The 115,343-nt window shown below is 47.1% G+C and carries 105 protein-coding genes, 1 other RNA gene and 4 pseudogenes (2 of these 110 cut by a window edge); 43 read left to right on the top strand and 67 right to left on the bottom strand.

Translation table 11 applies throughout. The features are described 5' to 3' along the window. The 5 genes from KCG55_RS09875 to KCG55_RS09855 all read right to left on the bottom strand — a co-directional run. Positions 1 to 153: the start of an ATP-binding cassette domain-containing protein gene (locus KCG55_RS09875; RefSeq protein ID WP_254322922.1), read on the bottom strand. 1,767 nt of this gene lie to the left of the window's left edge; the window shows 153 of its 1,920 coding nt (coding positions 1-153); its start codon is at positions 151 to 153; its stop codon lies beyond the left edge, outside the window. Between the two features lie 171 nt (positions 154 to 324). Then, the gene (locus tag KCG55_RS09870; RefSeq protein WP_254322921.1) at positions 325 to 1,092 is read right to left on the bottom strand and encodes an amino acid ABC transporter ATP-binding protein; all 768 of its coding nucleotides are present in this window, start codon (positions 1,090 to 1,092) and stop codon (positions 325 to 327) included. Positions 1,093 to 1,101: 9 nt separating this feature from the next. After that, entirely contained in the window at positions 1,102 to 1,818 is a 717-nt protein-coding gene (locus tag KCG55_RS09865; protein WP_049336124.1) for an amino acid ABC transporter permease, read from the bottom strand. After that, a complete protein-coding gene (locus tag KCG55_RS09860) occupies positions 1,808 to 2,632 on the bottom strand; it encodes an amino acid ABC transporter substrate-binding protein (RefSeq protein WP_250579907.1) in 825 nt (274 codons plus the stop codon). Before KCG55_RS09860 ends, KCG55_RS09865 begins: the two co-directional genes overlap by 11 nt. Positions 2,633 to 2,788: 156 nt before the next feature. Beyond that, on the bottom strand, positions 2,789 to 4,699 hold the full coding sequence (locus KCG55_RS09855; RefSeq protein ID WP_254322920.1) for an alpha-amylase family protein: 1,911 nt from the start codon (positions 4,697 to 4,699) through the stop codon (positions 2,789 to 2,791). 667 nt (positions 4,700 to 5,366) lie between these two features. Here KCG55_RS09855 and KCG55_RS09850 point away from each other — a divergent pair. From KCG55_RS09850 to KCG55_RS09840, 3 genes are read left to right on the top strand one after another with little or no spacing between them, the layout of a single operon-like run. Continuing rightward, complete coding sequence (locus tag KCG55_RS09850) at positions 5,367 to 6,146, top strand: (Fe-S)-binding protein (protein ID WP_049323225.1); 780 nt, start codon at positions 5,367 to 5,369, stop codon at positions 6,144 to 6,146. Beyond that, positions 6,143 to 6,844, top strand: a complete 702-nt coding sequence (locus KCG55_RS09845; protein ID WP_107723218.1) for a LutC/YkgG family protein — start codon at positions 6,143 to 6,145, stop codon at positions 6,842 to 6,844. Before KCG55_RS09850 ends, KCG55_RS09845 begins: the two co-directional genes overlap by 4 nt. After that, positions 6,841 to 8,292: a LutB/LldF family L-lactate oxidation iron-sulfur protein gene (locus KCG55_RS09840; RefSeq protein ID WP_254322919.1), complete on the top strand. Its 1,452-nt coding sequence runs from the start codon at positions 6,841 to 6,843 to the stop codon at positions 8,290 to 8,292. Before KCG55_RS09845 ends, KCG55_RS09840 begins: the two co-directional genes overlap by 4 nt. Before the next feature lie 188 nt (positions 8,293 to 8,480). Here the strand turns inward: KCG55_RS09840 and KCG55_RS09835 are convergent, their stop codons facing one another. Continuing rightward, positions 8,481 to 12,314, bottom strand: a complete 3,834-nt coding sequence (locus tag KCG55_RS09835) for a DUF3683 domain-containing protein (protein ID WP_254322918.1) — start codon at positions 12,312 to 12,314, stop codon at positions 8,481 to 8,483. Between the two features lie 260 nt (positions 12,315 to 12,574). Between KCG55_RS09835 and ffs the strand changes: the two genes are divergently transcribed. Further along, positions 12,575 to 12,671, top strand: an RNA gene (gene ffs / locus KCG55_RS09830) — signal recognition particle sRNA small type. A gap of 117 nt (positions 12,672 to 12,788) precedes the next feature. Here ffs and KCG55_RS09825 read toward each other — a convergent pair. From KCG55_RS09825 to KCG55_RS09810, 4 genes are all read right to left on the bottom strand, one after another. Then, positions 12,789 to 14,006, bottom strand: coding sequence for a uracil-xanthine permease family protein (locus KCG55_RS09825; RefSeq protein ID WP_003679234.1), 1,218 nt, complete (start codon positions 14,004 to 14,006; stop codon positions 12,789 to 12,791). A 167-nt stretch (positions 14,007 to 14,173) separates the two neighbouring features. Further along, entirely contained in the window at positions 14,174 to 14,485 is a 312-nt protein-coding gene (locus KCG55_RS09820) for a hypothetical protein (RefSeq protein ID WP_003679235.1), read from the bottom strand. Positions 14,486 to 14,548: 63 nt separating this feature from the next. Beyond that, positions 14,549 to 15,160, bottom strand: a complete 612-nt coding sequence (locus tag KCG55_RS09815; protein ID WP_254322917.1) for a hypothetical protein — start codon at positions 15,158 to 15,160, stop codon at positions 14,549 to 14,551. Beyond that, positions 15,160 to 16,422, bottom strand: a complete 1,263-nt coding sequence (locus tag KCG55_RS09810) for a multifunctional CCA addition/repair protein (protein ID WP_254322916.1) — start codon at positions 16,420 to 16,422, stop codon at positions 15,160 to 15,162. The genes KCG55_RS09815 and KCG55_RS09810 overlap by 1 nt, the downstream gene beginning before the upstream one ends. 252 nt (positions 16,423 to 16,674) lie before the next feature. On the opposite strand from KCG55_RS09810, the gene ung reads away from it, so the two are divergent. Next, positions 16,675 to 17,334 carry a uracil-DNA glycosylase gene (ung, locus tag KCG55_RS09805; RefSeq protein WP_254322915.1) on the top strand — a complete coding sequence of 220 codons (660 nt, stop codon included), beginning with the start codon at positions 16,675 to 16,677 and terminating at the stop codon, positions 17,332 to 17,334. Between the two features lie 54 nt (positions 17,335 to 17,388). Here the strand turns inward: ung and KCG55_RS09800 are convergent, their stop codons facing one another. The 5 genes from KCG55_RS09800 to KCG55_RS09780 form a co-directional block, all read right to left on the bottom strand. Further along, complete coding sequence (locus KCG55_RS09800; protein ID WP_254322914.1) at positions 17,389 to 18,462, bottom strand: sulfate/molybdate ABC transporter ATP-binding protein; 1,074 nt, start codon at positions 18,460 to 18,462, stop codon at positions 17,389 to 17,391. Next, positions 18,459 to 19,319: a sulfate ABC transporter permease subunit CysW gene (cysW, locus tag KCG55_RS09795; RefSeq protein WP_049328527.1), complete on the bottom strand. Its 861-nt coding sequence runs from the start codon at positions 19,317 to 19,319 to the stop codon at positions 18,459 to 18,461. Before cysW ends, KCG55_RS09800 begins: the two co-directional genes overlap by 4 nt. Before the next feature lie 84 nt (positions 19,320 to 19,403). Beyond that, positions 19,404 to 20,240, bottom strand: a complete 837-nt coding sequence (gene cysT, locus KCG55_RS09790) for a sulfate ABC transporter permease subunit CysT (RefSeq protein ID WP_254322913.1) — start codon at positions 20,238 to 20,240, stop codon at positions 19,404 to 19,406. Positions 20,241 to 20,399: 159 nt separating this feature from the next. Continuing rightward, positions 20,400 to 20,849, bottom strand: coding sequence for a DUF4124 domain-containing protein (locus KCG55_RS09785; protein WP_254322912.1), 450 nt, complete (start codon positions 20,847 to 20,849; stop codon positions 20,400 to 20,402). 13 nt (positions 20,850 to 20,862) lie between these two features. Then, positions 20,863 to 21,153: a hypothetical protein gene (locus KCG55_RS09780; protein ID WP_432761062.1), complete on the bottom strand. Its 291-nt coding sequence runs from the start codon at positions 21,151 to 21,153 to the stop codon at positions 20,863 to 20,865. A gap of 89 nt (positions 21,154 to 21,242) precedes the next feature. Between KCG55_RS09780 and KCG55_RS09775 the strand changes: the two genes are divergently transcribed. Continuing rightward, positions 21,243 to 22,871 (top strand): ABC-F family ATPase, encoded by a 1,629-nt coding sequence (locus KCG55_RS09775; RefSeq protein ID WP_254322911.1) that lies wholly within the window; start codon positions 21,243 to 21,245, stop codon positions 22,869 to 22,871. 223 nt (positions 22,872 to 23,094) lie between these two features. Here KCG55_RS09775 and KCG55_RS09770 read toward each other — a convergent pair whose 3' ends face one another. Further along, entirely contained in the window at positions 23,095 to 24,312 is a 1,218-nt protein-coding gene (locus KCG55_RS09770) for a D-alanyl-D-alanine carboxypeptidase family protein (protein WP_254322910.1), read from the bottom strand. 208 nt (positions 24,313 to 24,520) lie between these two features. On the opposite strand from KCG55_RS09770, the gene ilvA reads away from it, so the two are divergent. Then, a complete protein-coding gene (gene ilvA, locus KCG55_RS09765) occupies positions 24,521 to 26,044 on the top strand; it encodes a threonine ammonia-lyase, biosynthetic (protein ID WP_254322909.1) in 1,524 nt (507 codons plus the stop codon). Between the two features lie 59 nt (positions 26,045 to 26,103). Here the strand turns inward: ilvA and trmB are convergent, their stop codons facing one another. The 3 genes from trmB to KCG55_RS09750 all read right to left on the bottom strand — a co-directional run bounded on the left by trmB (position 26,104) and on the right by KCG55_RS09750 (position 29,371). After that, complete coding sequence (gene trmB / locus KCG55_RS09760; protein ID WP_070608339.1) at positions 26,104 to 26,820, bottom strand: tRNA (guanosine(46)-N7)-methyltransferase TrmB; 717 nt, start codon at positions 26,818 to 26,820, stop codon at positions 26,104 to 26,106. Positions 26,821 to 26,957: 137 nt separating this feature from the next. Next, positions 26,958 to 27,614: a response regulator gene (locus KCG55_RS09755; RefSeq protein ID WP_070632965.1), complete on the bottom strand. Its 657-nt coding sequence runs from the start codon at positions 27,612 to 27,614 to the stop codon at positions 26,958 to 26,960. Then, a complete protein-coding gene (locus tag KCG55_RS09750) occupies positions 27,611 to 29,371 on the bottom strand; it encodes a histidine kinase (protein WP_254322908.1) in 1,761 nt (586 codons plus the stop codon). Before KCG55_RS09750 ends, KCG55_RS09755 begins: the two co-directional genes overlap by 4 nt. A 258-nt stretch (positions 29,372 to 29,629) precedes the next feature. On the opposite strand from KCG55_RS09750, the gene mobA reads away from it, so the two are divergent. Further along, the gene (gene mobA, locus KCG55_RS09745; RefSeq protein ID WP_250579963.1) at positions 29,630 to 30,211 is read left to right on the top strand and encodes a molybdenum cofactor guanylyltransferase MobA; all 582 of its coding nucleotides are present in this window, start codon (positions 29,630 to 29,632) and stop codon (positions 30,209 to 30,211) included. Positions 30,212 to 30,335: 124 nt separating this feature from the next. Here mobA and KCG55_RS09740 read toward each other — a convergent pair whose 3' ends face one another. The 4 genes from KCG55_RS09740 to KCG55_RS09725 all read right to left on the bottom strand — a co-directional run bounded on the left by KCG55_RS09740 (position 30,336) and on the right by KCG55_RS09725 (position 32,869). Further along, the gene (locus tag KCG55_RS09740; protein WP_254322907.1) at positions 30,336 to 31,175 is read right to left on the bottom strand and encodes an NAD-dependent epimerase/dehydratase family protein; all 840 of its coding nucleotides are present in this window, start codon (positions 31,173 to 31,175) and stop codon (positions 30,336 to 30,338) included. 41 nt (positions 31,176 to 31,216) lie between these two features. Continuing rightward, a complete protein-coding gene (locus KCG55_RS09735; protein ID WP_049352212.1) occupies positions 31,217 to 31,699 on the bottom strand; it encodes a DUF2269 family protein in 483 nt (160 codons plus the stop codon). After that, the gene (locus tag KCG55_RS09730) at positions 31,696 to 32,085 is read right to left on the bottom strand and encodes a DoxX-like family protein (RefSeq protein ID WP_254322906.1); all 390 of its coding nucleotides are present in this window, start codon (positions 32,083 to 32,085) and stop codon (positions 31,696 to 31,698) included. The genes KCG55_RS09735 and KCG55_RS09730 overlap by 4 nt, the downstream gene beginning before the upstream one ends. 265 nt (positions 32,086 to 32,350) lie before the next feature. Beyond that, entirely contained in the window at positions 32,351 to 32,869 is a 519-nt protein-coding gene (locus tag KCG55_RS09725; RefSeq protein ID WP_049333867.1) for a GbsR/MarR family transcriptional regulator, read from the bottom strand. Positions 32,870 to 33,113: 244 nt separating this feature from the next. Here KCG55_RS09725 and ygiD point away from each other — a divergent pair, with 244 nt between their 5' ends. Continuing rightward, a complete protein-coding gene (gene ygiD / locus KCG55_RS09720) occupies positions 33,114 to 33,899 on the top strand; it encodes a 4,5-DOPA dioxygenase extradiol (RefSeq protein ID WP_254322905.1) in 786 nt (261 codons plus the stop codon). 247 nt (positions 33,900 to 34,146) lie between these two features. On the opposite strand, the gene KCG55_RS09715 is transcribed toward ygiD, so the two are convergent. The 8 genes from KCG55_RS09715 to KCG55_RS09680 form a co-directional block, all read right to left on the bottom strand. After that, positions 34,147 to 34,458: a TrbM/KikA/MpfK family conjugal transfer protein gene (locus KCG55_RS09715; protein ID WP_053088389.1), complete on the bottom strand. Its 312-nt coding sequence runs from the start codon at positions 34,456 to 34,458 to the stop codon at positions 34,147 to 34,149. An 88-nt stretch (positions 34,459 to 34,546) separates the two neighbouring features. Further along, positions 34,547 to 35,059 carry a DUF4189 domain-containing protein gene (locus KCG55_RS09710; protein ID WP_079453774.1) on the bottom strand — a complete coding sequence of 171 codons (513 nt, stop codon included), beginning with the start codon at positions 35,057 to 35,059 and terminating at the stop codon, positions 34,547 to 34,549. 14 nt (positions 35,060 to 35,073) lie between these two features. Next, positions 35,074 to 36,246, bottom strand: a complete 1,173-nt coding sequence (locus tag KCG55_RS09705) for a type IV secretion system protein (RefSeq protein WP_254322904.1) — start codon at positions 36,244 to 36,246, stop codon at positions 35,074 to 35,076. Between the two features lie 18 nt (positions 36,247 to 36,264). Beyond that, entirely contained in the window at positions 36,265 to 37,050 is a 786-nt protein-coding gene (locus KCG55_RS09700; RefSeq protein WP_141759999.1) for a hypothetical protein, read from the bottom strand. Positions 37,051 to 37,180: 130 nt separating this feature from the next. Then, positions 37,181 to 39,631, bottom strand: coding sequence for a VirB4 family type IV secretion/conjugal transfer ATPase (locus KCG55_RS09695; protein WP_063068983.1), 2,451 nt, complete (start codon positions 39,629 to 39,631; stop codon positions 37,181 to 37,183). Positions 39,632 to 39,693: 62 nt separating this feature from the next. Beyond that, positions 39,694 to 39,999 (bottom strand): type IV secretion system protein VirB3, encoded by a 306-nt coding sequence (locus KCG55_RS09690; protein WP_036490852.1) that lies wholly within the window; start codon positions 39,997 to 39,999, stop codon positions 39,694 to 39,696. A gap of 8 nt (positions 40,000 to 40,007) precedes the next feature. Continuing rightward, positions 40,008 to 40,397 carry a TrbC/VirB2 family protein gene (locus tag KCG55_RS09685; RefSeq protein WP_049323264.1) on the bottom strand — a complete coding sequence of 130 codons (390 nt, stop codon included), beginning with the start codon at positions 40,395 to 40,397 and terminating at the stop codon, positions 40,008 to 40,010. 46 nt (positions 40,398 to 40,443) lie between these two features. Next, positions 40,444 to 41,151, bottom strand: a complete 708-nt coding sequence (locus KCG55_RS09680; RefSeq protein ID WP_254322903.1) for a lytic transglycosylase domain-containing protein — start codon at positions 41,149 to 41,151, stop codon at positions 40,444 to 40,446. Between the two features lie 100 nt (positions 41,152 to 41,251). On the opposite strand from KCG55_RS09680, the gene KCG55_RS09675 reads away from it, so the two are divergent. From KCG55_RS09675 to KCG55_RS09635, 9 genes are all read left to right on the top strand, one after another. Next, a complete protein-coding gene (locus KCG55_RS09675; protein WP_254322902.1) occupies positions 41,252 to 41,716 on the top strand; it encodes a hypothetical protein in 465 nt (154 codons plus the stop codon). Between the two features lie 11 nt (positions 41,717 to 41,727). Next, entirely contained in the window at positions 41,728 to 42,630 is a 903-nt protein-coding gene (locus tag KCG55_RS09670; protein ID WP_254322901.1) for a virB8 family protein, read from the top strand. Next, entirely contained in the window at positions 42,630 to 43,355 is a 726-nt protein-coding gene (locus KCG55_RS09665) for a TrbG/VirB9 family P-type conjugative transfer protein (RefSeq protein WP_254322900.1), read from the top strand. Before KCG55_RS09670 ends, KCG55_RS09665 begins: the two co-directional genes overlap by 1 nt. A gap of 2 nt (positions 43,356 to 43,357) precedes the next feature. Next, a complete protein-coding gene (locus KCG55_RS09660) occupies positions 43,358 to 44,530 on the top strand; it encodes a TrbI/VirB10 family protein (RefSeq protein ID WP_254322899.1) in 1,173 nt (390 codons plus the stop codon). A gap of 268 nt (positions 44,531 to 44,798) precedes the next feature. Further along, positions 44,799 to 46,490, top strand: coding sequence for a type IV secretory system conjugative DNA transfer family protein (locus tag KCG55_RS09655; RefSeq protein WP_254322898.1), 1,692 nt, complete (start codon positions 44,799 to 44,801; stop codon positions 46,488 to 46,490). Positions 46,491 to 46,553: 63 nt separating this feature from the next. Beyond that, entirely contained in the window at positions 46,554 to 47,195 is a 642-nt protein-coding gene (locus KCG55_RS09650) for a hypothetical protein (RefSeq protein WP_254322897.1), read from the top strand. Between the two features lie 18 nt (positions 47,196 to 47,213). Continuing rightward, positions 47,214 to 48,920 (top strand): calcium-binding protein, encoded by a 1,707-nt coding sequence (locus KCG55_RS09645; RefSeq protein WP_254322896.1) that lies wholly within the window; start codon positions 47,214 to 47,216, stop codon positions 48,918 to 48,920. 84 nt (positions 48,921 to 49,004) lie between these two features. Continuing rightward, entirely contained in the window at positions 49,005 to 50,024 is a 1,020-nt protein-coding gene (gene virB11 / locus KCG55_RS09640) for a P-type DNA transfer ATPase VirB11 (RefSeq protein ID WP_049329383.1), read from the top strand. 550 nt (positions 50,025 to 50,574) lie between these two features. Then, a complete protein-coding gene (locus KCG55_RS09635) occupies positions 50,575 to 51,153 on the top strand; it encodes an NAD(P)H-dependent oxidoreductase (RefSeq protein WP_254322895.1) in 579 nt (192 codons plus the stop codon). 57 nt (positions 51,154 to 51,210) lie between these two features. Here KCG55_RS09635 and KCG55_RS09630 read toward each other — a convergent pair whose 3' ends face one another. Further along, positions 51,211 to 51,843: a histidine phosphatase family protein gene (locus tag KCG55_RS09630; protein ID WP_063075756.1), complete on the bottom strand. Its 633-nt coding sequence runs from the start codon at positions 51,841 to 51,843 to the stop codon at positions 51,211 to 51,213. A 90-nt stretch (positions 51,844 to 51,933) separates the two neighbouring features. Beyond that, positions 51,934 to 53,877: a PEP/pyruvate-binding domain-containing protein gene (locus KCG55_RS09625; RefSeq protein WP_254322894.1), complete on the bottom strand. Its 1,944-nt coding sequence runs from the start codon at positions 53,875 to 53,877 to the stop codon at positions 51,934 to 51,936. 513 nt (positions 53,878 to 54,390) lie between these two features. On the opposite strand from KCG55_RS09625, the gene KCG55_RS09620 reads away from it, so the two are divergent. From KCG55_RS09620 to KCG55_RS09610, 3 genes are read left to right on the top strand one after another with little or no spacing between them, the layout of a single operon-like run. After that, a complete protein-coding gene (locus tag KCG55_RS09620; protein WP_254322893.1) occupies positions 54,391 to 55,059 on the top strand; it encodes a hypothetical protein in 669 nt (222 codons plus the stop codon). Further along, a complete protein-coding gene (locus KCG55_RS09615) occupies positions 55,056 to 55,514 on the top strand; it encodes a hypothetical protein (RefSeq protein ID WP_254322892.1) in 459 nt (152 codons plus the stop codon). The genes KCG55_RS09620 and KCG55_RS09615 overlap by 4 nt, the downstream gene beginning before the upstream one ends. Continuing rightward, complete coding sequence (locus KCG55_RS09610) at positions 55,442 to 56,377, top strand: hypothetical protein (protein ID WP_254322891.1); 936 nt, start codon at positions 55,442 to 55,444, stop codon at positions 56,375 to 56,377. Before KCG55_RS09615 ends, KCG55_RS09610 begins: the two co-directional genes overlap by 73 nt. Positions 56,378 to 56,717: 340 nt before the next feature. Here the strand turns inward: KCG55_RS09610 and nadB are convergent, their stop codons facing one another. Both nadB and nadA read right to left on the bottom strand, forming a co-directional pair. Continuing rightward, the gene (nadB, locus tag KCG55_RS09605; RefSeq protein ID WP_254322890.1) at positions 56,718 to 58,226 is read right to left on the bottom strand and encodes an L-aspartate oxidase; all 1,509 of its coding nucleotides are present in this window, start codon (positions 58,224 to 58,226) and stop codon (positions 56,718 to 56,720) included. A gap of 51 nt (positions 58,227 to 58,277) precedes the next feature. Then, on the bottom strand, positions 58,278 to 59,390 hold the full coding sequence (gene nadA / locus KCG55_RS09600) for a quinolinate synthase NadA (RefSeq protein ID WP_250579970.1): 1,113 nt from the start codon (positions 59,388 to 59,390) through the stop codon (positions 58,278 to 58,280). Positions 59,391 to 59,546: 156 nt separating this feature from the next. Here nadA and KCG55_RS09595 point away from each other — a divergent pair, with 156 nt between their 5' ends. Further along, positions 59,547 to 60,485, top strand: coding sequence for an NUDIX hydrolase (locus tag KCG55_RS09595; RefSeq protein ID WP_254322889.1), 939 nt, complete (start codon positions 59,547 to 59,549; stop codon positions 60,483 to 60,485). A 75-nt stretch (positions 60,486 to 60,560) separates the two neighbouring features. Further along, on the top strand, positions 60,561 to 61,442 hold the full coding sequence (nadC, locus tag KCG55_RS09590) for a carboxylating nicotinate-nucleotide diphosphorylase (protein ID WP_254322888.1): 882 nt from the start codon (positions 60,561 to 60,563) through the stop codon (positions 61,440 to 61,442). A gap of 217 nt (positions 61,443 to 61,659) precedes the next feature. On the opposite strand, the pseudogene KCG55_RS09585 reads toward nadC, so the two are convergent. Together KCG55_RS09585 and KCG55_RS09580 are read right to left on the bottom strand one after the other, a co-directional pair. After that, a pseudogene (locus KCG55_RS09585) lies at positions 61,660 to 63,942 on the bottom strand (TonB-dependent receptor domain-containing protein); the annotation flags it as partial. A gap of 79 nt (positions 63,943 to 64,021) precedes the next feature. Continuing rightward, positions 64,022 to 65,008, bottom strand: coding sequence for a GlxA family transcriptional regulator (locus KCG55_RS09580; RefSeq protein WP_254322887.1), 987 nt, complete (start codon positions 65,006 to 65,008; stop codon positions 64,022 to 64,024). Between the two features lie 97 nt (positions 65,009 to 65,105). Between KCG55_RS09580 and KCG55_RS09575 the strand changes: the two genes are divergently transcribed. The 7 genes from KCG55_RS09575 (at position 65,106) to KCG55_RS09545 (ending at position 73,993) form a co-directional block, all read left to right on the top strand. Next, positions 65,106 to 65,957, top strand: coding sequence for an MBL fold metallo-hydrolase (locus KCG55_RS09575; protein WP_254322886.1), 852 nt, complete (start codon positions 65,106 to 65,108; stop codon positions 65,955 to 65,957). A gap of 311 nt (positions 65,958 to 66,268) precedes the next feature. Next, complete coding sequence (locus KCG55_RS09570) at positions 66,269 to 68,467, top strand: TonB-dependent hemoglobin/transferrin/lactoferrin family receptor (protein ID WP_254322885.1); 2,199 nt, start codon at positions 66,269 to 66,271, stop codon at positions 68,465 to 68,467. A gap of 73 nt (positions 68,468 to 68,540) precedes the next feature. Further along, positions 68,541 to 69,332: a heme/hemin ABC transporter substrate-binding protein gene (locus KCG55_RS09565; protein ID WP_254322884.1), complete on the top strand. Its 792-nt coding sequence runs from the start codon at positions 68,541 to 68,543 to the stop codon at positions 69,330 to 69,332. A gap of 142 nt (positions 69,333 to 69,474) precedes the next feature. Continuing rightward, positions 69,475 to 70,416, top strand: a complete 942-nt coding sequence (locus KCG55_RS09560) for a FecCD family ABC transporter permease (RefSeq protein WP_254322883.1) — start codon at positions 69,475 to 69,477, stop codon at positions 70,414 to 70,416. 46 nt (positions 70,417 to 70,462) lie between these two features. After that, complete coding sequence (locus KCG55_RS09555; protein ID WP_254322882.1) at positions 70,463 to 71,188, top strand: ABC transporter ATP-binding protein; 726 nt, start codon at positions 70,463 to 70,465, stop codon at positions 71,186 to 71,188. 274 nt (positions 71,189 to 71,462) lie between these two features. Continuing rightward, positions 71,463 to 73,283, top strand: coding sequence for a heme anaerobic degradation radical SAM methyltransferase ChuW/HutW (gene hutW, locus KCG55_RS09550; RefSeq protein ID WP_254322881.1), 1,821 nt, complete (start codon positions 71,463 to 71,465; stop codon positions 73,281 to 73,283). 92 nt (positions 73,284 to 73,375) lie between these two features. Next, positions 73,376 to 73,993: an NAD(P)H-binding protein gene (locus KCG55_RS09545; protein WP_254322880.1), complete on the top strand. Its 618-nt coding sequence runs from the start codon at positions 73,376 to 73,378 to the stop codon at positions 73,991 to 73,993. 668 nt (positions 73,994 to 74,661) lie between these two features. Here the strand turns inward: KCG55_RS09545 and KCG55_RS09540 are convergent. From KCG55_RS09540 to KCG55_RS09525, 6 genes and pseudogenes are all read right to left on the bottom strand, one after another. Then, positions 74,662 to 75,063 carry a hypothetical protein gene (locus KCG55_RS09540; RefSeq protein ID WP_254322879.1) on the bottom strand — a complete coding sequence of 134 codons (402 nt, stop codon included), beginning with the start codon at positions 75,061 to 75,063 and terminating at the stop codon, positions 74,662 to 74,664. A 16-nt stretch (positions 75,064 to 75,079) separates the two neighbouring features. After that, positions 75,080 to 75,352: pseudogene (locus KCG55_RS10660) on the bottom strand (hypothetical protein); the annotation flags it as partial. Continuing rightward, positions 75,334 to 75,468 carry a hypothetical protein gene (locus KCG55_RS10605; protein ID WP_283255522.1) on the bottom strand — a complete coding sequence of 45 codons (135 nt, stop codon included), beginning with the start codon at positions 75,466 to 75,468 and terminating at the stop codon, positions 75,334 to 75,336. The pseudogene KCG55_RS10660 and the gene KCG55_RS10605, both read right to left, overlap by 19 nt. A gap of 29 nt (positions 75,469 to 75,497) precedes the next feature. Further along, positions 75,498 to 75,971, bottom strand: a complete 474-nt coding sequence (locus KCG55_RS09535; RefSeq protein WP_254322878.1) for a hypothetical protein — start codon at positions 75,969 to 75,971, stop codon at positions 75,498 to 75,500. A 255-nt stretch (positions 75,972 to 76,226) separates the two neighbouring features. Next, positions 76,227 to 76,829, bottom strand: a pseudogene (locus tag KCG55_RS09530) (transposase); the annotation flags it as partial. 212 nt (positions 76,830 to 77,041) lie between these two features. Beyond that, the gene (locus KCG55_RS09525; protein WP_063067875.1) at positions 77,042 to 77,632 is read right to left on the bottom strand and encodes a hypothetical protein; all 591 of its coding nucleotides are present in this window, start codon (positions 77,630 to 77,632) and stop codon (positions 77,042 to 77,044) included. Positions 77,633 to 77,685: 53 nt separating this feature from the next. On the opposite strand from KCG55_RS09525, the pseudogene KCG55_RS09520 reads away from it, so the two are divergent. Further along, positions 77,686 to 77,873: pseudogene (locus KCG55_RS09520) on the top strand (hypothetical protein); the annotation flags it as partial. A 16-nt stretch (positions 77,874 to 77,889) separates the two neighbouring features. Here KCG55_RS09520 and KCG55_RS09515 read toward each other — a convergent pair. Further along, entirely contained in the window at positions 77,890 to 78,420 is a 531-nt protein-coding gene (locus tag KCG55_RS09515; RefSeq protein WP_254322877.1) for a hypothetical protein, read from the bottom strand. A gap of 325 nt (positions 78,421 to 78,745) precedes the next feature. Between KCG55_RS09515 and KCG55_RS09510 the strand changes: the two genes are divergently transcribed. Further along, positions 78,746 to 79,291 carry a hypothetical protein gene (locus tag KCG55_RS09510; protein ID WP_254322876.1) on the top strand — a complete coding sequence of 182 codons (546 nt, stop codon included), beginning with the start codon at positions 78,746 to 78,748 and terminating at the stop codon, positions 79,289 to 79,291. A gap of 296 nt (positions 79,292 to 79,587) precedes the next feature. After that, entirely contained in the window at positions 79,588 to 79,878 is a 291-nt protein-coding gene (locus KCG55_RS09505) for an RHS repeat domain-containing protein (RefSeq protein ID WP_094192799.1), read from the top strand. Between the two features lie 175 nt (positions 79,879 to 80,053). Here the strand turns inward: KCG55_RS09505 and KCG55_RS09500 are convergent, their stop codons facing one another. Next, positions 80,054 to 80,428, bottom strand: coding sequence for an Mth938-like domain-containing protein (locus tag KCG55_RS09500; protein ID WP_254322875.1), 375 nt, complete (start codon positions 80,426 to 80,428; stop codon positions 80,054 to 80,056). Between the two features lie 206 nt (positions 80,429 to 80,634). Here KCG55_RS09500 and KCG55_RS09495 point away from each other — a divergent pair, with 206 nt between their 5' ends. The 3 genes from KCG55_RS09495 to KCG55_RS09485 all read left to right on the top strand — a co-directional run bounded on the left by KCG55_RS09495 (position 80,635) and on the right by KCG55_RS09485 (position 83,009). Continuing rightward, on the top strand, positions 80,635 to 81,942 hold the full coding sequence (locus tag KCG55_RS09495; RefSeq protein ID WP_254322874.1) for a homoserine dehydrogenase: 1,308 nt from the start codon (positions 80,635 to 80,637) through the stop codon (positions 81,940 to 81,942). Then, the gene (locus KCG55_RS09490; RefSeq protein WP_049322347.1) at positions 81,935 to 82,369 is read left to right on the top strand and encodes a hypothetical protein; all 435 of its coding nucleotides are present in this window, start codon (positions 81,935 to 81,937) and stop codon (positions 82,367 to 82,369) included. The genes KCG55_RS09495 and KCG55_RS09490 overlap by 8 nt, the downstream gene beginning before the upstream one ends. 145 nt (positions 82,370 to 82,514) lie before the next feature. Then, positions 82,515 to 83,009, top strand: coding sequence for a hypothetical protein (locus KCG55_RS09485; protein WP_070748065.1), 495 nt, complete (start codon positions 82,515 to 82,517; stop codon positions 83,007 to 83,009). 46 nt (positions 83,010 to 83,055) lie between these two features. Here the strand turns inward: KCG55_RS09485 and KCG55_RS09480 are convergent, their stop codons facing one another. After that, positions 83,056 to 83,772 (bottom strand): S-methyl-5'-thioinosine phosphorylase, encoded by a 717-nt coding sequence (locus tag KCG55_RS09480; RefSeq protein WP_254322873.1) that lies wholly within the window; start codon positions 83,770 to 83,772, stop codon positions 83,056 to 83,058. A gap of 66 nt (positions 83,773 to 83,838) precedes the next feature. Beyond that, on the bottom strand, positions 83,839 to 84,909 hold the full coding sequence (locus KCG55_RS09475; RefSeq protein ID WP_254322872.1) for an AI-2E family transporter: 1,071 nt from the start codon (positions 84,907 to 84,909) through the stop codon (positions 83,839 to 83,841). 201 nt (positions 84,910 to 85,110) lie between these two features. On the opposite strand from KCG55_RS09475, the gene purM reads away from it, so the two are divergent. Next, on the top strand, positions 85,111 to 86,145 hold the full coding sequence (gene purM / locus KCG55_RS09470; RefSeq protein WP_003686290.1) for a phosphoribosylformylglycinamidine cyclo-ligase: 1,035 nt from the start codon (positions 85,111 to 85,113) through the stop codon (positions 86,143 to 86,145). A gap of 74 nt (positions 86,146 to 86,219) precedes the next feature. Here purM and KCG55_RS09465 read toward each other — a convergent pair whose 3' ends face one another. The 10 genes from KCG55_RS09465 to recO form a co-directional block, all read right to left on the bottom strand. Beyond that, on the bottom strand, positions 86,220 to 87,431 hold the full coding sequence (locus tag KCG55_RS09465) for an acetate kinase (RefSeq protein ID WP_254322871.1): 1,212 nt from the start codon (positions 87,429 to 87,431) through the stop codon (positions 86,220 to 86,222). A gap of 213 nt (positions 87,432 to 87,644) precedes the next feature. Further along, entirely contained in the window at positions 87,645 to 88,814 is a 1,170-nt protein-coding gene (gene prpF / locus KCG55_RS09460; RefSeq protein WP_254322870.1) for a 2-methylaconitate cis-trans isomerase PrpF, read from the bottom strand. Between the two features lie 117 nt (positions 88,815 to 88,931). Continuing rightward, a complete protein-coding gene (acnD, locus tag KCG55_RS09455; RefSeq protein WP_254322869.1) occupies positions 88,932 to 91,538 on the bottom strand; it encodes a Fe/S-dependent 2-methylisocitrate dehydratase AcnD in 2,607 nt (868 codons plus the stop codon). A 399-nt stretch (positions 91,539 to 91,937) separates the two neighbouring features. Beyond that, positions 91,938 to 93,092, bottom strand: coding sequence for a bifunctional 2-methylcitrate synthase/citrate synthase (gene prpC, locus KCG55_RS09450; RefSeq protein WP_254322868.1), 1,155 nt, complete (start codon positions 93,090 to 93,092; stop codon positions 91,938 to 91,940). Between the two features lie 84 nt (positions 93,093 to 93,176). Beyond that, entirely contained in the window at positions 93,177 to 94,052 is an 876-nt protein-coding gene (gene prpB / locus KCG55_RS09445; RefSeq protein WP_254323661.1) for a methylisocitrate lyase, read from the bottom strand. 765 nt (positions 94,053 to 94,817) lie between these two features. Further along, complete coding sequence (locus tag KCG55_RS09440; protein WP_254322867.1) at positions 94,818 to 95,240, bottom strand: hypothetical protein; 423 nt, start codon at positions 95,238 to 95,240, stop codon at positions 94,818 to 94,820. Position 95,241: 1 nt separating this feature from the next. Beyond that, positions 95,242 to 96,045, bottom strand: a complete 804-nt coding sequence (locus tag KCG55_RS09435) for an NUDIX domain-containing protein (RefSeq protein WP_254323660.1) — start codon at positions 96,043 to 96,045, stop codon at positions 95,242 to 95,244. 153 nt (positions 96,046 to 96,198) lie between these two features. Continuing rightward, positions 96,199 to 96,576 carry a holo-ACP synthase gene (gene acpS / locus KCG55_RS09430; RefSeq protein WP_254322866.1) on the bottom strand — a complete coding sequence of 126 codons (378 nt, stop codon included), beginning with the start codon at positions 96,574 to 96,576 and terminating at the stop codon, positions 96,199 to 96,201. A gap of 88 nt (positions 96,577 to 96,664) precedes the next feature. After that, on the bottom strand, positions 96,665 to 97,393 hold the full coding sequence (pdxJ, locus tag KCG55_RS09425; protein WP_254322865.1) for a pyridoxine 5'-phosphate synthase: 729 nt from the start codon (positions 97,391 to 97,393) through the stop codon (positions 96,665 to 96,667). A gap of 68 nt (positions 97,394 to 97,461) precedes the next feature. Continuing rightward, positions 97,462 to 98,205, bottom strand: a complete 744-nt coding sequence (gene recO / locus KCG55_RS09420; protein WP_254322864.1) for a DNA repair protein RecO — start codon at positions 98,203 to 98,205, stop codon at positions 97,462 to 97,464. A 140-nt stretch (positions 98,206 to 98,345) separates the two neighbouring features. On the opposite strand from recO, the gene KCG55_RS09415 reads away from it, so the two are divergent. Together KCG55_RS09415 and KCG55_RS09410 are read left to right on the top strand one after the other, a co-directional pair. Beyond that, positions 98,346 to 99,782, top strand: a complete 1,437-nt coding sequence (locus KCG55_RS09415) for a patatin-like phospholipase family protein (RefSeq protein WP_254322863.1) — start codon at positions 98,346 to 98,348, stop codon at positions 99,780 to 99,782. Positions 99,783 to 99,894: 112 nt separating this feature from the next. Then, positions 99,895 to 100,629 carry an epoxyqueuosine reductase QueH gene (locus KCG55_RS09410; RefSeq protein WP_004464372.1) on the top strand — a complete coding sequence of 245 codons (735 nt, stop codon included), beginning with the start codon at positions 99,895 to 99,897 and terminating at the stop codon, positions 100,627 to 100,629. A 51-nt stretch (positions 100,630 to 100,680) separates the two neighbouring features. Here KCG55_RS09410 and KCG55_RS09405 read toward each other — a convergent pair whose 3' ends face one another. Then, on the bottom strand, positions 100,681 to 101,013 hold the full coding sequence (locus KCG55_RS09405; RefSeq protein WP_254322862.1) for a stress response protein: 333 nt from the start codon (positions 101,011 to 101,013) through the stop codon (positions 100,681 to 100,683). Between the two features lie 391 nt (positions 101,014 to 101,404). On the opposite strand from KCG55_RS09405, the gene nrdA reads away from it, so the two are divergent. From nrdA to yfaE, 4 genes are all read left to right on the top strand, one after another. Next, positions 101,405 to 103,684 (top strand): class 1a ribonucleoside-diphosphate reductase subunit alpha, encoded by a 2,280-nt coding sequence (nrdA, locus tag KCG55_RS09400; RefSeq protein WP_254322861.1) that lies wholly within the window; start codon positions 101,405 to 101,407, stop codon positions 103,682 to 103,684. 525 nt (positions 103,685 to 104,209) lie between these two features. Beyond that, complete coding sequence (nrdB, locus tag KCG55_RS09395) at positions 104,210 to 105,343, top strand: class Ia ribonucleoside-diphosphate reductase subunit beta (protein WP_254322860.1); 1,134 nt, start codon at positions 104,210 to 104,212, stop codon at positions 105,341 to 105,343. Positions 105,344 to 105,418: 75 nt separating this feature from the next. Further along, positions 105,419 to 105,796: a DUF6979 family protein gene (locus KCG55_RS09390; RefSeq protein ID WP_254322859.1), complete on the top strand. Its 378-nt coding sequence runs from the start codon at positions 105,419 to 105,421 to the stop codon at positions 105,794 to 105,796. Between the two features lie 61 nt (positions 105,797 to 105,857). Continuing rightward, positions 105,858 to 106,157: a class I ribonucleotide reductase maintenance protein YfaE gene (gene yfaE / locus KCG55_RS09385; RefSeq protein ID WP_003686421.1), complete on the top strand. Its 300-nt coding sequence runs from the start codon at positions 105,858 to 105,860 to the stop codon at positions 106,155 to 106,157. A 77-nt stretch (positions 106,158 to 106,234) separates the two neighbouring features. On the opposite strand, the gene KCG55_RS09380 is transcribed toward yfaE, so the two are convergent. From KCG55_RS09380 to corA, 9 genes are all read right to left on the bottom strand, one after another. Then, a complete protein-coding gene (locus tag KCG55_RS09380; protein ID WP_070589117.1) occupies positions 106,235 to 106,804 on the bottom strand; it encodes an acetate uptake transporter in 570 nt (189 codons plus the stop codon). A gap of 134 nt (positions 106,805 to 106,938) precedes the next feature. After that, positions 106,939 to 107,688 carry a type I 3-dehydroquinate dehydratase gene (gene aroD, locus KCG55_RS09375; RefSeq protein WP_254322858.1) on the bottom strand — a complete coding sequence of 250 codons (750 nt, stop codon included), beginning with the start codon at positions 107,686 to 107,688 and terminating at the stop codon, positions 106,939 to 106,941. Positions 107,689 to 107,772: 84 nt separating this feature from the next. After that, complete coding sequence (locus tag KCG55_RS09370) at positions 107,773 to 108,126, bottom strand: hypothetical protein (RefSeq protein ID WP_070629612.1); 354 nt, start codon at positions 108,124 to 108,126, stop codon at positions 107,773 to 107,775. A 161-nt stretch (positions 108,127 to 108,287) separates the two neighbouring features. Next, positions 108,288 to 108,527: a hypothetical protein gene (locus tag KCG55_RS09365; protein ID WP_254322857.1), complete on the bottom strand. Its 240-nt coding sequence runs from the start codon at positions 108,525 to 108,527 to the stop codon at positions 108,288 to 108,290. A gap of 56 nt (positions 108,528 to 108,583) precedes the next feature. Then, the gene (locus KCG55_RS09360) at positions 108,584 to 108,763 is read right to left on the bottom strand and encodes a hypothetical protein (RefSeq protein ID WP_254322856.1); all 180 of its coding nucleotides are present in this window, start codon (positions 108,761 to 108,763) and stop codon (positions 108,584 to 108,586) included. Between the two features lie 203 nt (positions 108,764 to 108,966). Beyond that, positions 108,967 to 110,808, bottom strand: coding sequence for an excinuclease ABC subunit UvrC (gene uvrC, locus KCG55_RS09355; RefSeq protein ID WP_254322855.1), 1,842 nt, complete (start codon positions 110,806 to 110,808; stop codon positions 108,967 to 108,969). Positions 110,809 to 110,872: 64 nt separating this feature from the next. Next, positions 110,873 to 113,644, bottom strand: coding sequence for a DNA gyrase subunit A (gene gyrA / locus KCG55_RS09350; RefSeq protein ID WP_254322854.1), 2,772 nt, complete (start codon positions 113,642 to 113,644; stop codon positions 110,873 to 110,875). A 127-nt stretch (positions 113,645 to 113,771) separates the two neighbouring features. Further along, positions 113,772 to 114,254, bottom strand: a complete 483-nt coding sequence (locus tag KCG55_RS09345; protein ID WP_036490948.1) for an acyl-CoA thioesterase — start codon at positions 114,252 to 114,254, stop codon at positions 113,772 to 113,774. 115 nt (positions 114,255 to 114,369) lie between these two features. Next, positions 114,370 to 115,343: the 3' portion of a magnesium/cobalt transporter CorA gene (gene corA, locus KCG55_RS09340; protein WP_254322853.1), read on the bottom strand. The gene runs 97 nt beyond the window's last position; 974 of the gene's 1,071 nt are visible here — the last part of the coding sequence; its start codon lies beyond the right edge, outside the window; it ends in the stop codon at positions 114,370 to 114,372.

Genomic DNA, 115,343 nt, shown 5'->3' with positions numbered 1-115,343 from the left:
GATTTCACCTTTTATCAGCGCAAACAGGCTGGATTTCCCCGTACCGTTTTTGCCGATTAAACCAACGCGTTGGCCGGGGTTGATTACGGCATCGGCTTTATCGAGCAGGACTTTCAAACCGCGTTGCAGGGTGAGTTTTTTAATTTCTATCATGATGGCAGGCAAGGGGGTAAGTAAAACGAAAGGCGTTATTTTACCTGAAAAGACATATAAAAGGCCGTCTGAACAAGTATGAAGACGAAATCAACGATTTCTATTTCACTTATTCAGACGGTCTTTATGAAATGACAGCCGAAAATGCTTTCAAATTGTCTGCCGTTTCAATTAAATTTGAAGATCGGTATTGTCCGCACGGATTTGGCGCAGGAATTTTTGTGTCCGCTCATGTTTGGGATGATTGAACAAATCTTGCGGGCTGCCTTGTTCGACAATAACACCGCCGTCCATCACGACAACAGTGGTTGCCACTTCTAAGGCGAATTTGATTTCATGCGTAACGACAACCATGGTCCAGCCTTCTTGTGCCAATTCCTTCATGGTATCCAAAACATCTTGTACCAATTCAGGGTCAAGCGCGGAAGTCGGTTCGTCAAACAGCATCAGTTCAGGCTGAATCGCCAATGCTCGGGCAATGCCGACGCGTTGCTGTTGACCGCCGGAAAGTTGGTAGGGGTAGAGGTCAATCTTATCGCCCAAACCGACTTTTTCAAGCAATTTGACAGCCTCTTCACGCGCTTTGGCGACAGGCTTACCTTGTACGGCAACCGGCCCTTCCATGACGTTTTCCAACGCGGTTTTGTGCGGAAAGAGGTTGTATTGTTGGAACACCATGCCGGATTTGCGGCGCAGTGCCAAAATATCGTGTTTGCTTGGTTTTTTAGAAAAATCGATGCTTAACGGCTGCGCATTGGCAAATTCGATCTGACCTTGTTCAGGCATTTCTAAAGCGTTTAAACAGCGTAGAAATGTGGTTTTGCCTGAGCCGGAAGGGCCTAGGATAACCACCACTTGTCCTTTGCCAACATCCAAATCGATGCCGCGCAAAATGGTATTTTCGCCAAAGGTCTTATGGATATTGCGGATTTTAATCATGACAACTCCTTATTTGGCGACATAGCGGTCGAAACGTTTTTCCAAACGCGCCTGAATCAGAAACAGCACTTTGCAGAAGCACCAATAAACCAATGCGGCTTCGATATAAACCGGTAAGAAGTCATAAGTACGGTTTGCCGTCTCTTGGGCGACACGGAAAAGCTCTGTTACTGTTACCACGGCGGCAAGCGAGGTGTTTTTGAACAAGCCGATAAATTCATTGCTCAAAGGCGGTACGGCAACGCGGAATGCCTGCGGTGCGACAATGCGGCGGAAAGTCTGCATATAGGTCATACCGATGGAGAAACCTGCTTCCCATTGGCCTTTAGGTACGGACAAAATTGCCGCGCGTATGGTTTCGGAAGCGTATGCGCCGACATTGAGCGAAAAGCCGATGATGGCGGCAGGAATCGGATCGATATAGATGCCGACGGAAGGCAAACCATAGAATACGATGACCAATTGCACCAAAAGCGGCGTACCGCGAATGACGGAAATATAAAATTCAACCAGCTTCAGCAAGCATTTTTGGAAAATGCCGCCGGAGGGCATGATTCGCACCAAAGCAACGGCTACGGCAATAATCATGCCGATAACGAAAGAAGCGATAGCCAAAGGCAAAGATACTGCGAAGCCGGCTTTGACCATAGGCCAAAACGCGCTGATGAGCATATCAGCGCGTGTTTCCGTCATAAACGGCAGAGAGGCAAGGAAATTATTTAACACTGATGTCTTTTCCGAAGAATTGTTCGCCCAGTTTTTTCAGCGTGCCGTCGGCTTTCAGTTCAGTCATGGCTGTGCTGAATTTGGCCAATGCTTCATCATTGCCTTTATTGACAATCAAGCCGGAGCCGACTTTTTCGTCAGCAGGGGCAGACCAAACGATTTGTACGCCGGCATTTGGGTTTTTCTTCAGGTAATCCAATACCGCCAATTCGTCGTTCAGGGTTGCGTCGGCACGTTTTTGTTCAATCAGGGTCAGCGATTGCGCCAAACCATCTACCGGTACGAGTTCTGCGCCCGCAGCTTTGGCTTTTTCGCCATAGTTGCTGGTCAGGGATTGTGCGGTTTTTACGCCTTTAATGTCGTCGATGGATTTGATGTTGCTGTCTTTACGGGCAACCAATACGGCACCGCTCCAGCTGTAAGGCTCGGATTTGTCAAAGGTCGCTTGACGCTCAGGGCTGGTCAGGCCGACTTGGTTGGCAACCACGTCAAAACGGCCGGCTTTTAAACCTGCCATCATGGAGTCCCATTGTGTTTCTTTAAATTCAACTTTGATGCCCAGTTTGTCGGCAACTGCGCGGGTTACTTCGACATCGTAGCCGGTCAGTTTGCCGTCTTTGTCGTGGTAGGTGAATGGTGCGTAAGTACCTTCCGTACCGACAGTGATGGTACCTTTGTTGTTGATACGCTCAATTAGTGAACCGGAGGCCGCACCGGATTGTGCCGGAGCAGAAGAAGCTGAGTTGCTGCCTTCGCCGCCGCAAGCTGCCAAAACTACTGCGGCGATGCTGCCAAGTACGAATTTTTTCAACATGGATTTTTACTCCTGACTTTAAGTGTGTCATTTGGTATTAAAGCGTGCATTCTAAGCGAAACTGCCCAAAATACAAAATACATCTTATGCCTTAAAAGGCCGTCTGAATGCTGATTTGTTCAGACGGCCTTGAATGATGTATAAAAAAAATTCAGCTTATGCAATTTCAAGCCACATGACTTGATAGGGTTGCAGTACCAAGTCCTGATTCAGAGAAACGGTTTGACCGCTGATCAAATCGTGCGCTTTAAACGGCATGGCCTGCAGGGTGTGCGCACTGATGGTTTGCGCATGTTCGCTGAAGTTGCCGAATGCCAAAAGCGCGTTGTTGCGCATGTAGCCGATGATGTGTTTGTTGTTGGTATTGAAGGTGACCAACCTGCCGCCATTAAAGCGCGGATTGCTTTGGCGGATGGAAATCATATGGCGCAAACCTTGGAAGATTTGACCGGCAGTGGTCGAGCTGTCATGACGTTGCTTGTACAGCTCCTCATTGTAACGAGGACGGTGTGCCCAGCGGCTGTCGTCGCTCTTATTACTGTCTTGCGACCAGTCGTCGTCATTGAGCGTACCCACTTCGTCGCCTAGGTAAATCAGCGGCAGGCCGCCGGTACTCAAAGCAATGCTGTACAAGAGTTTGATGCGGTCAACGGCATGCGGATCGTTTTGAGCCAAGCCGACCAATGCTGCGGCTGTACCGCTGACGCGGCAGTCGCCTGTGCTTGGATTGTATTGGAACGGTATACCGCGTGCGAAGCTGCCGTCGAAATGGTTGACGAAGAAGCGGTTGAGGAATTGGCGGTGGTCGTAGCCGTGGATGCCGAATTGTGATGCGTCTTCGTCGGCGAATGTCCAGCCGATGTCGTCATGACTGCGGACGTAGTTGACCCATGCTGTGTGGTCGGGCAGGTTGTGGCGGTAGGTCAGTGCTTGATGGAGCAGGTTGACTTCGCGTGTGGCAAGCGTGTTCCACAACAATGCCATTTGCAGAGGGTTGTAGCCGATTTGGCATTCGTCTTGGCTGATGTATTGGACAACTTGGTCAGGATGGACGATGGCTTCGGATTTGAAGAACACGGCAGGCGCTGCGATACGCATTACAGAGTTAAACGCGCGAATCAGGGCGTGTGCCTGAGGCAGGTTTTCGCAGCTTGTGCCCATTTGCTTCCAAATAAAGGCAACAGCGTCCATGCGCAGAATATCAACGCCCAAGTTGGCAAGGAACATCATTTCGCCCGCCATGGCGCGGAACACCCAAGGATTGCTGTAATTCAAATCCCATTGGAAGGAATTGAACGTCGTCCACACCCAGCGTCCGTCTTCTAATTGGGAGAATCCGCCCGGATGCTGGTCAGGGAAGATTTCGCGCAGGGTGCGGTCGTATTGGTCGGGCATCCAGCGGTCGGGGAAGATGTAGTAGAAGTTGTCGTAGAGCGGATTGCCGGCGGCGCAGCCTTTTGCCCATTCGTGTTCGTTAGAAGTGTGGTTAAAGATGAAATCGACAACGGCGGAAATACCTGCTTCGTGCAGCGCGGCAATGACATCGCGCAAGTCGTCTATTGTCCCCAGTGCTGGATTGACATCGCGGTAGCTACTGACTGCATAGCCGCCGTCGCTTTTGCCTTCAGGGCATTTAAACAGGGGCATCAGGTGCAGATAGGTCAGCCCCAATTCTTGGAAATAAGGGATTTTGGCTTTCAAGCCTTGCAGATCGCCTGCGAACAAATCGACGTAGCACACGCCGCCAACCTGTTTGTTGGACAAAATCCAGTCAGGATCGTTTTCGCGCGCAATATCGATGTCTTTTAAGGATGAGTTGCGTTGGGAATAGCTTTGCCATGCTTGGGCAATCAGTTGCTCCAGCATGGGGAGGACGGCTTCGTTGTTGTTGTAAACATTGTCCAGCTCGTGCATCAGTTTTGGGAAGTGTTCCTCAAGTCGTCTGTCAAACTGTTTCCAGTCTTCAGATGTCTCGATGCTTGCACGCTGTTCGGGGGTATAAATAGATAGGGTGCGTTCTTTAAGGTGATGCAAGGTCAAATCAACCTGTTGAGCCTGGGTCAACATAATGCCTACTCCGAAGTTAAGGTGAAATTGTTTTGAAGCTTGGTTTCACTTCTTTTGCAAATCCATGCCGATTGTGGGTGGCTAAGACTGTAATTTTGCGTCAAGAAACTGTCACAATAATACTGGAAGTGCTTGAGTGTGCATAGGGTTTTCAAGGTTAGGAACGATGATTTTCCAAGTGTTTGATTTTGATTAGAAGTAAGGTTGAGTATATGGAAAGAGGCCTTTTGACGAACTTATCTTTCAGACGGCCTGAGTCTTGTGAGAAAAACTTTTATTTTTATTGTCTTAGATATCTTTTTATTCCTGTATGGCCGTCTGAAACATATGTACAGCATAGCGGATTGCTTGTTTCGTCTAAAAACGTGTCATAGCGATTAAATTTATGACTTCTGATGTAAATCAAGATTCGATAAAGAGGCAGTTATTCTGATTTGAAGAGAGAGGGGATGGACGAGTTTCATTTATTAAAAAATGAATCCATTAGTTTTCTTATTGATAGTGGTTATTATGTAGATTATCAAGTTAATAAAGGAAGGGTTTTTATCTGGTTTGTCATGCTTTTTTAATATTATTTTTTAAAATTAGACTTGACCCATTACAAGCAATTACTTAAAGTACCCATCTTATTTTTACACAAGAAAACGGGTTGTCCCGTTCCAAAAAAATGAGCGCAATCAAACCACCACAAATCACCGTATTCGACAGCAAGCCAACCGATGCTTATTTCTTCGGTACTTGCGTTCTCGACCTTTTCATGCCGGAAGCAGGCATGGATGCCATCACTTTAATCGAACAACAGGGTATCCGTATCCATTATCCGATGGAACAAAGCTGCTGCGGCCAACCGGCCTATTCGTCAGGCCATCCTAAAGAAGCCTTTGATGTTGCCAAAGCGCAACTGGATTTATTCCCTGAAAATTGGCCGATTGTCGTGCCTTCCGGTTCTTGCGGCGGCATGATGAAACACCACTGGCCGACTTTGTTCAAAGGTACCGAGTACGAGCAAAAAGCGATTGATTGCGCCAACCGTATCATTGAATTTACCCACTTCCTGCTGGCGATTGGTTACAAACCTGAAGATAAAGGCGAGCCGGTTAAAGTGGCCGTTCATACTTCCTGCGCGGCACGTCGTGAGATGAATGTCCATTTGTCAGGCTGGCAGTTGATTGACGGCATGGAAAATGTTGAACGTATCGTTCACGACCATGAAAGCGAGTGCTGCGGTTTTGGCGGTACATTCTCTGTGAAACAAGCTGATATTTCCGGCGCGATGGTAACCGACAAAGTTGCAGCCTTAAAAGAAACAGGCGCAACTGAAATCATCAGTGCGGATTGCGGCTGCATGATGAATATCGGCGGCAAAATTGCTAAAGACGAACCCAATATGCCGCGTCCGAAACATATTGCATCTTTCCTGTTGGAACGTACCGGAGGTAAAGCATGAGCGCGCGCGAAAATATTTTAGCGAAACTGAAAAAAGCCGATGCCTTGCCGATGGAAGAACCGCCGGTTTTTGATTATTACCGTGAAATGGGTGTTTCTTGGGCAAACGATGTCGAACGCTTGAAACATTGGGCGGCTGCCATGCGTGCCGTCAAAACTGAAATCTATTGGGTTACCAAATCCAACTGGCCGCAAGTATTCCGTCAAGCAGCCGAAGGCAAAGGCTTGAAAAACATTCTGCTACCATTGGAAACAGAACATGGTCAGCTGGCCCGTGCAGCTTTGGCCGATACCAATATTGAACCTCGTGGTTTTGAGCGAAAAATCGACGACTGGAAAAACGAATTCTTTACCGATATCGAGGCTGGTTTTAGCGGCTCTAAATGCGGTATTGCCCGTACCGGTACTATTATGCTGGAGTCCAGCCCTCTTGAGCCGCGCAGCCTGAGTTTGGTTCCGCCTGTACATTTCTGCTTGTTTGACACCAGCAAAATGTACAACGAATTCCATAATGCTGTTGAAGGTGAAAAACTGGTAGAAAAAGGCATGCCTACCAACGTTATTTTGATTTCCGGTCCGTCTAAGACTGCCGATATTCAATTGACTTTGGCCTATGGTGCACACGGCCCGCGCGATTTGGTGGTTTTGGCCGTTCTGCCTGATCATATTTCCCCTGCTGATTTGGAGGAAAAAGCATGAGTTCTCAAACCATTAAATTCCATATGAAGCCGGAAACGTTCAAGCAAAACGCTGCGATTTCTTTGCAAGACAAGCCTCTGCGTAAAAGCTTGCGCACGGCGATGGATATGCTGATGACCAAGCGCAAAGCCGTTTTGACAGATGAAGAAGAGCTGCAAAGCCTGCGTGACTTGTGTGAACATGTCCGTCAGCGTTCGTTGTCCAAATTGCCTGCATTGCTGGAACAGCTGGAAGAAAACCTGACCAAGCTGGGCGTTAAAGTCCACTGGGCGGAAACCCCTGTCGAAGCCTGCCAAATCATTCACAACATCATTACCGATAAAAACGGCAAGCTGATGGTGAAAGGCAAATCTATGGTCAGCGAAGAGATTGAGCTGAACCATTATCTGCAAGACCAAGGCATTAAAGCGGTTGAGAGCGATTTGGGCGAGTTTATCGTTCAAATGGCCGGTGAGAAACCAACCCATATCGTGATGCCTGCCATTCATAAGACCAAAGAGCAGGTGAGCGAGCTTTTCCATCAAAACCTCGGTACGCCATTAACAGATGATGTAGACCAACTGACCGGATTTGCGCGTAAAGCCTTGCGCGATATTTACAGTACTGCCGATGTCGGTTTGAGCGGTGTGAACTTTGCCGTTGCTGAAACAGGCACTTTGTGTTTAGTTGAAAATGAAGGTAACGGCCGTTTGAGTACCACTGTACCGCCTGTGCACATTGCTATTACCGGCATTGAAAAAGTGGTTGCGAAGCTGTCGGATGTTCCGCCTTTGTACAGCCTGTTGCCACGTTCTGCCATCGGTCAGAACATTACCACTTATTTCAATATGATTACCGGCCCTCGCCGTAGCGAAGAGCTGGACGGCCCTCAAGAAATGCACTTGGTACTGCTTGATAACGGCCGTAGCCAAGCGTATGCAGAAGATCAAATGCGCCGTACTTTGCAATGCATCCGTTGCGGTGCGTGTATGAACCACTGTCCGGTTTATACCCGTATCGGTGGCGCGGCTTACGGTACGACTTATCCCGGCCCGATTGGCGAGATTATCTCTCCGCATTTGTTGGGCTTGGATGCGACACGCGATCTGCCGACTGCATGTACCATGTGTGGCGCCTGTGTTGAAGTTTGTCCGGTACGCATTCCGATTACCGAACAAATGCAACGTCTGCGTGTTGAAGCGCAACGTTCGCCAACCGAAATCGTTCCACATCCTATCCGTGGTCAAGGTGCATCGCATACTTTCGGCGAACAAATGGCATGGCGTACGTTTGACGGTATTTTCAGCGGCAGTAAAGCTTACCGTGCATTCGGTTGGACAGCCACTAAATTCCGCGCATTGACACCTAGCAAGCAGCTGGGTTGGACGGATAACCGTGTTCCGATGAAACCGGCTAAGAAAACGCTGCATCAACTGATGGCAGAAAAACTCCAGAAAGAAAAAGCATAAGGCTTGATAAATAAAACCTGAGGAATAAAAGGCCTCAGGTTTTATTTTTTATTGAATACTACTGGTATGGCATTGTTATTTGCAAAGGCGTCTGATTTGATTATTTTATCTTGATTCTTTTGAATAAAAAGGCCGTCTGAAAGATTTTCAGACGGCCTTTATTACAGCCAAAAGTTTTGCCTAAGTCCTTAGAGCAATACTTTTTCTACACCGCCGTTATTGGCTTTTTTCACAAACTCATCCAGCCAGTTTTCGCCGAGGATGTGTTTTGCCATTTCAATGACGATGTAGTCTGCAGGTATATTGTTGTCGTCGGCGTAGCGGCTCAGACCTTGCAGGCAGGCTGGGCAGGAGGTAAGCATTTTGACGGGTTCACCCTGCGGCAGCTCTTTGAGGTTTTTCTCAATTTCCTCTTGTTTGCGGAACTTGACCTGAGTGGCAATGTCGGGTCGTTTGACGGCAAACATACCGGATTCGCCGCAGCAACGGTCGCTTAAGACGACTTTTTGCCCCATGAGGCTGCTTGCCATTTGGGTGGCATTCATTGTTTTGATCGGGGTATGGCAAGGATCGTGGTAGAGGTATTGCTGACCTTGTACTCCGTTTAGCTGCACACCTTTTTCAAGCAGATATTCGTGGATGTCGATGATGCGGCAGCCAGGGAAGATTTCCTCAAAACGGTATTTTTCCAGTTGGTCGTAGCAGGTACCGCAACTGACGACGACGGTTTTAATGTCGAGGTAGTTGAGGGTGTTTGCCATACGGTGGAAAGCCACGCGGTTGTTGGTGCTCATTTCTTCGGCTTTAGCCTTATTACCGCCTGCGTCTTGCGGATAGCCGCAACACATATAGCCGGGTGGCAGGACAGTTTGGACACCAACATGCCAAAGCATGGCTTGAACGGCAAGTCCGATTTGGCTGAACAGACGCTCAGAGCCGCAACCTGGGAAGTAGAACACGGCTTCGGCATCTTCCGGAGCAGCCGGATTGCGGATGATAGGAATACTCTTGTCGTCTTCTATACCCAGCATGGAGCGCGGAGTTTTGGCAGGCACGCTTTTCGGCAAAGGACGGTTGATGAAATGGATAACCTGTTCTTTGATTGAGGCAGTACCGACGGTGGCTTTCGGTTCGGCTTTTTGCTTTTTAGTGCCGATCGGAAGAAGCTTGCCGATTTTGTAGGCAAAGTTCTGCGCTGGGAAGCCTGTCTGTATCATGGCGGCGCGAAGGGCTTTGATGGTTTTCGGGCCTGTGGCGTTCAAAAATGCCATGCCCATTGAAGCCGCAGGCGCAAATCGTTTGTGGCCGGAATCGGCAAGGTAGTTGCGGACGGCTACGGTAACGTCGCCGAAGTCGATGTTGACAGGGCAAGGTTTAACGCAGCGGTGGCACACGGTGCAGTGGTCACCGATGTCCATCAGTTCTTCAAAATGTTTAATGGAAACGCCGCGACGGGTTTGTTCTTCGTATAAGAAGGCTTCGGTCAGCAAGCCTACGCCGAGGATTTTGTTGCGTGGGCTGTACAGCAGGTTGGCACGCGGAACATGAGTAGAGCAAACTGGTTTGCATTTGCCGCAGCGCAGACAGTCTTTGATGGAATCGGCGATGGTGCCGAGGTCTGATTTTTCCATAATCAGCGATTCCGCGCCCAAAAGCTCGAAAGACGGCGTGTAGGCGTTGCGCAGGTCCGAGCCTTTCATGAGTTTGTGACGGTTGAAGGTGTGTTTCGGATCGACTTGGTTTTTATAGTCCCAAAACGGCTGCAAATCTTCATCGGTCAAAAATTCGAGCTTGGTGATGCCGATGCCGTGTTCGCCGGAAATTACGCCGCCGAGCGAACGGGCGATTTTCATGATGCGTTCCACAGAACGGTAGGCCGTCTGAAGCATTTCGGCATCGTCTGAGTTAACCGGAATATTGGTATGAACGTTACCGTCGCCGGCGTGCATATGCAGGGCGACGAAGACGCGGCTACGCACGGTTTTGGCGTGGATTTTGCCCAAGCCTTGGATAATTTTGGTATCTGTTTTGCCGCTGAAGATTTCAGAAAGCGGCTTCATTACGTCCGCTTTGACAGACACGCGCAGGCGGAAATCGCGGAAGGCAATAAAGCAGCTTTCATTGTCTTTGGCTTCGGGCGCGGCATGGACGGCTGCGCCATAGCGAGCCTTATAGTCGGCAAGTGGCGCGTCCAAGTTAGCAAGCAGCCATTCCCAACGCGCTTTGACAGCGGAAACGTGGGCTAGGGCGTGCTTTCCGCGTTCGCCCAACAGTTCGGCGGTCGGCAGGTCTGTTCCCATTTTGTCGATGGGGAGTTTGCCGGACAGATATTGCTCTAATGCGGCGCAGAGTTTGAGTTTGTTTTGAATGGAAAGCTCAATATTGATGCGTTCGATGCCGTCTGAATACTCGCCAAGCCTTTCCAAAGGGATGACCACGTCTTCGTTGATTTTAAAGGCGTTGGTGTGTTTAGCGATGGCTGCGGTGCGGCTGCGGTCGAGCCAGAAGGTTTTGCGGGCTTCAGGAGATATGGCAATAAAGCCTTCGCCGTCGCGGGCGCGGGCAAGTTCGCAGATGTGTTCGGCGGCTGCCTGTACGGCGGCTTCGTCGTCGGAAACCACGTCTGCCAGCAAGACCATTTTAGGTCGGCCTTTGCCCGCCGCTTTGGTGGCATAACCGACGGCGCGGACGTAACGCCAGTCTAAATGCTCCAAACCGGCCAATCGTACGCTTTCATGGGTAAGCAGGAAATCGCGGATTTCAACAATGGACGGGGTAGCGGTGGCGACCGTACCGAAAAATTCCATACACACAGTGCGCGTGTATTTCGGCATTTTATGCAATACGAAGGCAACACTGGTGATGATGCCATCCGTGCCTTCTTTTTGCACGCCGGGCAGGCCGCTCAAGAATTTATCGGTAACGTCTTTGCCTAAACCGACTTTGCGGAATTTGTAGCCGGGGATTTCCAAACGTTCGGTTTTAACGATATTGATGCCGTCTGAATCCAGCGTATGAACGTCGAAAACGGCGGTTTCTTCGTCGTGGATTTTGCCGAAATTGTGGCGCACGCGCTCGATGCGCAGCCATTCGCCCTGCGGGTTGACCATCTGCCAGTAGGCGAGGTTGTCCAAGGCAGTACCCCACAGTACGGCTTTTTTACCGCCTGCGTTCATCGCTACATTGCCGCCCACGCAAGACGCATCGGCGGAAGTCGGATCAACGGCGAACACCAAACCTGCGTGATGCGCGGTTTCTTCCACTCGGCGGGTTACTACGCCTGCGCCGCAATGGATAATCGGATGTCTGCCGTCCAAGCCTGCCAGTTCAACGTATTCGACGCCTCGATGTTTGTCGAGTTTTTCGGTATTGATGACTGCGCTGTTTGCGTCCAAAGGTACCGCACCGCCGGTATAACCTGTACCGCCGCCGCGTGGGATAATGACCAAGTCCAATTCGATTAAGGCGCGCACCAAAGGCGCAATTTCTGCCTCGGTATCAGGATTGATGACGACAAACGGATACTCCACGCGCCAGTCGGTTGCATCGGTAACATGCGTTACGCGAGCCAATCCGTCAAACATGATGTTGTGTGGTTTGGTGATTTTGCTTAAGCGTTCCAAAATCTGATGGCGTTTTTGGATGGTTTCATCAAAACTGCTATCAAAACGCTCGACTGCTTTTTCTGCTGCGGCAACCAAGACATCTACTTGCTGATTGTCGTCGCGGCGTTTGCGGATTTCATTTAAGCGGTGGCGCATTTCGCGTACCAGCGCGGCGCGGCGTTTTGGGTGCTCCAGCAAGTCATCGACCAGATACGGATTGCGCACGACCACCCAAATATCGCCCAATACTTCAAACAGCATTCGTGCCGAACGTCCCGTCCTGCGCTGTCCGCGCAAGTCTTGTAGAATCTGCCACGCCTCGTCGCCCAACAGTCGGATGACGATTTCACGGTCGGTATAAGAAGTATAGTTATAGGGAATTTCTCGAATACGCTGAGGGGCAGTAGTCGTGGTCATGGTCGTGTTCCGTTGATGGATGTAATGTTTTTATATTAAAGGCCGTCTGAAAAATGCAATTTCTTCTTGATGGCGTAAAGTGTTAATGTAGTGTAATTTTCGATATTTTTCAACGGAAAAGACAATAAACATTTCAATGGGAATGATTTGTAACTAGGTAATATTGTTTACAATCTTGTCGTGTAAATGGTTTTCAGACGGCCTGACAGATTTTATCGCTTGAGTTTTTCTGTAAAACCGCTATAATGCGTTTCTTCTATGGCGGGTCTCCCCGCATGGTAATTTGGAACACCGGGTCAGGGGCGGAAGCCAGCAGCCCACTCTGATGAGCCAGTGCCGGGGGTTCGGCTCGCCACCTTATTTAAAAATGCCGGAGATGGTTAAGCCTCCGGCATTTTTTATTGTATAAAGCATAATAAAAAGGCCGTCTGAAATCTCATTTTCAGACGGCCTTTGAGTTTATGAGCCAGCTATTTATGCTTCTTCTGATTTTGTATTGGGCAAAACGCAGTTCAGGATAATGGCCAATACGGCGCACAAACCTACACCGGCGAAGCTCAAAGTACCTACTTTGATAATCATGCCGCCGATACCGGTCGTCAATACGGAGCTGACGATAACCAGATTTTTCGGCTGCATCAAATCGACTTTCGCATCAATCAATGTTTTGATGCCCAAAGAGGCGATTGTACCGAACAGCAGCAACATAATACCGCCCATAACCGGCATAGGAATCGAAGCCAAAAACGCGTTGAACTTACCGAAAAACGCCATAAAAATTGCAAAAATTGCCGCCCAAGTCATGATGACGGGGTTGCTGTTTTTGGTAATCATCACCGCACCGGTTACTTCGCCGTAAGTGGTTACAGGAGGGCCGCCGATCAAACCGGCCACGCACACGCCCAAGCCGTCACCGGCGAGGGTTTTGTCCAAGCCCGGGTCTTTAGTGTAGTTTTTGCCGGTTACATTACCGATGGCCATAATGCCGCCGATGTGTTCGATGGCCGGGGCGATGGCAACGGGCAACATAAACAAAGCAGCCTGCCAGTTGACTTGAGGCGTTTCAAAATGAGGGACGGCAAACCAAGGAGCGTTGATGATGGCGCTTGTATCGACCAAGCCCATGATTAAAGCCAACACATAGCCGGAAGCCACGCCGATTAGAATCGGAATCAGCTTCATCATTTTGCTGCCGAAGACAGAAACAATGACGGTTACCGCAAAGGTAAAGCCGGACAGAATCAGCGAGTCGATATAGTCGATGACCTGTTTTCCATCTGCCTGACCCATGGCCATGCTGCTGGCTGCTGCTGCCACGGACAAGCCGATTACCATAATCACCGGGCCGATAACCACGGGCGGTAACAGTTTGTGTACCGCATCCAGACCGCGCCATCTGATCAGCGCGGCAAAGACAAAGTACATGAAGCCGGCCGCAAACAGGCCGAACATGGTAGAAGGCAGGCCCCATTCGCCGATGGAGTAGATAATCGGTGCGATAAAGGCAAAAGAAGAGCCGAGGAAAATCGGCACTTTACGTTTCGTAACCAATTGGAACAACAAAGTGCCCAAGCCTGCGCCCAATAATGCCAAAGCCGGATTTAATCCCGTCAGAAGCGGCACAAGTACCATGGCACCGAATGCGACAAACAAAATCTGCGCACCGGCTACCGCTGTTTTAAGCTGGTTCATAAAAGCTCCGAAGAAAATTTAAACGGCGCAGATTATACTGATTTATCCTAGTCATGAACATTTATTTACAAAAGGCCGTCTGAACAAATGTAATGAATACACCTGTTCAGACGGCCTGGTTCGATAGCGAATGGTTAATAACTTATCAAAATCGATTAGGAAGATTTTCAGCCGCGCGTTTCGCGCCAAACCAAATAATCGCGCAGGGGCGGCATGGGCGGGTTGATGCAGTGCGGACAGATGCCGGTTGTGTCTTCATCGTCGCTGTCGATATGGTAGTCGTTTGGATCGAAGCGCACCTGCTGCATGACGGCTTGCGCCAAAGCTTGCGCCTGTACGACATCAAAGCGGAATTTTTCAAGGATTTCGTTTAATAGACGGATTTCGCCGTCGCTGAAAGATTCGCTGTGTTTGACAATGAGGCGTTGATAATCTTCATTGCTGATTTTTTCGTGAAGTAAATCGGTCTGGATAGTCATGATTTTTATTGTTGAAATAAGATGGTCAAGGTGCAGATTATAGCGGATATCGTGGCGGCTGTTTCAAAGTCCGTGTTCTGGTTCGGCAAGTGTCCCTGTTTTGGCTTTTTTCGGTATTAGGTTGTTTAATTTAGAGTTAATTGCTTGGTAATCGTCGCTATAAAAAAATTCTCCAATGTATATGGTTTTCCCATGATAAACAAATGACCATGCACCTTGTTTACTATTTGGTTGTCGTAAGGGGCTGGAGATGGTGGATGTATTCCTTCTCTGACTCAAATAGTTACGCAGTGTGATTTTAGTGTTTTTAGTATTTGCATAGTTCTCATGTGGCTGCCATTGTGATATTTCTACGAGTGAAAATTTTTTACCTTTTCCCAATCCAAACAGCGCGAATTGGTGTGAAAGTATTCCATTTTGAACATGGATATATTCTTGTCCAAAAAGTTGCCACAGTAAGTCATAAATACATTGGCAAGAAAGCAGGCCTAAAAATATGAGGAGTATGATATTAAATGTTGATTCAAAGTTTAAATTTGAAATGTTTGCCAATATCAATAGTACGATTACAAGATCTCTGCAAGTTAATAGAAGTTTGAGTCTGTTGCGTATAATTTTTGCTGACAAGGTAATTTTGCTAGGTGTTTGTTCAATTTTATAACGCAAAGATGCCATCAATAGCCTCCTATTTTTTCAGCCTGATACGCTTTTTGAATCGGCCTAATTTGTGCTAAGCGGGCATGATCGATTTGTTCGGCAATTAAATGGGCTTTCCCTTGTGTGCGGCACTCGGCGGCAATTTTACCTGCATCTACTTGGTTGGCGGCCTCAAGTAAAGCCAGCCAGTGTTCGCGTTGCGGATAAGGCGTGTTTTCAAGATTCAGACGACCTTGTTTGTCGGCCACGCAGACGTTTAAGGCCGTCTGAAAACGTTCTGGGCGGCGGAATGCGTCGGTTTTTTTCAAAACATTCAAAATGGTTTTGCTTTTGAACTGCCCGACTTGATGGAGCATGATGTGCCAACGGCAGACAAGTTCGGCAAGCTCGGCGCAGTGTTTGGGCGCGCGCAGGCGTTGATTGACTTCGCGGACGGGTTCGACGCCGTTGACGTCGTGTCCGTAGTGTTTCGGCAGGATATCGGCCGGTGTTTTTGCCTTGCCTAAGTCGTGCAATAAGGCGGCATAGCGTTCGGCGAGGGACAGGTTCATCTCGGCAGCTCGTTGTATAACCATTAGCGTATGAATACCGCTGTCGATTTCGGGATGATAGTCGGCGCGTTGCGGTACGCCGAACAGGGCATCAAGCTCGGGCAGTAAAACTTTGAGTGCGCCGCATTCGCGCAAAACTTCAATCATTCGGCGCGGATTTTTCTCCATCAAGCCTTTGGCCAATTCTTGCCAGACGCGTTCGGCAACCAAGGCATCGGCTTCGCCGTTTTCTACCATTTGCCGCATCAGCGACATGGTTTCATCGGCAATTTGAAAACCATAACGCGCGGCAAAACGGGCGATACGCAAAATACGCACGGGGTCTTCGGCAAAGGCAGGCGAAACGTGGCGCAGGATGCCGGCCGCCAAGTCTTGTTGTCCGCCAAAAGGATCGATGATCGTGCCGTCTGAATCTTGAGCCATGGCATTGATGGTCAGGTCGCGGCGCATCAGGTCTTGTTCCAGCGTAACGTCTTTATCGGCATGAAAGCTGAATCCGGCATAGCCTTTTGCGGTTTTGCGCTCGGTACGGGCGAGGGCGTATTCTTCATGGCTGTCCGGATGGAGAAAGACGGGAAAATCCTTGCCGACAGGTTGATAGCCTTGAGCCAACATGGTTTGCGCATCTGCACCGACGACTACCCAGTCGCGATCCTTGACAGGCAGGCCTAACAGATGGTCGCGGACGGCGCCACCGACAAGATAGATTTTGATGGTTTGTGTATTCATATAAAAATCGAACGATATAAAAAGGCCGTCTGAAAAGCCGTATCGGGTTTTCAGACGGCCTGAGTCAGAACGCTATTATGAGGCTTTAGGCTTGTTGCCGTCGATGATTTTCAAACCGGCGAAACCAAGTCTTTGATTTCGTAACGCAAGACTTTCATGCCCCATCTGCCTGCCGCTTCGTCCAAAGCAGCAACAACAGGCTGAAAATTATTTCAGTTATAATAAGTCCATTCAAATATGGAGCGGCAAGCAATGCAGACTTGGCACGAGGCAATTGGTGCGGAAAAAGAAAAGGCGTATTTTCAAACGATTTTGGAGAAGGTGCGCCATGACAGGCAGGCGGGGATAACCGTTTATCCGCCTGAACGCGACGTATTCAATGCCTTTCGGACGACTGAATTCGGAAATGTAAAAGTAGTGATTTTGGGGCAAGATCCGTATCACGGTGCGGGTCAGGCACATGGTTTGGCGTTTTCCGTGCAGCCTGAAATTGCGGTGCCGCCGTCGTTGGTCAATATTTATAAAGAGTTGGCGACGGATATTGAGGACTTTCAGATTCCGCAACACGGCTATTTGCAGCATTGGGCGGAACAGGGTGTATTGCTGTTGAACACAGTATTGACTGTCCGTGCCGGTGCGGCGCATTCTCATGCGACTTTTGGCTGGGAGGCGTTTACCGATGAAGTCATCCGACAATTGGATAAGGAACGCGAGCATTTGGTCTTTATGCTGTGGGGCAGCCATGCGCAGAAGAAAGGCGCGTTTATCGACCGCAGCCATCATTTGGTGCTGACCGCGCCGCATCCTTCTCCCTTGTCGGCGTATCGAGGCTTTTTCGGCTGCAAACATTTTTCGCAGGCAAACGCTTATTTGCAGGCGCATGGTTTAGAGCCGATTGATTGGCAGGTTTAAATAAGATGAAAGGCCGTCTGAAAGCAGATTTTCAGACGGCCTTATGATTTAGTCTCAAATCGAATATTCAATCAGTTCGTTTTGAGAAAAGACATAAACCTGTTTTGGAATCAGCTTCAATTCTTTGCCTTCGGCGATTTGGTAACGCGCTGCATCGCTGCCAGCCAGCGTGATATGCACGTCTTGTTTGTCGTGTTTGACCAAAATATGCGTCAATGCGCCGACGGCGTGGATTTTTTCGATTTTGGCACGGATCATCGGGGTTTCGTGTTCGGCGGCAAGCTGCCATTCGTGTGGTCGGATGTAGCCGGTGGCGGTTTGCTCCTGCCATTTGTAGTGCGCGTCCAATTTCCATGCGAAGCCGTTGTAGTGCCAGATGCCTTTTTCAATGCGTCCTTCAAAAGCGTCGGTTTCGCCTAAGAACTCGGTAACGAAGGCGTTTTCAGGTTTGCGGTAAATGGCTTCGGCGCTGCCGGTTTGTTCGATTTTACCGTGGTTCATGACGACGATTTCGTCGGAAACTTCGAGGGCTTCTTCTTGGTCGTGTGTGACCAAAATGCTGGTTACGCCCAAGTTGTGATGAATATCGCGCAACCAAGTGCGTAATTCTTTGCGCACTTTGGCATCCAGCGCGCCGAAGGGTTCGTCCAAAAGCAGGAGTTTCGGTTCGACCGCAAGCGCACGGGCGAGGGCGATGCGCTGGCGTTGGCCGCCGGAGAGCTGGTGCGGATAGGATTTGGCGAGGTGGGAGAGCTGCACGAGTTTCAGCAATTCTTCGACTTTGGTGCGGATTTGTTCTTTGGACGGGCGTTCGGACTTGGGTAATACGGCCAAACCGAAAGCAACGTTGTCAAACACGTTCATATGGCGGAAAAGGGCGTAGTGTTGGAACACGAAACCGACTTTGCGCTCGCGGACGTGTTTGGTGGTGACGTCTTGGTCGTCAAAGAGAATTTGGCCGCCGTCGGCGTTTTCCAGTCCGGCAATAATGCGCAGGAGAGTGGTTTTGCCGCAGCCGGAAGGGCCGAGCAGGGAAACGAGTTTGCCGGTGGGGACGTTGAGGTTGATGTTTTTCAGCGCGTGGAAACTGCCGAAGTGTTTGTTTAGATTTTGGATGGTGATGCTCATGCTGCGTTCCTTTCAGCGGCGGCGAGTTTTTTATCTTGTAATTTTGTGATGATGTTTTGCACCAGCAAGGTGGCCAAGGCTAAAAGTGCCAATACGCCGGAGAGGGCGAATGCGCCGGTGAAGTTGTATTCGTTGTAGAAGATTTCGACCAAAAGCGGGATGGTGTTGGTTTCGCCGCGTATGTGTCCCGATACTACGCTGACCGCGCCGAATTCTCCCATCGCGCGGGCGTTGGTGAGGATGATGCCGTAGAGCAGCGCCCATTTGATGTTGGGCAGGGTAACGCGCCAAAACATCTGCCAGCCGCTGGCGCCGAGTATCAAGGCGGCCTGTTCTTCGCTGTCGCCCTGCGCCTGCATTAAAGGAATAATTTCGCGTGCAACAAAGGGGAAGGTAACGAACAGCGTCGCCAGAATAATGCCGGGGATGGCGAAGATAATCTGTATGCCTTGCGCTTCCAGCCAGCCGCCCAATGCCGTGTGCGCGCCGAACAATAAGACGAACATCAAACCGGCCACCACGGGCGATACGGAAAACGGCAAATCGAGCAGAGTGGTCAGCAACTGCTTGCCGCGAAAGTCAAAACGGGTCAGCAGCCACGCCATCGCCACGCCCAATACGGCATTGACAGGGACGACAATCAGCGCGGTAATCAGCGTTAATTTGATGGCAGACCATGCCTCGGGATCGGTCAAGGATTGCAGGTATAAATCCCAACCGCCTTTTAAGGCCTCGTAGAATACGGCAACCAATGGCACGACCAGCATCAGCAGCAGAAAGCCCAAGGCGGTAGCGGTCAGCAATACGCGCAGCCAACGCGGTTCGCTCAGGTTTGGATTGGTGGAATGGGTTTTCATGTTAGTGAAGCCTCTATTTATTCTTGTATCCGTTTAGGCCGTCTGAAAAATGTTTGCTTGATGTTTCAGACGGCCTGTTGTTTGTTAAACCTTCGCTCCGGCGCGGCAGCTCAAAGTCCATTGCATAATGTTCAAAATCAACAGGATGACAAACGAAATCATCAGCATAAACAGAGCAACGGCTGATGCGCCCTGAGCATCGTATTGCTCCAGTTTGCCGGTAATAATCAAGGGCAGGATTTCAGATACCATCGGAATATTGCCCGCGATAAAAATGACCGAGCCGTATTCGCCGGTAGAGCGGGCAAACATCATGCCTGCGCCGGTCAATAGGGCCGGTGTGATTTCTGGCAAGAGGACGCGGCGGAACGTAGTCCAACGGCTTGCGCCCAAAGTCGCCGCCGCTTCTTCATATTCGCCCGACAACTCTTCCAATACCGGCTGCACGGCGCGGACGATAAAGGGCATGCTGACGACAATCAGCGCAATCCAAATACCGATGGGCGTAAAGGCGATTTTGATGCCCAAAGGCTCGAAAAAACGGCCTATCCAGCCATTGGGCGCATACAGGGTTGCCAACGCAATGCCTGTTACCGCCGTCGGCAGCGCAAACGGCAAATCGACCAAAGCGTTTACCAATCCTTTGCCCGGAAATTCATAGCGCACCAATACCCAGGCAACCAACGTGCCGAACACGATATTGGTCAACATCGCATAAAACGACATTCGCAAACTCAGCCAGACGGCCGCCAAGACATTGGGTTCGGTAATCGTGTTCCAAAATCCGCTCCAGCCAATTTCCGCCGCTTTGGCCGCCATCATCGCAAACGGCAAAACCACCAAAAGCGACAGGCACAAAACCGTCAAGCCTAGGCTGAGCTTAAAACCCGGCAATACAGAAGGTGTTTTGAGTAACAACATAATGGCAACCGTCAGAATTTAATACACGCTTACTTTAACAAGGCCGTCTGAAAACTGGAAAGAATGCTTTGTTTGGTATAAAGACGATTTTGTTATATTGAAAAGATGAAAAGGCCGTCTGAACATCAAATTTCAGACGGCCTTGCTGGTGTTGGGGAATCAATAAGCAACAGATTCAGGCGATGAGGGCTGGTGTTGCGCCGCGTCATAGTTTTCCTGAGCCGAGCGGACGGCTTTTTCCAAACCATTGATCCGTTCGAGATAGCGGGCATAGTTGCGTTCATTACCATAACGCACTTTTTTGCCTTCTTCCAAATTTTTCTTGGCAGTATCTAAAGCACGCTTGGCCGCGCCGACATCAGCCGGATTGACCGGGGCGACAGCTTCTTCTGCTTGCTCGGTTTTGCTTGGGGAAATCAGCGTTGCCGGTGTTGAAACAGGCGCAGAAGTATATACGGACGGTTTGCCGATATTGCTGGCTTTGCAGTTTTTGCCGCCGGCTTGGGTATAGACTTTGCGGCCTGCGGAATCGGTACATTCAAAAATGGGCGCGGCGGAAACTGCAGTTGTCAAAGCGAGCAGTAATGTGCTGATCCAAATTTTGTTCATTTTTTATTTTTCCTTAAAACCATTTCCACCAAACAAACAAAGCCGCAATCATGATGATGTTGGCGAAGAGGATGGGTTTCCACTGTCTGGGTGCGCGCCGCAATTCGGCGCCCGAGCGCGTGCGGCGGATATAGAAAAACGGGCTGAGCAGCATGGAGGCGGCACATACCAAAATAATTACGGCGTAATAGATTTTGTGCGTTTCCATATCGTTTCTCCGTTTCAGACGGCCTGAAATACTGCCTACAACGCATTTTTGCGTGAAGCGTTGTCTGTTTTTATCTTGCATTGAAATTGGGCGCATTTGCCATGGCCTCAATCCTGAGGTCTTTGCAAAAATATGCTACAATCGCGTCCGATTATAACATTCTATTTATAAAGGTTTTACGAATAATGATTTCTACCAACGGCATCACCATGCAGTTCGGCGCAAAGCCGCTGTTTGAAAACGTATCCGTCAAATTTGGCGAAGGCAACCGTTACGGCTTGATCGGCGCCAACGGCTCAGGCAAATCCACCTTCATGAAAATCCTCGGCGGCGATTTGGAACAGACTGCCGGCGAAGTCGCGATTGAAAACGGCGTGCGTTTGGGTAAATTGCGCCAAGACCAGTTTGCCTACGAAGACATGCGCGTGCTGGACGTGGTGATGATGGGTCACACCGAAATGTGGGCGGCAATGACCGAGCGTGATGCGATTTACGCCAATCCCGAAGCCACCGAAGACGACTACATGAAAGCCGCCGAACTGGAGGCTAAGTTCGCCGAATACGACGGCTACACCGCCGAAGCACGCGCTGCCGAATTGTTGAGCGGCGTGGGCATTTCCGAAGATTTGCACAATGCGACCATGGCAGAAGTTGCCCCGGGCTTCAAACTGCGCGTATTGCTGGCGCAAGCCCTGTTCTCCAAGCCAGACGTATTACTTTTGGACGAACCGACCAATAACTTGGACATTAATACCATCCGTTGGTTGGAAGGTGTGTTGAACCAATACGACTCCACCATGATCATTATCTCGCACGACCGTCACTTTTTGAACGAAGTCTGCACACACATGGCGGATTTGGACTACAACACCATCACCATCTATCCGGGCAATTACGACGACTATATGCTCGCTTCCGCCCAATCGCGTGAGCGCACCCTGAAAGACAACGCCAAAGCCAAAGAGAAACTGCAAGAGCTGCAAGAGTTCGTTGCTCGCTTCTCCGCCAACAAATCCAAAGCCCGTCAGGCAACCAGCCGTCTGAAACAGGCAGACAAAATCAAATCGGAGATGGTCGAAGTCAAACCTTCTACCCGTCAAAACCCATATATCCGTTTTGAAGCCGATGAAAAAGCCAAGTTGCACCGTCAGGCTGTGGAAGTTGAAAAACTGGCCAAACGTTTTGAAACCCAGTTGTTTAAAAACCTGAACTTTATCCTTGAAGCAGGCCAGCGCCTCGCCATCATCGGCCCGAACAGCGCAGGTAAATCTACCTTGCTGAAACTCTTGGCAGGCGCATACAACCCCGAATATTCAGACGGCCTGCTGCCGGACGAAGGCACCATCAAATGGGCGGAAAAAGCCAGTGTTGGCTACTATCCGCAAGACCATGAAAACGACTTCGACGTCGATATGGACCTGAGCGAATGGATGCGCCAATGGGGTCAGGAAGGCGATGACGAACAAGTCATCCGCGGCACTTTGGGCCGCTTGCTCTTCGGCAGCAACGATGTCGTGAAAAAAGTGAAGGTTCTCTCAGGTGGCGAAAAAGGCCGTATGCTTTACGGCAAACTGTTGCTGTTGAAACCCAATGTCTTGGTCATGGACGAACCGACCAACCACATGGACATGGAAAGTATCGAATCTTTGAACATGGCGCTGGAAAAATACAACGGCACGCTGATTTTCGTCTCGCATGACCGTCAGTTTGTATCTTCATTGGCTACCCAAATCATCGAATTGGATGGCAAAGGCGGATATGAACACTACTTGGGCGATTACGAAAGCTATCTGGAGAAAAAAGGCTTAGTTTAAGCTCATGCTGATAAGCTATTAAGATATTGAAATGCCGTCTGAAAACCGTTGTGTTTTCAGACGGCATTTTTTGAAGCGTTTCATATTGGCAATCACTGAAACTGCTAAGATTAAAATGGATAAATTTCTTGTTAGGAATTTTTATTAAAGCCATAAAACAGATATACAAAAGGCCGTTTGAAATATTTCAGACGGCCTTTTGTATGTTTTGATGGAAACTGGATTAACTGAATAAACCTTTAAACCACAACACAATCGCGTCCCACATACGGCGCAACCAGCTGCCTTCTTCCACGCCAGTCAGGGCGACGACGTCTTTTTCGGCAATGATTTTACCGTCTTTCATGACTTTCAGCTTGCCCAATACTTGGCCTTTTTCAATCGGGGCGAGGACGGGCTGAAGCGTTTCTAAAATAGGTTTGACGTTTTTACCGGTATCGTGGGGAATGGTAATGTAAACATCGTCCAAGAAACCGATATCTACGGCTTTGGTGCTGCCTTTGTAAACTTTGACTTGGGAAATCACTTCTCCGCCGTTGTAAAGTTTAGGCGTATCAAATGCCTGCAATGACCAGTTGAGCAGTTTGCTGCTTTCACTGGCGCGCGCTTCGGTGGATTCGGCACCGGCAAGGATGGAAACAATACGGCGGTTGTTGCGTTTGCTGGAAGCGGCGAGATGGTAACCTGCGCCTTCGCTATAGCCGGTTTTTAAACCGTCGATACTGCTGTCGCGATAGAGCAGGAGATTGCGGTTGGGCTGCTCGATATTATTGTATTTGAAAGATTTGTTTGCAAATAATGGATAATATTTCGGATAGTCATTGATGAGTGCGGCGGCCAAGATGGCAAGGTCGCCAACGGTTGAAACATGGCCGTTAGAAGAAATGCCGGTCGGATTGTTGAAGTGGGTGTGCTTCATGCCCAAACGTTTGGCTTCTTCGTTCATTTGTTTGACGAATTCGTCGATAGAGCCGTTGCCAATGGCTTCGGCAAGGGTAATGGCGGCATCGTTGGCCGATTGGATGGTTGTACCCTTAATCAAGGAGCTGACGCTGACAGGAACTTTGGGATCGAGGAACATGCGCGAACCTTCGACTTTCCATGCAGCATTGGAAACCGTCAGCATTTGGCCTGCCTCAAGCGTACCGTTTTCCAGTGCTTTAAAGGCAAGGTAGGCGGTCATCATTTGCGTCAATGCGGCAGGCTCGATAGGCGTGTCGGCATTGTTGGACGCTAAGGTTTGCTTGCTGTGCAGGTCGGTAACGATATAGGCAGTCGCTGCAATTTCCGGCGGCGTTGTCGGGCTGTTGATGCTGTGCAGCAGCGGTTGCGTTTGAGCATTGCTTTGTACAGCAGGTGCGGATGCAACCGGGTCGGCAGCAAGGGCAGGAGTACTAATAAGAGTAGCAAAAATTAAGCTAAGTAGCGTTTTTTTCATCATTATGTGTGGATTTGAATATGAGTGGACACTGTTTCTTTCAAAGTAAACAGTTTGGCATATTAAATAGATATTAAGCGGACATTATACCGTCTCATTTGGGCTTTGCTAAGATTTTTCTTGCCTTCAGACGGCCTCAGGGGTATGGTTTTAACTTTTTCGTCCGGTCGATTTGACCGAATTGCAATTTATTTCCGAACACTAAAATACCATGAACCATTCCCTTCCTCTTTCTGATTATCTAACCCGTATTTTGACCGCTTCCGTTTATGATGTGGCCGTAGAAACGCCTTTGGATTTGGCACGTAGTCTGTCAGACCGTCTGAACAATCAGGTTTTGCTCAAACGTGAAGATTTGCAGCCGGTGTTTTCGTTCAAAATCCGCGGCGCGTACAACAAAATGGCGAAGCTGCCGAAAGAAGCCTTGGATTGCGGTGTGATCGCTGCCAGCGCGGGCAACCATGCGCAGGGCGTGGCTTTATCGGCGCAGTATTTGGGTTGCCGCGCCGTCATCGTGATGCCGGAAACAACGCCCAAAATCAAAATTGACGCGGTCAAGAGCCGAGGCGGCGAAGTGGTGTTGAAAGGTGTGTCTTACAACGATGCCTATGATTATGCGATGGAGTTGGCAGAAAAGGAAAAACTGACTTATATTGCGCCGTTTGATGATCCTGATGTGATTGCCGGTCAGGGAACCATCGGTATGGAAATCCTCCGTCAACACCGCAATATCAATGCGATTTTTGTGCCGATTGGCGGAGGCGGTTTGGCAGCAGGCGTAGCGGCATTTATCAAACAGGTTTGCCCTGAAATTAAAGTCATTGGCGTGCAAACCGATGATTCTTGCTGTATGAAGCAATCGGTAGAGGCTGGGGAAATCGTACATTTGAAAGATGTCGGCCTGTTTTCAGACGGCACGGCGGTTAAAGTGGTGGGCGAGGAAACTTTCCGTCTGTGTAAAGAGCTGTTGGATGAAATTATTACGGTCAATACGGATATGTTGTGCGGCGCGATTAAAGATATTTTTGACGATACGCGCAGCATTACCGAGCCTGCGGGCGCATTGGCCCTTGCCGGTCTGAAGGCTTACGTTGTGAAAAACAATATCCAAGGTCAAAACTTAGTTGCCGTCACCAGTGGCGCCAACATGAACTTCCACCGCCTGCGCCATGTTTCAGAACGCAGTGAGCTGGGCGAGGGCAACGAAGGTATTTTTGCCGTCACCATTCCTGAAGAAAAAGGCAGCTTCCTCAAGTTTATCAATGTCTTGGGTAGTCGGAATATTACTGAGTTCAACTACCGCTACGGCAACGACAAAAATGCTCATATTTTTGTCGGTTTGCAAACTGCCGGTGCGCAAGACTTGGCCGTCATCAGCAAACAACTGGCTGACGCTGGTTTGCCGAATGTTGACCTGACCAATGATGAAATCGCCAAAATCCATATCCGTTACATGGTCGGCGGACGTACGGAAAAAGTATCCAGCGAACGCTTGGTTAGCTTTGAATTTCCGGAACGTCCCGGCGCATTGTCCCGCTTCTTGAATCATATGCGCGCCGAATGGAATATTACTTTGTTCCATTATCGCAATCATGGTGCGGACTACGGCCGTATTTTGGTCGGTATCGATGTACCTGAAAGCGACAATGAAACATTTACCGACTTCTTGGAGAGCTTGGGTTATGTGTATAAAGAAGAAACCGATAATCTGGCTTATAAACTTTTCTTGGCTTAATCAGTAAGATAAAAGGCCGTCTGAAATTTTTCAGACGGCCTTGTGTTTTATGTTCGGCTTTATTTCTTACGGAACACCAAGTCCCAAACGCCATGCCCCAATCGTTTGCCTCGGGCTTCAAATTTGGTTTCAGGACGATAATCAGGCGTAGGGGCGTAATCGGCAGCCGTGTTTTGCAAAGCGTCGAAACTGCTCAAAACTTCCAGCATTTGCACGGCGTATTCTTCCCAGTCGGTCGCCATATGGACATAGCCGCCGCTTTTGAGTTTGGGCAGCAGCTTTTCAACAAACGGCACTTGTACCAAGCGGCGTTTGTTATGGCGTTTTTTGTGCCAAGGGTCAGGGAAGAAAATATGAATGCCGTCTAAAGAACCGTCTTCCAGCATCTTTTCCACTACTTCCACTGCATCATGACGCATCACGCGGATATTGGAAATGTGTTCTTCCTCAATCAGCTTCAAGATATTGCCGACGCCCGGGCCGTGAACATCAATCGCTAAAAAGTCGGTATCGGGCAGACGTTTGGCGATTTCCACTGTCGCAACGCCCATACCGAAACCGATTTCCAAAACTTTAGGATTATCCCGTCCAAAAGTGCGGTTCAAATCCAAAGGAGCTTCTTGGAAGTCCACACCAAATTGCGGCCACATCGTATCGATCGCGCGCTGTTGGGCTGCGGTCATATGGCCTTGACGCAAGACGAAACTGCGGATGCTGCGTTTGTGTTCTTCAGGAACGGTATTTTCGGGTGTATTTTCTGGAATGTTTTCGGACATGTTGTTTAAAATCAGTGAGAAATCAAATAAAAAGGCCGTCTGAAAGAATCAGACAACCCTGCATATAAATCGGCGTGATTATAGCGAATAAACGCTTTTCCTGAAACCTTTTAAAAAGAAGGTTTCAGACGGCCTGATTAAGACAATACCGGTTGCGGTACTTTGTGTTGCACTGCATAAACCGCAGCTTGGACGCGGCTGCTTAGGTTTAACTTACGCAACAGGTTTTGCACATGCACTTTGACGGTTGACTCTGCCAGATTCAAATGACGGGCAATGATTTTATTGCTGTGTCCGGCGGCAAGATAGCCCAAGATTTCCATCTCGCGCGGGGTCAGTTGCTCCAGCAGATGGTCGGAGCGGGAAGGAGATGGAGAAATCAGCGATTGCACCAAGCGGCTGGTCATTTCTGGAGAAAAGACATTGTCGCCATCGACAGCTTTGCGGATGCTTTCCAATAGAAAGTCGGCGTTGATGTTTTTCAGCAAAAAGCCTTTTGCACCCATACGCATACATTCGGTCAAATCATCGCTGTCTTCGGAAACAGTCAACATGATGACGGTCAGCTGCGGATTGCTACTTAAAATTTGAGCCAATGCTTCGCGGCCGTTCATGACCGGCATATCCAAGTCCAGCAAGACCACATCAGGCTTGAGCTGCTCAACCATTTTTACGCCGGCCAGGCCGTCTGAAGCTTCTCCGACGACTTCAAAATCAGGCTGGCGCGAAAGCAAGGCCTTGATACCGCTGCGAAATAGGGTGTGGTCGTCAATAAGGGTAATTTTAATCGTCATGATGCTGTTCTCATTTGTTTTGGCAAAGTCAGCATAACCGCCGTACCTTGCCCAATCTGCGATGTAATGGCCAATTCTGCGTTAATCCGTTGGGCCCGTTCCTGCATAATGCCCAAGCCGACATGTTCGCCTGAAGGCCGGTTTGATAGGTGTTCTTTATTAAAGCCTGCGCCGTCGTCCCGAATCGTCATGACAAAATCGCCGTGGTTGGCAATTTCGACGCTGACATGTTGCGCACGCGCGTGCTTCCGGATATTGGACAGGCTTTCCTGCAAGATGAAGATGATCTGCAAATGCTCATCATAATTCAAAGCCTGCCCGTCGTCCTGCCATTTTAAATCAACTGGAATACCTGTTTGTCGTTCAAAACGCGCCAGCAGCGATTCTACCGCTTCAGGAAAATCTTTATTACTGATTTTGGTGCGGAAATTCATCAAAAGTTCGCGTACGTCCTCGTAGCATTCCTGTACGCCGTCTTTGATGAAGCCGATATTTTCTTCGGCCTGCTCGCGTTGGTCTGAGGCAAACGCGCTTTCCAGCATTTGTACCTGCAAATTCAAAAAGGTCAAAGCTTGCGCGATGCTGTCATGCAAGCCTTGTGCAATCAAGTTACGCTCCTGCAAGACCGCAAGCAGGCGGCGTTCTTGTTCCATGCGGTTGTTGGCGATGGAAATGCCCAGCTGTCCGCTTAAAGTATGCAGCAGTTTTTCGTCTTGCTCATCAGGCATATGGCCGTCTGAAAAATATAGGGTCAGTACGCCGAGTTGTTCGTCTTGATAAACGATTGGAAATTCTACACGATTTCCTTCTTCGGTTTCACCGACGCTTGCCGCCAAATCAGAACGTTTCCGCTCCTCATCGGAAAGATATACCGTACCGCCTAAGGCGGAAAACGCAGGCAGAATCTGAGTTAAAAATTCTTCTGCCGCCTGTTGCGGCGTAAAGGTTTGGTGCAGATTACGCGTGGTTTGGTAGAGCAGGGTCAAATCACGGTTTTGCCGCGCCAAGTCTTGGGTTTGTTTGGCAACTTGTCCTTCCAAGTCTGTATAAAGCGTATGCAGACGGCGGCTCATTTGGTTGAAGCCCTTGCTTACTTGGGCAAACTCACGGATCTGGTCTGTCTCGATTTGAACGCCGAAATGTCCTTTGCTGATGGTTTCTACGCCATCACGCAATTTTTCCAAGGGCCGGATAATCCATGAATAATGCCAAACAATCATCAAGCCTGCAGCCACAACAATCATCAGCATCATTACCATTTGAAAGCGGCGCAGCCACAAGGTATTTTGCTCGTTGGCATTTTCCATCGCCTGTAAAAATAGCTCGATGTTACCGGCAAAACGATACAGGCCGATTTGGGTCGGACGCTCGTAATGTTGCAAAGACGGCTTGATATTGGATTCCCAATCAATCAACAGCATCGATTGAATCAAGTCGTAAGCTAACGGCATTTGAGACGGAATCAGCGGATGAATGGCATCGCTTTGCGTCACATTGGCCAGCGTACGCTCAAATTCTTTGATTTGGTTGTCAATTTGCGCATTGGGTGTACGGACGCTTGCCATATAAGCCAAACGGTACACCTGCATTTTCAAGCTGCCCGCATCTTCAATCGTTTTGGCCGCGCTTTCCAAACGCCAAGAAAGCAGCAGGGTAAAGGCAATCGATAAAAACGCCAAACTGACCCATAAAAAAGTCAGCAGTTTTAAACGCGAAGACAGGCTCAGGCCGTCTGAAGATCCGGAGAATAAACGCATAAAGCACGCAGGGAACTAATCCGATAATCTTATAAAAATATCATTCTTTCGGCCTATAAACAACCTGTCTAAAATAATTGTATGGTTATGATAAGAAAAAACAGGGGTTTAATGTAAAATCATGTTATGATAAAATTCATCTCAAGTGAATTAAATCATAAGAATAAGGTTTCAGACGGCCTGAAACCTTGAAACTTATCCAATAAACACAACATCTTGAACCATACTCCATACTCTGCTTCGCAAAGGACTACCAAAATGAAAATTTTCGCACTGATATTGGCCGGCGGGCAGGGAAGCCGGATGGGAGGTGTCGATAAGGGGTTGGTGCAATGGCACAACAAAGCCTTGATAGATCATGTTATCGAAAAAATCCGCCCCCAAGTCAGCCATATCGCCATCAGTGCCAACCGTAATCTCGAATCTTACGCGCAACGCAGCGCGCACGTTTTCTCGGATGCGCGCCAATGGCAACATTACGGCCCTCTAGCCGCCTTATGTACTGCCGCCAACGATTTACAAATTGCCACTGCCGATTGGCTGCTTATCGTATCCTGCGATATGCCGCGTTTGCCGGAAAACTTGGTTTTCCAGTTTGAAACCATTGCGCGGCGCACGCCATTGTGCAATGCGTTTTATGTGGAGACTCCTGCCAGACCGCATTACAGCGTGATGTTTATCCGTCCGCAAATCCTGCAAAGCACCGTGCCATACCTTTATTCAGGAATGCGCAGCATCCGCGGCTGGCTGCAGCAACAGCGCGCAAGAGTTGTCCATTTCCCTCATGAGCAGGATTTTATCAGCTACAACACGGAAAACGATTTGGCCCAGCCTTTGTAGTTGGGTAGGTAGAAGCAATAAGCCGATAAAAAACTGAATAGTTTTGCAATAAAGTATTTTATAAAAGCTTTAGGCCGTCTGAAAAATAGACGGCCTTTGTTTTGTCATTTTAAAGATAAATGAATTATAGGCAACCGGCAAAGTTTTCTGCTGCCAATGGTTCCCTGCCTAGTAAAGCTGCAAAATTAGAATAGTCGGCGCATGAGCCTTGCTGGAGCAGGGCAAAGCTGTCGCGGCTGATAATGCCGTTGCTGAGGATGTTTACCAATGGTAGCGCAGGGTTAATCAGACGCAGGGGAACGGGTAGGATACGTTGCGGCGGTTTATGGTGCAGGGTTTGGCGGATGGTGGTCAGGTATTCCGCCAAAGTCAGCGTTTGGCTGCCGGTCATATTGATGATGCTATGGTCGGTGTCGGTTTGGACGGCAAGTTTTGCCAAGCCTTCGGCAACATCGGCAAGGTGTACTGGCTGTAAATGAAAGCATCCGCCTTCCGGCAGGGGAAGCAAAGAGAGGCGGGCTAGTTTGATGAACAGTTCGCAGCTGGTTCCTCCTCGACCGTAAACAACGGATGGTCTGGCTATGGCAATCGGTATGCCGCTTTGAGCAATGGCATCATCGCCACGTCCTTTGCTGCCGACAAAGTTGATGGACTGAGATGGATTGGCACCCAGTGCGGATAGTTGCACCCAGCGTTTAATGCCTGCTGCTTTTGCCCATGCGGCGAGCTGTTTAGGCGTGTGGTGGTGCACGGTTTCGAGTATTTCAGCATGACAGCTCATAATTCCAATGCAGTTGATGAGAACGTCTTGCCCTTCCAATAAACGGCGTGCGGCTGTTTCATTTGGATGAAGAAAGTCGAAGGCGCGGCGGTCGGGCGTGCAAACTTGGTAACCTTGTTCTTTGAGGATTTGAACGGTACGGCTGCCGATGAAGCCGCTGCCTCCGAAAATGATGATGTTCATATGTTTTTCTTTATATTGTTGCTGAGGTCGTCTGAAAATCTTTAAATCGGTTTCATTACCATTAGGAAGTAAATCACGATAGTGGCGCAAAAGGCTGGATAGCCGAGCAATTCCCAGCGTCTGGCGTAACGCCAGTAGGGCTCCGGAATGGTGTCTGCGTTTTCTTTATGTGCTTTTTCGGCAATCTTGGCCATGCGGATTTGCAGCCAGACAACGGGCAGCCAGCAAATGCCTGAAAAGATGTATAAGGCAAGCGTCATCCATACCCAATTTTGTTCCAGCATGGTGGAAACAGTGTAGCCGCGCTCATACAGCATCCATAAACCGGACAAGGGTTGGAAAATAACGGCAGGGGTTGTAAACCACCAATCTGCTTTGATGACCCAATGCGAGACGACCGACTGCGCGGCAACCGAACCGCTGCGGTTTGCCCAAAAGAGGTAAAACGCTGTACCAAAGCCGGTGCCGACCATTAAGGTAGCCGAGATGATATGCAGGGTTTTAACAATTAAATAGGTGTTCATTTTTTATCTCCTACGGATTGATACAGGAAAAACAAAGTAGCCATAATCGGCAGGTTTTTTACCAAAGGCGCAAATGGATGCGCCCACATTTCGGGCAGTCTGAAGGCAATGATCAGGCTGTATGCCGCGACGGTTATCAATTGCAGCAGCCATATTGCAGAGCGGGAGCGAAGGCGGCTGAAGCATAAAAAGGCAAAACCGATATCCAATAGTGAAGCGGTAATTAATGTTGGCCATTGCAACGGATTGGGAATGCCGACCGAATGCAGTAAATCCAATGACATTTCAGGCATGAAAAACAGAGGCTGGGTACCGCTCCAGAGCCATAGCAGCCCCATCGAGTAAGACAGGTAGGCGGGGAGGGTGTGCGTAGTGTGGTCGGACATATTGGTTTCCTAATTTCATTTCAGTTTAAAATATAATCAATCTGAAATTTCTATAATTTCTGTCAAAATAGAAATTATAGAATAAAAAAAATTTTAGATACTCTTCTGGATTGTTTCTTTAGGAGGGAAATCCATATCCATTGATTCAAAATCTACCAAGGAACATTAAACTTCAGATAAACATGCCCATACAAGGTCGCCATGAGCATGTTTCCATATCCTAAAATAATATTGCCTGTGCTTATTGCTCACAAGTCCATTACCATCATCGGAAAAATTTCTGTATCCCCGCGCCTATTTTCAGAATTTTCACCATGGTTGAAGTAGAAAGCTTCAACATTTCATTTGCCCACATGGTCAGCGTACTGATGAAATCATGGGTTTGTTGGATTCGCTGCTTGGCAGTTTCATTTTCCTGACTAAATTCAGGGCTGTCGATCAGACTTTGCAAAAATTGCCGTGTCGGTTCGATTTCACGCTGCATACGCACTTCTGCAATGGTGCGGAACAAAGTCCAGACATCATCCGAAGTTTCAAAATGATCGCGCCTGTCGCCCAAGATATGCACGGTATGAACCAGTCTCAAGTTTTGCAGCTCTTTGATGCTGTTGCTGACATTGGAGCGCGCTACGCCGAGCGTTTCGGTAATTTCTTCGGCGTTCATCGGTCTGCCTAAGATGTAGAGCAGGGCATGGATTTGCGCAACGGTACGGTTTACGCCCCATTTGGTACCCATTTCGCCCCAGTGGAGGATAAATTTTTCAGTGGTCGGATTCAGTTTCATAGTGATGATATTCTATTTTTATCTTTTATTTCTGTCAATACAGAAATAAAGAAATTTTTTCCTGTCTGAAATAAAATGTTCAGACGGCCTTTTATATAAATCCTTATCCTACATATTCTCTCAGAAACTCAAGCCCCTATCAGTCATGATTTCTTATGAGGAAAAGATGTTATTCATAAACCGGTATTTTTTGAATAAAAATTTGTCCGTACAATCCGCTGTATCAAATAACGAGGAGTAAACCATGAAAAAAATGCCTGTATTGTTTGTCGGGCATGGCAGCCCGATGAATGCCTTAGATAAAGAAAACCCGTTCAATCAGAATTTCAGCCTAATTACGCAAAAGTTTACCAAACCAAAAGCCATTTTGATGATTTCAGCGCATTGGTACAGCAGTCGTTTGCAGGTTACGTCTGGTGAACATCCTGAAATGATTTACGATTTCTACGGCTTCCCTGAAGAGCTCAGCCAAGTGCAATATCCTGCGCCCGGTTCGCCTGAGTTGGCGGCGCAAGTGAAGTCATTATTACAGCCGGAAAATGTCGAGTTGAACCCAACACGAGGCTTTGATCATGGCGCTTGGGCAGTGTTGAAATTTCTTTATCCCAATGCCGATATTCCTGTGGTGCAACTTAGCCTTCACCGTTTGCAATCGGCAGAATGGCATTTCAATTTGGCGAAAAAATTATCTGCCTTGCGCGAACAAGGTGTGCTGATTATCGGCAGTGGCAATATTGTGCATAATCTAAGGGCGATAAGCTGGGAACATATCGATCAAATCGGTGCAGGGTATGACTGGGCGTTTGCATTCCAAGAAACAGTCAATCAAGCGATTGCGACACAAGATGATGAAACCTTGGTGCATTATCAGCAACTAGGCGAAAAAGCCGAGCTTTCCGTGCCAACACCGGATCATTACTTGCCCTTGCTGTTCATCATGGCATTGCGCGAACCGCAAGATCAGGTTACGTTTTTCAATGATAAGCTGCTTGCAGGCTCGCTCAGTATGACGTCGGTTTTGGTAGGGTAAAAAGGGAAAATCAGAATAAAGCATTCTTTATTTGTTCGAGCCACTTTACAGATGGTGCCAAGTTGTTTCAGACGGCATTTTATATCTACATAAAAGCCTTGATATCGACAAAGATCAGATTAAGCCTGTAAGTTTTGAATGTAAATAATTGAGCAAAATAGGGAGTAGGTTTGAAGGTAACTTACAAAATCTCTTTGTAAGAGAAAAGGCCGTCTGAATAATAGACGGCCCTTAAAATATAAAGTAATTAGCGTACCAATGTATTAATCATTTTGGAAACATCTTGATTATTGGAAACCGGACATTTTTTGAGGAAGTTGCGACGGGCGGTCAAAGTATCATGCCCGTGTTTAAACTTGATCGAATAGTATTTGCGGAGAGAAGGTTCGCATTGGCTGGGAGAGCTATTTGGCGAAGATAAGCACATAATAGCTTCGCAGGCCAAGCGTTCTTCATCGCTGTTGATTTTTACGGGGTTAAAAGAATCGGCAGAGAATTCCGCAAAGGCAAAGGAAGGTACCAATGCCACTGCAAGCAATAAGGAGAATGGGGTTTTCATAATATTTTTCTTTAAGTGGAAATGGGTAAGATTCAATATTCTAATATGAGCCGTCCGGAATTTCAGACGGCCCTTGAGGCCTTAGATATTAAGGAAGAGAGCAACCTTCAGGTAAATAAACTTGACAATCTCTCACTTTGGGATCAGCTTTACATTTGGCCAATGCAGCAGCTTCTGCCAATCCCTTGTCTTTTCCTGCAAAAAAAGACGTCCATTGAGTTGGGTTATTAATTATCTGGCCTCTCGCAGCAGCAATACAACCGTTTCTAACCCAAGAAGCTACTCTGCAAGAAGCCTTTGGGTTTCCTTGTCTACATTGAGTCAAAGCTGCTTTCTTTGCTTTAGACAAAGAGTCCTGATTTAATACACCGCTTGCATAGCCAGTATCCATATTCATTGCCACGGCACCATATTTAGAAGGGATATGAACAATAACCGGAGTTTGTTGTTGATTCATGGAACCGTTGTAGTATGGGTCATTTGCCAAAATGGGAGCCATACAGTGGGGATCTCCAGAGGGGCCACCGCCTACACCTGGAGAACAGGCAAAAGAAAACATGGGAAACAAGCCCATACAAAGAATAAAAATTGCTTTCTTCATGATATATTTGTTCCTCAATTTATTGGATTCTTCGGATCTTTGCCACCAGTGGCTATTCCTAATGTAGATTGTCCTTGTGTCTTAACTACATTTGTATTTGAGACTGTGTTACCAGATTGCCAGTTACCCTGAGGTATACTAGTATTTAAGTCAGTATTATTTCCTATTTGCTGCTGAGTAGAATTAATCTGAGGAGGAGCATTATGCCCTGGCATCGTACTCGGTTGTCCATTACTTGGGTTATTCCAACGTTCTGCAGGGTTATAACCACTGAAGCTGCCCATCACGCCATTAAACCACATTCCCGCCATAGGCGGCACCACAATCAACAAAGTCGAAAGGATCAGGCCCAAACCCAATTGCTGGGTCGCTGTATCGGCAAGGCCCACAAGGGTTTCTTTAGTAGTCACAAACTGCATAGCCTCTTTTGAGAGAAAAAGACTGGTACCGACATTGGAAACTAAGTCCATGGCAATATCTGACATTACACCGAGCATAACCCCTGAAAAGATGGTTGCCAGCCCATAGTATAGCCATTTTTGAAACAGGGGTGCTGTTTTTTTGAACAGAAGGCATAAAATAAAGATAGGCGCAAAGCCGATAAAGAGAGCCATGGCGATGCGGAATACGATCAGCATGGTTCCTGCTACTACGCCCGGTCCGGCAGTACCGACACCGGCAAACCATTTTGCCTGATTGAGTTGGGTGAAAATGTTTGGATCACCTGCGGTATCGATTCTGCTCAACATACCCATAATGGATTGGGCAACAGTAAGGTTTTGGTCGATTTTACAGCCAACAAAGCTGTCGGTTGATTGGGTCAGACAGGCTGCCCCAATTTTATTGTCGCCACGCATAATTTCAGATAGGGTATCTGCTGTCGTATCGGTCAGTGTTCTTATGGCAAAATTACTGCTTGAGGCAACGCCCAAGGCGACAAAGACAATAAAATAGGCTTTACCCAAACCAAATGCAAACCCTTTAAGCCCTTCTTGGCTTCTACCGGTTGCAATCAGATAACCTTGAACCATGATCCAAAGGGTAAGTAGAGCTAAGACCAAAGACAAAGCCATACTGAGGTTTTTGGAAAGTAGGTGTTCTGTTAAAAATTCTATGCGAGCATAGATGTAGTCGCGGATACTGGTATAGATGGCTAATTCGCCAACGCCACTGATAAATTGATCCATAGTGTTAATCTTTTTCTGTTATCGGTAAAATGCTTTATTTGAAGAATTTGAGGATCCTTTTCGAAGACCTTCAGCTTTAGTTTTATAGTCTCCTGCCTGGCTTTTTAGTGTAGTGACAATAGCAGCATGAACAACGGCTTTTGCTGCCATCCCTCTTACTGAAAAAGAACCTTGGAGTTGCTCTTGTGTTACGGCAGTACGAGCTTTCTGAATCATTTCTTGTTTAGCATCCAACAATTTGATCTGATGCTCGTTGATTTTGACGATATTGTTGATGTTCAACATTTGGTTGCGAATGTCGGACTCTATGGTTTGGAGAACACCTGAATTTTTACCGTTATTGTTTTTTGAACTGACTCTTTCATAATTCTTTAATGTTGCATCTAGTCTTTTCATATTTTGCGAGATACGGTCTTCGGTAGCAAAATAAAGTTTGATCTTCTGATTGTCGATTTGAATGGAGGTAATACACAGATTTTTGGATTTTTCATTGACTAGACTATTACACTGTTGGATGCGTTTATTCAAAATCTGCAAAATTTCCTCATTTGACATTTCTTTGATCGAATCTATTTGCTGAACAGAAGAAAGTGGACCACGAATTTGGCTGTCAAATTGCTCTTTCCATTGTTCGTATTCCTTATTATAGTGATCATAGATTTTTTTATAGTGAATAAACTTTTCTATACCGTCTTTGATCATTTGACCTAAGGCTGCCCCATCAAATACGGGAAAGCCGCCAGCCATCGCAGGCGAACTTCCCAACATTCCGGCGCACACTAGAACAGCTGCCAGTTTTTTCATTCCAATTTTCATTTTTTATCTTTCTTTGATTCAATTAATTTCGAATATCCAAGTTTTTCGTATTAAGGGTTGTTAGAAAATCTATTATTTTCAGATGCCCCTATTTGCTTTGTATTCATTTCAAAGCGGTCTAATCTGCATTACGCATCACATTAGCAGCCGACTTCTTGCCGGAACCCTTACGCTCATCGTAGAAGGTCTGCAACCAATCTTCTGGCTTCACTGCATCGATGCTAATGCCAAGGCGTTCGGCTGTTTTCTTGATAATGCCATCCATGATGTCGATGTTGTCGGTACTGGCGGAGATGACAGCCAATTCGTCGTCAAATCCGCGCAGATTAAGCTGGCAAACAGCTGACGCATGACCTTGTTTGACCAAGAAGCAGCGGCTACGCTCATCCAGGCCTTTGACTACTTGAAACTCTGAGTCGGTCAGTTTCAAGCCGTCGATATAGTCTTTTTTATCTGCATTCGGATTCGGCAGCAGTATCATGGTAGCTGTCTGCTCAATCAGTGCGGCGGAAATATCGCTTTTGAGGGCGTCTTCCGGTGACTGGGTAGCGAAGATACCCATACCGTTTTGCTTACGGATGGTTTTTTGTTTGTTTTTGGCAAACTCTTTCAAACCGCCTTCGCCATCAAGGATTTTCCAGAATTCGTCCATGATGTAGATGAAGCGGCGGCCATCGATAAGCTCTTCCATTCGATGGATAAGGTAGCCGATGACTGGATCGCGTACCTGTGGGTTTTCAATCACATCGGTGTAGTCGAAGCCGATAATATTGGCTCCGCTGAAGTCGATTTTGTCCTGAGGGTTATCAAAAACCCAGCCAAGGCTGTTTCCACGGGTCCATTTGCGGATATTGGCATAGAGGGAGTCATCGCCTGTATTGGGCAGAGATTTTTGGAAGTTGGAAATGCTGCGCAGCGCCAGCGGAGTATCGAGCATGGCTCGAACGGCGCGCAGGACGTCGTCGTCTTCTGCGGCAGAATAGTGCGCTTTACCTCCCAGTTGTTTCATAAGGCCGCAAAGGAATTGGACATTTGCCTCTGTATTTTCGCATTGGAAAGGGTTAAAGCCGGTAGGTTGGCCGCTTTCCAGTGCCATATAGGCACCGCCGCAGGCTCTGACAAAAATTTCGGCACCACGGTCTTTATCGAAGAAAAAGATAGTGGGCTTGGGATCGTATTTTTGTACCTGGCTAAGGAGGAAGTTGATAAGGGCTGTTTTACCTGTACCGGACTTACCAATAACCATAGTATTGGCAATGGCTTTTTCTCCTTCGGAATCTTCGCCTTCGAGGGTTGCATGGAAGTTGAAGTAGTAGGGCTGGCCATTGGTCGTCTGAAGAACGGTAACGCATTGCCCCCATGGGTTGCCCTCACGTTTGCCGGCGGCAAAATTGTGTAGTGGGCAGAGACCCAAGAAATTTAACGATGAGAGATTGGCGATGCGGGTGCGGTAGTTCCAGTTACCCGGAAGCTGGGCATAATATGCGGCGCAGACGGCCAAGTCCTCTTTTGTTGTTACAAAACCTGCATTGGAAAGCTCTGCTCGGGCGGCGGCAATGTTTTGGGAAAGCTGCTCTTGGCTGTCGGCATAGATAGCAAGACTGAAGTGGTAGCCTCCAAGAACGAAATTGCCGGATGCGAGTTGGTCCATTGCATGATCAAGTTCTGCAATTTGGGTAAAGGATTTATCGCCGGAAGAGATCATCATGCCACGGGTACGCTCAAGGGTTTTCATGGCGTCGTATCGGCTCATGGGGCTGAAACTATGAGTGATAACGTATTCGACATCCAAATATTTGAGCCCGTTAAGCACGCCGGGATAGGTACCGTCAGGGTATTCTTTAAGGTTGAGTATGGCACCGTAGTGATTTTTACCTTCAGGGGTACGGACGATATAGTCGCCGGTTTTGGCAGAGAAAAGATGTCTGCTAAGGGGTAAGTAGTTGTAAACAGGAGCGGGTAGTACGGGAACCGGCTCGTTTATACGGTTAAGGATGTAACCGAAAAGTTCGAGTGTTTCTGAGAATACAGTACCGTTTTTGCCTTCGTACATACCGAGTCGGTAGGGGTGGTAGTCTTTGAGGACGGCTTCAAGGTTGGTTGCTAATTCATTTAGCGTACCGATAGCTTGTTCCTGTTCGGCCTTCAGACGATCGATATTGCCTGATTTATCAACGAACTTTTTACCGTCAACAACGGGACGGTAAATCATGGTCAAGTAAAGCTCGTTGTTCATGAGCTTTTCTTTAGAAAGTCGGGAAAAATAGCGGTCGGAGAGGCTTTGATTAAAAGACTCTTGGAATTTTGGGCGCAAATCGATGCCGCGGTGGCGGCGAATGTCATGTACCCAGAAGGCAACATTGACATAGTCCGGAGCGCGTAAGGATTGGAGTAAACGATTAAATGTGTTGTGTTTGTGTTCGAGCTCCCATTCTTCTCGACCCACAAAAGGAAGGCCGGATAGATGCCATGTTGTCAGGTAATCCCCACCAGTGGTTTTGACAATGGTTGGGGAAACATGGGTGGAGAGGGATACGAATTGACTGATTGATGCGTCAGGAGTAAACATTTTATTTGTTTTTTGTGTTGAAATCGTCCGACAGACAAAGATGTCTGCCGGATGTTTTGTTGTCATTGTTTGGGAGGATTGTTACGGTATTCATTAGGCGAGAAGCACCACGTATCAGGAAACTCCTCTCGGTTTCTGGCTTTAAGTCTAAATTTCAGACGTAAACCGAGAAAACGAAAAATCATATCATCCCGCTTGGCCATCTGCCTCATAATCAGGATGATGAAGGGAATGGTCAATAAAAAAAACATATTGAAGTACATTCCCATCAATAATCCTGAGCCGGCTCCTATAAAGAAAGGTATATAAGGTACACCGAGAAAGGTTGCCGGACGCGTACATCCTCGAAAAACGATGTTTTTCTGCATGGTGTTAATTAGGCAAAAAATTGCAATACTTGGAGCATTGCTGATGTTGTACCGGCAGAGCAAGAGTCTGCATTGCCAACCAGCATTTTTGCGATTTGGCCGGCCGCACCAATCAGTACGCCACCAATTAAAATAGGAGCGACGTCAGAAATGCGTTTGTGTGCAAAAGCAATTTGGTAACCGGCAAAGATAATGGCGATGGTTACAACAGCAACGGACATTAAGTTCAATACGGTATGGATGTTTTTAATGAATTTACAGGCACCACCAGAAGCTGAAGTAAAATCATCGGCTGCCATACCAACAGTCGGTGCTAAAAATGCTGCAGCAACAAATGCTGCTGTAGCAACGTTTTCAGCGGTAAAGCGGGATTTTTTTTGAATCTGAGTGTTTTTCATTTGAAATTTCCTATGTTTATTACAGGTTGATGTGGAAAAAAACTATCTAAAAGACTGCTGCGCTATCTTTATAAGTATTGCTTTTCGCTTGTGCAGTACTATTATCTTGTAAGGAATGTTGGTTTTTAGAGACAGTGGCCGAGTATGGTTGTGGATTAGCGGTAACTGTCAAATTTGGGCGGTTAGTTTGTTGCGCTGTCATTTGTCCCATAGGGCGAGGGGTATTCACAGTATTGCTGATGACTGGAATGGCATTTTGTGGGAGTGCTCTCCCTTTCCCCATGGATGAAAAAATTTTTTGCACATATCCATGCTTATAACCGGTTACAAAGTTACCGGAATAATAACAGCTGAAAGATTTACCCCAGTCTTTTGCACGATTGTAGCATTCTCGCAATATGTGCGAGCCTGCCTTGACGTTTGGGCACACTTGGAATGCATGCTCGTAGGAATGCAACCCGTATTTTTTTAAATTGTATCGGTTAACTTGAGCTAATCCTAAGGAGAAGTTAAATCCCTTTTGTTCCAACATTTTAGCAGTAGCGACTGCTTCAGCCAAATTTTTAGGCTGTCTTTGTAAGCGTCCGCCTACAACACCTATAGCGTATGGGTTGCCTGAGGATTCAACTCTCACGACATGATGCATAATATCATGCGGAACAGCTAAGTCGGCGCAGGAAAAAAACATGATGTTGAGATGAAAATATGAATTTGTATTGACGTGAAATTTAGCACAGATTAAAATAATTAACAAGATTTTAACCAATAAAAATAACCAAACATGAATTGTCTTTTCTTCATTTTTAATTAAGATGCTTTGGTTGTAACTTAAGTTGTTTTATAAGGTGCTATGTATGTTTTTTTTAAGAACGCTGTTGCTGTCTGCTAGTGTGGGCGCGCTAATGGCAGGTTGTGCAAATCAGTCTGCTCCAGATTTCCCAAGTTCATGGAAGCCATTAAATGAACTGCCTGATCAGGTAACTGAGATTCCGCTTGTCAAACCTCATGTTTATCAAGTGACACGACTTGATACAACTGTAAAAGGTTTGTTGGAGCGTTGGGGAGAAGAGGCAAAGATGCCTGTTGTTTATGACTATACGCTTGATTTTACTTTGTATAAGAAAGTATCAACAATACGAAATACCGAGCTTGATAATGCCTTGAGTGAATTATCTAAACTTTATGAAGATAAAGGGATGGTTTTCTATGTTCAAAATGGTGTCATTATGGCGCATAAGAAAATGGATGTTGCTGTGAAAAACAGTGGGAAGAAAAAATATGAGAGATCAGCAAAAGCTGATGTAAAAACTCAAGATTAAAATGGAAATATATGTTCAAATCAAGTAAAAATACTACTGATGGCAATATCCAAAAGGCTGTAAAAAGATCTTTGGATTTTGAAACGACCTTGGTTGATATCCGCAAAAAAAGTGAGAAAAGGGCATGGATTGTTGCTGGTATTTCTACCTTCTCTTCTTTGTGTCTACTTGGCGGATTATTTTATATTTTGCCGCTGAAAGAAAAAGAACCTTATCTTGTTATGGCTGATGTCTATACGGGACAAGCTACTGTTGCTAAACTAGCCGGTGATTGGAATAATTTAGATATTACTAAAAATGAAGCAGTAAATAAGAGTAATATTTCTCACTTTATTATTGCTAGAGAATCTTTTGATAGTCAGATTATTTATGATAATGACTGGGCTACAGTTTATTCTATGTCGGTTGCTGGGGTATCTGACAGCTACCGCAATCTGATGAATAAAAGTAACCCAAATAGCCCATTTAATCTTTATGGGTCTGCTCAGTCAATTCGCGTTAAGATTTTGAGTATCGTCCTTAATAATAGTGGAAAGGCCGATGGTCGCGATGCTAGCGCAACAGTAAGATTCCAAAGATTTTTATTAAATAAGAGTACTGGCATATCAAGATTTATGGATAGCAATGTTGCTACTCTGACCTATACTTATAATAGCAATTTGAAGATGGATGAAAAGTATAGGTTAAAAAATCCCCTGGGATTCCAGGTATTGTCTTATCGTGTTGATCCTGATGCTAGTGAATCACCTGTTCAAGATTTATCTTCAGATTATCTTTCTGTAGGAACATCATCTGAAAGCCAGGCTCAGCAACAAGTACAAAGTGTACCCCAGCCCCAGTCAGAAGCTCCTACATCTGTAGATAATGATGTTCCTAATGCTTCTCCTATATCTGTTGAAAGTGGAAATCAATAATGTTAAGAAAAATGTTTTTAGCAACAGCAGCATCATGTTTGTTGCAAGGAAGCGTCTATGCTGCAGCTATTCAAGAGTATACGTTTCAAGAAAATACAACTTATCCCGTTCATACGGCACAAGGCGTAGTCACACAAATTGAACTTGATTCTCGTGAAAAGGTTAAAGATTTTGGTGCAGGCCTAAGTGGTGGATGGGATTTGGTACGTAGAGAAAATGTATTTTATCTGCGTCCAAAGGCTGATGCAGTTGATACTAATCTTATTGTTCGTACTCAGGCTCACCAATATATTTTTGAGCTTAAGGTTTTGAAGAATGTTGTTGGCAATTTGTCAGAAGCTTCAGACAAAGGGGTAAATTATCAAGTTAAATTCAGATATCCCGATTCTACGGATTTCAGTCTTCGTGCTAGTACTTTGGCTGGTTATAGCCTGAAATATGATTCTTCTAAAATCTATAATACTAATTATGATGTGGCTGCAAATGAAAAATCTCGTTGGCTAGTTCCTTTAAAAGTCTATGATGATGGCAGATTTACCTATGTCTACTTGAATAAGGGCAAGTTCACAGGTGATTTTCCTGCTGTTTATGGCAGAAAATCAGAGAAAGGAGCTGAGTTTGTTTTAAACAGTAATGTTGAAGGTAATGTAGTTATTGTCCATGGGACTTATCCATTCTTAGTTTTGAGACATGGAAATGATGTAGTTGGATTAAAAAGGAATTAAGAATGTCTGATAAGCTAAATAATGAATATCACAAAGATAGTGAATCATCACAAAATTTATATTCAAGTCAATACGAACAAGAACAATTGGCGGGACTTGAGGAGAATGCTCCTCAACTAAATGCTCCTGTTGACCGTACAGTCAACAAAAAAGCTATTGCGTTTATTGTAGCTGCAGGTTTTGGGTTAGCTGGACTAGGGGCATTTGCCTATCATCAATTTAGTGGTTCTGATGAAGCTCCCCCTCCAGAACGCCCTCAGGTAGTTACTGTACCAGATTTACCTGCTCCAGATACTCAAGTTACGGAACCCCCTTCAATTGATTTAGCAGAAGACAAAAAGCCCGAATTAGAAACGGATAATACATCGAATACAAAAACAATAGAAGTAACTACTCCACCAGTAGTGGAGACCTTGCCACCTATAACTCCATCAACTCCAACAACTCCTAATGTTCCTATACAGCCGATTATTCCAGCAGGAGATATGTATGCTAATATGAATTCTGCATTTGTTCAGGACGGGGAGGCTGCTCAAAAAGAGTCAGGAGTAAGTACAGCTCAGGCTAATGCTGTCCGTTATATGCATAATAGGGATAAGTTGCTTCAACAAGGGACTTATTTGCGTTGTGTATTAGAAACTAAAATTATTTCTGAGGTAAAAGGATTTACATCTTGTATCATTACTGAACCTGTATATTCTGCAAGTGGAAAATATCTCTTATTGCCGAAAGGTTCAAAAGTAATGGGGCAATATGGCTCCAGTAACCCTACTGGTCCACGGATGGAGATTATCTGGAATCGAGTTATAACACCCGATGGTATCGATGTAACACTGGAATCTCCTGGAGTAGATAATCTTGGTGCAGCAGGTCATGTCGGTAAATTTAAGTCTCACTGGGGATCACGTTTGGCATCGGCTTTATTGATTAGTATGATTTCAGATGCTTTTAAATATGCTGCTACTGAATATGGTCCACAAGGACAAACGGTTACAACTATGACATCAACTAGTACTAATCCTTTTGAAAGTGAGACAGCCAATACATTGAAACAACAGGCTATCAATCAACTTGAACGAAATAATGCTCGTCCTAATACAGTAACAATAAATCAAGGTACTTTGATTAATATTTATACTGCCCAGGATATTGATTTCAGTTCGGTAATGCAGTAACCATAAAAGGCCGTCTATTTTTTCAGACGGCCTAATTATTAGGCCTCATAATAAGGAGGAATTATGGAAAATCTTCATCATGCTGCTGTCGATAACTCTCTATGATTAAATGAGAATCTAAGAGTTTGTATAGAGAAGATAGCATAAGAATTCGGTCGGTGGTCTAAGAATAGTCTTTCTTAAATGCAAGATACTAAAAACTATCTGAAAATTTACATCTCAAATAAAAATTCAAAATAATTCAATTATTTAACTTATAGGTATTATAATGACTCTAAAAAACAAATCTATTGTCACGGTATTTCTATTATTAATCTCTTTGTTATTGGGTTGTTATTTATCAGGTTTTATCCTACTACAATGGTTAGGCTTAGATAAAACCCCTTTGCTGCTCACAACATGGTTTAAATACTATAATACATTAGATATTCCTCAAGTTGCCAAATACTCGTTACAGATTAAAACTTCAGGAATTGTTGGATTTGGTTTAACCTTTTTGATTGGCCTGATTGGTTTAATTCCTATTTGGCGTACTGCCTCCCAGAGTCTTCATGGGGAGGCACGATTTGCCGGAATGGCTGATTTGTCAAAAGCTGGATTTTTTAAACAGACGGATACCTCAATTGTTGTTGGTAAATACAACGGTAAATTATTACATTACAATGGCCAGCAATTCGCCTTATTAGCGGCTCCAACTCGATCTGGTAAAGGTGTCGGCATCGTAATACCGAATCTATTAAGCTATAAAGGATCGGTAGTAGTATTGGATATTAAACAGGAAAACTTCAACTTGACTAGTGGCTACCGTAAAGAGGTGTTAGGCCAGGAAGTATATCTATTTAATCCATTTGCTGAAGATGGTAGGACGCATCGTTGGAATCCGTTTACCTACGTTTCTTCCGATCCGGACCAACGAGTGTCGGACTTGATGTCGATAGCTGCAATGTTGTATCCGGATGGAGATAGTCGTGATAAGTTCTGGGTGGCGCAGGCAAGAAATGCATTTTTGGCATTTTCACTTTATTGTTTTGATGAGCATGAAGCAATGGCTGATTTTCCTGTGGAGGGCAAAGAAAATGAGCCAGCCTGTACATTAGGAAAAATATACCGCCTTTCATCAGGTAATGGAACAGAGCTTAAGGAGTATTTTACATCTTTATCGCAACAACCATATCTCAGCGAGGCTACAAAAACAGCTTTTTCTGGCTTAATTTCTCAAGAAAAAGAAACTTTCGGTTCTATCATGGGGACATTTAAAGAACCTTTAAACCCATGGATTAATCCCGTCATTGATTCCGCTACTTCAGCTGATGATTTTCTGTTAACTGACGTACGTAAAAAGAAAATGACTATCTATATCGGCATTCTTCCCAATAAACTTGCTGAATCAAGGGTCATTGTCAACCTATTTTTCTCTCAACTTATCAACCAGAATACGAAAGAGCTGCCTCAGGACAACCCAGATTTGAAACATCAATGTATGCTGTTGATGGATGAGTTCACAAGTATTGGTAAAGTTGAAATTATTGCTCATTCCGTCAGCTATATGGCAGGTTACAACATTCGCCTATTTCCGATTATCCAATCAGTTGCCCAGCTGGATGCTGTCTATGGCAAAGAATATGCACGTACCATTATCACTAACCATGCTTTGCAAATTATCTATACTCCTAGAGAACAGCAGGATGCAAACGAATACTCCGAAATGCTGGGTTATACCACAGTGAAAAGAAAAAATGTCAGCCGTGGACGCGAACGTAGTGTATCGGAAAGCGAAGAACGTCGCGCACTGATGTTGCCGCAAGAGTTAAAGGCAATGAGCCAAGATAAAGAAATTATCCTTTACGAAGGTATGTCACATCCGGCGCAAGTGGGGAAAATCCGTTATTACCAAGATGGAACATTTACCAAACGACTGATGGGGGCAGTGAAAGTTGCCTCGTTAAAAGGAAAACGGTAATAGTAATAAAAGCTCAAGGCCGTCCGAAAATTAAATTTCCAGAATGATTAAAAAGGAATTTATATGAAACTATCAGCGATTACAGCCATATTAACTGTATGCTTGGTGACTTCCTGTACTCCGCAGATTAGTAATAAAAATATTAAGGATTCTTCCAAGATGCAGAATATACAAAAGGAAATAACTATGGAACAGGTACGCAATCGTTGCCGAGGTATGTTGCACAAAGTAGAAAATCGGGATGATCTAATTAAGCAGATGTATGATGCGGCCTTTAAAGATGACTGCCTATATGCAATGTATGCGCTAGAATTAGAAAATATTTGGCAAATTCCTGTTGTTGAAGGTTATGTCAATAATCATTTCGAAAATTTTGCTTCTCCTATCGGATTGTATGTGGCAGTACAATATAGTTCATATCAAACCAGTTTCATTATTTTACCGACCAAACAATATTTCAAAGAAAAAATAAGTATTTTCCCAGAAAACAGATTTCCCGACTTTTTACCGAAGCCTAAGGAGAAAGAAATGCCTCCTGAGTATGGGGATTATTATCCAAGACGTGAAAGTGACCCAATTAAAGAGCTGGTTGATTACTACTGGCGTGAAAACGGTCGTGAAATAATTGCAGCAAACAACGGTTCTGGAGCAATTACATCATTTACTTTTTATAGTAATACAGAAATGAGTCCGATGGGTTATTGATATCGAGACTAATATATTATGACTAAATTAAACGAAAAAGCAGAAACTCAATTAAAAATATTAGGTTTCCATAAAACACAATTTAATTCCACCATGTCAGAATTAGACAGGATAAAGGCAGATTATGAGCTGGTTAGACAGATTAATCAGTTTAGCAGTAAAGGACAGGGTTTTTTCAAAGTTACAAATAGTAAGAGTAATGCGTATTATGACTCCAACGATAGAAACATCTATTTCCGACCAGGAACAGTGTATACTACTGCCACAGCAGTAGCCCATGAAATAGGACATGCATTGGGTAAATATCAGGCTAAATCAGCGAGTTATTATAATACTGCTAAAGCTTATGCTCAAGCACGAGGCTATGGAGAAGCAGAGGCAATCTTTAATGAAGCACGTATGATTGCTTATGAAGAGCGAAATAATGGAAGTGCTTATAGTACTCAAATTAGCGGTGATCTTTATCCTTATATCAAGGGTAAATCTTTCGAGCAAGTTAAGGATTTGATTGCTCGCCAAAATATGTATGGTATGCGTCCAAATTCAGAAGAAAATGGATCTATTAGATTGAGTTATTACGAAAAAGATATTTATTACTTTCTGAATAACCGTACTAATTTTGCCAAAGACTTTTCTGAGGCATTCTTAAGACCGGAAGATAAACAAGTATTTGTCAAACATATGGCAGATTATGATACGTTTGGAAATAAGGGTAACAATAAAGTCGTTGCTGATGGATCATATAGCCGTGATAGTTTATTAATAGGCAGATCTAAGACTTTCTTAAAAAGTGGTGCATATATGTATGGAGATGCCGGTGATGATATTCTAAAAGGTACTAATCAAAATGACATTTTATTAGGCGGTAGTGGTAATGATGTATTAATTGGTGGTAATGGTAATGATGTTTTAGCCGGTAATTCCGGAAGAGATAAATTATTTGGTGGTAAAGGACATGACAAATATCGTGCTGATAATTTAGATATTATCCGAGATTCAGACGGCAAGGGTGAAGTGTCATTAAATGGCCATATATTACAGGGTGGTGTACGTGATTTATCTCAACCAAACCGTTTCGTTTACCGTAGTGCTGGAATAGTATATGAATGGGATAGAAATACGGGGACATTAGATGTAAATGGTCTTAAAATTGAAAATTTCAAAAATGGGGATTTAGGCATTCATTTACAAGAAAAGAAAACAGGCCAATATAGTAGAGGTGTCAGAGATAGTAATAGTATTAGAGTACATTCTGCTACAGGAATAGACAGTACTAAGATTTTACATCAACCTAAGAGCAACATAGCGCATGCTCCTGTTCCTGGCGATTGGGATAATATGCAATCTGTGAAGCCTTTAAAGTTGGAAGCTATCCCACAACATGCTCAAAATATCTATCAGCAAAGTAAACAAATTTTTACTGAATTCTGTAATAAAAAGGATATTAGCTACGATGAAAGAAGCTTAGATAATATTGCTATGGCATTGACTGCTGAAGGATATGCAAATAAGATGCGAGGGGCTTCTTTAATCAATATCAAAGAGAATGGTCAGATTCTTATTGGTGACAAGGCTCCTGAATTAAGAACTGCTTCTGTGGATATGCAAAAAGCTGCAGTTACACCGATAGAGGAAAGTCTTATAAAGGTACAGGTAACAGCTCAGCAATTTGAATTAGAAACACAGCAAAGACAGTTGTCACAAGTACAAGCTCGGGGAATATAGGTGTTTCTTGATCTTGAATAAAAAACTTCCTCAAGTTTTAAATTTCATTATAATCGCATATTTTAAATCAATTTATTTTTAACTATGGATGAATTAAACTCAACAATTTCAGCGGATTTCTTAGATTATCAATATGAAGTATTGGGAATTACCTCTTTCTTAAAAGATCCTGATGTGACTGAGATTTGTATTAATAGACCAGGAGAGGTATTTTTAGAAACCTCTCAGGGTTGGAAAAAGGTAGAAGTAAATACGCTAAACTTTGATAGGGCACGTCAGTTCTGTACTGCTGTTGTTAATGAAAGTAATACTGGGCAGCGAATTACGGAAGCGGAGCCGATGGTATCGTTGACATTCCCCACAGGACAACGTGCCCAATTTGTGATTCCTCCTGCCTGTGATGCAGGAAAAGCTTCAATTACAATCCGTTTACCATCAAAACACACAAAGAGCTTAAGCCAGTATAGTAAAGATGGTTTCTTTAGTCAGATTATTGAGTTAAATGGGGAATTATCTCCTCAAGATAAGGAATTAGTCGAACTGAAGAACAATCGGAACTACGAAGAATTTTTTAAAAAAGCCGTTGAATATAAAAAGAATATAGTCGTTTCAGGTGCAACTGGCAGTGGTAAGACTACTTTTATGAAAGCATTGGTTAATCACATTCCTTTAAGTGAGAGACTAATCAGCATTGAGGATGCTAGGGAGCTATTCATTCCTCATGAAAATGTAGTTCATTTGCTTTACTCAAAAGGTGGACAAGGCAGTTCAAATATTACGGCAAAAAGTTGTATGGAATCCTGTCTGCGTATGAAACCGGATAGAATTATTCTAGCAGAGCTACGTGGTGACGAATCATTTTATTTTATTCGAAATTGTGCATCTGGACACCCGGGATCTATTACAAGTTGCCATGCAGGTAGCACGGAACAAACATGGGATCAATTAGCATTAATGGTAAAAGCATCACCAGAAGGAAGTGGTCTGGAGTTTGAAGTTATTAAAAATCTGCTCAGGCAGACCATTGATATTGTTGTACACATTAAAGCTCATGCTGGACAACGTTATATTACGGGTATTGATTTTAACCCTATTAAAACTTGATATTGAACATGACGTTTATGCTTGTAATTGAAGCAATATATTATTTAGATGATACAGAATGTGTGAAACATAAAAAGCAACCGTAGGCTTATGCTGTTAAGGTTGTATATTAATGAAAGCATAAAGGCTGTTTGAAAATCTTTCAGACGGCCTTTATGCTTTATTACTTAAAACTTTGTAGGTTAGATTCATTTAGCGGAATTCAAATAGCTCTTAATGCAATGAACGTGTCTTAAGTTTTCCAGCAATACTATTTGTAAAGCTGCGACTACCACAAAGCCATAGGCTGAGACCTTTGCAAAAGTCTCAAGTTGACCGTATTGGCGGAAAAAATTCAAACGCGTAGTAAGGGCATTTTCAGGGAGTTGTTGAACGGTATGCATAAAATTCGGCAAATAATCGCCGTTCGGGTCAAGGATATTTGGGTGGCGTACCAAAATTACTACAAAATGACTTGCGTCTATTAGTAGGTGAATGCACTTTTAAAAGATGCAGTAAATGGCATAATGATAGCCCCATTTTTATAATTATTTATTTTAGAAGCAAAAAGATGAATATTTTATTACTAGACGGTGGAAAAGAGTTCGGTCATTCGCATGGCGAGTTAAATCACACGCTTCACAAAAAAGCGAAAGAAGTTTTGACCGCACTTGGACACAATGTAAAAGAAACTGTAATTGATGCCGGCTATGATGTTGAAGCAGAAATCGAAAAATTCTTGTGGATGGATGCCGTGATTTGGCAGATGCCAGGTTGGTGGATGCACGAACCTTGGACAGTGAAAAAATACATAGACGAAGTATTAACCGCCGGACACGGCAAACTTTACCACAGTGATGGTCGCCATCGTGTCAATCCGACTGAAGGCTACGGCACAGGTGGCTTGTTGCAAAACAAAAAACACATGCTTTCACTTACATGGAATGCCCCGATTGGAGCGTTCACTCGTGAAGGAGACTTCTTTGAAGGAAAAGGCGTGGATGCGTTATATATGCACTTTCACAAACTCAACGAGTTCATCGGCTTGACCCGTCTGCCGACATTCTTATGTAACGATGTGATTAAAAATCCACAAGTAGCACAATACTTAGCAGACTACCAAGCACACTTGGAAAAAGTGTTTGGTTAATGGCAAAAAAGGTGGGTAAAAATGCCCACCTTTTTTATTATTGCTGAATGGTTGTGATCATTGTAAATGAGCCACATCATTAAGTTGCTCAATATGAAAACCGCTTTTACTATTGTATTTTACAATACTGATCGAAGTATTCAACAATGATACAGATTTACCCTCATCACGATGGTTTTCCCAAGTCGCTCCGCCTAGTAAGGATAATAAAAGCCGCAAGGTATGGCCATGCGATACCACTAAAATATTGGCTCCCGATTGATGTACCTTAATAATATCGTAAATGGCGGCCATTGCACGTACTGCTAATTGTTCAAAGGTTTCGCCACCATTACTTAATGCTTTATAAGCTGCCGGGTCATTGGTCAGTTGTTTGAATTCGGTTAGCTTCCGCAAGTCGGCGATCTGCATACCTTCCCAACTTCCAAAAGATTGCTCATTTAGTCCACAGTGTTGAAAAAGAGGGATGGGACGCTGGCCGATAATATGGCCAGCCGTATCAATGGCACGTTGTAAAATGCTTGAATAAGCAGCGGTAAATTCTACTTGTTGTAGCGCTACGCCGGTTTTCTGAGCTCCTGCAATTCCTTGTTCGGTCAGTGGTGAATTGCCGGATCCCTGCAAAAGCCCCTGTTCGTTCCATTGGGTACGGCCATGGCGAATAAAATAAAATGTGAGCTGTTTTGACATCATAATTCCTTGGAGACCTGGAAGTATAGGGTATAACTAACTTATGATGCAAAGGCCGTCTGAAACGATAATTTCAGACGGCTTTTTACTTTAACGTGTGCCGTTTAGATACGGTCGTGCTTGGAGGATAACAAGCTTACCGTTGTCAAACGCCCATTCGATGTCCTGCTCACCATTGGCAAATAGCTGTTTGATTTGTTGGCCGGTTTGGTCAAGGCGACGTATTTGTTCTTGATTCATCACGTTACCACTGGTTATAGGCACCTCCCGTACTCCACCATTTTTATCCAGTTGCAATGCTGTGGTTTCATTAGAGGAGCTGAGACGTTGTACAGAATCATTGCGACGGTTATAGACCACCTGTTCGGCTACCCGTTTACCCTCAACGACACGAATACCCAACCCGCGTTTGGCGGCAATGTAGGAGCTGTTTTTCTGAGCAATATCATAAGGATTGATGGTAACCAACACGCCGGAGAGATCTGCATTGATGCTTTGTTGCACAAAGACACTCATTTTCACGCTATCGTGAGGCAAACCGGCAATACGGCGGGCTTCGTATGCGCTGTAATTGAAAACGGAAGCCCAAGATTGCTTCACTGCTTCGGCCAACGCGTTTTCATCGGTAACATTTGGCACGGTGGTGTATAGCCCTGCGCCGCTGAAATTGGGCAAGTCTTCGGAATTAGAGGAGCTGCGGACAAACACGCCTTTGCTGTTTAATTGATTGCGCCATTGTTCAGCCCATCTGTGTTTCCATTCTGACGGGATTTCGGCATCGGTAATTTTTTTCTGCAGTGTGAGTAAAGCAGTGCGTCGCTTGCGGTTGTCTCCATCACTTTGTGTTTCGATTTGGGCCAGTGTTGTTGCATTAATACCCAGCCTATCCATCATGGCTTGATAATAGGCAAACGGAATGCAGAATCCGTCAGGTACATTACTACCTTTAATATGGGCGCGGATATGACCGAGGTTGGCAGCCTTACTGCCGCAGTAACGGCTGTCATCACGGCGCAGGTTTGACAAAGCCCTAAGGCCATAATCGGAAACATCAGGTTGGGGCAGGGTAAGGCCGTCTGAAAAGCTTTTACTGGTAGTGTTCCGGTTGGTTTGGACAATTCGGTATTGCTTAGCAGTCGCTTCAAATTCGATACGACGGCCAATATATGGGGCTAGGATTTTTTCTGCGTCTTTAAGGTAAATATTGGGAATCCCCCAGCCGCGTGCCAATACATTCACATGCGATAGTGCAGTAGATGGTTTCTCGCTGATAATCCCTGCCACAGGTGGCAGCTCTAGGGGAACCTCTTTCAAAATAATAATATCGTCGGCGCCGACATTATAAAGATCATCTCCTTTGGTAATAACGCGTAATGTGCCTATCGCTTTACCTTGGTTTAGAGGCAGGTAGGGGAAATTCTTAATCAAACTTTCTTGGGTAATAAAAGGAACTTCACTTTGTTCGGCAACGGTTTCCTGCCATAAAGAATTGGTTTTATAACGCAACGGAGCATAGAAACTGTCTTTCAGACGGCCTGCTGCCAATCTCAACAATTCAGGCGTGATTTTGTCTCCTTCCCAAAACTCATAAACATATTCCTGAGTACTATTCTGCCAACTGATAGTGCCAAACAGATAACGCCGGTTAGGACTACGGTATTGTTGATTCAATTCAATTTTCGACAGCATGGGTTTCAAGATAGTAGCCAGATAGTGCTCGTGCAGCCGAAATTTGGGAGTATTGATGTAGTCGGTACGGCCGTCGTCTTCACGATCGATGAGAAAGAGGATATGAGGAATTTCATATTCATTACCTTGCTCATAGATACGCGAAAGTAAGTCAAAATCGGCTTGGCTTTTGATTGCAGATAACGCAGGAACTTGTGTTTTAACTGGAGTGACTGCAGTTTGACGCTTTTCAGACTCGTAATAAGAAGGCTTACGCGCCGTTGGTGCAGCCGTATCGACTGTCTCAGCTTCAGGACGGCACGCTGAAAGTAAAAACAATATTGGGAGGCAAAAAGCAGGTTTCATGATGTTGTCGGTTATCCAAATCAGATGAAAAGAAATATACCTATTGTAAAAATCTAAATCAAACTGTTTGTTGCCTGGATAAATCAATTTTATCATCTGATATTAAATAGGCCGTCTGAAAAGTGATTTCAGACGGCCTTTAAAATTGCCAACACTCCTAAAATATTTATAGACTTGAATACTTTAAAACAAGTTATTGAAATTTATAAGAAGTAAGAAGCAATGAAAAAAACGATAAACAATGAGTAGGATAAGGTAAAGTAGAGTTTCCAATATTTCTTAAATATTACCATTTAGACTACATTTTCCCCGTTAATCACTATCTATTTACGATAAGCATCATCTCAGTTAAGATGTCTGAATATTGTTATAATATACCTCAATAAACACTATTTAGAGTAATGTGGTAAATACGTTGGAGCATCAGACAATCAACGAACATGAATGTATCCTGATCAAGTTATCTTAAATTAATATTTAATTTGCTCATGATATTGAATAAGGACTTTACTGATGAAACCTTTTATCCTGCTGTTATCTGCAGCTTTATTGACAACTTTTAGCCTAAATGCTTGTACGGAGAGAAATAATATGAGTGTCCAAGAACAAACAGAAGCACGTTTCAAATTGAACCCCGATCCGAAACAGCCATACAGGATCAAGGTTAAGATTAATAATGCACCGGGGCCGATGAAACCTATAAATGATATGTATATTGGTTATGCAGCAAGAAACTGTTCTTATACCATTAGTCGGTTGGCAGGTGCAACGGCATCTCCTGAAAAAAATGTTCCAATCAAAATGAATTTGGTCGGACATGACGAATACGAAGCACTCTTCTATGCTGATGCTGTACTGGACGAAGATTATTTCGGAGAAGGTGTCTGCCAATGGAAGCCTGAAAATTTTGGGGCTTCATTTAAGGCAACAGGTAAAAAGGAAGAAACTGAATTCAATATCAGCGATGTAATGGAAAATCTTGAAAAAGAAAAGACACTGACCAAATATTATTGGAAGCGAGGGTATCCGTATCATAAAAATAAAGACGGTTTACCAGATGGAAGCGAAGATTCTCCTGATGTGGATTTTGGGGAAAATACTTTGGAAGGTTATGGACCGGGGCCTCATAATGATAATGATTTTTTTAGTATTACCGTTACTTTAGAGGAAATTAAACCATGAGCCAACTAAGCAAACAACAGTATGCCGACCTAGCCCAAGATTCCTATGAAGATCGTGTGGTTACCTCCCCTAATAAAACCTTACTTATTGGTGGAAATCATTATAGAGTCCTAGCTGTCCATAAAAACCCGACCACAGACTACCAAGGTGTGGTTTATCAAGATGTCCGTACCAATGAGATTGTTGTCGCACATAGGGGGACGTCATCCCTGATGGATATCAAAGTTGATCTGAAAATGGTTATCCATAAGGCCAATATCCAGTCAGAAGATGCAGCAAAACTAACTATGCTGGCATTAAAAGAAGCAGATAAATTTCACAATAAACATCCTGAACAAAGTCAACCCAACATTACACAAGTTGGTCATTCCCTCGGGGGGCGTTGGCTCAAATTCAATCTTATCACTTTAAGCAGGAGGGCGTTACCTTTAATGCCTATGGTGCAGCAGCGTTAAATGGAATTCCCAAAGGTGGAAATAAAGTGATCAATTATGCCTTGGCCTCAGACGTGGTATCTGCAGCAGCTCCTCATTACGGCAAAATGGTCATTCTAGCTAAACAACCAGAATTAATTATGTTGCGAGTGAATGGATACAGTAATGAAAGTACTGGCATACCTCATCTAGATACCAAAAACACTGTTTCAGCAGCCATTGGAACTGTGTGGGCACACGGCATTGGTAATTTTACAGGCATTAATTCAATACTCTCAGAACGCAATTATCAGTCAGCTTTGGAATTGGCAGAACGCAATAAAAAATTGATAAATGATTATAGGGATGATGTTAATGACTACCGAAACACGTTACATAAAATAGGCAAAGATGTAAGCGAAACCCGAGAAATGTACTGGAAAATCCGGAAAAACATTGACAGAGATCCGAACCTGATGTCTTGGAATGATAAGGAAGAGCAGTACAATTTCATGCAGACAGTTGCTTCATTTAACCCACAATCTCTTCCACCTGAAGCACAAAAACTTTTTGATTCTGTCAAAGGGCATATGACCGCTTACCATGAGAAAAACGGTTTGCCTATTGATGAAGAAAAATTCCAAAATTCCGTAATGGCTCTTACTGCTTTAGGGAGATCACAAGGAATGATTAATGCCACCCTGTTCAGTGTGAAAGGAGATCAATATCTAATTGGTGAACTCAACCCCCATCTGAATCGTGTTGGAATGCATATAAATGAATCTGCCTCTATACCAGCAGTAGAAAGTTTGAATCAAATTCAACAAGCTACACGGCAATTTGAATATGATGAACAACAAAAACAGATAGCGCAAACCCAGACGCGAGGTATGAGCTTGTCGTAAAAGAAATGGAATGTGTCTTGAGGTTTCCTGAAGCATATTCTAATAGGAAAAAGGTCGTCTAAAATCTTAGATGACCTTTTTTCTATTAGAACTTATGCAGTAAGCAACTTTCTTATGCAACACTATTTATGCAATAGAACCATTTAATCGCACCGCCTGAAACGACGGTTTTATTATTGGTATCCCATACACCGTATTTTGAAGGAAAATTGATGTTGATGATACTCAGTCGATGTGTTTGGTGATCATGGCTTGCGCGGTTTGCTGGAAGAAGGTGCTCATGGAAAATTCCCTAAATGTCTTGATAGGAATTTAGGGGATTTTGCTAAGGTCTCAAACCTTACAATTCACTATTAAAATGTGCGCCGATGTTCTGTCTCCGCCTATATGCGGCTTGGGCGACGGCGAGGCTGCATTCGAGCAGGTTGTGGTTTTCGTATTCGGACGCGGTGTGCGGCTCGGCTTGGTTTTGTTTCCAAAGCCGCAGTTGGGCGATGGCGCGGCGTAGGCCGGTATCGTTGCGGAGAATGCCCAAATGGTGTTGGTTGAACGCTTGCAGGACGGGGCGGCTGAATGTGTTTTGGAGGTCGTCTGAAAAGATGCCTGCTTCGGCGGATGAGTGTTCAGACGGCCTTTTGGACGGTACGGTTCGGAATGTTTGTCCGTCCGCGATGGTTTGAGCGGCAAGCCTGGCGGTCACGACGCATTCGAGCAGGGAATTGCTGGCGAGGCGGTTGGCTCCGTGCAGCCCTGTGCAGGCGGTTTCGCCTAAGGCGTAGAGCTGCGGCAGGGAGGTTCTGCCGCTGGGGTCGGTTTGGATGCCGCCGCAGGTGTAGTGTTGCACGGGGCGGACGGGGATGGCTTGGCGCGTGATGTCCAAACCGCATTGGGACAGGCAGTGCTGGTGAATGGACGGGAAATGCTGACGGACGAACTCTGCGGGTTGGCGGCTGATGTCGAGTGAGACGAAGTCTTGCGTTTGTTTGGCGATTTCGGCGGCGATGGCGCGGGCAACGATGTCGCGCGGCGCGAGTTCGGCGCGGCGGTCGTAATGCGGCATAAACCGTTCGCCCGCTTGGTTGGTCAGGATGCCGCCTTCGCCGCGCACGGCTTCGGAAATCAGGAAGGTGCGGCCGTTTTCAGACGACCTTGCCAAGCCTGTGGGGTGGAATTGGATAAATTCGAGGTTTTCGACTGCGCAGCCTGCGCGTATCGCCATGGCGATGGCGTCGCCCGTGCATTCGGGCGGTGTGGTGGTGGCGGCGTAAATCTGTCCCAAGCCGCCGCCCGCGAGTACGGTATGGCGGGCGCGGATGCGGTAGGTTTCTTGCGTTCGGCAGTCGAGGACGGTCAGTCCGCACGCTGCGCCTGATTCGGTTTGGATGTCCAACGCCATCTGCTGCTCGTAAACGCGGATGTTCGGGTAGCCGCGTATTTGGGCAATCAGGCTCTGCATGACGGCTTCACCCGTGTAGTCGGCGACGTGGGCGATTCGACGGCAGGTATGCCCGCCTTCGCGCGTCAGGTGCAGGCCGTCAGGATTTCGGTCGAACGCCACGCCCTGCGCCAACAGCCATTCGATTGCCGGTTTGCCCTGCGACAGGATGGCGCGGACGGCGGCTTCGTCGCACAAACCCGCGCCCGCTTCCAAAGTATCGGCAACGTGTTTTTCGATGTCGTCCTCTCTCGACCACGCCGCCGCAATCCCGCCTTGCGCATGACGGCTGGCGGTGTCGTCCAGCCGGTTTTTGCACAAAATGACGATGCGGAACGATTCAGGCAGCGACAGGGCGAGCGTCAGTGCCGCCAGCCCGTTTCCGGCAATCAATACGTCGCAATCGGTTTGCATGGTGTTGTCCTTATTCGAGAGGTCGTCTGAAACGGCAATATTGACGGCAAATCAGGCGGGTCCCATGCCGTTGAACACATCCCCGCGCTTGAGTCCTGCCGCGAAGTCGAGCATACGCTGCAAAGGTAGTTTGGCGGCTTCGCCCAGCTTCCTGTCCAACAGGATTTCGTTGTGTCCGCTTGTCAGGGCGTGTTTGATGCCGCCCAGCGAATTCATCGCCATCCACGGGCAGAACGCGCAGCTTTTGCAGCTTCCGCCGTTGCCCGCCGTCGGTGCGGCGATAAACTCTTTGTCGGGCGCCTGCTTTTGCATTTCGTGCAGGATGCCCAAATCGGTCGCCACGATGAATTTTTTTTCGGGACGCGATACGGCGGCTTTGAGCAGTTTGCTGGTCGAGCCGACCACGTCGCCCAGTTCGATGACGCTTTGCGGCGATTCGGGATGAACCAGCACCACCGCGTCGGGATGCTCCGCCTTCAACGCCGCCAGCTCCTGCCCTTTGAATTCGTTATGGACGATGCACGAACCCTGCCACAGCAGCATATCCGCACCCGTTTCGCGGCGGATGTAGTCGCCGAGATGGCGGTCGGGCCCCCAAATCAGTTTCTCGCCGCGCGATTTCAGATACGACACGATTTCCAACGCCACCGAAGACGTTACCACCCAATCGGCACGCGCTTTCACGGCAGCGGAAGTGTTGGCGTACACCACCACCGTGCGGTCGGGGTGTTGGTCGCAAAACGCCGAAAACGCTTCTTCCGGACAGCCCAAATCCAAAGAACATTCCGCCTCCAAATCAGGCATCAGCACCGTTTTTTCAGGGCAGAGGATTTTCGCGCTCTCGCCCATGAATCGCACACCCGCCACCACCAATGTACCGGCTTCGTGTTCCGCGCCGAAGCGTGCCATTTCCAGCGAATCTCCCACGCATCCGCCTGTTTCCAAAGCTAAATCCTGAATCAGCGGATCAACATAATAATGCGCCACCAAGACCGCGTTTTTCTCCTTCAGCAAAGCCTTGATTTCGTCTTTCAGACGACCTGCCGTCTCGCGGTCGGGCGTATCGGCAACCTTCGCCCACGCCTGACGGATTTGGCAGGCAGAAGTCGGCGTTTGGATGAGGGGCATATCGTAATCGAACGAGCGGCGGGCGGCGGTTTGCATGAGACTTCCTTATGGCTGGTTTTTCAGACGGCATAAAGATTTGCCGTTTATATTTTGAAATATTTTTATATTATGCTCAATTTGAGTATAATAAGCAAGATCGTCTGAAAACCGCTTTGGTTTACAATAAGGTTTTCTATTGAATGAAAGCCACGCATGGATGCCTATCCTGAAACAGCGGTCAATCCGCAAAGTATCGTCGAGCTTGTTCCTGTACTGATCGCCATTACAAATGGCAGCTTGAGGGTTTTGACAGTTGCCCAAGGAGAGCTATTACCCAATGGCTTGCTTGCACCACTTCGCCACTCTCTGCAAGCAGGAGTCAGGATGTGGGTTGCCAAACAGACATCACAGCCTATGGGCTATGTAGAACAGCTTTACACGTTTGTAGATACGAGCCGCCAAAATGAACAAGGCCTGCCTGTCTTATACGTTAGCTATTTAGGACTGGTGCGCGAGGCAGCCGACAACATCCTGCATCCCGATGCGAAATGGCAGGACTGCTACTGCTATTTTCCGTGGGAAGATTTGCGTAGCACCGGTAGGCAACACGAGACCATTGTCAGCCGCCTGCGCATTTGGGCAAACTCGGCGGATACGGAGGAAATGCGTCAGAAGCGACTCAAGCGCATTCATTTGTGCTGGGGGGTAGAACCTGAAAACTGGTCGGAAGAATACGTTTTGCAACGCTATGAAATGCTATATGAAAGCGGCCTGATAGCGGAAGCCGCCGAGCCGCAGGCAAACTTTGATTTCGCGCTCACGGGGCAGTCCATGCGCCACGACCACCGCCGCGTACTGGCGACAGCCTTATCCCGCCTACGCGCCAAAATCAAATACCGCCCCGTAATTTTTGAACTGATGCCGCCCGAATTTACACTGCTGCAACTGCAAAACAGCGTCGAAGCCATCAGCGGCCGATTGTTGCATAAGCAAAACTTCCGCCGCCAGATTCAGCAGCAAAACCTCATCGAGCCGTCGGATACCGGCGTATCAGGCAGTAAAGGCCGTCCTGCTCAGCTTTACCGCTTTCGCGACAACGTTCTGCCCGACCAGCTGATTTCTGATATCGGACTGCCGCTGGGTAGCCGTTAACTGATTTTCAGACGGCCTCAAATTAAATTTTACCTCATCGGTGCAACATCAATCTTTTTCAGCAAAGGAAACCTCATGCCGTCTGAAAACAATCTTTTCCCTCTACCCGATATCCTGTTGCGTCCCATGGTAGAACAAGCCTTGAGCGAAGATTTGGGCAGGCGCGGTGACATTACGTCCGCCGCCGTCATTGCACCCGACAAAACCGCCAAACTCTTCCTCGTTAGCCGAGAAGACGGCGTCATCGCAGGCATGGACTTGGCGCGCCTCGCCTTTCAGACGATGGATCCGTCCGTCCATTTCCAAGCCGAAATCCAAGACGGACAAGCCGTCCGCTCAGGTCAGACGCTTGCCACCGTCGAGGGCAACGCCCGCGCACTGCTTGCCGCCGAACGAACTGCGCTCAACTACCTCACGCACCTGAGCGGCATCGCCACCGCTACCGATCGCGCAGTAGCCGAAGTTGCCGGTTACAATGTGGACATCGTGTGCAGCCGCAAAACCATCCCACTGCTTCGTGTCCTGCAAAAATACGCCGTCAGAGCAGGTGGGGGTGTGAACCACCGCATGGGCTTAGACGACGCCATCCTCATCAAAGACAACCACCTCGCCTATTGCGGCAGTATCGCCCAAGCCGTACGGCAGGCAAAGCAAGCAGTCGGACCGTTGACCTGCGTGGAAATCGAAGTGGACACATTGGCACAACTGGATGAAGCCATCGCAGCGGGCGCGGAACGGATTTTACTGGACAACATGGACGACGAAACCCTGAAAGAAGCGGCAAACCGCTGCCACACGCAAACCGCCCACATACACACCATCTATTGCGAAGCATCGGGCGGCATCGGCTTCGACCGCCTGAAGCGCGTGGCACAAACCGGCGTGGACGGCATCGCCCTCGGCTATCTGACCCACAGTAGCCGTTCGCTGGATATAGGATTGGATTTTGTGGCTTAAATTTCGAATTTGCTATAAAGCAAAGGCCGTCTGAAATATAGACGTTTCATTTTCAAGCAGCCTTTTTGATTCCAAAGCAGAAGATATAAAAATTATGCAGGTTAGCTTCAACTTTCTATAACATGAAAAAGTAGGGTATAACTAAGCCATCATGTAAAAAGCCGTCTGAAACCCAATGTTCAGACGGCTTTTTACTCTCAAAGTGATTAATTGATCATTACCATTTTCCAGTTATCCCAATACGGATTGTCCTACCTGGCGCAGGCAGATAAGAGCGGCTCATCGGGTCGAGGTAGTAGCGGTTGGTCAGGTTGCTGCCCACCAGTTCGGCAGTCAGGTTTTTGCCGATTTTGTAGCGCAAGTAGGCATCTCATACCGCAACAGGCTGCCAGCGCATATCGTTATGCTGGGGTTTGTGGTTGCTTCCCATATATTGGTTGAATGTGTCATAGAAGGCTTGCCATGCATCGTTGCGGTTTTCATAGACACGGCTGTGGTAATGAAGGCGCACGCCTGTTTCCAACCTGTTGGCAAGGAAGCGGCTGCCCAATTCGGCATCTATCGACCAGCGCGGTTGGAGCGCACTAGCCAAATAGCCTGAATCGCTCAAGCCGCCGTGGTTGCAGACGGGACGGCTCATGGTTTTGCCGGTATGGGCGAAATAGGTTGCATCAGTTGTTGCCTCTGTTGCCGACGACCATTGGAAAGTTTCATCGCACATTTTGTTTTTCAGACTGCGGAATACGTTCAGGCTGCCGAAGACGCGCCCGGTATCGAAACGGGTGGACAGTTCGATACCGCTGCGGATTTGTCTGTCGAACTGCTCGAATTCGAGATTCTCGTCCCTATCGATGACGTTTTTGGTTTTATTGTGGAAGTAGTTGATGCGGAAATCCACTTTTTTCATTTTCGGTAACAGCCCCGTCAAATCATGGATGTAGCCGACTTCCCAGTTTTTGGCGTGTTCAGGCCGCCAGCCATAGCCCATGCGGTTGAATGAGCCGGCGGCGGTAGAAAAGCCGTAAGTCCCTTCAAAAATGCTGGGGTAGCGCAGGGTTTCGGTATAGCGCAAATAGGCGCGGCTGTAATCAGTAAAATTGATGGTGGCAGAAAATGCGGGTACCCAACCGCTGCCTTTCTGCTTCATTGCCCTCTGTTTTTCGGCTTCGGTCATTGGCGTTGTGTAAACACTTGCACTGGCTGCGTAGTATTTAGGTACAAATTGCGGACTGTCTGGAATAGACGGATCATATACAGGATTAGGAACTTTAGTGTGCAAATCAGGAATGCTGCCATTGGTAAGGGGATGATCCTGCATATTCAGACGGCCTTTATCGTCTTTCAACCAATAGAAATCCACCTTTTCATTAGGATTGACCCATGTTTCGCGATCAACTGTCAAAGTCGGAATAAATTGTGAATTGACTTGAAACGAAGTCAGGCTAATTTGTTTATGTTTTTTTCTTTGTTCTGAATATTCGTCCGCCATATATAAAGCATAATCAAGACTGCCATTTGCCAAAGCATCGTCAATTGCCTTGTAATCTGCGTATTCTTGCGGCGTGGCAACCCTGCCGATCGAATATTTTATCCCCCTGTTCATTTCTAACGTATCGCCGGTCTTATACGTGCCGCTTTCCAAACGTCTGCTTTTATCCTGAAGTTGGAAATTGGTGTATCGTCCACCCGCCGTCAACGTCAGCCAACGGAAGGGTTCGTAGCGGAAATTAAAGCCCAGATTGTATTCTCGCCGCTTGCCGTTGCGCGGTACGCCGTATTGGTTCAATTCATAATTTGCCCTGATGGTGCTGTTTTCGAGTTCTTCCCTATATTTGTCGTATCCTCCCCGCTCCAGCTCGTCTGAAAAATCATTGCGCGATGTCAGCTTCTCGTTTTGAAAATCGCCCATCAAGGTCAACGACAGTTTGTCGCTCAATTTCATACGGTTGGAGAATTGAAAACCTGTACGGTTGTTACGGGCGTAATAGGCGTTGCCTTTGATGGTGTTGAACCTGCCGTTGGTATTGGGCGTTTCAGGTTTGGGCGGTTTGGGGGCTTCTATTCCTGCATCCAGCAATTCCTGCCGCTCTGCGGGGGTGTATTTCTGCCATCTGTCGTATTCGTCCCATGCTATTTGAAATTTGTTGTCTTCATAAACGGTATCGCCGGGCGAGCCGCCTGCGGTATTGGTTTTGGATTTGGTGCGCGTTGTCCAAAGCGTGGCATCGAAATCTATCCAACGGCTGCCCTCGGGCTTCCACGAATAGTCGATATTGTAGGAACGCTGTTTTACCCATGCCTGCGGCCATTCGGCAATTTTGTTGAGGACGGACGCATCCCAACTGATGGGGCCGATAATGCGCGAAGGCATGATTTCTCCGAACGTGGAATCGGTATGGCGCAGACCGAATTTGAGCGTTTGGCGGTTCGGCAGACGGAAGGTGGTTTTACCTACCCATGATTTGGTTTCGAGTGAGGTATTGCTGACTTCCCCCTGCGGCAGTTTGGCGGGAAACTCGGTTTCAGTGGAGACCTCCGAAGCAGCCCGCACTCAGGTATTTTGGATTGACTAACGCGAGCTATCTGCCAAATACTTTCCGCCAGGCATTCGGATTGATTTTAAACTTGGCTTTGAACTGCAAACGTAGGTTTGCCGCGCTGCCGAAGCCGCTTTGTTCGGCGATGCGTTCTATCGGCAAATCTGTATTTTCTAACAAATCCTGTACCTGCCATAGCCGCTCTGTGGTGAGCCACTCACCGAAATTCATGCCTGTGGCTTGAGAAAAATGGCGGATAAAGGTTCGGCGGGAAACAGCTAATTTTTTTGCCAAATCGTCCAAGCGGTATGGGGTCGCAAGGTTTTGGCGCAGTTCGTCCAATAAGTGATTGATTTTGTCATCGGCGGTACGACGTTCGACAGGTCGATGGATAAACTGTGCCTGCCCGCCTTCGCGGTGTGGTGCCGCAACCAAGGTACGGGCAAGGTCGTTGGCAACGGTTGCACCGTGGATTTTGCGGACGAGGTACAGGCAGCAATCCAGCCCGCCCGCCGCACCTGCCGATGTTAAAAAGTTGCCGTCTTCCGCATATAGGCGGTTGGTATCCAGATGAATTTTAGGGAAACGGCGGACAAAGTCGTCTTCGGCAAGCCAGTGGGTGGCGGCGGTTCTGCCGTCTAAAAGTCCTGTGTAGGCAAGGGCGTAAGTGCCGTAACATAGGGCGGTGATATGCGCGCCACGTTGTACTGCTTTCTGTAAATGTGCGCTCAACTCGGGTGTCGGGGCTTCTTCAATATTGCGCCAACCTGCGATGACGATGATGTCGGCTTCTTCCGTCAAATCCAAGCCGCCGTGTACGGGAATGCTTGCGCCCAGTGCTGTGATGGCGTCTTTGCTGTTATCGGAACAGATTTTCAGGTCAAAGAGCGGATTGTTCCGATAGGTCGTCTGAAAAACAGAAAAGGGAATGTTGAAGACAAAATCATTCATGCCCGATTGAGCATATAGCACGATTTTGGGGGCAGTTTGATTTTGGCGAAACTCGTTACGCTCGTTTTCAGACGACATTTTGGCACTATCCTTGCGTTTATTGGCAATATTGCCTATTTTAGCCGATACACCTGCTGCTTAAAATACGCTCCATGATTTTTTAAGGAGCAACATCATGAAATTCAAGCAATTTATTCTTGCCACTGTTTTGGGCGCGACAGCCTTTTCCGCCTGGGCAGACGATTCATACCAACATATCCGTAACGCTACCGCCAAGGTCGAATATGCGGGGCAGACGTTTTTGATTGACCCGTTTTTCGCACCCAAGCACTCCATGAACGGCTTTGCCGGCACGTTCAACAGCCAAGCCAAAATGCCGCTGGTCGGGCTACCGATGAGCGTGAATAAAATTTTGGACGGTGTGGATGCAGTTATCGTTACCCATACTCACGAAGACCATTGGGACGAAACCGCCGCACGTTCCATTCCGAAAAACCTGCCCGTATATGTGCAGCACCAAGCCGACGCGGCAAAAATCCGCAGTCAAGGCTTTACTGATGTACGCGTGTTGAACGGCAGCGCTGTCTTCAACGGCGTAACCATCAGCAAAACCGGCGGCGTACATGGTACAGAAGCCATGTATGCCAACCCGCAGCTAGCCGAAATCTTAGGCGATGCAATGGGTGTGGTATTCCAAAGCAGCGGACATAAAACCGCTTATATTATGGGTGATACTGTGTGGACAGCAGATGTAAACAAAGCATTGAACCGCTACAAACCCGATTATCTGATTATGAACACGGGCTACGCGCTGATTTCAGGCATTTCAGACGGCATTATTATGGGGACGGCTGATGTATTAAAAGCCAGCCAAGTCATGCCTAAAGCCAAAATCATCACCGTACACATGGATACCGTGAATCATACCGCCGTCAGCCGTGCCGATATGCGTAAATTTATACGCGGTCAAGGCATTGAAAGCCGTGTGAACGTTCCGGAAGACGGAGAAATCCTGAAACTGGATTGATAAACGGCTTATTACCCTAAAGCAGCCTGCACCTTGTTTTCAAAGTGCAGGCTGCTTTTCGGATTTCAGACGGCCTTTAAAAGCAGTCTGCACAGGGTTTTCAGATAGCCTGAAAACTGCGTTTATGGCTTAACGACCGCATCGCTGCCGTATCAGTCAATCATGGGCAGGTTAGAGCAGGCAGGCGTAGTCAGACGAATACATATGCTCCGCACCTTTGTTAGTGCTGTCTTGCAGTTCCCAAACTTGCAAAAACTGCCTATTTGTTTTATAAATGCAAACCATTTTTATTCAAATGATAAGATTGTATAATGAAAAAGAAATCGATTGCCTGTATCGTAGGGGCGATTTTTTCTGGACAGTTATATGCGGCTCAGATGCCGGTGGCTCAGGCAGAAATAGAGCCTGTGGTGGTCACGGCAGACCGCAATGCGCAAACCTTGGATAAAGCCGCACCGAATGTGTCGGTTATCGGACGCAAAACCTTGAATCAAGCCTCGGCACAGAATTTGGACGATATTGTGATGTATGAATCCGGCGTCAGCGTGCCGTCAGACAACAACCGCCGCGGTCATGCCGGTATCAATATCCGAGGCATAGACGGCAACCGCATTCTGATGATGGTGGACGGCGTGCGCATTCCCGAATCTTATGCAGGCGGCGGCTCCAACGGCGCGATTTCGGGACGCGATATGGTCGAAAGCGACACGCTCAAGCAGGTCGATATTGTTAAAGGTCCTTATTCCGCGCTGTATGGCAGCGACGCGCTCGGCGGTGTGGTGAATATGGTGACGCTTTCTCCGAGTGATTTCGTCGATGAGGGCAAACGCGGTTATTTTGGGCTGAAATACGGCTACCGTAGCCGCGACCGCAGCCACGGCGTAACGGCGACAGCCGCCGGTTTCCATGAAAACGCCGAAGGTCTGCTGATGCTGACGCGCCGCCAAGGTCATGAAACCGAAAACATGGGCAGCGATACCAGCTACTCGACTGCGCGTACTGCCACCAATCCACAGAAAAACAATGCCTACAATATCTTGGCGAAAGGCAATATCGGCAACGAACGCCACCGCTTGGAAACTTTGTACGAACAGTATTACCACGCCAACGATACCGTATTGGCAAACGGCTTGGGTTCACAATCGCGCGGACCGGTAACCATCGCAACATCCGAGAGCAATGCTCGCGACCGTATCCGCCGTCAACGTATCGAAGCAGGCTACCGCTACACTGGTGAAGGCCGTCTGAAAGAAGCCAACCTGACTGCCTATCAGCAAAAACTGCGTACGGAAGACGATGCCGTCGATGCGAGCATTACGCGTATGGGCGCGCGCCAATTAGGTAACTCGACCCGTTATTCCGACTACGGTTTCAATCAGACCATACGCGGGCTGAACGGGCGCGGCGTGTGGGAATTTGATGGCACGGTCAAACAAACCGTCGTTGCCGGCGCAGAATACAAACACACCGAGACCGCCCGTCCGCGCGACAGCCTGACAGTGGACAATCTGACCGGCGCCGTCAGCAAAGTTTATGCAGGCAGCACCTATCCGAATAAAACCTTCCCCGACAGCAAGCGCAAAACATTCAGCGTTTACGCACAAGACAGCCTGACCTTCGGCAACGGCATCGTTCTAACCCCGGCCTTGCGTTACGAAAAAGACAAGCTGAACACTTCGACCGACCAAGCCTATCTCAATGCCAACCCCAGCGGAACGGCGACGCGCTTCAGTGATTCCGCGTTTACGCCCAGCCTGCGCCTGAGTGTGCCGATGGGTGAGCAGTTCACCGGTTTTGCCACTTATTCCCAAGGCTTCCGCACGCCGCCGTTTGACAGCGCGACCATGGCGTTTGCCAATACAACCTACGGCTATGCCGTCATTCCCAATGCCAACCTCAAATCCGAACGCTCCAACAGCTTTGAATTGGGGATGAAGTTCAAAAACGACCGCGCCCGCGCGCAAGTTACCGCGTTCTACAACCGTTATCGAAACTTCATCGACCGCACTGAAATCGGTACCTCCACCGTTGGCAGACGCCCGATTATCCAGTACCAATATCAAAACCTTGATCACGTCAAAACCTACGGTGCCGAAGCCTCCGCCGCCTACAAATTCCTGCCGGGCTGGCAAGTCTCCGGCAGCATCGCTTGGATGCGCGGTGAGCAGCAGGACGGTAAACCGTTGGATTCCGCTTATCCGCTCAACGGCGTTTTGGGCTTGGATTACACGCAGGAAAAATGGGGTGTGGGTACCAAGCTGCGCTGGTCGAAAAAACACAGCCGCGTCAGCAGCGACACTGTTTTCCAAGCGCCGGGTTATGGCGTATGGGATGTCGGCGCGTGGTACAAGCCGTTTAAAAACCTTGAAATCGGCGCAAACATCTACAACGTCGGCAACAAAAAATACTGGCAGCACGCAGACGTTGCCGGCATGAGCCGTACCAGTGTGATGGACTTGTACACCGAAACCGGCCGCAATTTCGCCGCAACCGTACAACTTAAGTTCTAATGTGATTCAACCGTTTTCAGACGGCCTGAGAAAACGAGCAGGCCGTCTGAAAGTATGTGACAAGGAAAAAACAATGAAACTCAAACTCCTCCTGCTTTCTGCGCTTATTTCGTTGGCCGGCACTGCACACGCGCACCGCATCGTCGTGTTAACCCCCGATACGGCAGACATTGTTGCCGCGCTCGGCGCATTGGACGAAATCGTCGGCCGCGATCAGACCGTTCAAAATCCGGCATTGAAAAACAAGCCCAGTATCGGCATTCATCGCCGTCTGACGGTCGAACCGATTGTGGCCACCAAACCCGACATCGCCATCGGTTCATGGATGGCGCAGCCTACCGATATTTTTGCCCACCTGCAAAAAGCAGGCATTAAAGCCGTCAATGTTGCGCCCGATGACAGCATCGCCGCCTATCCGCAAAGTATCCGCAACATTGGTCAGCTTATCGGCAAAAGCGCGCAGGCGGACAAGTTGGCAAGCAAGTGGCAGGCGGATATGAAACAGCAGCCTTCCAGCGGCAAACGCTATCTCTTCAGCTACGACGGGCGCATCGTATCGGGCAAGAATACCGCTGCCGACGAAATCATCCGCCGTGCCGGCGGTATCAATGCCGCAGCCGCCATTGACGGCCTCAAACCGATGACGCGTGAGGCATGGATTGCTGCCAAACCCGACATCATCATTATTGCCGACCACAACACCGCCATGATAGGCAACGTCAAAACCTTTGCCGCACGCCCCGAAATCGCCGGCTCGCCTGCCGCGAAAAACGGCAAGATTTATTTGTGGAAGGCCAACGATATGTTCCGTTACGGACTGGATACGCCGCAAGTGATTCAGCGTTTGCACGATTTGGCGAAATAAACGCGTCTGTTTTGAACACCCTGCCTGATTTTTGTTTTCAGACGGCCTTGATTTGTTCCTTCTTGTCGAGGAGGAAGTAAAACGGCTGTCTTAAAAATGCCGTCTGAAACCGTCCCTCAATCTGCTTCAACCGCATGATGTCATGAAACCGCATACCCTTACCCTCTGCCTGCTGCTTACTGCTGCCGCCGTTTATTTGTGCTGCGGCATCGGTTTTGGCGCGTGGGAGTCGCCGTTGGTGATGGATGAAACCGTCCGTCAAATCCGTTTACCGCGCATCTATACTGCACTTTTGGTCGGAGCCGGTTTGTCCGCTTCAGGTGCGGCATTGCAGGCTTTATTTGAAAACCCGCTGGCTGATCCGAGTTTGATCGGGACGTCGGGCGGGGCGGCCTTGGGCGTGATTGTGCTATTGGCTTTGGGCGGCGGCGCGATGGGTGTGCCGGTGGCGGCTTTTCTCGGTGCATTGGGTGTGTGCCTGCTGATTTTGGCGGTGCACAAACTGCTCGGCGGCGGTACTTTGGGATTGCTGGTGTTGGGGTTTGTGTTGAGCGCGTTTTCGGGCGCGGTGGTCAGCATGATTTTGTTTTTATCTGACGATTTGGTATTGCGCAGCGCAACCACATGGCTGTCGGGCAGCCTTGCCGAAGCCGGTTTCTCATCGCCTGTCGCGGCAATCGCGGTCATGTTGCCCGGTTTTCTGATTTTGTTGTCCGCAGGCAGGCGGCTGGACGTTTTGATGACGGGGGAAGACACGGCTGCCAGTATGGGCGTATCAGTTGGGGCTTTGCGTGTGCAAACCGTAATCGGCGCGGCATTGATGACGGGGGCGGCAGTATCGCTTTCGGGCATCATCGGTTTTCTCGGCATGATGATCCCCAATGTGCTGGCGCAAACCGTCGGTGGCAGCCGCCGCAAGCTGATTGCACTGTCGGCTTGGTTGGGCGCAGTGTTTTTGATGGTGGTGGACGGAGCGGCGCGCTGGCTGACATACCCTGTCGATCTGCCGGTCGGTATCGTGATTGCCTTATTGGGTGGACCATTTTTTATGTATTTGTTTATCAAGCCTTTGAAAAGCCGTTAATGCCTAAACAGGCCGTCTGAAACTTCATTGCCCCATATCTTTTGCCATGCACACCTTATTTCAAATCTGTAATCTTTCCGTCCGCGTCCAAGACAAAACCCTGCTTGAAATTGATCAACTGGATATACCTTCGGGCATGACCGTCATTATCGGCCCGAATGGTGCGGGCAAATCTACTTTACTGCGTGCCTTAATCGGGCAAACAGGGCAGGGGGAAATCACGCTTTTCGGTGAGGCCGTTGCGCCGCAAATCCGCGCGGGCAGGGTGGCATGGGTCGGGCAGCATGGCCGTTACAATATGCCAATGACCGTACGCGAATACATTGCGTTGGCGTCATTCGTACAAAAAGGCCGTCTGAACCATGAATGGGCGGACGAGTTGCTCGATTATTTTGATTTGACGGCATTGGCGGATAAGCGCATCGGTAAGCTTTCAGGTGGCGAGCAACAACGCGCCAACATCATCCGCGCCCTGTTGCAAAACGCGCCGGTCTTGCTTTTGGACGAACCGTGCAACCATCTCGATATCCGCCACCAACACCGCCTGTTGCAGTATTTGGCCGGGCATTCAAACCGTGCCTCATCAATGATGGTATTGCACGATTTAAACCTCGCCGCGAGTTATGCGGAACATATTATTTTGATGAATAAGGGAAAAGTATTGGCATCGGGCAAGGTGGGCGAAGTGATGCGCCCCGACTTGCTTGAATCGGTTTATGGTTGGCAGATACGCCGTTGCGAAGATGAAGCAGGGTTTTATTTCAGAAGCTGAACGCCAAAAGGCCGTCTGAAAAACGATAAAGAAAATTTATTTTATCGTTCAAAAATAAAACGAGATGGGAGGATGTTCCCGACTTGAAGAACCAAATTTTGCGCATTTCACAAGTAAAATGCCGATTTTCATCAAATAGAAATACATTTAATTATTTATAGAATACAATATTTTAAAATAATACTGATTTTTAATTATATAAAAATATTGACAAGAAAACGATGATGGTTATTTAATATATTAATCTTATTAATAATTTTTATTAATCATTATCATGGTACAGCAGCTTGTTTGGACTCCGAAACAATCCGCGCCCAAGGCATTTCCTGAACGTCAGGCATTAATGCCCGTTTGGGGCGGTGTTCCAATGCCGCGTCCCCAGTGGCAGAACATTTGGAAGAAAAGGCTTCCCCATGCAACTGATGTGGACGCGCTTGCTTATCTGCATATTCCATTTTGCGCCAACCATTGCGTTTTTTGCGGCTTCTACCGTAATGCGTGGAAGGACAGCCAAAGCAGCGTATATACCGACAAAATTATCGAAGAAATGGCCGCTGAAGCCGAAGCCCGTACAGGCAAGGGCAAAATCCGAGCCGTTTATTTCGGGGGCGGCACGCCGACCGCGTTGCTTACGGAAGACCTCGTCCGCCTGATTCGTGCCTGCTACCAATATCTGCCGCTTGCCGAAGATTGCGAGTTCACCATCGAAGGGCGCATGAGCCATTTCGATTTGGAAAAAGCACAGGCCTGCATCGAAGCAGGCGCCAACCGCATTTCCATCGGCGTGCAAACCTTCAATACCGCCATCCGCCGCCGTCTCGGCCGCAAACACAGCGGCGACGAGGCGTTTGAATATTTGGCAAAATTGTGCGAACTCGATGCCGTGATTGTGGCCGATTTGATGTTCGGCCTGCCCAATCAAACCGATGAAGTTTGGCAAAACGATATCGCCCGCGCCGCCGAGCTGCCTCTGTCCGGTCTGGATACGTACGCGTTCAACCTTTATCCCATGCTGCCCATCAACCGCATGATTGAAAAAGGTGCATTTCCGACACCGCCGGGTTTTGATATTCAGGCAGACCAATATGCCTACACGGTTGAAACACTGCTGGAAAAAGGCTGGGAACAGGTCAGCAACAGCCACTTCGCCTATCCCGGCCGCGGCGAGCGCAACCGCTACAATACCCTGATCAAATCCGACATTCCCTGTTTGGCGTTCGGCTCCGGCGCAGGCGGTAACTTCGGCGGTTTCAGTTATCAGGTGCAGGGTGATTTGGAGAGTTATCTCGCCACGCCGAAAGGCGAGAAAAACATCGCGTTTATGAGCGGCCATAGTCCAAATAAAGCACTGCTCAGCAAAGTCCAGCACGATATTGAAACAGGCCGTCTGAATCCATTATTGTTTGACGGCAACAAAGCAGCGCAAAAGCTGATTGCCCAATGGCAGGAAATGCAGCTTTTTAAAGAACCCGATTCAGACGGCCTGATCCGTTTGAATACCAGCGGCCGTTATTGGTCGCCCACCCTTATCCGCAAACTCATGCTCACTCTTCCGACTCAAGAAAAGGATCAAACCATGCAAAAACTTTCAGCCGAACAACAAACCATGTTGCGTCAATCATTGGAAAAAAATCCCGGCCAAGTACTGGAAATGCTGGCCGCGCAAAACCAATGCAGTTTTGAAGACGTTATCCGCTGTCTACCAGAAGAGAACGTGCGCCAAACCGAAGGCAGCCGCATAGTCGAAATCCTCCAAGCCATCGCAGCATGGAATGAATCCGTTACCTTCATCGCCCACACCCCCGATGCCATCGTCGAAGTCAGCGGCAAACTGCCAAACGGCAAAGTCGGCCGCGGTTTCTACAACTTTGACCATCCTGAAACCGACGGCGGCGTACACGGTCATATCTATTACGAAAACTGCGCCTCCATCTACCTTTTGGAACGCCCGTTCATGGGCAAAGCCACTTGCTCGCTCAACTTTATCAACCGCAACGGCGGCGCCATGTTTAAAATTTTCGTCGGCCGCGATGAAGCAGGCGAGTTGAAACAACACCAAATCGAAGCCATGCGCAAATTATTTGATGCCGCTTAAACGGTTTCAGACGGCCTGATAATCCGTTCCTTGCTGCATAGAGGAGCGGATTTTCTAACAACAAACATCTACCATACAAAGGAACCCCAAACATGCAACTCATCTTCGGAGCCAACGGCCCGTCCGGCCGCGCCTATATCCGCACATTGACTGACTCAGCTGATACCGTTGCCGTATTGAGAAGGCCGTCTGAAGACAGCTTTTTTGCCGAACACAATATTCAAACCGTCGTCGCCGATGCGCTTGATGCCGACGCGCTCGATAAAGCGTTGGCACAATATCGTCCCGATACCGTGATCAGTTTTGTCGGCGGCAAAAACGAAGAGGGCATCCGCAGCGATGCGCTGGGCAATATCAACATCATTGCCGCTACGAAAGCCGCCAATCCGCAAGCCCGCTTTGTACTGATTACCAGCATGGGCTGTGGTGAACAATGGGACATGATGAGCGAGCCGTTCAAACAGGCACTCGGCGAAGCCGTCCGTGCTAAAACAGAAGCCGAAATCTATCTCAAACAAAGTGGTTTGAATTGGACCATCTTGCGCCCCTGCGGCCTTGCCGATGGCGAAGATAATGCCTATACCTTGACACAAAATGCCCAAGAAATTCCGCAAAAATACATGACGCGCAACGGCTTGGCCGCCGCTGTTGCTGCCATTGTCGGCCAAGTGGACAGCAAGGGCGAAACGTATAGCGTTGGTGCGGCATAAAAGGCTGGGGGGATATAAAAAGGCCGTCTGAAAATTTCAGACGGCCTTTTATGTTTGAATTCTGTAAGTGATTGTTCTATTGAGGGAAACAGGAGTTAGTAGACTAAAATACTGGCATTATAAATTTAACATAATATAAATTATTTTCTTTTTTCCTATTCTTCTACAAATTCCGCTTATTGTTCCTATATGTCAAATGAGAATTAATGATACTCTAGAGAGTGTGCTCATAGTACTCCAATTTTTAGTATAAAATCAATAGGTTTCAAGAGAAACTTGGCTATTTAATTTTACCTTACCTCTATTTCCTAATTTATTGTGTAGTGGAATAGGGGAGATATAAGAATACCAAGTACCGTCAAACTCTTGTGAAACAAGAAAGCGTAGGGGATAGCTAATTTATACTGCAAAGGCCGTCTGAAACATTAAGTTCAGACGGCCTATTTGCAAATTTTTTTAGCAAGTTGATAAGTTAAACTGTAAGAAATTTGCGAGTTAATCACATTATGAATATAAGATAATAATCTTACAAGAGATCATCTGGCTGACCTTTAATTTCAAAACCTATGCTCTATTTTAATTAGAAATTCATTCCGTTTATAGCGATTTAGCCAGGACGAGCTTTTGTTGTCAGTGTGTTTTACGGTGAGGATGGGTACGAAGCCGCGTCAGCTACGCGAATAACCCTGGTATTCCGTTTCCTGTTGTGCAATTTGAGTCTCTTGGTTCGAAAACGATGGTGTCTGTTGTGCCAAACCCTCCTGTACACGTTTGTTGAATTTATCAACAATATCTTGGTTTTCTGCTAAAAGCTGCTTGGTGTACGAACCATCCTTATCATTCATTAACCCATTGATCATCGAACGAATTTTTTCATATTTAGATTGGGATTCCGATTCATTTTTTCCAATATCCGGCGCCATCTCAGGTTTAATAAAGTTTTCTTTAGGCCGTAATGCACCGTGAAAAATAGTTTTTTGATCCCAATAAGAATTTCCTGTCATCACTACTTTCAGCAGGCCCTGTTGATGTTTGAGATCCAAAAAAATGAATGCGTCCTTTTTCATCATACTCTTTAAAAACAGCAACGTGTTGAGAACCTCCCGGCATTGTCATCATTAATATGTCGCCTGCTTTCAAACTGCCATCTGTTTTGGCAGATGCAGGTAGTACATCAAAATTTTTTTGAGCATAGTTCGTTATATGTTTTCCGTTAAACAGCGTTCTGGTTCCAAAGTCTTTGGCTTCCATTTTAAGATTAAATCCCGCTCCTTCTAATGAAAAATAAACAAGAGAAGAACAATCAACACCTTTTCTTCCATCATGATCTTTGTCTTCATTTAAACGAGAAGGATCAATTTTCTCTCCAGATTTATTTGCATATCCTGTCTGCCGTATTCATGCGTGGTTTTCGAAAAGTTTGCTTCAGCATAATCAATAATCCGTTGATTCTGCCGTTCTTGAATTTCAGACATTTCAATTCCTTTTATGCCGTGTTAAAAAATTAATCTGCAAAAAAACGGACAGCCTTTGTTTTAACCCAGCCGGTTGCACATACACCACTGGCGGTTACAACAAGCTGCCCGCCCTCGTCAAACGAAGTCGTCAGACGGCATTGGCTGCCTGACGGTTTCTTTACCTGCCATTTGCTTGGAAAATCTGCCATTTTCAAGCATTCTTTCGCGCCTGCATCTTCACAGCCTGCACTCGCTGCCGGAGGCACTTTTTTCACCAGCGTCCAGCCGTTTGATTCAGCCACATTGCCAACCACACAGAGATATTGGGTGTTTCTTAACTGCATTACCGTTTTCGAACGGGCATCGGGCTTTTCCTTTAACACTGCGCCGCCTGATGATTGTACATAAACCTGATTGCCGCACGACACGGTTTGATGATGGGCTATTTTTCCACTATTTACCGGCTTCGCCACCACTGTTGCCGAGACCAGCAAGGTTAAAAGCAGCATTTTTTTCTTCATTTAAATACCTTTTAAAAACAATAAATTACTAAAATATGCAACATAATCAATGTAGTATTGATGATAAAACAACATTGCAAATAATGCAAACGACGAACATCCGAATGCGGTAAGGCCGTCTGAACAGTTTGTTTGTCGGGCATCCATGCCCCGACCTGCTCGGCGTTTTCAGGCTGCCTGCGTGCGGAGTGCAAAGCCGAAAAACTTTTGCAAAATCCACCGCTCTTTTGGGGCGAAATGCCGTCTGAAAGCGATTTCAGAATCGGTGCGGGTATGTTGTTTGTAACCGAGTTTGTAGAGTCCGTTTTTCTTTGTCCAACGGGCATCGCTGTCTTTACTCGGTGTGGTTTGGCCGCTGACTTGTCCTTCGTCATCGACTTCTATGGCCTGACGCTGTTTGCTGCCGGCGGTCTGGATAATGGTGGCGTCAACGACGGCGGCGGATGCTTTCTCTACTTTTAGGCCTTTTTCGGTCAGTTGGCGGTTGATCAGTTCCAATAATTCGGACAGGGTGTCGTCTTGCGCCAGCCAGTTGCGGTAGCGGCATAAGGTGCTGTAATCGGGGATACTCAGTTCGTCAAAACGGCAAAACAGGTTGAAGTCGATACGGGTGATGAGGCTGTGTTCGAGTTTGGGATCGGATAGGCTGTGCCATTGTCCGAGCAGGATAGCTTTGAACATGGACAACAGGGGATAGGAGGGACGGCCGCGGTGGTCTCGAAGGTAACGGGTTCTTTGACGATTCAGGTGTTGTTCGATCGGTTGCCAATCAATCACCTGATCCAACTTCAATAGTGGGAAACGGTCGATGTGTTTGGCAATCATGGCTTGTGCGGTTTGCTGGAAGAAGGTGCTCATGGAAAATCCCCTAAATGTCTTGGAAGGAATTTAGAGGATTTTGAGGAATTTTGCAAAGGTCTCCAAAAATCAGTTAACCGCCCCAATTAGTTTCTTCTGCTAAAAGGTCGTCTGAAAACCTTAATCGATTCCAAGATAAAAACCCGCTTTAAAAAGCGGGTTTCTTGTATCCGGTCAGGGCAGACCGTCTGTCCGTATTGTCCGAAACTTCGTTACTGTTTTTCTATTTTCCGGCGGGCAATTTCCGCTTTTTTACGGCTGGCTGCCAGTTGTTCGCGCATTTCTTTCAAGATTTGCTTGGAAGATTTCGGTTTTTCCCAGTTGTCCGGTTCTGCATTTTGTCGTTGCGCCAATTGCTTTTGATGCTCTTGATAAAGCGCATTCGATTCTTCGGAAACTTTGCGGGCAATGTTCGGCAGCTCTTTTTCAACCAAAGCCTCGGCGCGTTGTTGGGCAAGATGACGTTCTTTGCGGCTTTGGGCGCAATATTGTTTGCTGTCTTGCTCAGGGGAATAACCGTAATGAGGCAGCGGTTTCCCCGCTTTTTTCATCGCCATGCTGTAATTGACGCATTGCAAGGCTTGCGGATCGGCAGCCATGTACAAAGAGTATAAATGCCCGGCATAGTCTTTGATGTCCTCATTGCCGCCGCATACATTCGCCGTAGCCTCAATCAGCGCCGTATCTTGCAGCATTTGCCGGCAATGTTCGACCTGATCCGTATTCAAACTGACGGCGGGCTCTTGCGCGGCGGCTGAAAAAGATAAAGTCAAAGCAAGTAAGCCTAAAGCAGATTGTTTCATAGTTTTTCCTTTTAAACCGGAATGATATTTTCAAATAAAGCATGAATATCGGAACGCATTATAGTGGATTAAATTTAAATCAGGACAAGGCGACGAAGCCGCAGACAGTACAAATAGTACGGAACCGATTCACTTGGTGCTTCAGCACCTTAGAGAATCGTTCTCTTTGAGCTAAGGCGAGGCAACACTGTACTGGTTTAAATTTAATCCACTATACATTCATGCCCGAAGTTTTCAGACGACCCCGTCCATCATCCTTATCTGCCATCCTTCTGACGGATAAAGGCATCGGCTTTGGCGCGGCGTTCGGTTTCTTCGGCAACGGTTTTACGCAGCAATTCATCAACGGGAATACCTCGGCGCGGCGCTTCTTCTTCCGCATACTGTTTTATCTTACTGTCCATATACGCCTCTACCTGGCGGCGCAAACGGTCGCGTTCTTCGCGGCTTTCCGCGCAAAGGCGCTTCAACTCCTTATCGTCGAGATGGTGAAAGCTTTGTTTTTTGAATTCTTCCTCCAGTTTCGGATATTGTCGGCACTGATCGACTTTCGGATGGTTAAACAACAAAACCATAGACAAAAGGTCGAAATATTCGGCGGTCTCTTTATTGTCCCGATAACAAAGCGAACCGTTCGCCAAAGTATTGGTATCTTTAAACAATTGCCCGCACTCGGCGGCAAGCTTTTTATTTGCCGCAGCATCGGATGACGCACCGGTTTGGTTTTGCGCGGCGGCAGAAGCGGACAAACCAGCGAGCAGCAAAGAAAATACAAAGGCTTTTTTCATATGGGTACTTTCAAAAAACAGATGGGAAAATCATGAATAGTTTATATACAAGGGTCCTTGGATTCGGATTTCAAGTGCAACACTAGTGTAGCGGAAGACATGATGAAGTAGTCAATCGTTATTTATCAGGGCAAATGGATAGGGTTGTTCGAGAAGGAGAACTAAAAAAATGGAATCAAGAACAATATAAATTAGCACTTTTTGAGATAATGGATGCAGAGAGAATTAAGTTAATATCAGGGGAAAGAGCACTTAATATGAATAGAAGAAAATGGGCAAAACCATTACCAGGACAATTATGATTAAATGATTAAGGAAGAAAGAAATGGTAAAGTGTATATATGAATTAAATCAATCTGGGAAATTTTCAGCTTTTTATTTAGATCAAGATAAATTTAGTTATTTGGGATTTTGTGACTCGAAAAGATTAAGTTTAGATTTTATACCTAGATTTGAAATAGAAGCAAAAAGTACGGAATTAAAAAACCATTATATACTACTGACTAATGCAACAACCATTTTAGTAGATAAAAAATTAGCTGATTTTTTAATAAATAAATATAATCAAGAGATTCAGATAATTCCAATTGAGTTGTTATGTAAAGATACTATTCTGTTGGATAAATATTTTCTAATTAATTCATTGCATACTGAAAATATAATTGATGAACAAGAGTCAGAAAGAATTTATATCGATGAGAATACTTCGTTTTTATCATCAGATAATATGAAATTGAATGACAATTCACTGGAAGTTATAGGTATTGGTAGGCATAACAACCCAGCATGTTCAACGGATTTATTTTTTTCTGATGAATTAATATTTGAATTACATGAACATGGGTTTGATAAAGGATTTATATTTGCTTAGTTAATTTTAGCTTAGATTAAGATCAATGCCTTAATAAAGATTATTAATGGCCTGATTCTAATCAAATATAGTTTGTTTAATTTATTATCTAAATTTAGACTCTACTTTTTCTACTTAACAAAGTCGTCTGAAAAGTTCAAACCTTTTTTCAGACGACCTTCTCAGTTGAAAATAGTAAACCACCATAGAGTAAAGACATTTGGGTATCCACCGAACCGTACGGTTACAACCCCGAAACCGATCCGCTGCTGAAAATCCCGCCCGAACCCCAAGGGCAGTCCGAAGCACAGCCCGAATTGGTTTATTACCAACTCGACCATCTCGGCACACCGATTGCCGAACACAATGCAAAAGGCGAAGCCGTATGGACGGTGGAATACGAAGCATGGGGCAGAATCCGTAACGAAACCGTTTCAGACGGCCTCAAAGCCGACATTCCATTCCGCTTCCAAGGTCAGTATTACGACGAAGAAAGCGGGCTGCACTACAACCGTTTTGTTATTACAACTAAAAGAATGCTGGATGAAATTGAAAGAACCGGGGATTTAACAACAAGGGATTTATTGAGAAAAAGCTGGAGCATTTGATAAAAGGCCGTCTGCAAAACCTTTCAGACGGCCTTTTACTTTTGAATTTTGTAAGTGATTGTACTACTGAGCGAAACAGGAGTTAGCAGGCTAAAATGCTGTCATTATGAATTTAACATAATATAAATTATGCGAACTTATTTCTGTCGGTATGATGTAAACGCCTTTTCTATAATTATGGCCACAACCAAGCCCATGTGCTTCGGCCTTCTCCTTGCAGTAAAACTAAAGTTCTACAAGCTGAAGCTGTGTTCATGCATTCGAAACCGATTCCGTAAGCTGATAAGGCTGCTGCAATTTTGGGATGCAGAAATTTTTGTTTTACTCCTGTACCTATGATAATGACTTCTGGACGGTTTTCTGCTGTTTTAATTGCTGATATAAAAATTTGTTCGTTTAATTCTTCGATGGTTGTTTGAGGAATGATGCTCACTTTGCCATCTTGCCAGCAAATAGGTTCTGAATATGATTGTTCACCGATTTGCAATATGCCTTGTGAGGATGAAAAAAATGATGCGGTTTCATCAATATGGTTTTCTGTGATTTTCATGGCAATTCCTGTTTTTATGGTAGAACGATTTTTCAGACGGCCTTGGGAAACTTGCAAAAAAAGGTGCAAAATCAAGCAATATCAGGTAGGATTCAACGTTTGACCTTGTGCATTGATGCTTTGCTCTGAATTTACGATTGCAAGCGATTATAACAAGCCTTGGTTTTTCGTGATTATTTTAAAGTATCGGCTCAAAAGGAGACACAATGAAGCCAGTAAATATCGGTCTTTTAGGTTTGGGTACAGTCGGTGGCGGTACGGCCACTGTATTGCAGGACAACGCTGCGGAAATTAGCCGCCGCTTGGGACGTGAAGTCCGTATTTCTGCTGTTTGTGATTTGAGCGAAGAAAAAGCCAAACAAATTTGCCCGAATGCTGTTTTTATCAAAGATCCGTTTGAGCTGGTTCAACATCAAAATGTTGATGTTGTTGTTGAATTATTTGGTGGTACAGGTATTGCCAAAGATGTGGTATTGAAAGCAATTGAAAACGGCAAACACATTGTTACCGCCAATAAAAAACTGCTGGCTGAATACGGCAATGAAATTTTCCCTTTGGCGGAAGAAAAAAATGTCATGGTGCAGTTTGAAGCTGCTGTTGCCGGCGGTATCCCTATCATCAAGGCTTTGCGTGAAGGCTTGGCTGCAAACCAAATCCGCAGTATTGCCGGTATTATTAATGGTACCAGCAACTTCATTCTTACTGAAATGCGCGAAAAAGGCAGCGCGTTTGCAGACGTATTGAAAGAAGCTCAAGCTTTGGGCTATGCAGAAGCTGACCCTACTTTTGATATCGAAGGTCATGATGCCGGCCATAAAATCACTATCATGAGCGCATTGGCATTCGGTACACCAATGAATTTTTCTGCCTGCTATTTGGAAGGCATCAGCAAACTCGACAGCCGTGATATCAAATACGCTGAAGAGTTTGGCTATCGCATCAAATTATTGGGTATTACCCGTAAAACCGACAAAGGCATCGAGTTGCGTGTACACCCTACTCTGATTCCTGAAAGCCGTCTGTTGGCTAACGTTAACGGCGTGATGAATGCCGTCCGTGTCAATGCCGATATGGTTGGAGAAACCTTGTATTATGGTGCGGGCGCCGGTGCATTGCCGACTGCTTCTGCCGTGGTTGCCGACATTATTGATATTGCCCGCCTGATTGAAGCAGAAACTGACCATCGTGTTCCTCACTTGGCATTCCAGCCTTCACAAGTTCAAGCGCAAAATATTCTGCCTATGGATGAAATTACCAGCAGCTACTATCTGCGCGTTCAAGCAACTGACGAACCTGGCACTTTGGGTCAAATTGCCGCACTCTTGGCCAAAGAAAATGTTTCTATCGAGGCTCTGATTCAAAAAGGCGTGATCAATCAAAGCACTGCCGAAATTGTGATTCTGACCCACACCACAGTGGAACACAATGTCAAACGTGCTATCGCAGCGATTGAGGCTCTGAGCTGCGTGGATGCTCCAATCACCATGATCCGCATGGAAAGCCTGCATGACTGAGCAACAAACGGAAAGGCCGTCTGAAGAACAACTGGCGGCCAGAAAGAAAGCCAAGGCAAAAATCCGCACCATCCGCATTTGGGCATGGATTATTTTGTCTTTGCTGGCTCTGACCGCCCTGCTCTCACAATGCGCGATGAACAAGCCGCAGATGAAACAAAATGTGGTGGAATCTTGTGTGAAAAACATTCCTTTTGCCGAAAAATGGCAAGCTGATTTGAAGGCAAAAGGTTTGGATGCGCAAAACGAGAAATTGGCTCAAGACTATTGTGTCTGCATGTGGGATCAGCCTTTAAGCAAACTCTCTGACGAGCAAATCCGAAACTTCGGCAAAATCAGCCCTGAGGAGCAACTCAAGCTCTTGGGTGGCGCGGAAGCTTTTGAGGCACGCGATAAGCAATGCGTGGCTGATTTAAAGGCTGAGTAAACCAATATCGATTTAAACTAAAGATACAAGGCCGTCTGAAATTCCAGACGGCCTTTCTTATATTGAATAAATAGTAATAAGAATTGATTTCATTATGGTTTAAGTTTAAGATAGCTTGGTTAATTGCTTTTCTATGGTTGTTGCCATGCGCTACCACTTTCCTATTGCCGTTGATATTTATGATTTTTTGTATACCGGCCGGTTTGACTATCTGGAAATCGGACAATCTGCAGAGTCTATTTTGCAGATGTTTCCTGCGCCTGATTGCGTCCCTAAAGGCTTGTTGGTGCAAAATGGCTGGAATATTTGGCTTTATGGCGATATCGAACTGCATTTCTCCGATAATCGGCTGACTCAGATTCGCGCTGATTTTCAGCCTGATGCTGCATTAAGCGGTGGCCGTTGGGTAAAGTTAAATCCGTGGTTTTTTGCAAATGGCTGCCTTGATGTTTATGCCGTCATTCAGCGCTTGGTGCAACGCAATATTGATTTTATTAAAACGGAAACGCATACCAATTTGATTTTGCAGCTGCAAAGCGGGGTCGAATTGATTTTTGAAAAATGTCGGGGTATGAAACTTGCCTCGTTCCGCAAACAAAAAGCCTCCCTGCCCCATTGGGCACGTGAAACGGCTTCTTAAATAAAACAATGCCGTCTGAAAACATCATTTCAGACGGCATTATCAGTTACAAACCATTCAATAATTGTCGGATTTTGGTCATTGTCATAGAAACCTGTTCGTTACAGCCTTCATTTCCTTTTCCATTATCAAAGCAATCAATACTGCTGACGCTGCAAAAGTGGGCATAGGCCATTTTTAACTCCCTAGCCAAAACGGCTTCAGGCATGCCGGTCATACCGAGTACATCTACGCCGTCACGTCGATAACGGGCGATTTCTGCGCGGGTCGGACGGCGCGGGCCTTGCAGGCAGCCATAAACGGCGGAGTCGTAAATCGGCACATTGTGCGCTTTCGTGATATTCAACAATTCTTGTCGCAATTCATCGCAATAAGGGTTGAAAAAATCGGTATGGACAACCGGACATTCTTGGCCTTCAAAAAAAGTATCTTTACGGCCATAGGTATAGTCGATCAAATCGTCCGGCAACACCAGACTGCCGTTTTCAAAATCAGGATTGATACCGACGACTGAAGAAATGGCAATGATGTTTTCGACGCCTAAAGAGTGCAACGCCCAGATATTGGCGCGGTAGTTGATTTCATGCGGCGCGATGGTATGACTGAAGCCGTGTCGGGCGAGGAAAACAATATCCAAGCGCCCCAACCTGCCGAACAAAATAGGGCTGCTGGTTAAGCCGTAAGGGGTGCGTACGATTTTTCGTTCAGTAATTTCGAGTTCCGGCAGTTTGGTCAAACCGCTGCCACCAATAATGGCTAACATATAGACTTCCTTTGTTATCAATGGCCGTCTGAAACTTGGATTTCAGACGGCCTTAATATTATCGATTTATTTATGTTTGTAGAAACGGCTGCCGAAATAGGCAGATGCGCCTTCACGCAATAAAACCAGCGTTACAGCGGCAAGCGGCAGGCCGGCAAGCATACCGACAAAACCCATCAGTTGTCCGAAAGCCATCAACGAGAAAATCACCCAGAACGGAGACAAACCAATGCGATCACCGACGATTTTAGGTGTAATGAAATAGCTTTCCAAGAATTGTCCGACACCGAATACAGCCCAGACCATCAACAAGCCCTGCCATGAGCCATATTGCAAAAGTGCGGCAACTGTTGCCAGCAAAAGGCCGGTAAATGCACCCAAATACGGAATAAATACCAAAATACCGGCAATCATACCGATGGCAAAGCCGGAATCCAAACCGACCAGCATCAAGCCCAAGCCATAGATCAAGCCCATAATCATCATAACCATCAGCTGGCCGCGCAGGAACTCGCCCAAAACTTCATCCATATTGCTGCTGATACGCGTGTAGGTTTCGATAAAACGACGCGGAACCAATTTGCTGATTCCGGAAGACCAACGTTTCCAATCCAACAAGAAGTAATACAGCAACAAAGGCAACAACACCAAATTGCTGACGCCGCTGATCACGTTGCCGCTTTGACGCATCAAGGTAGGAATCCATTCTTTAAGCGTATTGCTCAACTCATCCGTATGCGACTGCAACCATGCAATAATTGATTCTTGATCGATTTGAATATAATCCCCGCTGACGCTATTGAGCCACGGCAGCAATTTGTTTTGAACAAAGCCTACGATTTGTGGCAGGCGTTCGGCCAGATTGTTAAACTGGTTCAACAACATAGGCACGATAATCAGTACCAACGACAGCAATACCAGCAAGGCAAACGCCATAATAATCATAGAGGCCGGCGCGCGACGGATACGCTTCAATTGCAGCCACTCAACCAAGGGATTCAAAACATAGGCCAAAACGGCGGCCACAATAAACGGTGTCAAAACATCGCCCAAAGCATATAAAAGCCAAATAAAGGCTGCGATGACGCAAGCCATAATAATCCACGGTTTTGCGCCGCGCGTTTTCTTTTGATACATAAAAGGTGTTCCCCAGTTGATGCTTAAGGTTTTCAAAATAAATAAGCAGTATAACAGATTCACAAAGGCCGTCTGAAAGTAAGACGGCTATTAAGATAAAATAAAATTGTTGACAATAATGCCAAAAAATTCAGCCTGAATCCCTTAATTTAAGATAAAATACGCTCCGACAATCTACCCATACCCGAATAAGGAAATCCAATGAGCACTTCTTTGAGCTATCGTGACGCAGGCGTGGATATCGACGCAGGCGATCAACTGGTCGAAAACATCAAACCTTTTGCCAAGCGTACTATGCGCCCTGAAGTGTTGGGTGATTTGGGCGGTTTCGGCGCTTTGGTCGAAATCGGCAAAAAATACAAAAATCCGGTATTGGTTTCCGGTACGGACGGCGTCGGTACCAAGCTGAAACTGGCATTCGACTGGGACAAACACGATACCGTCGGCATCGATTTGGTTGCCATGAGCGTCAACGACATTTTGGTTCAAGGTGCGGAACCTTTGTTCTTCTTGGACTATTTCGCTTGCGGCAAGCTGGATGTTGCCCGCGCGACTGATGTGATTAAAGGCATTGCCCAAGGCTGCGAAGAATCCGGTTGCGCTTTGATTGGCGGTGAAACTGCCGAAATGCCGGGCATGTATCCCGAAGGCGAATACGACTTGGCCGGTTTTGCCGTCGGCGTGGTTGAAAAAGAACGCGTCATCAACGGCCGCAGCATTCAGGCCGGAGACGTTGTTTTGGGCTTGGCTTCCAACGGCGCACACTCCAACGGCTATTCGTTGGTACGTAAAATCATCGAGCGCGACAATCCCGATTTGGACGCGGAATTTGACAACGGTAAAACATTGCGCGAAGCCATCATTGCCCCTACCCGCCTGTATGTGAAACCTATCCTTGCCGCTTTGGAAAAATTCACCATTAAAGGCATGGCCCATATTACCGGCGGCGGCATTACCGAAAACGTACCTCGCGTTTTGCCTGAAAATACCGTCGCACAAATCGATGCCAAAGCGTGGGAATTGCCTAAACTGTTCCAATGGCTGCAAAAAGCAGGCAATGTGGAAACCCAAGAAATGTACCGTACATTCAACTGCGGTATCGGCATGGTCGTTATCATTGCCAAAGAAGATGCCGATGCAGTACAGGCATTCTTGAGCGAACAAGGCGAAACCGTTTACCGTTTGGGCGCAGTTCGTGAGCGCAACGGCGACGAACATCAAACTCAAGTGGCTTGATTAAGCTGTAATTAAAAAAGTGCGGATGATGAATCCGCACTTTTTATTGTTTATGATTTAGGGAAATCTCCGCCCTAGCCTGCTTCTTCCATAAAGCCGGCCAACTGAGCAGTATCGTGGGCAATCATCAGCTCTTCATTGGTTGGAACGACCAAAACAGCCGGCATAGAACCTGTCGGGCTGATGATACCGGAGTTTCCGTAGCGTTTGTCCATATTGGCTTTGGTGTCGATGTGCAGACCTAAGAAATCCAAGTAGGAAACAGTTTTAGCGCGGATATTACGCGAGTTTTCGCCGATACCGCCGGTAAACACGAGCGCGTCAACGCCGCCACAAGCCACAGCCATCGAAGCAATGTATTTGGCAAGGCGGTAAGTCATGACTTCCAGAGCCAAACGTGCGCCTTCATGACCTTCGTCCGCAGCGATTTCCAAAGAACGGCAGTCGTTGGAGAGTTCGGAAATACCGAGCAAGCCTGATTTTTTGTTCAGCATTTCATCAACTTGGGCAACATCCAAACCGGCGTGTGAAGTCAGATAGCTGTATACGCCCGGGTCGATGTCGCCGCAACGTGTACCCATTACCAAACCTTCGATCGGCGTGAAGCCCATACTGGTGTCAACGGATTTGCCGTTTCGGATGGCGGTAATGGATGCGCCGTTGCCTAAGTGGGCAATAATCATGCGAATGTCTTCCAACGGTTTGCCCAAGATGCGTGCTGCTTCAGGGGCAACGTAACGCATACTGGTACCGTGGAAACCGTAGCGGCGGAAAGCGTATTTTTTACGCAATTCGCGCGGAACGGCATAAGTGTAGGCGCGCTCCGGCATGGTTTGGTGGAACGAGGTATCCATCACGCCGACATTGGGCAGACCCGGGAAGTGTTCTTGCGCAGCCAAAATACCGTTGATATTGGCAGGGTTATGCAGCGGAGCGAGCGGAATGCAGGCATTGAGTTCGTCCATGACTGCTTGGTCGATCAAAACAGACTCGCTGTATTTTTCGCCGCCGTGTGCGATACGGTGGCCGATGGCTTTAATACGGTCGTGCAGGCCGTGTTTTTCAAGCTCTTTCAACAGCATACCTACCGCACCGGCGTGACAGTTGCGCCCTGCCAAGGGAGCTTGGCATTTTTTACCGTCTTTGCTGAACGTAATGACTGCTTCGGGCGTACCCAAACGTTCGCCGAGACAGCTTAAGAGAACTTTACCGTTTTTACGGTCGATAACGGCACCTTTGAGTGAAGAGCTGCCGCAGTTCAGAACTAGAATGAGTTGGTTGGACATGGTGTTTCTCCTTTGAATTTTTGATTGTTTTTTTGGTTTCAGGCCGTCTGAAAAGAGCAAAAACATTTGAGAGCTTTTCAGATTGCCTCTGGTTTGGTGTTTAGTCAGGCTTCATGCCCAATCCTAATCTCCATTGCAGGTATCGCTACCCGACTAAAATCTGCTTATTTGGTTTTCAGACGGCCTTGTTTAATGCTGCGGCCGTCTGAAAACTTAAAAGCAATCTTCCGGCACTCGGACTTGTCCTTCCATAATCACGCGTGCGCTACGGCTCATGACCGCTTTGGTGGCCGTCCATTGTCCGTCCTGATATTCGGCGGCGGCACCGACACGCAGTGTGCCTGACGGATGACCGAAACGGACTTCTTTACGCGCTCCGCCTCCGGCTGCAAGGTTGACCAGCGTACCGGGCACAGCGGCGGCGGTAGCAATGGCGACTGAAGCGGTGCCCATCATGGCGTGGTGCAATTTGCCCATGCTCAGCGCGCGTACCAATAAGTCGATGTCGGCAGCTTTGACGGTTTTGCCGCTTGAAGCGGTGTAATCGGCTGCAGGGGCGACAAAAGCGACTTTCGGAGTATGGGCGCGAGTGGCAGCTTCGGATACGTCGCTGATCAAGCCCATTTTCAGCGCGCCATACGCGCGGATGGTTTCAAATTTTTCCAGAGCCGCGGCATCGTTATTGATGTCGTCTTGCAACTCTTTGCCTGTATAGCCCAAATCTGCGGCATTCAGGAAAATGGTTGGAATGCCGGCATTGATAAGCGTGGCTTTCAGACGGCCTATATTTGGCACATCAATTTCATCGACCAAATTGCCGGTTGGGAACATACTGCCTTCGCCGTCGGCCGGATCTAAAAATTCGATTTGCACTTCGGCTGCCGGGAACGTTACGCCGTCCAGCTCAAAATCGCCTGTTTCCAAAACTGAGCCGTTTTGCATCGGTACATGGGCAATAATGGTTTTGCCGATGTTTTTCTGCCAGATTTTGACGGTACACAGGCCGTCTGAAGGGATTTTGGATTTATCGACCAAGCCTTGTTCGATGGAAAATGCGCCCACGGCGGCGGTCAGATTACCGCAGTTGCCGCTCCAATCGACAAAAGGTTTGTCGATGGAAACTTGTCCGAACAAGTAATCGACATCGTGATCGGCGCGTTCGGATTTATCCAAAATCACGGCTTTGCTGGTGGATGAACTGGCGTTACCCAAACCGTCAATCTGTTTGCCGTAAGGGTCTGGGCTGCCGAGTACGCGCAACAGGATTTTGTCGCGTGCCTCGCCTGCTTCCTGCGCAGCGGCCGGCAGATCGGTACGTTTGAAGAAAATGCCTTTAGATGTACCGCCGCGGTAGTAAACGGCTGGAATTTTAATTTGCGGCATTTCGAGTTCTCCTTTGTATTTCTAGTATGGTTTTTTCAGACGGCCCCTCAAACATTCGAGGCCGTCTGAAAACCTTTTTGAGCGTAGCCCAGGCATTTTGACTATGCCCGATTTACCTTACGCTGCATTTCCTTCTAAGAAGTCTTGTGCGAAACGTTGCAATACGCCACCGGCTTCATATACCAACACTTCTTCTGCGGTATCGAGGCGGCAGGTCACCGGAACTTCGATGGTTTCGCCGTTTTTACGGTGGATGACGAGAGTCAGGTCGCAGCGCGGTTTGCGTTCGCCGACAACGTCGTAGGTTTCCGTACCGTCCAGTTGCAGGGTGTGGCGGTTGGTACCTGGTTTGAATTGCAGCGGCAATACACCCATACCGATCAAGTTGGTGCGGTGGATACGCTCGAAGCCTTCGGCAACAATCGCTTCCACGCCGGCAAGGCGTACGCCTTTTGCAGCCCAGTCGCGGCTTGAGCCTTGACCGTAGTCCGCACCGGCAATGATGATGAGCGGCTGTTTGCGGTTCATATAGGTTTCGATGGCTTCCCACATACGCATCACTTGACCTTCGGGCTCAACGCGTGCCAGCGAACCTTGGCGTACGCTGCCGTCTTCGTTTTTCACCATTTCGTTAAACAGTTTCGGATTGGCGAAGGTTGCGCGTTGGGCGGTCAAGTGGTCGCCGCGGTGGGTTGCATAAGAGTTGAAGTCTTCTTCAGGCAAACCCATTTTTGCCAAATATTCGCCTGCCGCACTGCTGGCCAAAATCGCATTGGACGGTGAGAGATGGTCGGTGGTGATGTTGTCGGGCAAAATCGCCAGCGGACGCATACCTCTTAATGTGCGTTCCCCTGCCAGTGCGCCTTCCCAGTAAGGTGGGCGGCGGATATAGGTGGACATTGGACGCCAGTCGTACAGCGGGCTTGGTGCTTTTTGCGCTGTGCCGGTGTCAAACATCGGGATATAAACGTCGCGGAATTGTTGCGGTTTCACATATTCGGCAACGATGGCATCGATTTCTTCATCGGTAGGCCAAATATCTTTCAGGCGGATTTCTTTGCCGTCTGCAACGCCGAGTACGTCGTTTTCAATATCGAAACGGATGCTGCCTGCCAGCGCGTAGGCAACGACCAACGGAGGAGAAGCAAGGAAAGCCTGTTTCGCATACGGATGGATACGGCCGTCGAAGTTGCGGTTGCCTGACAATACGGCGGTGGCGTACAAATCACGGTCGATGATTTCTTTCTGGATTTTCGGGTTGAGCGCGCCGCTCATGCCGTTACAGGTGGTACATGCGAAGGCAACGATACCGAAGCCGAGTTTTTCCATTTCAGGCAGCAGGCCTGCTTCTTTCAAATAGATTTCGGCTACTTTTGAGCCCGGGGCAAACGAAGATTTCACCCAAGGTTTGCGTTGCAAGCCAAGACGGTTGGCATTACGTGCCAACAGCGCGGCGGCGACAACGTTGCGCGGATTGGAAGTATTAGTACATGAAGTAATCGCGGCAATAATCACTGCACCGTCAGGCATTTGTCCGTCTGAAGGCTCTTCGTAAGGTTTTGCCAAGCCTTTGCTGGCCAAATCGGCAGTCGCAAAACGGGCATGCGGGTTACTTGGGCCTGCCATATTGCGCGTTACGCTGCTCAAATCAAATTTCAAAACGCGAGGATAAACGGCGGTTTTCAAGGCATCTGCCCACAAGCCTGCGGTTTTGGCGTAGATTTCTACCAATTTCACTTGCGCGTCGTCGCGACCGGTCAGTTTCAAATAATCAATGGTTTGCTCATCAATAGCGAACATCGCGGCAGTCGCGCCGAACTCAGGGGTCATGTTGGAAATGGTGGCACGGTCGCCGATAGACAGGCTTCTTGCGCCCTCACCGAAGAATTCGACAAATGCGCCAACCACGCGCTCTTTACGCAAGAATTCGGTCAGTGCCAACACAATGTCGGTGGCAGTAATGCCCGGTTGGCGTTTGCCGGTCAGCTCAACGCCGACAATATCAGGCAGACGCATCATGGATGCACGACCCAACATTACGGTTTCGGCTTCCAAACCGCCCACGCCTACGGAAATCACGCCCAATGAATCGACGTGCGGCGTATGTGAGTCAGTACCTACGCAGGTATCAGGGAACGCCACACCGTTTTTGACTTGGATAACCGGCGACATTTTTTCCAAGTTGATTTGGTGCATAATGCCGTTGCCCGCCGGAATCACGTCCACATTTTCAAATGCGGTTTTTGTCCAGTTGATGAAGTGGAAACGGTCTTCGTTACGTCTGTCTTCGATTTCGCGGTTTTTGCGGAAGGCATCAGGATCGTAGCCGCCGCATTCAACGGCCAGAGAGTGGTCGACGATGAGCTGGGTTTGCACCACAGGATTGACTTTGGAAGGATCGCCGCCTTTTTCGGCAATCGCATCGCGCAGGCCTGCCAAATCCACCAACGCTGTCTGACCCAGAATATCGTGACACACCACGCGTGCCGGATACCAAGGGAAGTCGATTTCCTGTTTTCCCTCAATCAGCTGGCCCAGCCAGCTTTGCAGCGTAGGAAGGTCGACTTTGTCTGCGCGGTTGACCAAGTTCTCAGCCAAAATACGGCTTGTGTAAGGCAGCTTGTCGTAAGAGCCTGGTTTGATGTCTTCACACGCCTGACGCGCGTCGTAATATTCCAAATCCGTACCGGGCAAAGCTTTGCGGTAACGTTGGTTGGCAGTCATGTCGGTTCTCCTAAATCTATTATTTTTTTGGTTTTGGGTTTCAGACGGCCTGTTGATTCGGACCTTCAGGCCGTCTGAAACCATAAATTCTGTTTTATTGCTTGTTGTCTAAAAATCTATTCGCGGTATGAAAAAAAATTGCTGCTCCGCTACCATCATTCCCATATAGACGGAAATCCAAACTTAAATCTTTCAGCACTCTTTACAGCAGAACATTTCAACTTTTGAATTTCTGCCTGTATGGGAATGACGACAGCAGAGCAGCATGTTTTCCAAACGGCCGGCTCTCTCTCGCATACTGCACTAGGCCGTCGAAAAACGAAAACATCATTTATTTATTGTTTTCAAACGGCATTTCGAGATGGGGCGGGCTGGCGGCCCACCCTGCTGTTACGCGTATTAGCGGTCTTCAATCTCCACGAATGCCAAATCTTCAGGGCCTGTGTAGTTTGCGCTCGGACGGATGATTTTGCCGTCTTTGCGTTGCTCGAGAACGTGTGCCGCCCAACCGGTTGTACGGGAAATTACGAACAGCGGTGTGAACATAGCGGTCGGTACGCCCAATTTTTGGTAGGAAACGGCAGAGAACCAGTCCAGATTCGGGAACATTTTTTTCTCTTCCCACATCACGCTTTCCAAGCGTTCGGCAATGTCAAAGAGGCGCATATCGCCGGTTTCTTTGCTCAAACCGCGTGCCACTTCTTTAATGACAACGTTGCGCGGGTCGGAAATGGTGTACACCGGATGACCGAAACCGATCACGATTTCTTTGCGGCCGATGCGTTCGCGGATGTCTGCTTCGGCTTCGTCGGCATTGCGGTAGCGTTTTTGAATATCGTAAGCCACTTCGTTCGCACCGCCGTGTTTCGGACCTTTCAACGCACCGATTGCACCGGTAATGCAGGAGTACATATCAGAGCCTGTACCGGCAATCACGCGGGCGGTAAAGGTAGAAGCGTTGAACTCGTGTTCTGCATACAGAATCAGTGAAACGTGCATGGCTTTGATGTGTGATTCGCTTGGACGTTTGCCGTGCAACAGGTGCAGGAAATGACCGCCGATGGTCTCTTCGTCGCTTTCAACTTCAATGCGTTTCCCGTTGTGCGAATATTGATACCAGTACAGCAGGATGCTGCCGAGGCTGGCGATCAGTTTGTCGGCGATGTCGCGCGCTTCGCTTTCCGGATGGCTTTCACGTTCAGGATGAACGCAGCCCAGCATGGATACGCCGGTACGCATCACGTCCATTGGATGGGTATGTGCAGGCAGGCTTTCCAAAACTTTGATCACACGGATAGGCAGGCCGCGCATGGATTTGAGCTTGGTTTTATAAGCGGCCAGCTCAAATTTGTTGGGCAGATGGCCGTGAATCAGCAGGTAGGCGACTTCTTCAAACTCGCATTTTTGTGCCAAGTCCAGAATGTCGTAACCGCGATAGCTCAAATCGTTGCCGGTACGGCCAACGGTACACAATTCGGTATTGCCGGCCGCAACGCCAGAAAGCGCAACGGATTTTTTAGGTTTGAAAGTCGGGGTTTGAGTAGTTTCAGTCATGGTATTTCTCCTTTGTATTTTATGGGTTTTATTTTTTCAGACGACCGATGCGGATTTGTTGAAAGGCCGTCTGAAAGCGGTTACTTATTTTTGAAACAATTTATCCAGTTTTTGCTCGAAGGCATGATAGTTCAGATGCTCGTATAGCTCGGCACGGGTTTGCATAGTGTCAACCACTGCGGCCTGAGTGCCATCACGCATAATCGCTTCATAAACATTCAGAGCGGCTTTACTTGCTGCACGGAACGATGACAGCGGATACAGAACCAGCGACACGCCGTTTTCAGCCAGCTCTCTTTGGGTATAAAGTGGTGTAGAGCCGAACTCAGTAATGTTGGCCAATACAGGCACTTTTACGGCATCTGCAAATTGGCGGTACATTTTCAAATCGGTCATGGCTTCAGGGAAAATCATGTCCGCACCTGCTTCGACACAAGCCTGAGCGCGTTCGATAGCGGCATCCAAACCTTCTACCGCCAGCGCATCGGTACGCGCCATAATCACAAAGTTCTCATCAACGCGGGCATCTACGGCAGCTTTGATACGGTCGACCATTTCATCTTTAGAAACGATGGCTTTGTTCGGACGGTGGCCGCAGCGTTTTTGCGCTACCTGATCTTCGATGTGAACCGCTGCAACACCAGCGCGTTCAAAGTTACGAATAGTACGGGCAATATTGAATGCACCGCCCCAACCCACATCTATGTCCACCAGCAAAGGCGTATCCACGTTGTCCGTGATGCGTCGCGCGTCAATCAGCACATCTTCCATTGTGGTAATGCCCAAATCAGGGATACCGCAAGAGCAGGCTGCCACGCCGCCGCCAGACAGATAGATTGCTTTGAAACCGCTTTGAGTAGCCAATCGTGCAAAGTAAGCATTGACGCAACCGACTACGGCAAGAGGATTCGATTCTTTCACTGCTTGGCGGAAACGTGCTCCGGCAGAGTGTTGGCTCATCATATTTCTCCTTTATAGACTTTTTTTCAGTATTAATCGGACGACTCGGTTTTTTTACAACTTGAAACGAACCGTTTAAAAAGAAACAATCGTTCTAAAAACTGTTTTCAGACGGCCGGTAAAATTTCAATCATCAACCATCTGAAAATTTAAAATCAATAAATACAAATAGTTATCAAAACCAATAAATACAATAAGGCTGAAGCTAAGGTGTGCGTTTTTTAATTTTTATTAATCAAAATATGAATTCGATTGGAAATACAGATATTTTAAAACCCGAAGCGTTTGTAGGAATACGGAAACTGGATTCGGGTCGAGAGCCTTCAGACCGTCGGGACTGCCAATAAGCTGGCGACGACGGGAGCGGCAGAGATGGGAGAAAATCTATAACAAGAGAGAGTGGTTTGATACAGATTCATGATGATGTTCCTTTGTAGTGCGATGTAGTTTTTATTTATGGAAACAAATTTAAAAAATAAAACCGGTCTTGTCAAACACTTTTTTCAAAAAAATTATAAAAAATTCAGTTATTAATAAACGATTTTTTTGCAACAAATGTAAAAAACGGACAGGCTGTACCACATCAAATCCTTACGTGGCCTAGCTTCTGTCCGTTTTGTACTTTTGACTGATAGTCAGAATGATTGTAAACAATCTATCTAAAAATAATTTATAATTGATTCATTTATAAGGAACTTTTAAATATACTTTCTGAAAAATTTAAAATTTTAGCCTTTAAATTTTCAGACGGCCTTTGCATGATGACTACTCTGCACTAAATGCCGTCTGAAAAGTCTGTTTGCCAATGGTAATGTCGGCAGTGTAATCATGGCGGCCTTCGACGCAAAACGGCAAGCGGACTTGCGCAGCCTGCCAACTTTGCGGCGATTGTTGCGTCAGGTTGTAGCGGTTGAAGCCCATGTCCATGTTTTTCATACTGAAACTGATACTGACCGCGCCCGTATTCTTCGGCACATTCTCAACCACAATATCGAAAGGCTCGTGTGTATTGATGGAGGTCGCACGCACTTTTGAACCGTCAGGCAGGACGCAGCCTTGTGTCAGACTACATTCGACTACATTCGCTTTTGACTGTTGCCGCTGCCACCAATCCAGGAGCAGCAGTTTGGCCGCAGCAAACACAATCAGTAAAACAGCGGCAATCAATAGTTTTTGATTTTTACTCATTTCAGACGGCCTCAATGTCATTATCGGTCAAAACAGCATGCACACCCATGCTCTGCCACTGTTCGCGATAAATGGAAACCATACTTTCTGGAGCAGCCGCAATCAACGGCATAGGCACGCCTTGCGCCAAAATATCGACAACTTGCTTGGCTGCAGCTTCATTCGCTACTTTCCATACGACAGCATCGGCATTTTGCACCTGTTGCCATTGTTCGGCGTTTTCAATGATTGGCCACACGCTGGGCGCTTCTATCGGCTTGCCTTGTTGCCAATCGGCAAAATCCAGCAATACGGCAGAGGCAGTTTGATGCTGAGCCGACAGATATGGTACAACATGATATTCGCCCATGTTGTTTTGACCGCTCAAGCCGCTTTTCAGACGGCCTTGAAGCTGGCGCGGAATAGAGAGGGAGCGTAACAATGCGCTATTGGCAGGCAGCATCGGCGCAACGGTAAAATCCCCTGCCTTTTGCCATGCCCATTTCTGCCCTTCCCTCGATTGGATTTCGCCCTCCCATTGGTCAGCTTCCACCCATAAAAAATGCAGGCGTACATGTGCGTGTTCGTAGGAATGGACTTTCGTCAGCCACGGCGTAGCGGCAAGGATACGGATGCCGAGTTCTTCTTCAAACTCGCGTTGCAAGGCTTGAAAATCGCTTTCGCCGGCTTCCACCTTGCCGCCGGCAAATTCCCAATAGCCGGCATACGGTTTACCCTCAGGGCGGGAACTGAGCAGGTAGCGGCCGTTTGGGTCGAGCAAAATCCCGGCAACCACTTGCACCAAGGGACGTGTGTCTTCAGTCATCATGAGATTATTCTTATATGCGGCAGGCGGCGACACCTGCCGATTTATGCGTACAAAAACGATGTCGGGCCTATACGCCCGACCTTCAACAAATACCTAACCCTTCAGGCCGTCTGAAAAGGATTTTCTATTTCAGAATACTTAAATCCGACCTTATTTTTCCGCAATGACAAAAGCCATAACGGTATCCTCTTCATCGCTCATACTGAGATGACAGCTGCGGATACCCTGCTCTGCCAGCCATTTGGTCAAAGCCGGTGCAAAAAATAACTCAGGTTTGCCCAATGCATCATGTCCGACACCGATATTGCGGAAAGACACCACGCCGCGTATGCCCGTACCGACGGCTTTGGCAAAAGCCTCTTTGGCGGCAAAGCGTTTGGCAAGATAATTGACCGGTTTGCCTGCCTGCGGAAATTCCAACAGCTCTTCCGGGCTGAGAATGCGTTGCGCAAATGCCAGTCCGAATTTTTTGTTCAGGCGGATAATGCGTTTGAGGGAAACAATGTCTGTACCGATTCCGTAAATCATGGGTCTGCTCCTTGTTTAAATAGTCAGGCCGTCTGAAAGTGTGAATACCGGCCAAAGCCAATTGCCTTAGCCGGTATGGCTGATGCCGTTAAGGCAGCATTCTGGCTCTGAACATGACTTCCTTCATTTGGCGGACAGCTTCAGGCAGGCCGAGGAAGAGTGCTTGGGAAATCAGCGAATGGCCGATGTTCAACTCACGGATGGCGAGGATTTGAGCAATCGGCGTAACGTTGTGAATGGTCAGGCCGTGTCCGGCGTTAACGACCAAACCCAAATCGCTGGCGTAATGCGCGCCGTTTTGAATATGCTCGAATTGTTTCATTTGCTCGGCGTGGCTGTGCGCATCGGCATATGCGCCGGTGTGCAACTCAATAACGGGCGCGCCGACATCATGGGCGGCTTGGATTTGTGCGTTGTCGGCATCGATAAACAAGGACACGCGGATGCCTGCGTCGGTCAGGATTTTGGTGAACTCGGCCACTTTATCCTGTTGCGCCAATACGTCCAAACCGCCTTCGGTGGTCACTTCTTGACGTTTTTCAGGCACGAGGCACACATCTTCCGGCATGACGTTGAGTGCGTTTTCCAGCATTTCTTCCGTCAGCGCCATTTCCAAATTCAGGCGCGTGCGGATGGCGTTTTTAACGGCGAACACGTCCGCATCTTTAATATGGCGGCGGTCTTCACGCAAGTGCATGGTAATCAAATCTGCACCGTGGGTTTCCGCAATCAGCGCCGCTTCGACAGGGCTGGGATAAATCGTACCGCGCGCATTGCGGACGGTGGCAATATGGTCGATGTTTACGCCTAACAACATAATAATGTCCTTTCTTTAAGGTTTCAGACGGCCTGAGTCATTACCTATCAAAGGCCGTCTGAAAAAATTCAACTGCCCAAACCAAACTGCTGCAACTGCTGCAAAACCTGCCGAGACTTGATGCCCTCGGGTAGAAGGTTGTCAATCAAAAGCCGCGTTACTTTCAAAGCCTGCCCCAGACTTTCCTGATGAACGAAACTGCCTTCCCTCAAATCGATTAAAGTCGCACCCAATATGGCAACGCCCTTATTGAGCACATGGAAACGGTCGGCCTCGGCCAAAGGCACCACAGCCTCTTCAGGTGTGAGCCAATAAGTTTCTTCGCCGTTGATTTCATTGCCGTTGCCGTCATGAAACAAATCGGGGGCAAAGCCCAAGCGTGTCAGCAGCGACCATTCAAAACGGCGCAAAGCGGCAATATGGTTGGCCTCGCAACAAATGGTTTTCATGGTTTCCGCCAAAACATCATAAAGCTCGGGCAACGGGTCTTCGCGGACAGTCAACTTCAGCATCAACTCGTTCACATACAATCCGCTGAACAAAGCCCTGCCCTGCGGCTGCGGCCACCCGCCTATCCATTCGGCGCGATGCAGGGTCTTCAACTCTTGCGAACCATACCAAGACGCACTCACCGGTACAAACGGAACCAACACGCCGCGCAATTCGCTCTGCCGTTTGCGCGCGCTTCTGGCCAACAAAGCTACCCGCCCATAACGGCGGCTGAAAGCCTCCACCCACAAGCTGCTCTCGCGCCATGGGGCGGAAGCAAGCAGAAAGATAGGTTCGTGGTTGATGCGGTTTGGTTGCGCCATAAGGGTTTGGAAAGATAAAGATTGTGTCGATTATAACGGAAAATCGACGCAAAAAGGCCGTCTGAATATCCGCCTTCTATAAAGGCCGTCTGAAAACCTTTATAATCCGTTTTGAATGAACAACCGACTGGCCTGTGTTTATGCCGAAATTCCCCTTTAAATCCGCCCTTTCCCTGCTCTCCGCAGCCCTATTATCCGCCTGCTCGCTGGTGAAATATCAGCCTGTCGCCGGTATTGATACGGTCGACCTGCAACGCGGCTACCGCTTTGAAACCAGCCGGCTTCAGCGCAACGACGAAGACGATACGCTTATTGTGTTGATGTTTTCAGGTGGCGGTACGCGCGCGGCGGCCTTGGGTTATGGCGTGTTGGAGCAGCTTCATAAGCAGCAGATTACCATCGGCGGCAAAAAACAATCTTTGATGTCGAATGTCGATGTGGTGGTCGGCGTATCCGGTGGCTCGGTTTTGGCTGCGTACTTTGCACTCAAGGGCGAAGAAACCATTCCCTTGTTTTATAAACGTTTCCTACACCAAAACTTCCAACGACAAGTTGTCAAACAAGCATTTTCCATGTCCAATCTGCCCCGACTGGCCTCGCCTGAATACGGACGCGGCGATCTGTTACAGGAGCAGTTTGAAAACTACCTTTTCGGCAAAACCACTTTCCGAGATTTGGAAAAAAATGCTAAAGGCCCGTTTGCCATCATTTCCGCCACCGATATGGGCATAGGCGAGCGTTTTAATTTCACGCAAGAATATTTCGACCCGATGTGTATCGACTTGGGCGACTTGCGACTTGCCCGCGCCGTTGCCGCGTCAAGCTCCGTACCTATGGTGTTTGCACCGATTACGCTCAATAACAATGGCGGCCATTGCCAATACACGCCGCCGCTGCAACTTGTCTCCGACAGCGAAGCCGGTAAAAAACAACTGCAAACCCAAAAAGAATTTCTCGAGCGTTTCCAAAAATACAGCGACAGCAAAAACCGTCCCTACATCCACCTTATCGACGGCGGCTTGACCGACAATCTGGGCATGCGCAACCTTTTGGACATGACGGAGATGTATCCTGAAAAAATTCTGACAAACAAAATCCTGCAAAACAACATCCGCCATATCGTCGTCATCAACGTCAATGCGCAAAACCAAGTCAGCAGCAATTTGGACAAAACCGCGGCCGTTCCCGGTTTCCGCGACGTCGTCTCCTCCATCGTCAATATCCCCATCGACCAAAACTCGCAAGAATCCCTGCGCCGTTTCCGTACCTTCGTCGATCAGTGGAATAAAGACAAACAAACCGACGGCATCAGCTTCTCCTTCGTCAGCCTCAACCTCAAAGACCTTCCGCCATCTCAGCTGAGGGACAAGGTATTGAATATTCCGACCAGTTTCTATCTGCCGCCGGAAGACGTGGACAATCTGCGTACCGCCGCTGCCGAACTGATGAAGCAGTCGCTGGACTATCGCAACCTGCTGGCAGAATTTGCGGCACACCCCAATCCAGACACCATCTTCGCAGCCCCGCCTCCGGATGCGCAAGAGTTCAAACCATTGAACGAAAAGAAAAAGCAGTAGCAAACTGTTCCATAAAGTGTAGCTCTGTTAAAATATACGCTTCATCTTATATTTCAGACGGCCCCAATACCTAAGGCCGTCTGAAACACTTAACAATAAATAGAATCCAACCATGACCGAATTAAACACTCCCATCGTTACCGATATTGACCGCCCTATTCTCGTTCCGCCGGGCGGCCATAAAAAAGTCCTGCTGCATTCCTGCTGCGCCCCATGTTCCGGCGAAGTGATGGAAGCCATGCTTGCCAGCGGCATCGACTACACCATTTATTTTTACAACCCCAATATCCATCCGCACAAAGAATATATGTTGCGCAAAGAAGAAAACATGCGCTTTGCGGACAAATTCGGCATCCCCTTTGTCGATAAAGACGACGACTACGAAAACGACCGCAAAGAATGGTTTGCCAAAGCCAAAGGCATGGAATTTGAACCCGAACGCGGTATCCGCTGTACCATGTGTTTCGATATGCGTTTTGAAAAAGCGGCGCAATACGCCCATGAAAACGGCTTCCATGTTTTCACCAGCTCACTGGGCATTTCACGCTGGAAAGACATGAAACAGATCAACGGCTGCGGCCATCGCGCCGCCGAGCCGTACGATGACTTGGTTTATTGGGATTTCAACTGGCGCAAAGGCGGCGGCAGCGCACGCATGATTGAAATCAGCAAGCGCGAGCATTTCTACCAACAAGAATATTGCGGTTGCGCCTACTCCCTGCGCGACTCCAATGCCCACCGCAAATCGCAAGGCCGCATACCCATCAAGCTGGGCGTATTGTATTACGGTGATGAATCTACCCAATACGAGCCTCAAGCCGAAAACAAAATCATTGTTGAGAAATAAATATCAAAGGCCGTCTGAAACATTCAGACGGCCTTTGTTCAAATCAGACGATTAACGGCGGCGGAATTTGCCGTGATCAAAATCATCAAATGCCTGATAAGCAGCTTGGCATTGAATTTTTTGCTCGGCATAAGGCAAACCGCGGAACGCTTTTGCCGCTTTTCGGTTTTCCCTTAACTCGGCCTTGTTGCCTTTATAGCGATACCAAGCAGCACGGCGCTCAAGGTATCTCTTGCAAGCAGGATGCAATTTGTTTTTCTTCGCATGCTGGTGTTTGCTCACATGATGGCCATGCGGTTTGGCCGCCGCTTCGGTAGAATAAGTACCCAAGCTCAATACGACAACCGCCGCCAGTGCGGAACCTAAATTTTTCAACATTAACATGATTCGCCTCCTAAATAGTTTTTCCATTATATGTTTCGCCAGGGCACCGGCAAAACGCCCATTTTTTACATGACAAAAATGTGGTTAATTACTACATCATACTACTTGCTTTGCAAAATTTAACACACCTTCCATTTAGACAAAACCTGAATATAAATTTCTTTATTTCATAAGCCTCTAGCCAATGTCTGGCCAAATGTGATGCAAACGCAAAATAATGCCAAATCGCCACAAAGCCAGATAAAATCTAGTTTAAGCCTCTCATCCCCTAATCCACACCCCGAAAAAAGCGCATTGTCAAGTCTAGTTAAACAAAGAAAAATACATTATATTGTGCCGTTCAAAGCAATCACATACCGTATCTTGTGTTTTTTAATGGGAAGACTGAACAATGAATGCAGCAACGAATATTAAAGTAACCAAACGCGACGGACGCTTGGAAGATATCAATTTAGACAAAATCCACCGTGTTGTTACTTGGGCGACGGAAGGCTTACAAAACGTCTCCGTATCGCAAGTCGAGCTCAAATCACATATTCAGTTTTACAACGGTATCCGTACCGACGACATCCATGAGACCATCATCAAGGCCGCGGCCGACCTGATCTCACAAGATACGCCCGATTATCAATATTTGGCTGCCCGCCTCGCCATTTTCCATCTGCGCAAAATCGCTTATGGCGAATTCGAGCCGCCTCACCTCTACGATCACGTTAAAAAACTGACCGAAGCAGGCAAATACGACCGCCACATCATCGCAGATTACAGCCGCGAAGAATTCGACGAGCTGAATGCCTATATCGACCACAGCCGCGATATGACCTTCTCGTATGCCGCCGTGAAACAGCTGGAAGGCAAATATCTGGTTCAAAACCGCGTTACCCGCCAAATTTATGAAACGCCGCAGTTTTTATACATTTTGGTGGCCATGTGTCTCTTCAGCAAATATCCGAAAGAGACCCGCTTGGATTACGTCAAACGCTTTTACGATGCCGTTTCCACATTCAAAGTATCGTTGCCTACACCTATCATGAGCGGCGTGCGTACGCCTACCCGTCAATTCTCAAGCTGCGTATTGATTGAATGCGACGATAGCCTCGACTCCATCAATGCTACCACCAGTGCGATTGTGAAATACGTTTCCCAACGCGCAGGCATCGGCATCAACGCCGGCCGTATCCGGGGCTTGGGCAGTGAAATCCGGGGCGGCGAAGCACAACACACTGGCTGCATCCCATTCTTCAAAATGTTCCAAGCGGCGGTTAAGTCCTGCTCGCAAGGTGGCGTACGCGGCGGCGCGGCAACCTTGTTCTACCCATTGTGGCACATCGAAGCCGAAAGCCTGTTGGTATTGAAAAACAACCGCGGCGTAGAAGACAACCGTATCCGCCAACTGGACTACGGCGTACAAATCAACCGCCTGCTGTACACCCGCTTGATTAAAGGCGGCAACATTACTCTGTTCTCGCCGAATGAAGTTCCGGGTTTATATGATGCCTTCTTCGCCGACCAAGACGAATTCGAACGCCTCTATACTCAATACGAGCAAGACCCAAACATCCGCAAACGCACTTTGCCGGCAACAGAATTGTTCTCTACCCTGATGCAGGAGCGTGCCGGTACCGGTCGTATCTACATCCAAAACGTTGATCACTGCAACACGCACAGCCCGTTTGATCCACGCGTTGCGCCTGTTCATCAGTCCAACTTGTGCATGGAAATCGCCCTGCCGACCAAACCTTTGGACAACATCAACGATCCGAACGGCGAAATTGCCTTGTGTACCCTGTCCGCCTTCAACTTGGGCGCATTGAACAACTTGGACGAACTGGAAGAGCTTGCCGATTTGACCGTACGCGCACTTGATGCCCTGCTGGATTATCAAGACTATCCGGTTGCAGCAGCACGCACCGCGACCATGAACCGCCGCACACTCGGTATCGGCGTCATCAACTACGCCTACTATCTGGCGAAAAACGGCGTACATTACAGCGATGACTCCGCCCTCGGCCTGACCCACCGCACCTTTGAAGCCATGCAGTATTACCTGCTCAAAGCATCGGTGAACCTTGCCAAAGAATACGGCGCATGTCCGTTGTTCAACCAGACCGTTTATTCGCAAGGCAGACTGCCTATCGACACCTACAAAAAAGACTTGGACGCCGTGTGCAACGAGCCTTTGCACTACGACTGGGAAAGCCTGCGCGCCGACATCGTCAAATACGGTCTGCGCAACTCTACCCTGACCGCACTCATGCCGTCTGAAACCAGCTCGCAAATCGCCAACGCCACCAACGGCATCGAGCCTCCACGCGGATTGGTAACGGTTAAAGCATCGAAAGACGGTATTTTGAAACAAGTCGTACCGGAATTTGAAACCCTGAAAGATGCCTACGAAACCCTGTGGCAGCTTCCGGGCAACGAAGGCTACCTGAAACTCGTCGGCGTAATGCAAAAATTCGTCGATCAATCGATTTCCGCCAACACCGCCTACGACCCGGGCAAATTCGAAGGCAACAAAGTTTCCATGAAACAAATGCTCAAAGACCTGCTGACTGCCTACAAATACGGCGTCAAAACCCTGTACTACCACAACACACGCGACGGTGCGGACGATACGCAGACCGATATTCAAGATGACGGCTGCGCAGGTGGGGCTTGTAAGATTTGATAAAGAAGGAGTTCAGACGGCCTTTTGCATTTAAACTGCCGTCTGAACATAAGAAGTTTTCTAAAAAATGAAAATAGCTTGATACACGCCAATGTATCAAGCTATTGAAAGATTTTTAACGTACGCCAATACGTTAAAAATTTCTTTAGGTCATTCATGAGAAACCTAAAGACCTAACTCAATCGTATGATTTCATTAGATTTATTGCTAGAATTCGAATGATACTGCGATTTTAAGGTTAGTACAAGCTAATTCTCGTGAGCTCAATATAAGTGTTTATTTTTTGTAGAGTTTAGTTTTCTACATAAAAAATACACTTTGTGTTTTACGAAGGGAGCTTGAATGCGCGGGAAAACTGTTCCTGTAAGAGCTTATCGTCGTTTCCGTAATGGCAACTTCGAACATGTTCGCAAGCATTTTCGCCGACCACCATTACGGTAATCGGTTATAATAACCAGCTCGCAGTTTTTACTGCGGGCTTTTTTTATTTAAAGGATTTCTACGATGTCATGCGAACATTTAACTATGTCCTACAGCACCTTTTCCAAGACCAAAAACGACGCGCTGAAAGAGCCGATGTTTTTTGGTCAGCCGGTAAATGTCGCCCGTTATGACCAGCAGAAATACGAAGTATTTGAAAAACTGATCGAAAAACAATTGTCTTTCTTCTGGCGTCCGGAAGAAATCGACGTATCGCGCGACCGTATCGACTACGCCAATCTGCCCGAACACGAAAAACATATTTTCATCAGCAATCTGAAATACCAAACCCTGCTCGATTCGATCCAAGGTCGCAGCCCGAACGTTGCGTTCTTGCCTTTGGTGTCTATTCCCGAGCTGGAAACTTGGATTGAAACGTGGAGCTTCAGCGAAACCATCCACTCACGCAGCTACACTCATATCATCCGCAATATCGTGAATGATCCGTCAGTTGTGTTCGATGATATTGTGCAAAACAAATATATCATCGCCCGTGCTGAAGACATTGCCTGCTATTACGATGATTTGATTGAATACACCCAGTATTACAATCTGTTGGGCGAAGGCATGCACAATGTCGGCGGCAAGCTTGTTACCGTGTCTTTGCGCGAGTTGAAGAAAAAGCTCTATCTCTGCCTGATGTGCGTGAATGTATTGGAAGCCATCCGCTTTTACGTTTCATTTGCCTGCTCTTTCGCCTTTGCCGAGCGCGAATTGATGGAGGGCAACGCCAAAATCATCAAACTGATTGCCCGTGACGAAGCCTTGCACCTGACCAGCACCCAGCATATGCTCAACCTGATGCGTGCCGGTGCCGATGATCCTGAAATGGCTGAAATTGCAAATGAATTGCAGGACGAGTGTTTCAACCTCTTCAAAAAAGCAGCCGAGCAGGAAAAAGAATGGGCGGCTTATCTGTTTAAAGACGGCTCAATGATTGGCCTGAACAAGGAAATTCTGGCTCAATACGTTGAATACATTACCAATCTGCGTATGCAGGCGGTTGGTCTTCCTGCCGGATTTGAAGGTGCGACCCAAAATCCGATTCCTTGGATCAACGCATGGCTGTCTTCTGACAATGTACAGGTTGCGCCGCAGGAAGTGGAAATTTCTTCTTACTTAATCGGTCAGATTGATTCGGAAGTCAGCGCGGACGATTTGGGCGATTTCGAGCTGTAAACCGCGTTTCAGACGGCCTTTGGGCGTAACCGGCCGTCTGAAAATCTCTTTTCAATCCTCAAGGTATAACCAAAAATGAAGATTTATGGCGACATTGCGGTAAAAGCAGCTGAATCATATTCTAAATATGAAGATATGGAACAAGCTTGGACAGAGATTACGGCATCATTTCCCATCAAGGAGTCAATTAGAAAAAAAGGATGCCCAAAGAATGCATTTTTGGGATTGTGTCGTGCGGGGTTGGTTAAAGGAATCAACCCGGAAAAAGTCAAAACCAAACATTCCAAAAACGGAGAATATGCCGTTGCAGCGGTCAGCCTTTTAAAAAATGATCCCGAATGGGCAAATCAGAAAAAATCCGTTTTCTGGCGCGAAATTGTGGGTAATGAAAAAAAATATAACAGCCAGCTTCATGTCGTTTTGGCCTTGTGGGAAAAAGGCTTGATTATTTGAATTTATATATTTAAGGCCGTCTGAAACATTGTTCAGACGGCCTCTATGCCCTAAAACACACATGGCACTCATCAGTACACACGACAAAACCTTCCAACTCCAACAAGGCGAAACCTTATTGGAGGGCTTGGAGCGCACCGGACACGAGGTTGAATACCAATGTCGCAGCGGTTATTGCGGTTCATGTCGGGTCAAAATCTTGGATGGGAAAGTCTCTTATGATAATTTTCCACTCGCTTTTGTCGCGCCCGGAGAAATTTTGCCGTGCTGCTGCCGGGTTACTGAAGACATCAAGCTCGATTGTCGGGAGCGCATCAAAGAGCCGGATTTATTTGATGTCGATTTATTTGAAGACAAATAAAAAATGCCGTCTGAACATTGTGGCCGAAATCTTTGATTTCATTTCCACCGTTCAGACGGCATTTTGTTTAAGCAACCTTATTTACGTTCTCCAACCGGCAAAACCGTCTTGCCGAAAGATTCGTTGATAACCTCTGCCGCTGCCAAGTAGAACGCACCAAGTGCAGTTACCAAGCCTAAGCAACCGCCGATATGGACGATGCTGTGGTTTTGCATACCATCGCCAATACCCAAAGCAAAGAAAGTCAGTGTCAAGAAAAAGAAAATACCGCTCAATACTTTAGGCTTGGTCAAGGTGGCCACAAACATCATCAGCGAAAACATACCCCATGCGCAGAGATACCAGCCGATAAATGCCGGAGCTGTTTCACCTTTGAAAAAGATGGTAAACAAAGCCCATGTCCACCAGAATGCGCCATAGCTGATAAAAGCGGTAAAGCCAAACGTATTGCCTTTCTTGAACTCAAACATACCGGCAATAACTTGGGCGATACCACCAAAGGCGAGAGCCATGCCCAAAACTAAGCCGACACCCTCTTGAGCAGTAAAAAAGCCGCCGTTAATCAGACTGAGCAACCAAGTTGTCAATGCAAAGCCACACAGGCCTACTGGACCTGGATTCGCCAGGTTTTCTTTAGTAGTAGTCATTTTATTTCTCCTCTAGTTATTAAAATAGGAAGCCTATTGTTACCTATTTTATTTAGAATTGAAAGAAAAAAATGATAAAAAATCAGTCCATCAGAAAAATATTTTTCAAATGGACTTGAATGTTAATAATTAAATTATCCTAAAATGGCCAAGATTTTCCTCAATTCATTGGCATCAATTTGACCGGGGGCCGACGTTTTTCCTGCTGCACCAAAGGTTACGGCCGAGCCGAAAACCGAGCCGGCCAGACGACTGATTGCACCGATTTTATTCATAGACATAGTAATAATCGGGCAGTTTATACTTTGTGAAACTTCATGCGTTGCCTGTAATAAGGTCAATACATCTTGCGGCGATTGCGGCATCACGGCAATTTTGCAGATATCCGCGCCCCACTCTGCCATTGTTTTCAGACGGCCTGTAATGTCTGCCAAAGACGGCGTGGCTTGGAAATCGTGATTGCAAAGTAAGGCGGCAGTTTGATACTCATGCGCCAAAGCAATGGTTTGTTTTACGCCGTTTTCCCCGGCAAAAAGCTCGATGTCAATAATATCGGCTTGTTTGGAACAGATGATTCTTTCCAATAATTCAAAATAATAGTCGTCCGAACAAGGCGTGTTGCCGCCCTCTTGCGCCCTTCTAAACGTAAACAGTAAAGGCTTGTCAGGAAAAGCCCGTCGGACAATGCCTAATTGCCCGGCAATAAAATCGGCATCAAGCGCTTCTTGAAAAAAATCCGCACGAAATTCAATAATGTCAAAAGCCGTCTCTTTCAATACGCGCAAAGCCTGCTCCAATTCCTGCGTATTGGCGGCCACCAGCGGCACGGCAATTTTAGGCAGGCCTTTGCCGATCTCGATATTTTTGATGATGACAGGTTTCATATTGTTCCTTTATCTTATTTAATACTTTAAGCAGTATTAGCTTGAGGAAAAATAGTTTGTCAAAAATTTTTAGTTTGTGTTGAATTATAAACGCCCTCCCATCGTACCGGTAGTTTTTAGAGCATTCTCCAAAATCCAGCCCTGTGTAGTAATACCAGTTCTGTTATTAATAAACATTGCATAGTCGTAATTTTTATAATGTTGATAAACAACAACATTATCCCCTTTAATAATAAAGGTTTCTTTTAATTTACAAGAAGAATGTGGGGCAGAATGAAAATATAGCCTACCTGGTTTGATAACAGTTTTACCAAGAACTGGAGCATAAATTGCCCCCTTAGCTTCTGCTATTTTATTAAGCGAGTTGCAATTATTCTGTTCTGCTTGAGCAAGTTGTGTTGCCGTTAATATAAAAAATATAAAAAATAGTTTTTTCATAATAATACCCTTATAAAGTTTTTTATTAAATATTTTAAATTTCATATTTATTTTAGTTTAAATCTGATATTTTCTTAAGAGATGAAAATCACAATACTATATAGAATAAGATTTTAAAAGGTTGTCTGAAAATATTTTCAGACAACCTTAACTAAAATAACTTAATCACAACTTTTACTAGAAATAATTTTTTGGTATTGCTTCCGAATACTTCTTCCATCATTAATGATGTCATTGATGACACAATGATTGCTGGCACAACTAATGTCGTATTTTAAGTTGTTTTTCAGTGAGCCATCAGAAAAGGTAACTTGAACAAGATTACCAGATAAAGGGGTAATTTTCAGCTTACTGATTTTACTATCTCCATTACCAAAACCTTGATCGTAGTGCTCTGCCATATCGCAAGTATCGCCAGTTCTTCTTTCGATACCATCAATAATGCGGTAAGCCTGTTTTATGATATTTTTAAACTCTGGCGAAGCATATTTAGAATAGGGTTCCCCATTTTCATAGCCATGCTTATCAGTCTTATAAAGTTTTTAACTAAATTGATTTTAGCAGCATCACTTCCGTCAGCAAATGAAAGCGATGGTACCATTAGTGTTGCAAACAACAATACCAAATATTTTTTCATAAACGTTCTCCTACAATTAAATAGATAGTTTGACTGCATTCATTACAATAGCAGATAGAATGCAAATGGGATTATATCCTTTTCAAAAATTAAAGCAACGTATTATCTGAAATAACCAGAATCTTTAACGTTGAGGGAATGGTTAATACAATAAGGTAAAAGGTCGTCTAAAAATTTTTTAGATATCCTTTTTATCTCATCGCTCAGTGCAGATGCTCGTAAATGGTTTCCGCCAATGCTTTGCTGATGCCTTCAACTTTTTCCAAGTCCTCGCGGCTGGCTGCAATCACGCCGCGCAGACCGCCGAATCGAGTGAGCAATGCTTGGCGGCGTTTGCTGCCGATACCGGGGATTTCGCTGAGTGAGGAAGTAACGCGTGCTTTGTCGCGTTTTTTGCGGTGGCCTGTAATCGCAAAGCGGTGTGATTCGTCACGTACGGTTTGCAATAAATGCAAGGCCGGGCTATTGGGCGGCAGGCGGAAGACTTCGCCGGTAAAAGGCAGTATGAGTTCTTCCATACCGGCTTTGCGCTCGGGGCCTTTGGCGATACCGACCAAAGGAATGTGCAGCCCGAGCTCTTCCCATACCGATACGGCTACGCCGATTTGCCCTTTGCCGCCGTCAATCAACACGACATCCGGCCATTTGACGCTTTCGCCGTTGGCTTCGGCTTCCTGCATTTTGCCGTAACGGCGCGTCAACACTTCGCGCATGGCGGCGTAGTCGTCGCCGGGCTTGGCGGTCGTGATGTTGTAGCGACGGTATTGCGAAGGCTGGATGTTTTGCTCATCGTACACAACGCAGGACGCAATAGTGGCCTCGCCTTGTGTGTGGCTGATATCGAAACATTCAAGGCGGTTGAGGCCGTCTGAATCCATGCCGAGGATTTTTGCCAGTTCATCAATGCGGTGTTGCTGGCTACTTTGTTGCAAGCGGCGTTGTGCAATCGCCATTTGCGCATTTTGCTCTGCCATTTTCAACCAGACTTTGCGTTCGCCTATGGTTTTGGTGACAAACTGCATCTGCTTGCCGTGTTCGCCCTCCAAAGCCTCTTTCAGCGCATCGGGAACGGGAAAGTTGCTGATAATGATGTCGGGTTTGCTTTTGCCCAAATAATGTTGGGCGACGAAGGCTTCGGCGTAATCTTGTCCGTTTGGCTCGGGATCGTTTTTGGTGTCGGGGAAAAAGCTTTTGTCGCCTACATGCCGTCCGCCGCGGATGCTGACCCAGTGTACGCAAACCAGGCCGTCTGAAACCGCCAGCGCAAGCAAATCGATATCGTTTGGATTGTTCGGGTTTTTGCTGTCGATAAACTGATTACTCTGCATAATGCCAAGCGCTTGAATTTGATCGCGGTAACGGGCGGCTTCTTCAAATTGCAGATTAGCGGCGGCGGTTTGCATTTTGTGTTGCAAGGTGCGCGTCAGTTCATCGGTTTTGCCATTGAGGAAAGTCGCGGCTTCACGCACGCTGTCGCGGTAATCTTCTTCGCTGATGTAGCCGACACAAGGCGCGGTGCAGCGTTTGATTTGGTAAAGCAGACAAGGACGGTCGCGGTGCTCGAATACGCTGTCTTCGCAGGTGCGCAGCATAAAGACTTTTTGCAATACTTGAATGCTGTCGCGCACAGCATTGCTGTTGGGATACGGGCCGAAATATTGATTAGGCTTATTCAGCGTGCCGCGGTAATACGCCATTTGCGGATATTGATGGCCGCTGAGCATCAAATAAGGATAACTTTTGTCATCGCGGAAAAGAATATTGTATTTCGGCGATAGGGCTTTAATGAAGTTGTTTTCAAGAATCAGCGCTTCGGCTTCGGAACGCGTGATGGTGGTTTCGATATGGTGAACCTGTTTTACCATCAATGCGATGCGCGGCGAATGGTCGTTTTTTTGGAAATAACTGGAAACGCGCCGCTTGAGATTGACCGCTTTGCCGACATATAAAACATTGTTGTTTTCGTCAAAAAAACGGTACACGCCCGGCAGATTGGGCAGATTTTTCAGAAAAAGAGGTAAATCGAACGGTTCGGTTGCGCTCACGGGATTTTCTTTTGGAATAAGCAGGCCGTCTGAAAACTTTTCAGACGGCCTTTTTCATTGAAGTTTAAGATTCTTGAGACGGAGTATCTTCAGCTTCTACCGCTTGGTTTTCAGCTGCATCGCTTTCTAAAGCGGCTTCATCTTCAGCCTCTTCAGCCACGCGCTCCAAGCTAACCAAAGTTTCGCCTTCATCCAGATTAATCAGGCGGACACCTGCGGCAGCACGGCCGGTCTCGCGGATTTGCTCAACTTTGGTACGAATCAGGACGCCGCCGCTGGTAATCAGCATCAGGTCGTCAGTTTCGCTGACCAAAGTCGCGGCAACCAAATCGCCGTTGCGCTCGCCGGTATTGATGGCGATATTGCCTTGGCCGCCTTTGTTTTTACGGCTGTAATCGGCAATCGGGGTACGTTTGCCATAGCCGTTGGCGGTAGCGGTCAATACTTGCAAATCGCTTTGCTCGGCCTCGGGGGCGAAGGTAATCAGGCTGACAATCTTGCCATCGGCCGGCAGACGCATACCGCGTAAACCGCCGCTGCCGCGACCGGACGGACGGACACCGTGTTTGCCGCTTGGTAATGCGTTTTCGGCATTTTCATCATCCAGGCCGTCTGAATCTTCATTTTCGGTTTCGATATCGGCATCTTCTGCTTCATCGTTACCGGATTTTTCCCAATATTCGTTAAAGCGGATGGCTTTGCCCAAGTTGGAGAACAGCATAATATCGTCCGCACCGCCGGTTTGCGCTGCACCGACCAAGTAGTCACCTTCTTTAAGCGCGATGGCTTTGATGCCTTGGCTGCGGACGTTTTTAAACGCAGACAGCTGGACTTTTTTCACCATGCCTTGTGCGGTGGCAAAGAAGACGTATTGGTCTTCCGGGAACTCGCGGACGGCCAAGATGGCGCTGACTTTTTCGCCTTCTTCCAATTGGATAACGTTGTTAATTGGACGACCACGGCTGTTGCGGCCGCCTTCCGGCAGTTTGTACACTTTAATCCAATGGCACTTGCCCAAATTGGTAAAGCACATCAAATAATCATGCGTATTGGCAACAAACAGGGTTTCGATAAAGTCTTCGTCTTTGGTTGCCGCTGCCTGTTTGCCGCGGCCGCCGCGACGCTGCGCCTGATAATCGGTAGTCGGCTGGGTTTTGATGTAGCCGCCATGAGTCAGGGTAACAACCATTTCACGCTGAGGAATCAGGTCTTCATCGGCAATATCGCCGCCAAACGGATTAATTTCGCTGCGACGCTCATCGCCGAAGTTGGCTTTAATGTCTGCCAATTCTTCGCGGATGATTTGGGTAACGCGCTCAGGTTTGGAAAGAATATCCACGAAATCAATGATTTTGCTCATCAGATTTTTATATTCGCCGACAATTTCTTCCTGATCGAGGCCGGTCAGGTTACGCAGACTCATGCGCAAAATGGCATCGGCTTGCAATTCGCTCAGATAATAGCCTTGGCTATGCAGACCCAAATTCTCTGGCAAGCCTTCAGGGCGCATCATGTGCAGATCCAAATCCGTACGGCTGAGCATGTCTTCAACCAAGCTGCTGCGCCATGGGCGGGACAGCAGTTTTTCTTTGGCTTCCGGCGCATTGGCAGATTCTTTGATCAGACGGATGATTTCGTCGATATTGGACAAGGCAACTGCTTTACCTTCGGCAATATGGCCTTCATGACGCGCTTTTTTCAGGCGGAATAAGGTACGGCGGGTAACGACTTCGCGACGATGGCGCAGGAACTCGGACAGGATTTGTTTCAGGTTCAACAAACGCGGCTGGCCGTCAACCAAGGCCACCATATTGATACCGAAGCTGTCTTGCAGCTGGGTCAGTTTGTAGAGTTGGTTCAAAACGACTTCGGCATTTTCATTGCGTTTCAATTCGATCACAACACGCATACCGGATTTGTCGGACTCGTCACGCAGGTCGGATACTCCTTCCAACGTTTTTTCGCGTACCAACTCGCCGATTTTCTCAACCAGCTTGGCTTTGTTTACTTGATATGGGATTTCATCGATAACGATGGCTTCGCGTTCGCCGTTTTTACCGATAGGCTCGATATGGGTTTTACCGCGCATTACTACGCGGCCACGGCCGGTTTTATAGCCTTCGCGCACGCCACTCAAGCCGTAAATAGTTGCTCCTGTTGGGAAATCAGGCGCTTGGATAATGTTGATCAGCTCGTCGATTTCAGTTTCAGGCTCATCCAACAAACGCAGGCAGGCATTGATGGTATCGCCCAAATTGTGTGGCGGAATATTGGTTGCCATACCGACGGCAATACCAGACGAACCATTGACCAACAGCGCAGGGAAACGGGTCGGCAATACCAGCGGCTCATGTTCGCTGCCGTCATAGTTGGGGCCGAAATTAACGGTTTCTTCCTCGATATCCGCCAGCATTTCATGGGAAATTTTTTCCATGCGGATTTCGGTATAACGCATGGCTGCTGCGGCCAAGCCGTCGACAGAACCGAAGTTGCCCTGACCGTCGATCAGCACATAACGCATGGAGAAGTCTTGCGCCATACGGACGATGGTGTCGTAAACGGCTATATCGCCGTGGGGGTGGTATTTACCGATAACGTCGCCGACGATACGTGCCGATTTTTTATAGGCGGAATTCCAGTTGTTTTTCAACTCGTGCATCGCGTACAACACGCGGCGGTGTACCGGCTTGAGACCGTCGCGGACATCCGGCAGGGCTCGCCCCACAATTACGCTCATGGCGTAATCGAGGTAGCTCTTGCGCATTTCGTCTTCAAGGCTGACAGGCAGGGTTTCAAGTGCAAATTTATGGTCGTTGCGGATGGTTGCGTCGGTCATGATTATCTGTAATTTCGTATGGCAAAAATCTTGTTGATTCTACCACAAAACAAGCGGTTTATGGCTTTTGCGTGAAGGCCGTCTGAAACAGGATTTCAGACGGCCTTCGTTATTTAATAAATTGAATTTAGTTGCAGCCAGAATCTTCGTTCGCAGCCTGCAAACTCAACTCTTTGCGCTTTTTAGCCCTTTCATAACGGCAGCGTTGGCGCGGTGTATTGATTTCCAAAGGCGGTACAGGAACCGGCTTACCGTCTTCAACGGCAACCATGGTGAAGTAGCAGCTGTTGGTATGACGCACTTTGCCGGTGTGGATGTTTTGCGCCTCAACCCGAATACCGACTTCCATAGAAGTGCGGCCGGTGTAGTTGATACTGGCGTAAAAGGTTACCAGTTCGCCGACATGAATAGGCTCTTTAAACAATACTTTATCAACAGACAGAGTAACGCAATAGGTACCGCTGTAACGGCAGGCGCAGGAATATGCCACTTGGTCAAGCAGGCGCAGAAGATCGCCACCGTGAACATTGCCGCTGAAGTTTGCCGTATAAGGCATCATCAGCTCGGACATGATCAGCTCATGGGAAGGTAGTTGGCGTTCCGGTTTCATAGTTTCTTCTCCTTTTGATATTTATTTTTTAATTGTCTGAAAACTTCAGACTGCACGTGTGCCAAATCATTCTACCGTTTTTAATCGTTGAGTTTCAACCCCTTGCCCTACCCGTTTACAGCCATTTTCTACGCGAAAAGAAAATCAGCAGTCCGATGATGATGCACAGCATCACACCCAAAACCATGAAATAGCCGTAATGCCAATGCAGTTCGGGCATATTGTCGAAGTTCATGCCGTAGATGCCGGTGATGACGGTCAGCGGCATAAAGATGATGGTAATAACCGTCAACACGCGCATTTGCTGGTTCATGCGGTTGGATTGGAAGGAAAGATAAATGTCCATCATGCTCAACACCATATCACGCGAGGCATCAAGCGATTCGATAAGCTGCATATTGTGGTCGTACACGTCGCGCAGATAGACGGTTGATTCTCCTTTGAAAATAGCAAAATCACCGCGCACGGCCAGTTGGTAGAACACATCGCGCAATGGCAAAAGCGTGCGCCGCAGACGGACGGCATCGCGCTTGAGACGGTGAATCTTACTGAGAATATCGCTGTTTTCATTTTTAAACAGGGACTTGTCTATTACTTCGACACGGTTGTTGTACGACTCCAAAACGATGAAATAGTCATCCACAATGCGGTCAAGCAGGCAATAAGCAAGAAACGCTGTATTTTTGTTCAAAATATTGTGCGGATTTTCGTGCATCTGCCGGCGAAGATGGCTGAACAAACCCAACGGTTTTTGTTGGAAAGACAACACAAAATCTTTGCCGATAATCACATACACTTGGTCGGAATAAAGCTTGCCTGTGGAGGTATAGTGGTAAACCTGTGCGGCAGTAAAAACATAGCTGCCGTAGTCTTCGATTTTCGGACGTTGCTTGCGGCTGAGAATATCCTCAATAACCAGCTCATGGATGCCATAAGGCTCAAGCGCGTGTTTGAGCAAGGCAACATCATTGATGCCGACAAAATGCAGCCAATTGATTTGACCTTCTTGCGGACGGACAATAACGGGCAAGTTTTTTCCGGCAAGATAATCATGCTGAACAAAGGTATCGGCGGAATACAGGGTTTGAT

Source organism: Neisseria subflava, assembly GCF_024205745.1.
GTDB classification, from domain to species: Bacteria; Pseudomonadota; Gammaproteobacteria; order Burkholderiales; family Neisseriaceae; genus Neisseria; species Neisseria flavescens_B.
Note: the sequence above shows the minus strand (reverse complement) of the source record. Positions and strands in the feature narration are given on the sequence as shown.

Coding starts and splice junctions, on each gene's coding strand:
- KCG55_RS09870 (WP_254322921.1), bottom strand. CDS start 1,092: ATGATTAAAATCCGCAATATCCATAAGACCTTTGGCGAAAATACCATT.
- KCG55_RS09860 (WP_250579907.1), bottom strand. CDS start 2,632: ATGTTGAAAAAATTCGTACTTGGCAGCATCGCCGCAGTAGTTTTGGCA.
- KCG55_RS09855 (WP_254322920.1), bottom strand. CDS start 4,699: ATGTTGACCCAGGCTCAACAGGTTGATTTGACCTTGCATCACCTTAAA.
- KCG55_RS09850 (WP_049323225.1), top strand. CDS start 5,367: ATGAGCGCAATCAAACCACCACAAATCACCGTATTCGACAGCAAGCCA.
- KCG55_RS09845 (WP_107723218.1), top strand. CDS start 6,143: ATGAGCGCGCGCGAAAATATTTTAGCGAAACTGAAAAAAGCCGATGCC.
- KCG55_RS09840 (WP_254322919.1), top strand. CDS start 6,841: ATGAGTTCTCAAACCATTAAATTCCATATGAAGCCGGAAACGTTCAAG.
- KCG55_RS09835 (WP_254322918.1), bottom strand. CDS start 12,314: ATGACCACGACTACTGCCCCTCAGCGTATTCGAGAAATTCCCTATAAC.
- KCG55_RS09825 (WP_003679234.1), bottom strand. CDS start 14,006: ATGAACCAGCTTAAAACAGCGGTAGCCGGTGCGCAGATTTTGTTTGTC.
- KCG55_RS09820 (WP_003679235.1), bottom strand. CDS start 14,485: ATGACTATCCAGACCGATTTACTTCACGAAAAAATCAGCAATGAAGAT.
- KCG55_RS09815 (WP_254322917.1), bottom strand. CDS start 15,160: ATGGCATCTTTGCGTTATAAAATTGAACAAACACCTAGCAAAATTACC.
- KCG55_RS09810 (WP_254322916.1), bottom strand. CDS start 16,422: ATGAATACACAAACCATCAAAATCTATCTTGTCGGTGGCGCCGTCCGC.
- ung (WP_254322915.1), top strand. CDS start 16,675: ATGCAGACTTGGCACGAGGCAATTGGTGCGGAAAAAGAAAAGGCGTAT.
- KCG55_RS09800 (WP_254322914.1), bottom strand. CDS start 18,462: ATGAGCATCACCATCCAAAATCTAAACAAACACTTCGGCAGTTTCCAC.
- cysW (WP_049328527.1), bottom strand. CDS start 19,319: ATGAAAACCCATTCCACCAATCCAAACCTGAGCGAACCGCGTTGGCTG.
- cysT (WP_254322913.1), bottom strand. CDS start 20,240: ATGTTGTTACTCAAAACACCTTCTGTATTGCCGGGTTTTAAGCTCAGC.
- KCG55_RS09785 (WP_254322912.1), bottom strand. CDS start 20,849: ATGAACAAAATTTGGATCAGCACATTACTGCTCGCTTTGACAACTGCA.
- KCG55_RS09780 (WP_432761062.1), bottom strand. CDS start 21,153: ATGCGCCCAATTTCAATGCAAGATAAAAACAGACAACGCTTCACGCAA.
- KCG55_RS09775 (WP_254322911.1), top strand. CDS start 21,243: ATGATTTCTACCAACGGCATCACCATGCAGTTCGGCGCAAAGCCGCTG.
- KCG55_RS09770 (WP_254322910.1), bottom strand. CDS start 24,312: ATGATGAAAAAAACGCTACTTAGCTTAATTTTTGCTACTCTTATTAGT.
- ilvA (WP_254322909.1), top strand. CDS start 24,521: ATGAACCATTCCCTTCCTCTTTCTGATTATCTAACCCGTATTTTGACC.
- trmB (WP_070608339.1), bottom strand. CDS start 26,820: ATGTCCGAAAACATTCCAGAAAATACACCCGAAAATACCGTTCCTGAA.
- KCG55_RS09755 (WP_070632965.1), bottom strand. CDS start 27,614: ATGACGATTAAAATTACCCTTATTGACGACCACACCCTATTTCGCAGC.
- KCG55_RS09750 (WP_254322908.1), bottom strand. CDS start 29,371: ATGCGTTTATTCTCCGGATCTTCAGACGGCCTGAGCCTGTCTTCGCGT.
- mobA (WP_250579963.1), top strand. CDS start 29,630: ATGAAAATTTTCGCACTGATATTGGCCGGCGGGCAGGGAAGCCGGATG.
- KCG55_RS09740 (WP_254322907.1), bottom strand. CDS start 31,175: ATGAACATCATCATTTTCGGAGGCAGCGGCTTCATCGGCAGCCGTACC.
- KCG55_RS09735 (WP_049352212.1), bottom strand. CDS start 31,699: ATGAACACCTATTTAATTGTTAAAACCCTGCATATCATCTCGGCTACC.
- KCG55_RS09730 (WP_254322906.1), bottom strand. CDS start 32,085: ATGTCCGACCACACTACGCACACCCTCCCCGCCTACCTGTCTTACTCG.
- KCG55_RS09725 (WP_049333867.1), bottom strand. CDS start 32,869: ATGAAACTGAATCCGACCACTGAAAAATTTATCCTCCACTGGGGCGAA.
- ygiD (WP_254322905.1), top strand. CDS start 33,114: ATGAAAAAAATGCCTGTATTGTTTGTCGGGCATGGCAGCCCGATGAAT.
- KCG55_RS09715 (WP_053088389.1), bottom strand. CDS start 34,458: ATGAAAACCCCATTCTCCTTATTGCTTGCAGTGGCATTGGTACCTTCC.
- KCG55_RS09710 (WP_079453774.1), bottom strand. CDS start 35,059: ATGAAGAAAGCAATTTTTATTCTTTGTATGGGCTTGTTTCCCATGTTT.
- KCG55_RS09705 (WP_254322904.1), bottom strand. CDS start 36,246: ATGGATCAATTTATCAGTGGCGTTGGCGAATTAGCCATCTATACCAGT.
- KCG55_RS09700 (WP_141759999.1), bottom strand. CDS start 37,050: ATGAAAAAACTGGCAGCTGTTCTAGTGTGCGCCGGAATGTTGGGAAGT.
- KCG55_RS09695 (WP_063068983.1), bottom strand. CDS start 39,631: ATGTTTACTCCTGACGCATCAATCAGTCAATTCGTATCCCTCTCCACC.
- KCG55_RS09690 (WP_036490852.1), bottom strand. CDS start 39,999: ATGCAGAAAAACATCGTTTTTCGAGGATGTACGCGTCCGGCAACCTTT.
- KCG55_RS09685 (WP_049323264.1), bottom strand. CDS start 40,397: ATGAAAAACACTCAGATTCAAAAAAAATCCCGCTTTACCGCTGAAAAC.
- KCG55_RS09675 (WP_254322902.1), top strand. CDS start 41,252: ATGTTTTTTTTAAGAACGCTGTTGCTGTCTGCTAGTGTGGGCGCGCTA.
- KCG55_RS09670 (WP_254322901.1), top strand. CDS start 41,728: ATGTTCAAATCAAGTAAAAATACTACTGATGGCAATATCCAAAAGGCT.
- KCG55_RS09665 (WP_254322900.1), top strand. CDS start 42,630: ATGTTAAGAAAAATGTTTTTAGCAACAGCAGCATCATGTTTGTTGCAA.
- KCG55_RS09660 (WP_254322899.1), top strand. CDS start 43,358: ATGTCTGATAAGCTAAATAATGAATATCACAAAGATAGTGAATCATCA.
- KCG55_RS09655 (WP_254322898.1), top strand. CDS start 44,799: ATGACTCTAAAAAACAAATCTATTGTCACGGTATTTCTATTATTAATC.
- KCG55_RS09650 (WP_254322897.1), top strand. CDS start 46,554: ATGAAACTATCAGCGATTACAGCCATATTAACTGTATGCTTGGTGACT.
- KCG55_RS09645 (WP_254322896.1), top strand. CDS start 47,214: ATGACTAAATTAAACGAAAAAGCAGAAACTCAATTAAAAATATTAGGT.
- virB11 (WP_049329383.1), top strand. CDS start 49,005: ATGGATGAATTAAACTCAACAATTTCAGCGGATTTCTTAGATTATCAA.
- KCG55_RS09635 (WP_254322895.1), top strand. CDS start 50,575: ATGAATATTTTATTACTAGACGGTGGAAAAGAGTTCGGTCATTCGCAT.
- KCG55_RS09630 (WP_063075756.1), bottom strand. CDS start 51,843: ATGTCAAAACAGCTCACATTTTATTTTATTCGCCATGGCCGTACCCAA.
- KCG55_RS09625 (WP_254322894.1), bottom strand. CDS start 53,877: ATGAAACCTGCTTTTTGCCTCCCAATATTGTTTTTACTTTCAGCGTGC.
- KCG55_RS09620 (WP_254322893.1), top strand. CDS start 54,391: ATGAAACCTTTTATCCTGCTGTTATCTGCAGCTTTATTGACAACTTTT.
- KCG55_RS09615 (WP_254322892.1), top strand. CDS start 55,056: ATGAGCCAACTAAGCAAACAACAGTATGCCGACCTAGCCCAAGATTCC.
- nadB (WP_254322890.1), bottom strand. CDS start 58,226: ATGCAAACCGATTGCGACGTATTGATTGCCGGAAACGGGCTGGCGGCA.
- nadA (WP_250579970.1), bottom strand. CDS start 59,390: ATGCAAACCGCCGCCCGCCGCTCGTTCGATTACGATATGCCCCTCATC.
- KCG55_RS09595 (WP_254322889.1), top strand. CDS start 59,547: ATGGATGCCTATCCTGAAACAGCGGTCAATCCGCAAAGTATCGTCGAG.
- nadC (WP_254322888.1), top strand. CDS start 60,561: ATGCCGTCTGAAAACAATCTTTTCCCTCTACCCGATATCCTGTTGCGT.
- KCG55_RS09580 (WP_254322887.1), bottom strand. CDS start 65,008: ATGTCGTCTGAAAACGAGCGTAACGAGTTTCGCCAAAATCAAACTGCC.
- KCG55_RS09575 (WP_254322886.1), top strand. CDS start 65,106: ATGAAATTCAAGCAATTTATTCTTGCCACTGTTTTGGGCGCGACAGCC.
- KCG55_RS09570 (WP_254322885.1), top strand. CDS start 66,269: ATGAAAAAGAAATCGATTGCCTGTATCGTAGGGGCGATTTTTTCTGGA.
- KCG55_RS09565 (WP_254322884.1), top strand. CDS start 68,541: ATGAAACTCAAACTCCTCCTGCTTTCTGCGCTTATTTCGTTGGCCGGC.
- KCG55_RS09560 (WP_254322883.1), top strand. CDS start 69,475: ATGAAACCGCATACCCTTACCCTCTGCCTGCTGCTTACTGCTGCCGCC.
- KCG55_RS09555 (WP_254322882.1), top strand. CDS start 70,463: ATGCACACCTTATTTCAAATCTGTAATCTTTCCGTCCGCGTCCAAGAC.
- hutW (WP_254322881.1), top strand. CDS start 71,463: ATGGTACAGCAGCTTGTTTGGACTCCGAAACAATCCGCGCCCAAGGCA.
- KCG55_RS09545 (WP_254322880.1), top strand. CDS start 73,376: ATGCAACTCATCTTCGGAGCCAACGGCCCGTCCGGCCGCGCCTATATC.
- KCG55_RS09540 (WP_254322879.1), bottom strand. CDS start 75,063: ATGATGAAAAAGGACGCATTCATTTTTTTGGATCTCAAACATCAACAG.
- KCG55_RS10605 (WP_283255522.1), bottom strand. CDS start 75,468: ATGTCTGAAATTCAAGAACGGCAGAATCAACGGATTATTGATTATGCT.
- KCG55_RS09535 (WP_254322878.1), bottom strand. CDS start 75,971: ATGAAGAAAAAAATGCTGCTTTTAACCTTGCTGGTCTCGGCAACAGTG.
- KCG55_RS09525 (WP_063067875.1), bottom strand. CDS start 77,632: ATGAAACAATCTGCTTTAGGCTTACTTGCTTTGACTTTATCTTTTTCA.
- KCG55_RS09515 (WP_254322877.1), bottom strand. CDS start 78,420: ATGAAAAAAGCCTTTGTATTTTCTTTGCTGCTCGCTGGTTTGTCCGCT.
- KCG55_RS09510 (WP_254322876.1), top strand. CDS start 78,746: ATGGTAAAGTGTATATATGAATTAAATCAATCTGGGAAATTTTCAGCT.
- KCG55_RS09500 (WP_254322875.1), bottom strand. CDS start 80,428: ATGAAAATCACAGAAAACCATATTGATGAAACCGCATCATTTTTTTCA.
- KCG55_RS09495 (WP_254322874.1), top strand. CDS start 80,635: ATGAAGCCAGTAAATATCGGTCTTTTAGGTTTGGGTACAGTCGGTGGC.
- KCG55_RS09490 (WP_049322347.1), top strand. CDS start 81,935: ATGACTGAGCAACAAACGGAAAGGCCGTCTGAAGAACAACTGGCGGCC.
- KCG55_RS09485 (WP_070748065.1), top strand. CDS start 82,515: ATGCGCTACCACTTTCCTATTGCCGTTGATATTTATGATTTTTTGTAT.
- KCG55_RS09480 (WP_254322873.1), bottom strand. CDS start 83,772: ATGTTAGCCATTATTGGTGGCAGCGGTTTGACCAAACTGCCGGAACTC.
- KCG55_RS09475 (WP_254322872.1), bottom strand. CDS start 84,909: ATGTATCAAAAGAAAACGCGCGGCGCAAAACCGTGGATTATTATGGCT.
- purM (WP_003686290.1), top strand. CDS start 85,111: ATGAGCACTTCTTTGAGCTATCGTGACGCAGGCGTGGATATCGACGCA.
- KCG55_RS09465 (WP_254322871.1), bottom strand. CDS start 87,431: ATGTCCAACCAACTCATTCTAGTTCTGAACTGCGGCAGCTCTTCACTC.
- prpF (WP_254322870.1), bottom strand. CDS start 88,814: ATGCCGCAAATTAAAATTCCAGCCGTTTACTACCGCGGCGGTACATCT.
- acnD (WP_254322869.1), bottom strand. CDS start 91,538: ATGACTGCCAACCAACGTTACCGCAAAGCTTTGCCCGGTACGGATTTG.
- prpC (WP_254322868.1), bottom strand. CDS start 93,092: ATGACTGAAACTACTCAAACCCCGACTTTCAAACCTAAAAAATCCGTT.
- prpB (WP_254323661.1), bottom strand. CDS start 94,052: ATGAGCCAACACTCTGCCGGAGCACGTTTCCGCCAAGCAGTGAAAGAA.
- KCG55_RS09440 (WP_254322867.1), bottom strand. CDS start 95,240: ATGAGTAAAAATCAAAAACTATTGATTGCCGCTGTTTTACTGATTGTG.
- KCG55_RS09435 (WP_254323660.1), bottom strand. CDS start 96,045: ATGACTGAAGACACACGTCCCTTGGTGCAAGTGGTTGCCGGGATTTTG.
- acpS (WP_254322866.1), bottom strand. CDS start 96,576: ATGATTTACGGAATCGGTACAGACATTGTTTCCCTCAAACGCATTATC.
- pdxJ (WP_254322865.1), bottom strand. CDS start 97,393: ATGTTGTTAGGCGTAAACATCGACCATATTGCCACCGTCCGCAATGCG.
- recO (WP_254322864.1), bottom strand. CDS start 98,205: ATGGCGCAACCAAACCGCATCAACCACGAACCTATCTTTCTGCTTGCT.
- KCG55_RS09415 (WP_254322863.1), top strand. CDS start 98,346: ATGCCGAAATTCCCCTTTAAATCCGCCCTTTCCCTGCTCTCCGCAGCC.
- KCG55_RS09410 (WP_004464372.1), top strand. CDS start 99,895: ATGACCGAATTAAACACTCCCATCGTTACCGATATTGACCGCCCTATT.
- KCG55_RS09405 (WP_254322862.1), bottom strand. CDS start 101,013: ATGTTAATGTTGAAAAATTTAGGTTCCGCACTGGCGGCGGTTGTCGTA.
- nrdA (WP_254322861.1), top strand. CDS start 101,405: ATGAATGCAGCAACGAATATTAAAGTAACCAAACGCGACGGACGCTTG.
- nrdB (WP_254322860.1), top strand. CDS start 104,210: ATGTCCTACAGCACCTTTTCCAAGACCAAAAACGACGCGCTGAAAGAG.
- KCG55_RS09390 (WP_254322859.1), top strand. CDS start 105,419: ATGAAGATTTATGGCGACATTGCGGTAAAAGCAGCTGAATCATATTCT.
- yfaE (WP_003686421.1), top strand. CDS start 105,858: ATGGCACTCATCAGTACACACGACAAAACCTTCCAACTCCAACAAGGC.
- KCG55_RS09380 (WP_070589117.1), bottom strand. CDS start 106,804: ATGACTACTACTAAAGAAAACCTGGCGAATCCAGGTCCAGTAGGCCTG.
- aroD (WP_254322858.1), bottom strand. CDS start 107,688: ATGAAACCTGTCATCATCAAAAATATCGAGATCGGCAAAGGCCTGCCT.
- KCG55_RS09370 (WP_070629612.1), bottom strand. CDS start 108,126: ATGAAAAAACTATTTTTTATATTTTTTATATTAACGGCAACACAACTT.
- KCG55_RS09365 (WP_254322857.1), bottom strand. CDS start 108,527: ATGGCAGAGCACTACGATCAAGGTTTTGGTAATGGAGATAGTAAAATC.
- KCG55_RS09360 (WP_254322856.1), bottom strand. CDS start 108,763: ATGAAAAAATATTTGGTATTGTTGTTTGCAACACTAATGGTACCATCG.
- gyrA (WP_254322854.1), bottom strand. CDS start 113,644: ATGACCGACGCAACCATCCGCAACGACCATAAATTTGCACTTGAAACC.
- KCG55_RS09345 (WP_036490948.1), bottom strand. CDS start 114,254: ATGAAACCGGAACGCCAACTACCTTCCCATGAGCTGATCATGTCCGAG.